Origin of the sequence: Kutzneria buriramensis, from assembly GCF_003387475.1 — a bacterium.
GTDB lineage: Bacteria > Actinomycetota > Actinomycetes > Mycobacteriales > Pseudonocardiaceae > Kutzneria > Kutzneria buriramensis.
The window spans coordinates 114822-230164 of sequence record NZ_QUNO01000007.1; the positions used below are offsets into that span (position 1 = coordinate 114822).

Sequence of the window (115343 nt, forward strand, 5' to 3'; positions counted from 1 at the left end):
TACTGGTTGAGCCACACGTACCTGCGGTCCGAGGCGCACAGCGCCCGCACGTAGTCCAGGCGCGCGCCCAGGAATCCGCCGTCGGCGTCCGGCTCGGCGATGACGTGCACCTCGGCGCCGAGCACCTCCATCATCCGCCGGGTGGCCACGTTGCACCGGGCGTCGGTGATGCACAGGAACCGGAATCCCCGGTTCGCGGCGATCACGCTCAGCGCCAGGCCGAGGTTGCCGGACGAGGACTCGACCAGCACCGAGTCCGGCGCCAGCCGGCCGTCCCGCTCCGCGGCCTCCACCATGCGCAGCGCGGCCTTGAGCTTGATCGACCCGGCGAAGTTGAAGCCCTCGCACTTCAGGAACAGCGAGCGCCCGAACACCGGCAGGAGGTCGACGTAGAGGTCCTCCTCGTTGAAGTCCTGCGGGGCCGAGATGATCGGCACGGTGTCACTCCTCCTCGGTGCCCGACCGCGCGCCGGGCCGGCCACCGCTCAGGCATCGCGTCTGACCGGCTCCGCCATGGCGACGACGATCTGACGGTGACCGACGTGGGGCTCGGTGCTGTGCGCGGTGCGGATGTTGTCGATCAGCAGCAGATCGCCCGCCTGCCACGGCAGGCTCACCGTGTGCGCCTCGTAGACGGCGTTGATCGTCTCGATGATGTCCTCGTCGATCGGGCTGCCGTCACCGAACCGCGTGGTGAACGGCAACCCGTCCGCGCCGTAGACGTCGACGAGGTACTCGCGGATCTCCGGCGCCATCGTCCACTCGTTGAGGAACGCGATCTGGTTGAACCAGCAGTCCACAACGGATGCCGGGTGCCGGACCACGGCCGGGCGACGCTGTCGGGTCCGCAGCGCCCCGCCCGGCGCCCACTCGAACTCGATGCCGTTGGCGCGGCAGTAACTCTCGACGCCGGCGCGGTCGTCGGTGCCGAACGACTCGACGAGCGAGACGCCCACCTCGCCGTTGTAGCTGCGCACCAGCGACCAGCCCTTGTCGATGAAACGGTTGACCACATCGGACGGCAGCTCGGCCAGCACGGCGGCGGCGTCCGCGGTGGCGGTCGCGCCGCCCGACGCCGGTGCGGCCAGGCACACCAGCGCCAGCAGGCCGGGAATCTCCTCGGCGTAGCTGAGCTCGTGGTGCATGCACATCGGCTGGTCGGCCGGCCACTGCGAGGACGAGTACACGCCGTCGGCGTAGCGGGACCGGGGAGCGAATGCCTCCCGGTCGGGCATGAGGTCGAGGGACAGCGCCCGGTAGGCGCCGGTGGCCGCCTCGAGATCCCGCAACTCCAGGCCGCGCACCAGTACCGCGCCGCGCTCGGTGACGGTCGCGCGCAGCGCGTCGCGATGTGCCGTCAGCCAGTCGTGGGCGGTGCCGTCGGCGCGCACCACGGCCCGGCCGCTCGGGTCCGTCTCGACGGACAGCGATGGGGCTGCCGATATCATGACTGGACTCCAGACGGCTCGGTCGACATCGTGTCGCAGACGGTAGTGATCACGCTTATTGTTGGGATATCGAGGAAGTCCACTGCTCCACCAGCCCCGGCGTTGCGTCCGCACGGCCGTCAGTACCGGCGCAGCTCGTGGAAGAAGTCGTCGATCACGGTCAGCTCGCCGGTCGCGCGCACGTCCTCGTAGACCTTGCGGCCGACGGCCAGGTCGAGCACGCCGAGACCGAAGGGCGAGAACACCACCGTGCCCTCGGCGGGGATGCCGACCGCACCGGTCATCACGTCGTACAGCGTGCCGGCCAGGAAGTCCCGGTTGCCGGTGAGCTGCTCGACCAGGTGCGGCGAGGTGTCGGCCTTGAGGCAGTGCTCGACGTCGTCGACGATGTTGACCGAGGACAGCAGGATCTCCGGCGCCAGGTCGCGCAGCGACACGTGCAGCACCACAGGGCCGTGCTCGAACCACGCCGGATCGGTCACGTGCGGCCGGCCGGCCACGGTCGCGAACACGATCAGGTCCGACTCGCGGATCAGGTCCTCGATCCGCTCGTGCACGGTGATCCGGCCGGTCTCGCCGGACTCCTCCAGGTGCGCCCGGAAGCCGTCGGCGTGCTTGGGCTCGGTGTCGAAGATCCCGACGTTCTCGAACGACCAGCCGGTGCCGGCGAGGAAGGTCCTGATGTAGCGGGCGATCAGGCCGGTGCCGACGATGCCGAGCCGGGTGGGCCGGGTACGGGGCCGGGTCAGCCAGTCCGCGGCCAGCGCGGCCGAGGCGGCCGTCCGGGTGGCGCTGATGATCGAGCTCTCGATGCACGCGAACGGGTAGCCGGTGCGCTGGTCGTTGAGGATCAGCACGGCGGAGGCCCGCGGCACGCCGGCCGCCACGTTCTCCGGGAAGCTGGAGATCCACTTGAGTCCGTCGACCCTGGTGTCGCCGCCGATGGACGCGGGCAGCGCGATGATGCGCGCCGTCGGCCGGTCCGGGAACCGCAGGAAGTAGGACGGCGGGTTGACCGTGTCCCCGGCGCCGTGCGTGCGGTACGCGTACTCGATGAGCTCGACGACGTCCTTCTCGGCGCCGGCGAGCGCCCGCTGGACCTGGCCGCCCGAGATGACGGCGAACGGCGGGACACTGAGTTCGGTCATGCTTCTGCTCCGTATTCGCTACGCGGTCAGCCGGCGATCCGGCGGTCGATGACGTCCGCGAGGTCGGCCAGCACCGGGTGCTCGGTCAGGTCCGGCAGCGACACCACGCGGTCCAGGCCGATCATCAGCCGGACCGCGGCCAGCGACGTGCCGCCGCGGTGGAAGAAGTTGTCGTGCCGGCCGATCTGCTCCTCGGCGATGCCCAGCACCGTCGACCACTCCCGGGCCAGCCGCCGCTCGGTGTCGGTGGTCGGCACCGCCCGGGACGGCGCGTCGTCGTCGACCTCGCCGGCCAGCCGGACCAGGGTCTTCTTGTCGGTCTTGCCGTTGCTCGTCAACGGGAACTCGTCGAGCACGTGGAACCGCGCGGGAACCATGTACTCGGGCAGCCAGCCGGCCAGCGTGGTCCGCACCGTCTCGGCCGTGACGTCGGCCGCCCGGTAGAACGCGACGAGACGGCTCGCGTTGCCCTCGCCGACGACCACCACGGCCGCGTCCCGCACGCCGTCGACCCGCAGCAGCCGGTTCTCGACCTCGTCGATCTCCACCCGGAAGCCCCGGATCTTGACCTGGGCGTCCCGTCGGCCGAGGTACTCCAGCCTGCCGTCCGGGCTCCAGCGGCCGAAGTCGCCGGTCCGGTAGAGCCGCCCGCCGTCCCGCGCGGGATCGGGCAGGAACGCCAGCTTCGTGCGCTGCTCGTCGTTGATGTAACCGCGCCCGACGCACACGCCGGCGGCCACGATCTCGCCCGGCGCGCCCAGCGGCACCGGCCGCAGCCATTCGTCGACGATGGTGATCAGCACGTTGTTGACCGGCGGGCCGAGCGAGATGCGGTCGCCGGTCGGCGGGCCGGCCAGCACCTCGTGGTTGGTGTCGTCCGAGGTCTCGGTGAGGCCGTAGGCGTTGACCACCTTGATCCAGGGGAAGCGCGCGAACCAGCGGCGCACCAGCTCGGCCTTGAGCGCCTCGCCGGTGGTGGACACGACGCGCAACCGCCCGAGATCGCCCTGCTGGCCCTCGAACCGGGCCAGCACCACGTCCAAATAGGACGGCACGACCTGGAGCACCTCGACCTCGCCGAGCACGACCTCGTCGACGAAGCGGTTCACGTCGAGCACCGAGTCCTGGCCGATGACGACGGTCCGGCCGCCGACCAGCAGCGCGGAGATCAGCTGCCACAACGAGATGTCGAAGCACTGCGGCGCGGTCTGGGCGACCACGGTGCCCGCGGTGATGGCGAGGTCGTCGATCTTGGCGAACAGGTGGTTGAGCATGCCGGCGTGCTCGCACATGGCGCCCTTGGGCTCGCCGGTCGAACCCGAGGTGAAGTAGATGTACGCGAGCTGATCCGCCGCCACGGGCACCCCGACGTCGTGCGTCGGCCCCACGTCGACACAGTCGTCGACCGCCAGCACGGTCAGCTTCGCGTCGGCCACCGCGGTGACCAGGGCCCAGTGGACCGGTTCGATCAGGGCGAACCGGCAGTCGCTGCGCCCCACCATGGCGGCGACGCGGTCGGCCGGGAAGTGCGGCTCGATCGGCAGATACGCGCCGCCGGCCTTGAAGACGCCGAGCACGCAGGCCAACCAGTCCAGGTTGCGGTCGGTGATCACCGCGACGACGTCCTCGGGCCGAAGTCCCTTGCCCAGCAGCGCGTGCGCGATGCGGTTCGCCCGCTCGTTCAACGCCCGGTAGGTCAGGTGTTCGCCCGCGAACGACGCGGCGACCGCGTCCGGGTGCTCGCGCACTCGCTGCTCGAACGCCTCGTGCGCGCGCAGATCCGGCAGGTCGCGGTGCGGCCCGGCCAGTTCACGCTCCTGGTAGGCCAGTTCCTCGGCCGACAGCAGGTTTTCCGCCTCCTGCGCGCCGTCGGGGTCGGCGACCATGGCCCGCAATGCCGCGAGGTGGTAACCGGCCAGCCGAGCCGCGTACGCCTCGTCGGCGACGTCGGTGCGGTAGGTCAGCCGCAGCCGGGCCGAGTTGTGGTCCAGCGCGACGCAGAGCACCGTCCCGTCCGGCAGCCGGTCCCGGGCGGCGCCGATCGTGTCCACGACCGTCTCGGCCGCCGGGCCGTCGCCGAACTCGGCGTTGTGCGCGGCGCGGATCAACTCCGACCAGGGCCCGTCGGGCACCGGCAGGTCGCACGAGGCAACCCCGTCGGCGACGGCCCGTCCGCACGACACCCGTGACTCGCCGGTCAGCCTGCGCAGCACCGCCGCGTGCGCGGCCAGCAGCACGGCCGAATCCAGCACTTCGAGTTCGCGCGCGAGCTTGCTCACCGCCGCCACGAGTTCGTCGAGCTCGCCGACGACGTGGTCGCCGAACTCGCCGGCGGAACGGTCCCGATCCGCGACCCACCGCGGAATCCTTGTCACGCCAGCCTGCGTCAGCGCAGTCACATGCTCCTCCAGCCACTGCGCGGGACCGGCGCGGTCCGACGCGGAAACACGGCACGAAGTGATCCGCCGAGAACGCTAGGCGGCGACGATTTCCGGTTGTTATCGGCTGCTTTTTCGCCAGGTGCCGGGCGTGAGCGCGGCTCAGTCCGCCAGGCCGCCCGGCACGAGCACCGGCGCGGCGTGACGCTTCGGGCTGACCGGCTCCGCGAAGTAGCGCGGCCCGCCCTGCTGCCCGCGCTGAGCGGCCTCGGGGTCGACGAAGAACTGCGGGCCGGTGGTCTCGGGGTCGTCGTAGTAGCGGTGGAAGACCGGAGTGAGCCCACCGGACATCGGCGGCACGATCCAGCTCCAGTCGACCGGGCAGCCGCGGCCCGCGCGCTCCTCCTTGGCCACGTGGGCCAGGAAGTGGCGCGATTCGCTGTGGTGGTCGGTGATCGTGACGCCGTCCTCGGCGTACGAATGCAGCACGGCGCGATTGATTTCGACCGCCGCCCGGTCACGCCAGAGCGTGCGGTCGTCCGAGGTGTCCAGACCGAGCCGCTCGGCGATGACCTCGAGCAGGTTGTAGCGGTCGATGTCGGTGAGGTTGCGCGCGCCGATCTCGGTGCCCATGTACCAGCCGTTGAACGGCGCGGCCGGATAGCTGACGCCGCCGATGTCCAGACGCATGTTGCTGATCGCCGGCACCGCGTGCCACCGCAGGCCGAGTTCGGCGAACCACGCGAAGTCCGGGTGCCGCAGCGGCACCTCCCGGATCACCTCGCGGGGCAGGGTGAACAGCTGCTGGCCCTCGTGGCGGGTCTCGATGAGCAGCGGCAGGATGTCGAACGCGCCCTGCGTTGTGGGCGGTTCCCAGCCCATCGCCGTGACCGTCGTGGTGAAACCGGTGTAGAGGGGGTCACCGACGACGGTGCCGTCGGGCTGGCCGTACCCGGCGTAGCGGATGAGCTGGTCGTTGTAGATCCGCGGCGCGGGCGCCTCCGGCCGGTCCGGCGCGAAGACGCTCATCACCGGGCGGATCTTGCCGTTGTTGGTGGCCAGCCGCAGGTGCTCCGCGCAGTGCTCGGCGATGCTGCTCGCGTCGCGGACCGAGCGCAGGTCCCGCACGCGCAGGCTCTTCCAGTAGAGCCGGCCGATGCAGCGGGCGCTGTTGCGCCACGCCACCCGGGCGCCGAAGGTGAGCTCGTCCTCGGTGTGCCGGTACGTGCCGGTCTCGTCGATCTCCGCGCGGATCCAGGCGATCCGGTCGTGGACCGGGCCGGCGTCCGGGTTCTCGGCGTGGAACAGTTCGATGAACTCCGCCGCCGCGGCGAGGTCAGTCACGTCGGTCCTCCCAACGGGAAACGCCTCGGCGGGCGTTGTCGATGTTGCCTCGGTTCGACGCTAGCCACTGGGAGTATTGGCCGAATATCGAGTCGCTTTTGGACGGTCGGCGGGGGCGCGGGTGCCGGGCCGATACCGAAGCGAAAACGGCCGGCCCTAGCCTGGCCCCGGGCTGCGGCGTGACTCTCGGGACGTCCCCGGTCGAAGGAGGCGTTGTCGGGTGGGTGTGGTGGTGGAGTTCGGCATTCTCGGCCCACTGGTGGTGCGGGTGGACGGCCGGCGCGTCGAGATCACGGCCCACCGTGAGATCGCGATCCTGGCCGCCCTGTTGTGCCGCGCCGACCAGGTGGTGTCCACCGACCAACTCGTCGACGTCGTGTGGACCGGCGACCTGCCGGCGAACCCGGCGAACCAGATCGCCATCTGCGTGCTGTCGCTGCGCCGCAAGCTGGTGTCCTTCGGCGCGCCGGCCGACCTCATCGCCACCCAGCCGCCCGGCTACCTGGTGCAACTCGGCGACGCCCGACTGGACACCAGGCGCGTCCAGTCGCTGACTGCCGCCGCGACCGCCGCCGAGGTGGCCGGGGACCGAGTGGAAGCCCTGGCGCACTTGCGGACCGCGGTCGATCTCTGGCGTGGCCCGGTGCTGCCGAGCCTGGCCAACACCAGCCTGGCGCCGGAGATCGTGCGGTGGGAGGAGCGGCGGGCCGCCTTGTTCGACCGCCGCGTCCAGCTCGAGTTGGACCTGGGGCGTCATCGCGACGTGATCGGCGAGCTGTCCGCGGTGGTGGCCGAGCAGGGGCTGCGGGAGCGGCCGCGGGAGCAGCTGATGATCGCGCTGTGCCGGGCCGGCCGCCCGTCCCAGGCGCTGAGCGTGTACCGCGTGACCAGGAAGATGTTCCTCGACGAGCTCGGCATCGAACCGAGCAGCCAGCTCCGCCGGCTGTACGAGGCCATCCGGTCCGGCGCCCTGCGCGGCGCGTGAAATCGCCGAGAAATCGCCCCAAAATGCGGTTCGCCTAACTTGCTCGGGGAACATCGGGAACTTCGCTGGGGGAGTGTGGCGCGCATGGTCAGGCCGCTGGGTGACGGCGCGAGTCCGACGTGACCCCTTCGCGCGCCCCGGGCCTTCCCGTCGGGGAGATCCGGTCGAGGGCCCGGGACGGCGTCCAGGCCGTCTTTCCTCCCTGTGACACCTATGGCAATGTGCTGTTCGGCGCGGCCGGAGTCGACGGATCCTCGGGCTATGTCGACGACATCGACGCCGCCCGGCTGGTCCCGTCGATATTCGTGCCGCAACGCCTGGAGAAGCTGATCGAGGTCGGCCGCGAGCCGATGCACGGCGACGTGTCGCTGGACACCACGATCGGCGGTTTCCGCGCGGCGATGCCCGTCTACGTGTCGGCGCTCGCCCCGCCGGTGGACGCGGCCGACGAACTCGGGTTGGCGCTGTGCCGACAGGCGGGCCGCCTCGGCCTGCCGATGGTGATCGGCCAGACGGTGCTGCCGAACTGCCACGACCGGCTGGCGCCCGGCGCCGAGCTGCCGGTGCTCGCGCGGATCCGCTCGTACGTGGCGGAACTCCCGGCCGGCTACGGCGGGGTGGTGGTGCAGCAGGCCGCGCAGGACGCCGACACGGAGATGTGGCAGCTGGTCTACCGGGATCCCGCGGTGCGACCGCTGCTGGACAGCGGCCGGCTGGCGCTGGAATTCCGAGTCGGGCAAGGGGCGGCGCCGGGACTCGGCAGCATGGCGGTCGTCGCCGACGGCACGGTCGGCGAGTCCGCGTACCGCCACCTGGTCGCGCCGGCACACCGTCCGGAGCAGGCGGTGTGGGCCGGCAATCCCGGCACGGTCACGGGGGAGATGCTGCGGGAGCTGATCCGCCTGATGCGGGACCGCTTCCCGCTGGCGCGGGCGTGGATCAAACTGCCGCCCGGCCGGGACGTGCTGGAGGCCGCGCTGACGGCGTGGCACGGTGGGGCCGACGCGGTGACCGTGGACGGCGGCGAGGCCGGCACCGCATGGGCCCCGTACCGGTTTCTCGACCACGTGGGGCTGTCGCTGGGGGACTGCCTGCGGCGGATCGGCCGCCAGTCCGCCTGTCTGCTCGTGAGCGGCCGGATGTGGGAGGGGACCCGGGCGGTCAAGTCGATCGCGTTGGGGGCCACCGCGATCGGGCTCGGCCGGGCCGCGGTGCTGGCCGTCGAGGAGGATCCGGCGGAGGGACTGGTCCGACTGGTCCAGTGCCTGGAACTGGAGATGCGGCTGCTCATCAGCGCGATGGGCAAGTACTCGCCGCGCACGCTGGACGTCACCGACGTGCAGTGGCCGCACTGCGCGGGCTGCTGAGAAGCGCGTGATAACTGGGCGATAGGGGCCGTTCCCTAGCCTCGGCGCAGAGTTCGAGTTCGAGAAGCCGAGGAGTCGGGTGATGACCAATCCGTTCGAGGTCGAAGACGGTACCTACCTGGTGCTGGTCAACGACGAGGGGCAACGCTCGCTGTGGCCGTCCTTTGTGGACGTTCCCGCCGGCTGGACGGTGGCCCACGGCGGCGACACCCGCCAGGCCTGCCTGGACTACATCGAGCGGACCTGGACCGACATGCGTCCGGCCAGCCTGGTCGCGTTCATGGAGGCCGCGGCGCGGGACTGACTCCGCGGCCGATACGCGGCGGATAACGCTCCGAAAGTCCACGTCCATACCGTGTCCCGGAGATGCTCGGCGGTCCGGCACGGCCCGCCGAGCCGACCCTGGCACGGGGACGGAGTAGGAGTTCAGCGGCATGGAAGCTCAGGGGACACGGCCGTCACCTGCGGAACTGCGGCTGATGGTGGCCGCGTGGAACGACACGGACCGGGACGGCCGGGCCGAGCCACTGATCGAGTTGTTCGAGCGGCACGCCGCTCGGCGGCCGGACGACCCCGCGGTGAGCGGGCCGGAACAGCTGACGTACGGCGAGCTGAACGGGCAGGCGAACCGCCTGGCGCACCACCTGGTGTCGCTGGGAGTCGGCCCGGAGCAGCTGGTTGCCGTGCTGCTGCCGCATTCCGCGCAGACCATCGTGGCGCTGCTGGCGGTTCTCAAGACCGGCGCCGCGTATCTGCCGATCGACCCGGGTTATCCGCCGGGTCGCACGGCGTTCATGCTGGAGGACGCGGCCCCGGTCGCCGTGGTGACCGAGTCCGTTGTGGCGCAACGGCTCGGCGTCACCGGGCGGCTGATCCTGGTGGACCAGCAGGAAATGGTCGGCTATGGGGCGACGGATCTGGCCGTTCCGGTGTCGCCACGCCATCCCGCGCACGTCATCTACACCTCGGGGTCGACCGGCCGGCCGAAGGGCGTGGTCATCGAGCGCGGGGCGCTGGACGACCATCTGCGCACCGCCCGTGAGCGCCACCCCGGCCTGGGCGGCACCGCGCTGTGGCACACGTCGGTGGCCTACTCGCTGTCGGTGACGGCGCTGTTCGGCCCGCTGACCGCGGGCGGCTGCGTCCGGGTCGCGGCGGATCTGGCCGGCGCCACCGAGGCCGTGGACTGCACGTTCGTCAAGGCCACCCCGAGCCACCTGCCGCTGCTGAGCTCCCTGCCGGCCGGCTCCGGGCCCAGTGACGAACTGCTGCTGGGCGGCGAGGCGCTGCTCGGTGACGCGTTGTCGCGCTGGCGGCAGGCGCACCCGACGGCCACCGTCACCAATGGGTACGGGCCGACCGAGGTGACCATCCACTGCGCCGAGTACCGGCTGGAGCCGGGCGCGCCGGATCCGTCCGGGGTGGTGCCGCTCGGCCGCCTGCTGCCGAATTCGCGGGCGTACGTGCTGGACGAGCGGCTGCGGCCCGTCGCGCCGGGGGTGGCCGGCGAGCTGTACCTGGCCGGCAGCGGCCTGGCCCGGGGCTACCTCCGGCGGCCGGGTCTCACGTCGGCGCGATTCGTCGCGGACCCGTTCGGGGAGCCGGGCAGCCGGATGTACCGGACGGGCGATGTGGCGCGGTGGACCGAGGGCGGCGTGCTGGAATTCGCCGGCCGGGTCGACGACCAGGTGCAGATCCGCGGTCACCGGGTCGAGCTCGGCGAGATCGCCGCCGCCGTGCTGGCCCAGGACACCGTGGCCGAGGCCGTGGTGGTGGTCCGCGAGGACCGCCCCGGTGATCAGCGCGTCGTGTGCTACGTGGTGCCCACCGAACCGGGCCGCGAGGACCCGGTCGCGGTGCCGCCGCTGCGTGATCGACTGCCGGAGTTCATGGTGCCGGCGGCATTTGTGGTGCTCGACGCGCTGCCGCTGACCCGGCACGGCAAGGTCGACCGCGCCGCTCTGCCGGCGCCCCATGCGCACCTCACCGGTGGCCGTGCACCGCGTACGGTGCGGGAAACCCTGCTGTGCGAGCTGTTCGCGGACGTGCTCGGCGTGCCGGCGGTCGGCATCGATGACGACTTCTTCGCGCTGGGCGGACATTCGCTGCTCGCGGTGCAGCTGGCCAGCCGGATCCGCGCGTCCTTGGGCGGGAACCTGACGCCCCGTACGGTGTTCGACGCGCCGACCGTCGCCGCGCTGGCCGACCGCGTCGACCCCACGGCGACCAGCCGGCCGCCGCTGGCCCCGGCCCAGCGCCCCGAGCTGATCCCGCTCGCGCCGGCGCAGCGGCGGTTGTGGTTCCTCCAGCAGGTCGACGGCGTCAGCTCGACGTACAACGTCGTGTGGGCGGCGCGGATCACCGGTGGGCTGAACGGTGACGCGCTCGCCGACGCCATCGGCGACGTGATCGCCCGGCACGAGTCGCTGCGCACCGTGTTCCCCGAGCGGGACGGCGAGCCGTACCAGCTGGTGCTGGCGGCGGACCGAACCCGGCCAGATATGTCCATTGTGGACGTCACCGAGGACGAGCTGGACGACGCGGTGGCGACCGCCGCTCGGCACGCCTTCGCCCTGGCCACGGACATCCCGTTGCGGCCCACGCTGTTCCGGTTGGCCGACGACGAGCACGTGCTGCTGATCGTGACGCACCACATCGTCGCCGACGGCGGCTCGACCGTGCCGCTGGCGCGGGACCTGTCGGCGGCCTACCAGGCACGATGCGACAGCCACGCGCCGGATTGGGCACCGCTTCCCGTCCAGTACGCGGACTTCGCGCTGTGGCAGCAACAGACGCGTGACGGGGACCGGCTCGATGCGCAGGTGGAGCACTGGCGCGAGCGGCTGGCGGGGGCACCGGAGTTGCTGGAGCTGCCGATCGACCGGCCGCGGCCGGTGGCGGCGAGCTATCGCGGCGACCGTGTTCGCTTCCGAGTCGACCCGGCCACCCACCGCCGGCTGGTCGAGTTGGTCCGGGGCACCGGCACGACCGTGTTCATGGTGCTGCACGCCGCGCTGGCGGTGCTGCTGACCAGGATGGGCGCGGGCACCGACGTCCCGGTGGGGGCGGTCACGGCCGGCCGCGACGAGGAGGCGCTGGAACACCTGGTCGGCCTGTTCGTGAACACGCTCGTGCTGCGCACCGACACGTCCGGCGACCCCAGCTTCCGGGAGCTGCTGTCCCGGGTGCGCGAGGTCGACCTGGACGCCTACGACCACCAGGACGTGCCGTTCGAGCGGCTGGTGGAGGCGCTGAACCCGACCCGGTCGCTGGCCCACAACCCGCTGTTCCAGGTGGTGCTGACCTACGAGAACGGCGTGGACGCGCAGCTCACCGCGCCGGGGCTGGCCAGCGAGACCTACTTCGTCAGCGCCGGCTCGGCCAAGTTCGACCTGTCCTTCTTCGTCTGGGAGACCCGCGCCGACGGGGGCGAGCCGACCGGCATCGAGGGCTACCTCGACTACGCGACCGATCTGTTCGACCGGCCCACCGCCGAGTCGCTGGCCACCGGCCTGGTCCGGCTGCTGGACGGCGCGGCGGCCGAGCCGGACCTGCCGATCGGCCGCCTCGAACTGCTCTCCGCCGAGGAACGCCAGCACCTTCTGGTGCTGGGCAACGACACCGTCGTCCCGGTGGCCGACGCGATGGTGCCCGACCTGTTCGCCGAGCACGTGCGGCGGGCGCCGACCGCGCCCGCGGTGGTGTTCGGGCAGGACCGGCTCACCTACGCCGAGCTCGACGCCCGGGCGAACCGGCTGGCCCGCGCGCTGGTGCGGTGCGGCGTCGGCCCGGAGCGGTTCGTGTGCGTGGCCCTGCCGAAGTCGGTCGAGCTCGTGGTGACCATGCTCGCGGTGCTCAAGGCGGGCGCGGCCTACCTCGGCATCGACCTGACCTACCCGGCCGAGCGCATCGCGTACATGATCGAGGATGCCGACCCGGTGCTGGTGCTGACCGACACCGAGTCCCGGTCGCTGCTGCCGGCCAGCGGCAACCACTTCGTGCTGGACGACCCGAACACTCGCGCCGGCCTCGACAAGTTGCCGGCCCACGACGTGACCGACGAGGAGCGGACGCACCCGCTGCGCCCGCACAACCCGGCGTTCGTGATCTACACGTCGGGGTCGACCGGCCGGCCGAAGGGCGTCGTGGTGGAGCACCACGGGCTCAACCACTACCTGGCCTGGTCCCGGCACGTGTACCCGGGCGTGTCCGGGCGCGCGCTCGTGCACTCCTCGGTCTCGTTCGACCTGACCGTCACGGGGCTGTACGCGCCGCTGACCGCGGGCGGCGCGGTGCACCTGATCGAGCTCGACGCCGCGGCCAGGACGGAACCCGCGCGACCCACCTTCGTGAAGGCCACGCCCAGCCACCTGCCGCTGCTGACCAACCTGCCCGCCCAGTTCTCGCCGACCAAGCAGCTCGTGCTCGGCGGCGAGGCGCTGCTCGGCGAGGTCCTCGACGAATGGCGGGCCAAGCATCCGGGCGTGACCGTGTACAACGAATACGGTCCGACCGAGACGACCGTCGGCTGCATGGAACGGCGTATCGAGCCGGGGCAGCGGATCCCGGCCGGCGTGATCACCCTGGGCAAGCCGAGCTGGAACACCCAGATGTACGTGCTGGACGACGCCCTGCGGCCGGTGCCGTTCGGCGTGGCCGGCGAGATCTACATCGCGGGCGACCTGGTGACCCGCGGCTACCACGGCCGGCCGGGGCTGACGGCCTCGCGGTTCGTGGCCAACCCGTTCGGGCCGCCGGGATCGCGGATGTACCGCTCCGGCGACATCGGCCGGCGCCGCCGCGACGGCGAGTACGAGTTCGTGGCCCGGGTGGACGACCAGGTCAAGGTCCGCGGCTTCCGCGTGGAGCTGGGCGAGATCGAGGCGGTCGTCGGCCAGCAGCCGGGGATCGACCGGGTCGCGGTGATCGTGCGCGAGGACCAGCCGGGGGACAAGCGCCTGGTGGCCTACTTCGTGCCGGTCGCCCGGGGTGCGCTGGATTCGACCGTGCCGGACGCCGAGAAGCTGCGTTCCCGGTGCGCCGAGACCCTGCCCGAGTACATGGTGCCGTCGGCGTTCGTGGCGCTGGACACCCTGCCGCTCACGCCGAACCGCAAGCTGGACAAGAAGGCCCTGCCCGCGCCCGTCTACGCGGCGGACCCGGCCGGCCGGACGCCCCGGACCGCCCGCGAGGAGATCCTCTGCGAGCTGTTCGCGCAGACGCTGGGCGTGCCGCAGGTCTCCATCGACGACAACTTCTTCGCACTGGGCGGCCACTCGCTGCTCGCGGTCCGGCTGATCAGCCGGATCCGCGCCACCTTCGGCGTCGAACTGGCGCTGCGGTCCCTGTTCGAATCGGCAACCGTCGCCGCCCTCGTAGGCCAGCTGGCCGGCGCCGGGGCAGCTCGACCGGCACTGCGCCGGATGCCAAGGCCCGAGGAGGTCTCATGATCCCGCTGTCCTTCGCCCAGCAGCGGCTGTGGTTCCTGAGCCGGCTGGAGGGGCCGAGCTCCACCTACAACGTGCCGCTGGCGGTGCGGATGTCCGGCCCGCTGGACCGGGCCGCGCTGCTGGCCGCGCTTGGCGACCTGGTCGCGCGGCACGAGTCCTTACGCACGATGTTCCCCGATCGCGACGGTGAGCCGTACCAGAGAGTGCTGGCCGTCGCGGACGCGCCGGTGGCGCTGCCGGTGCTCGACGTCGCGCCGGACGGCCTGGACGCGGCAATCGCCGAGGCCGTCGCGCCGCCTTTCCACCTCGACGCCGGGGTTCCGCTGCGGGCCCAGTTGATGGTGCTCGGCGCGGACGAGCACGTGCTGCTGATCGTGACGCACCACATCATCGCCGACGGCTGGTCCACCCAGCCGCTGCTGCGGGACCTGTCCACCGCGTACGCGGCCCGTTGCCGGCAGGAAAGTCCACAGTGGATCGAGCTGCCGGTGCAGTACACGGACTACGCGCTGTGGCAGCGCGAAGTGCTGGGTGCCGAGGCCGACCCCGACAGCCTCGTCAGCCAGCAGCTGGCGCACTGGCGCGAGGCGCTGAACGGCGCGCCGGAGCTGCTGGAACTTCCGGCGGACCGGCCGCGTCCCGGCGTCGCGTCCTATCGCGGCGACAAGGTCCAGCTCCGACTGGACGGGGCGGCGCACCGCGCGGTGGTCCGGCTGGCCAAGGACACCGGCACCACGGTGTTCATGGTCGTGCAGGCCGCGCTGGCGGTCCTGCTGACCCGGCTCGGGGCCGGCACGGACATCCCGATCGGCACCGCGGTCGCCGGCCGCTCTGACGAGGCGACCGAGGACCTGATCGGGTTCTTCGTGAACACGCTGGTGCTGCGCACCGACACGTCCGCCGACCCCACCTTCCGCGAGCTGCTGGCCCGGATCCGCACCGTCGACCTGGACGCGTACGCCAACCAGGACGTGCCCTTCGAGCGGGTCGTCGAGGTGCTGAACCCGACCCGCACGCTGGCCAGCCACCCGCTGTTCCAGGTGATGCTGGTCCTCCAGAACGCCGGCGCCGACCGGGTCGACCTGCACGGGCTGCGCGCCGAGGTGCTGCCGACCCCGGTGTCCGGCATCGCCAAGTTCGACCTGTCCTTCTCCGTCGAGGAAACCGTTGCGGACGACGGGGAAGCGGCCGGCATCGAGGGCACGCTGGAGTACGCCGAGGACCTGTTCGACCGGACCACCGCGCAGGGCCTGGCCGACCGGCTGACCCGCGTGCTGGCCTCGGCCGTCGCCGAGCCGGACCGGGTCATCGGCGAACTGGAGCTGCTGGACGCGGCCGAACGCGAGCGGATCCTCGTCGACTGGAACGGCCCCGCGAACCCGGTGCCCGCCGGCGACCTGGCGTCCCTGTTCGAGCAGCAGGTTCGCAGCACCCCGGACGCGCCCGCGTTGGCGCACCGGGACATCACGGTGTCCTACGCCGAGCTCAACGCCCGCGCGAACCGCCTCGCTCACCGGCTGGTCGAGCTCGGCGTCGGGCCCGAGGTGCAGGTGGCGCTGCTGATGGACCGGTCCGTCGACCTGCTGGCCGCCATGATCGCGGTGATCAAGGCCGGCGGCGCGTACGTGCCGATGCACGCCAGCTACCCGCAGGCCCGGATCAACTGGATGCTGCGGGAGACCGGCGCGCCCGTGCTGGTCACCGACAGCGGGCTCAACGGTCGCGGGTACGACCTCGACGCCACCGTGCTGGTGGTGGACGAGGAACGGCTCGACGACCGGCCCGACACGGACCTGGGCCTGCGGCTCAGCGGCGCGCACCTCGCGTACATCATGCACACCTCGGGGTCGACCGGTAACCCCAAGGGCGTCGCCATCACCCATGACGACGTGATCGCGCTGGCGTCGGACCGCGACCTGTCCAGCGAGGCCCATCACCGGGTGCTTTTCCACTCCTCGCACGCCTTCGACGCCGCCACGTACGAGATCTGGGCGCCGCTCCTGGCCGGCTACCAGGTGATCGTGGCGCCGGAGGCGGACATCGACGTCCGCGCGATGGCGGCCGTGTTCGTGGAGCACCAGGTCACAGCGGTGTTCCTGACCACCCCGCTGTTCACGCTGCTGGCCGAGGAATCGCCGGAGTGCTTCGCGTCGCTCACCGAGGTCTGGTGCGGCGGAGAGGTCGTCTCCTCGTCGGCGATGCTGCGGGTGCTGGAGCACTGCCCGAACACGCGAGTCCTGAACGTCTACGGCCCGACCGAGACCACCACCTTCGCCACCCGGTTCGAGCTGGATCCGTCGGTGCAGGACGAAAGTGCCGTGCCGATCGGCCGCGCGATGGACAACGTGCGCGCGTACGTGCTGGACGACAGGCTGCGGCTGGCGGCGCCCGGTGTGCCCGGCGAGCTGTACCTCGCCGGCATGGGTGTGGCCCGCGGCTACGTCAACCGGCAGGCCCTGACCTCGGAGCGCTTCGTCGCCGCCCCCTACGGCCGCCCCGGCGAGCGGATGTACCGGACCGGCGACGTGGTGCGCTGGAACAGCGCCGGCCAGATCGAGTACCTGGGCCGCGCCGACCAGCAGGTCAAGATGCGGGGATTCCGCATCGAGCCGGGGGAGATCGAGGTGGCGCTGGTCGCGCACCCCGACATCGCGCAGGCGACCGTGATCGCCCGGGAGGACCGGCCCGGCGACCGGATGCTGGTGGCCTATCTGGTGGCCGCCGGCGACCGGATCCCGGAGGTGGCCGAGCTCCGCCGGTTCATCGGGCAGAGCCTGCCCGAGTACATGGTCCCCACGGCGATGGTGTTCTTGCCGGCGCTGCCGTTGAACCGCAACGGAAAGCTGGACCGTGCGGCGCTACCGGCGCCGACGCTCGGCACCGGATCGGCCGGCCGCACGGACCGCAGCGCGCGGGAGGAGATCCTGTGTGGACTGTTCGCCGAGGTGCTGGGGCTGGACTCGGTGGGCGTCGATGACGGCTTCTTCGACCTGGGCGGGCATTCGCTGCTGGTGACCCGCCTGATCAGCCGCGTGCGGTCGGTGCTGGGCGTGGAACTCACGGTGCGGGAGGTGTTCGAGACCCCGACGGTGGCCGGCCTGGCCGCGCGGATCGACGCTGCCGCAGCGCCGGCGCAGCCCGCGCTGCGGCCCGTCCCGCGCACCGACGTGGTGCCGCTTTCCTTCGCGCAGCGGCGGTTGTGGTTCCTGCACCGGCTTGAGGGGCCGAGCGCCACGTACAACATCTGCTTCGGTCTGCGGCTGCGTGGCGTGCTGGATCGCGCCGCGCTGGCGGACGCGTTGCGGGATGTCGTTGCACGGCACGAAACCCTGCGGACGATCTACCCCGAGGTCGACGGCATCGCCCGCCAGCACGTGCTGGACGAGGCGGCGATCGAGCTGGTGACTTCCGAGGTCGACGCGGCCGACCTCACCGAAGCGGTCGAGCGCGCGGCCCGCTATCCGTTCGAGCTGGCGACCGAGATCCCGCTGCGGGCCGAGCTGCTCGTCGCGGGGCCGGAGGATGCCGCGTTGGTGTTGGTGCTGCACCACATCGCCGCCGACGGCTCCTCGCTCCGGCCCCTGGTGCGCGACCTGTCGTCGGCGTACGAGGCGCGGTGCGCCGGAAAGGCGCCGGCGTGGGGGCCGCTGCCCGTGCAGTACGCGGATTACACGTTGTGGCAGCGGGAACTGCTCGGCGACGAGTCCGACGAGTCGAGCACCGCCAGCGCCCAGGTGGACTTCTGGCGCAAGGAGCTGCGGGGCATCCCGGAGCAGCTGGACCTGCCGTACGACCGGCCGCGGCCGAGCGTGGCGTCCTACCGCGGCGACCACGTGGCCGTCGAACTGCCGACGGAGGTCCACCGCGCCGCCATGACCTTGGCGCGGTCGAGCAACGTCACCGTCTTCATGGTCCTCCAGGCCGCCTTGGCGTCCCTGCTGACGAGGCTCGGCGCCGGCACGGACGTCCCGCTGGGCACCCCCGTCGCCGGCCGCACCGACGACGCGCTGAACGACCTGATCGGGTTCTTCGTGAACAGCCTGGTGCTGCGCACGGACACCTCCGGCGAGCCGACCTTCCGGGAGCTGCTCGACCGGGTGCGCGGCAGCGACCTCGCCGCCTACGACCGCCAGGACCTGCCGTTCGAGCGGCTGGTGGAGATCCTCAACCCTACCCGGTCCGCAGCCCACCACCCGCTGTTCCAGGTCATGCTCGGGCTCTTCCCGTACTCGGACACGCATTTCGAGCTGCCCGGCCTGGACGTCACCACCACCGACGTCAACACCCACACCGCCAAGTTCGACCTGTTCTTCCTGCTCAACGAGCAGCGGGACGAGGGTGTGCCGGCCGGCATCACCGGCGTGATCGAGTACAGCACCGACGTGTTCGACCGGGCGACGGTGGAATGGCTCGGGATTCGCTGGACCCGGTGGCTGACCGCGCTGCTGGCCGACCCCGACCGGCCGATCGGCGCGCACGACGTGCTGCTGCCGGCCGAGCGCGACGAGCTGCTGGCGTGGAACGACACGGACGCCGAGATCCCGGCCGCGACCATGCCGGCGATGTTCGAGGCCCAGGTCCGCCGCGACCCCGCCGCTATCGCGCTCGCCTGCGACGATGTCGAGCTGTCGTACGAGGAACTGAACTCCCGGGCGAACCGGCTGGCCCGGGTGCTGATCGGGCACGGTGTCGGTCCGGAGTCGATCGTGGCCGTCCTGCTGCCGCGGGCGCCCGAGCTGCTGATCACCCTGCTGGCAGTGCTGAAGACCGGCGGCACGTACCTGCCGCTGGACCCCGACTACCCGGCCGAGCGTCTGGGCCACATCCTCGGCGACGCCGGCTCCGTCCTGACGGTCACCACTACGGCCACTTCCGTTGTGCTGCCGGCACTTCCAGGGGCCCGGCTGGTACTGGACGACCCGGACACCATCGCCCGGGTCGCGGGACAGGCGGCCACGGACATCGGCGACGGCGACCGCGTCCATGCGTTGAGCGTCCACCACCCGGCGTACGTGATCTACACGTCCGGATCGACCGGCGTGCCCAAGGGCGTCGTGATCACGCACGAGAACCTGACGAACTTCCTCACCGGCATGCGGGAGCAGTGTGCGCTGACGCCGGCGGACCGCTGGCTGGCCGTCACCACGATCTCCTTCGACATCGCGGGCCTCGAGCTCTACATGCCGTTGGTCCACGGGGCCAGGGTGGTCCTCGCGCCGGAGAAGACCGTCCACGATCCGTCGGCGCTGGCCGAGCTCGCCGTCACCAGCGGCTGCACGATCATGCAGGCCACGCCGACGTTGTGGCAGGTGCTGCTGAGCACGGACGCCGACGTCTTCCGCGGCGTGCGGATGCTGGTCGGCGGCGAGGCCCTGCCCGCCGGCCTGGCCACTCGTATGCGCGAGCGGTCGACGGTCGTGGTCAACCAGTTCGGCCCGACGGAAACCACGATCTGGTCCACGACCGCCTCGGTGCCCGGAGACGACCGCGTGCCGCCGATCGGCCGGCCGATCGCCAACACCCAGATCCACATCCTCGACGGCGAACTGCGCCCGACGCCGATCGGCGTCGCCGGCGAGCTGTACATCGCCGGCGCCGGCCTGGCTCGGGGCTATCACGGCCAGCCGCGCCGCAGCGCCGAGCGGTTCGTCGCGAACCCGCACGGCGAGCCGGGGACGCGGATGTACCGCACCGGCGACGTGGCGCGCTGGAACCGCAACGGCGAGCTGGAGTTCCTCGGCCGCGTCGACCACCAGATCAAGCTGCGCGGGTTCCGGGTCGAACTCGGCGAGATCGAGAGCGTGCTGTCCCGGCACCCCGACGTCGCGCAGTCCGCCGTCATCGCCGGCGACAACGAGCAGCTCATCGCCTACGTCGCCCCGCACGGCCAGCCGCAGTCCGTCGACGACGGCGTCGAGCGGCAGCAGGTCGACGACTGGCAGCAGGTGTACGACTCCGCGTACGAGGACGACGCCAAGTCCGGCGAGTTCAGCGAGAGCTTCTCGATCTGGCGGAGCAGCTACGACGACGCCCCCATTCCGCTGCCCGAGATGCGGGTGTGGCGGGACACGACGGTGGCGCGGATCCGGGAGCTGCGGCCCCGGCGCGTGCTGGAGATCGGCGTCGGTTCGGGTCTGCTCATGGCCCAGCTGGCGCCGGACAGCGAGGCCTACTGGGCAACGGACTTCTCCGACATCGCCGTGACGGCGTTGCAGAAGGTCGTTGCCGCACAGCAGGACCTGGCCGATCGGGTCGTGCTGCGCACGCAGGCCGCCGACTGCTTCGACGGTCTGCCGGCGGGGTTCTTCGACACCGTCGTCATCAACTCGGTGGTGCAGTACTTCCCGAACGTCGACTACCTCGTGTCCGTGCTGCGGCAGGCGCTGGAGCTGGTCGTCCCGGGCGGTGCGGTGTTCGTCGGCGACGTGCGAAACCACCGTCTGCTGCGGTGCTTCCGGTCGGCCATCGAGGTGGCCCGGCACCCCGACGACGAGCCGGCGCAGTGGCGTCGGTCCGTGTCGCAGGCCGTCCGGCGGGAGAAGGAACTTCTGATCGACCCGGAGTTCTTCCCGGCCCTGGGTTCGGTGCTCGACGACGTGCCCGCGGTGGAGATAGGCGTCAAGCGCGGCGTGGCCCAGAACGAGCTGAGCCGCTACCGGTACGACGTCGTGCTGCGGCGAACCGCCGAGCCTGTTGTCGAGCCCCGGGAACTGCGGTGGGGCAAGGATGTCACCGATCTCGCGGGGCTGGAGGCCGTGCTGGCCGACGCGACGGCGGTTCGGGTGACCGGCGTGCCGAACGCCCGCCTGGTGCCCGAGTTGGCGGCGGTGGCGGCAATCGAGGAGAAGCCGGCTCCGGCGACGGATGCGGTGGAGCCGGAGGCGCTCTACGACCTGGGCGACAGGAACGGCTTCCGTACCGGCGTGGCCTGGTCGTTCGACGCCGACGATGGCAGCGTGGACGCCGTCTTCACCCGTGACGCGGGCGTCGGTGCCGTCGGCATTGTGTATCCCGTTGCGGCGCAAGGACGACCGCTCGCCGCGTACGGGAACGACCCGACCAGGCCGTACGAGGCCGACGCGCTGGGTCGGTCGCTGCGGACCTACCTGCGGCGTTGGCTGCCGGACTACATGGTGCCGGCCGTCGTGACCGTGCTGGACGAGCTGCCGCTGACGAACAACGGGAAGATCGACCGCAAGGCGCTGCCCAAGCCCGCGGTGGCCGCCTCGGCCGCCTTCCGCGGCCCGCGGGACGCCCGCGAGGAGATCCTGTGCGGGCTGTTCGCCGAGGTGCTGGGCCTGGACTCGGTCGGCATCGACGACGGCTTCTTCGACCTCGGCGGGCACTCCCTGCTGGCGATCAAGCTGGCCAGCCGGATCCGGGCGGTGTTCGAGCGCGAGATGCCGGTGTGGACGGTGTTCGAGGCCGGCACGGTGGCCCGGCTGGCGGCCGCGCTGGACGGCGCCGACGCCGGCCGCTCCGCGCTGGTGCCGGTGGAACGGCCTCAGTACGCGCCGCTGTCGTTCGGCCAGCGTCGCCTGTGGTTCCTCTACAAGCTGGAGGGACCGAGCGCGACGTACAACATGCCGATCGCGTTGCGACTGAACGGGAACCTCGACCGGCCGGCGCTCGAAGCGGCGCTGACCGACGTCGTGCGCCGGCACGAAGCCCTGCGCACGGTGTTCCCCGAACACGACAGCGTTGCGTACCAACACGTTCTCGACGGGGCACGTCCGGAGCTGTCGGTCGTCGACGTCGACGCCGCCGGACTGTCGGCCGCCGTGCACGAGGCGATGGACCACGGCTTCGATCTGGCCGTCGAAATCCCCCTCAAGGCAACACTGTTCGCGCTCGGCGAGAACGAATACGTGATGCTGCTGCTGATCCACCACATCGCCGCGGACGGTCTGTCGCTGGGACCGCTGCGCCGCGACCTCGCCGCCGCCTACGCGGCTCGGCGAGCCGGCGAGGCTCCACAGTGGACCGAACTGCCCGTGCAGTACATCGACTACACCCTGTGGCAGCGAGAAATTCTCGGTGCGGACGACGACCCGGACAGCACGATCGGCCGGCAGCTGGAGTTCTGGCGGCGCACGCTGGCCGACGCTCCGCTGCTGCTCAAGCTGCCGGTGGACCGGCCGCACCCGGCGAAGCCGACCCACCGCGGCGGTGACGTGCGCTTCACGCTCGACGCCGCGACCCACGCCGCCATGCTGGACCTGGCGCGTGGCCATGAGGTCACGATGTTCATGGTCGTGCAGGCCGCGATCGCGACCCTGCTGACGAAGCTGGGCGCGGGCACCGACATCCTGATCGGCACCTCGACCGCCGGCCGCGGCGACCCCGCGCTGGACGACCTGGTCGGCTTCTTCGCCAACAACCTGGTGCTGCGCAACGACACCTCGGGCGATCCGGCCTTCGCCGAGTTGCTGACCCGGGTGCGGGAGGCCAGCGTGGCCGCCTACGCCCACCAGGAGGTGCCGTTCGACCGGCTGGTCGGTGCGCTCCAGCCGGACCACGTGCTGGCCCACCACCCGCTGTTCCAGGTGACCATGTCCTACTCCAGCAGCACGGACGGACGATGGGAGCTGGACGGCATGCGGGTCGACGCCGCCGACTTCGGCGCCGGCGGGGCCAAGCTGGACCTGCACTTCGGCATGGCCGAGACCTTCACCGAGAAGGGTCGGCCGGCCGGGATCGACGGTGTCGTGGAGTTCGCGGTCGACGTGTTCGACCGCGGCTCGGTGGAAGTGATCGCCGCGAAGTTGACGCGGCTGTTGTCGGATGTCGTCGCGGGCCCCGAGCGCCGGTTGAGCGCGCTGGAGGTGCTGCCCGACCAGGAACGTCAGAGGGTGCTGGTGGACTACAACGCGACGACGGACCGGGCAGTGCCGGTGACCACGATTCCGGCCCTGTTCGCCGAGCGGGTCGAGCGCGGCGCGAACCGGCCCGCGGTGGTGTTCAGGGACGAGACCGTGTCGTACCGGGAGCTCGACGCCCGGGCGAACCGGCTGGCGCGGTACCTGGTGGAGTGCGGGGTCGGGCCGGAGCGGCTGGTGGCGGTGTCGCTGCCGCGGTCGGTGGACCTGATCGCGGCGCTGCTGGCCGTGCACAAGGCCGGCGGCGCGTACGTGCCGCTGGACCCGGGCTACCCGATCGACCGGCTCGAGTTCATGCTGACGGACTCCGCGCCGGTGTGCGTGGTGACGACGCGGGACATGGCCGAGCGGCTGGCGGAGATCGGCGAGGGCTCGCCGCGGGTGGTGCTCGACGACCCGGCCGTGGCCGCGGCGGTGGCCGAGCTCTCCGACGCGCCCGTCCAGGACGACGAGCGATTGTCGCCGCTGACGGTGGACTCGCCGGCGTGGGTCATCTACACCTCGGGGTCGACCGGCCGGCCCAAGGGCGTGGTGGTCACGCACCGCGGCATCAACAACTTCGTGGTCGGGCAGGCCGAGCGGTGCGGCATCGACCGCAGCTCCCGGATGCTCCAGTTCGCCTCGCTCAGCTTCGACGTGGCGGCCGGCGAGATCTACGGGACCCTGCTGTGCGGCGGGTGCCTGGTGCTGCCGGAGGGAGGCCTGACGGAGGGAGGCATCGCCAACCTGCCCGACGTGGCGGCCAAGTACGGCGTCACGCACGTGATGCTGCCGCCGGTGGCCCTCAACGTGGTGCCGGCGGGGGCTTTGCCGGACCGGTTGACGCTGATCATGGGTGGCGACGCCTGCACGCCGGAGCTCGTCGACCGGTGGGGCGGCGACCGCCGCATGGTCAACGCGTACGGCCCGACCGAGGCGACGGTCTGCGCGACCATCAGCGAGCCGCTGTCGCCGGGCGACACCGTGGTGCCGATCGGCGCGCCGATCGTGGGGACGATGGCGTACGTGCTGGACGAGCAGCTGCGCCCGGTGCCGCCGGGCGTGCTCGGCGAGCTGTACGTGGCGGGCGCGGGCCTGGCCCGTGGCTACCTGGGCCGCCCGGGGCTGACCGCGGACCGGTTCGTCGCCAGCCCGTTCGGCCCGGCCGGCGGGCGGATGTACCGGACCGGAGACCTGGTGCGTTGGAACCAGCTGGGCGAGCTGGTGTTCGCCGGGCGGGCCGACGACCAGGTGAAGGTGCGCGGCTACCGCATCGAGCTCGGCGAGATCGAGGCCGTGCTGCGGCGGCACACCGCGGTGACCGAGGTCGTGGTGATCGTGCGGGAGGACCGGCCGGGCGACCGTCGGATCGTGGCCTACATCGTGCCGCGCGGCGAGGCGGCCCCGGCCGACGACCTGCGCCAGCACGTTGCGGCCAAGCTCCCGGACTACATGGTGCCGTCGGCGTTCGTGGTGCTGGACGCGATGCCGCTGACCCCCAACGGCAAGGTGAACCGGGCCGGGATGCCCGCGCCGGTCAACGAGGTGGAGGCCGTCGTCGCCCCGCGCGACGCCCGCGAGGAGATCCTCTGCGGCCTGTACGCCCAGGTGCTCGGCCTGTCGCACGTCAATCCCGACCAGGACTTCTTCACCCTCGGCGGCGACAGCATCATCTCCATCGAGCTCGTCGCCGCAGCCCGCCGCGCCGGCCTCGCTCTGACCGTGCGGGACGTCTTCGAGCAGCGCACCGTCGCCGCGCTGGCCTCGGTCGCCACCTGGGCCGAGGCGCCGCAGGCCGCGCCGGACGAGGACGTCGACGGAGAGTTCGGCCCGATGCCGATCATGGCCTGGCTGCGGGAGCTCACCGACAACTACGACGGCTTCAACCAGTCCGTGGCGGTGCGCCTGCCGCGCGGCATCCGCCGGGACCACCTGGAAACGGCGCTGCGCGCGGTGATCGACCACCACGACTCGCTGCGTCAGCGGCTGAACGTGGCGGCGGACGGCCAGTGGACGTTCACCATCCAGCCGGCCGGCGAGCCGGCACTGGCCGACGTGCTGAGCCGGGTCGACCTGGAAGGGGCGACCGACACGGAGATCGCCGCGGCGACCTCCGCCGCGGCCGACACCGCCCGTGACCGGCTGGCCCCGCGAGAAGGCCTTCCGCTGCAAGCGGTCTGGTTCGACTTCGGCACGGACCGGCCGGGGCGGCTGCTGCTGGTCGCACACCACCTGTCGGTCGACGTCGTCTCCTGGCGGATCCTGTTGCCGGACCTGGCTTCGGCCTGGCGGCAGGCGGCGGCCGGCACCACGCCGGTGCTGGACCCCGTGCAGACGTCGGCGCGGGCCTGGGCCCGCGGGCTGGCCGAGGAGTCCCGCCGGCCGGAGCGGGTGGACGAGTTCGACGCCTGGCAGCGGGTGCTGGCCGGGAACGAGCCGCCGCTGGGCAAGCGGCCCCTCGACCCGGCCGTGGACGTCGCCGGCGCCATGCGCTACCTGTCCACCACGCTGCCGGCCGAGCACACCGAGCCGCTGCTGACCACGGTGCCGGCCGCCTTCAACGCCGGCGTCAACGACGTGCTGCTCACCGGGCTGGCGCTGGCGGTCAACCAGTGGCGGGACCGGCCGGACAGCGCGGTCCTGCTCGACCTGGAGGGCCACGGCCGGTCGGACCTGGTGCCCGGCGCCGACCTGTCCCGGACGGTGGGCTGGTTCACCAGCCAGTACCCGGTGCGGCTGGATCCCGGTCCGGCGGACTGGGAGGAGGCCCGCGCGGGTGGGCCCGCGATCGGCCGTGCGCTCAAGGCCGTCAAGGAGCAGCTGCGCGCGATACCCGACCAGGGTGTGGGCTTCGCGCTGCTGCGGTACCTGAACCCGGAGACCGCGCCGGTGCTCGCCGGGCTGCCCACCCCGCAGTTGGGCTTCAACTACATCGGCCGGTTCGGGGTCGGCGCCGGCTCCGGCGCCGAGAGCGACTGGGACCAGGTCGACGACATCGCCAAGCCGCTGGCGCTGGACGCCCGGCAGGCCGTGCCGCACGTCCTGGAGATCAACGCGGCGGCGGTGGACGGGCCGGACGGTCCCGCGCTGTCGGTGACCTGGGCCTGGCCGGACGCGCTGCTGGCCGAGCCGGACGTCGCCGAGCTGGCGCAGGCGTGGTTCGACGCGCTGCGGGCGCTGGCCCGGCACGCGGTCGACCCGGCGGCCGGCGGCCTCACGCCGTCGGACCTGTCGATCGACCTCGCGCAGGCCGAGATCGACGAGCTCGAGGCCGAGCTGGAAGCCGAATTGGGGGATCTGTAGTGAGCAAGCTCGAGGACGTGCTGCCGCTCACGCCGTTGCAGGAGGGCATGTTCTTCCACGCCAGCTATGACGACGACGGCGTCGACGTCTACCAGGCGCAGGGCGTGCTCGCGCTGGCCGGCCGGCTGGACGCCGCGGTGCTCCGGACGGCCGCGGCGAGCCTGGTGCGGCGGTATCCCGTGCTGCGGTCGGGTTTCCGGCTGCGCAAGACCGGCGAGCCGATCCAGGTGGTCTACCGCGAGGTCCCGCTGGCCTGGTCCGAGGTGGACCTGTCCACGCTCGACACCGAGCAGCGGGACAAGGAACTCGCCGAGCTGGTCGCCGCCGACTGGGTGGCCCGGTTCGACCTGGGCCGGCCGCCGCTGCTGCGGTTCACCCTGGTCACGCTGGCCGCCGACGAGTACCGGCTGGTGATGACCAACCACCACATCCTCATCGACGGCTGGTCGATGGCGGTGTTGATCGAGGACCTGTTCGCGCTCTACGCCAGCGGCGGCGACGCGGCCGGGCTGCCGAGGGTCGCCCCCTACCGCGACTTCGTCACGTGGATGTCCAAACAGGACAGTGCGGCGTCGCTGCGGGTGTGGCAGGTGGCGCTGGCCGGCGTCGACCGGCCGACGCTGGTGGCGGGGGACGTCGAGCTGGGCTCCGAGCTGCCGGCGACGATCGACCTCCGGCCGGACCCGGCTTTGGGCGCTGACCTGAAGCGGCTCGTCCAGGCCACCGGCCTGACCGCGAACGTCCTGGTGCAGGCGGCCTGGGCGAGCGTGCTCACGGCCATCACCGGCCGTGAGGACGTCGTGTTCGGCACGCTGGTGTCCGGCCGGCCGCCGGAGATCGACGGCGTGCGCAGGATGGTCGGGATGTTCATCAACACGGTGCCGGTGCGGGTCCGGCTGCGGCCCGAGGCGAGCGCCGCGGAGAACCTGTCCCGGCTCGCCGACGAGCAGTCCAGGCTGATGGCGCACCAGCACCTCCGGCTGACCGACGTCACCCGGCTGACGGGGTTGTCGACCCTGTTCGACACGTTCGTGGTGTTCGAGAACTACCCGGTCGACCTGTCGGCGCGGGAGATCGCGCCGGGCGTGCGGCTGACCGAGATCACCGGCGACGACGCCGCGCACTACCCGTTCCGGCTGGTGGTCCGGCTGACCGGCGAGCGCCTCCAGGTCGTGCTGGAGTACCGGCGGGACCTGTTCGACGCGAAGACGGCGCAGTGGGTCGCGGACGCCTTCGCGGGCGCGCTGCACCACCTGATCCATGCGGCCGACAACCCGCTGGGGCAGCCGGTCACCCTGTCCGAGGCCGACCGGGTCGCGCTGTTCGGCGACGTGATTGCGGGGGCCGCCCCCGAGACCGTCGCCGACAACGCGCCCGCGCGGCGGATTCGGGACCCGCGCGAGGAGATCCTCTGCGGCCTGGTCGCCGACGTGCTGCACCGGGACCGGGTCGAGCCGGACGAGGACTTCTTCGCCATCGGCGGACATTCGCTGAGCGCCGTCAAGCTGCTGTCCCGGCTGCGTGCCGTGTTCGGCGTCGAGCTGCCGGTCCGGGCGGTGTTCGAGACGCCGACCGTCGCCGGCCTGGTGGCGCGGCTGGACGGGGCCGGTCTGGCCCGGCCGGCGCTGCGGAGGGGACCGCGGCCGGCCCGGATCCCGTTGTCCCCGGCCCAGCAGCGGTTGTGGTTCACGCAGCAGTTCGAGGGCGCCAGCGCCACGTACAACCTGCCGATGTCGACGCGGCTGAGCGGCGAGCTCGACCGGGCGGCGCTGGCGGCCGCGTTCGGCGACGTGGTGGCCCGGCACGAGAGCCTGCGCACCGTGTTCGCCGAGGTGGACGGCATGCCGTACCAGCGAGTGCTGCCGCCCGCCCAGGCGCGTCCGGTGTTCGAGGTCGTCGAGGTGGCGCCCGACGACCTGGCCGACGCCATGCTGCGGGCCGCGACCACCCCGTTCGACCTGGCCATCGAGTTGCCCATCCGGGCCTGGCTGTTCGCCACCGGCCCGCGCGAGCACACGCTGCTGATGTCGACCCACCACATCGCCAGCGACGGCTGGTCGGCCGGGCCGCTGGGCCGCGACCTCGTCGCCGCGTACACCGCGCGGCGCGCCGGACGGCGGCCGGACTGGCCGGAACTGCCGGTGCAGTACGCGGATTACACGCTGTGGCAACGGGAACTGCTGGGCTCGGAGTCGGATCCGGCCAGCCTGGTCAGCACCCAGCTGGAGTTCTGGCGCAAGACCCTGGCCGACATGCCCAGCATGCTCGACCTGCCGACCGACCGGCCGCGCCCGGCCACCCCGAGCCACCGCGGCGGCGTGGTGGGCTTCGAGGTGGACGCCGCCGTGCACCGCGGGCTGGCGGACCTCGCGCGGGCCAGCCAGTCCAGCATGTTCATGGTGGTGCACGCGGCCGTCGCCGCCCTGCTCACGCGGCTGGGCGCGGGCACCGATCTCCGGCTCGGCACGGTCGTCGCCGGGCGCAACGACCAGATGCTGGAGGACGTGGTCGGGTTCTTCGTGAACACCCTGGTGCTGCGCACGGACACCTCCGGCGAGCCCGGCTTCCGGGACCTGATCGACCGGGTTCGACAGGCCGACCTGGCGGCGTTCGCGCACCAGGACGTGCCGTTCCAGCGCGTCGTGGCTAACACCGGCCCCGCGCGGTCGGCCACCCGGCCCTCGCCGTTCCAGGTCTACCTGGACTTCCAGAACAACGAGGGTCCGACGCTGGACATGCCCGGTCTGCGCGTGGTCGCCGAGGACTTCGGCACCGGCACCGCCCGGACCGACCTGTCGTTCAGCGTGGCCGAGCGGTTCGTGGACGGGGCGCCGAACGGGATCCACGGCCGGCTGGAGTACGCGACCGACCTGTTCGACCCCGAGACGGCGGAGGCCATCGTGGACCGGCTGGCGCGGCTGCTGGCGCAGGTCGCCGAGAACCCTGACGTCCAGCTGGGCGGGCTGGATCTGTTGTCCGCCAACGAGCGTCGCGAACTGGTGGCCGTTGGCGAAGCTGCCGAGGCCCTCACCCTGCCCGAGCTGTTCGCCGCCGAGGTCGCGCGGAACCCGGACAGCCCGGCGGTCGATGGTGTCAGCTACGCCGAGTTGGACGTGCGCGCGAATCGGCTGGCGCATCACCTGATCGGACTCGGTGTCGGGCCGGAGCAGGTGGTCGCGCTGGCCCTGCCGCGGTCCGTTGACTTCGTGGTGGCGGCGCTGGCGGTCAGCAAGGCCGGGGCCGCGTACGCGCCGATCGACCAGGACGCCGCGCGGCTCGCCGACCTCGCGCCGACGGTCGTGCTGACCATCCGGGCGGTCGGGTTGCCGGCTGGTGGTGCCAAGGTCGTCGAATTGGACGGCCTGGACCTGACGGGATTGCCCGCCACTGCGCCGACCGACGCGGATCGCATCGCGCCGCTGCGGCCGGCCCATCCCGCGTACGTGATCCGCACCGGCGGCCGGACGCGCGGGATCGTCGTCCCCCATGCCGGACTCGGCGTTGCCGAGCTGCTCTCCGACGCCGAGCCGCGCCTGGAGAAGCTGATCGACGAGGACAGCGGCCGGCCGGTCGACGGCGCACGGGCGTACGTGCTGGACGCCGCGCTGCGGCCGGTGCCGCCGGGAGTGACCGGCGAGCTGTACGTCGCCGGCCCCGGCCTGGCCCGCGGCTACCTCGGGTGGCCCGCGCTGACGGCCCAACGCTTCGTGGCCAACCCGTTCGGCCCGGCCGGAACACGGCTCTACCGCACCGGCGACCTCGCCCGTTGGCGGCGTGACGACGAGGGTTGGCGGCTGGACCTCGTCGGTCGCGCCGACAACCAGGCCAGGATCCGCGGTCTCCGGGTGGACCTCGGCGAGGTCGAAACGGTGCTGCGCGGGCACTTCCGGGTCGCCGCGGCGGCAGCGGTGGTGCGCGAGGACCGGCTTGTCGCCTACGTCGTGCCGGCCGGCGAGGCCGTCCCGACGGACGAGCTGCGCACCCACGTCGCCGGCCGGCTCCCCGAGCACATGGTGCCCGCGGTCGTCGTGACGGTGGCCGACCTTCCGTTGACCCCCAACGGAAAGCTGGACGTGAAGCGGCTGCCGGCCCCGTCGTCCGAGACGCTGGTGCGGCGTCAGGCGCCGAGGAGCCTGCGGGAATACGTGCTGTGCCGGCTGTTCGCCGAGACGCTCGGCGTGCCCGCGACCACGCCGGAGGACGACTTCTTCGAGCTGGGCGGCAATCCCGAGCTGTGCGCCCAGTTGGCCGCACGGGTGCGGTCGGCGCTGGGCGTCGACCTGACCGTACGGGAGCTGTCGGATGCGCCGACCCCGGCCGGCGTCGACGCGCTGCTGACCGCCGCGGGCCGTGAACTGGACAGCTTCGCGCGGGTGATTCCGCTGCGCGCGCAGGGCGACCTGCCGCCGGTGTTCTGCCTGCCGCAGAACACCGGGATGAGCTGGCGGTACGTCAACCTGCTGAGCGCCCTCGACCCGCGGGTGCCGGTGTACGCGATCCAGTCCAAGGGCCTCACCGGCGACGAGCCGCTGTCGACCGACCTCGCCGAGATCGCCGCCGAGCTCGCCGACGTCATCCGCTCCGTTCGGCCGGAAGGCCCGTACCACCTGCTCGGCTGGTCGTTCGGGGGCAACCTCGTGCAGCCGGTCGCCGTGCAGCTGCACAAGGCCGGCCACCGCGTGGGCCTGGTCGGGATCATGGACTCGTACCCGTCGGACGACCCCGAGTACCGGGTGCCGCCGCACGTCGAGCCCATGATGTCGGCGATGGTGGCCGGCTACGCCAAGTTCTACGACGGCATCGACGACGTGCGACTGGCCACCGACCCGGCCGCGCTGCGCGAGCAGTGCCTGAGCTACCTCGGCCGCGGCACCAGCGAGCTGCGCTTCCTGACCGTCGAGGAGCGCTCGCGGATCCTGGACGTGATGATCAGCAACGTGCAGGCCCTGCTGCTCGACGAGGAGCCGGCGAGCTTCGACGGCGACGTGCAGCTGATCCGCTGCCTGCGGGACAGCCAGTCCTGGATGACACCGGAGAGCTGGAAGTCGCGGGTGAACGGTTCGATCCAGGTGACCGAGGTGGACTGCCGGCATCACGAGCTGATGGATCCGGGCCCGGTCACCGAGGTCTGCGCGGCGCTGACCCCGTACCTCATGCGGGAGTGAGCCCGGGCGCGGGGCACATCGGCCCGGTGTCGGCGATCCGCCGGCGCCGGGCCTTTTCCGTCGGTTCACCGGGCGCGTTATCGTCTCGATTTCATCGGGCAGGTTCGGCTTCGGGAGCATCCGGCGCCCGAATTCCTGGGGCGGCGTCTGAGCAAAATGGCGATGAAATCGCCCGCGCCTAGGCTCGGCTCCACGGTTCGAGTTCCCATCGCTGTCAGCAGACCTGGAGGTCGTCGTGATATCGACCGGTACCGACATTCTCAGCTACTCGCTGAGCGGCGCCGAGCGGCGGTCGTTCCACGCGCTCGGGGCCGACGTGGCGCGACGTTTCGACGCCGTCACCGGAAACGGCCGCGCGCCGGTCGACGCCGTTCCGGCCGGCCTGCGCGCGTTTCTCCGCGAGTTCTCGCTCACCCCTCCGCGCGCCGGTTTCGCGCTGATTCGCGGCATCGAGATCGACGCGCTGCCGCCGACCCCCGAGGCCCGGGGCTACCAGCTGCCGCTGGAGCACAACACCACCGGCAACCTGCTGCTGGTCGCCGACGTGCTCGGCTCGATGACCGGCTACGCCGACGAGAAGGACGGCGCGCTCGCCCACGAGGTGCACCCGGTGCGCGGCGAGGAGGCGCGGATCGAGAACACCGGTTCGGTCAACTTCGGCTTCCACACCGAGAACGCGCACCACCCGATGCGGCCGGACTTTCTGGGCCTGCTGTGCCTGCGCCAGGACCACGACCGGGTCGCCGTCACCCGGATGTCGTCCATCCGGGACGCGGTGGCCGATCTGTCCGCCCACACGATCTCGGTGCTGCGCGGCGCTCGGTTCCGCGCGCTCTACCCGACCTCGTTCATCCGGGGCGAATCGGGCGAGCGGCCCTCCTCCCGGCCCCATCCGGTCGTCTTCGGCGAGGATCCCGAATACTTCATGCGTTTCGACCTCGACAACACATATGCGCTCGACGACGACGGAAAGATCGCGCTGGAGGAATTGACCACGGCGCTGGACCGCAATCGTCGGGAGATTCTGCTCGAACCGGGCGACCTGGCGGTCATCAACAACAACATCGCCGCGCACGGCCGCTCCGCGTTCACCCCTAGGTACGACGGCGACGACCGCTGGCTGCGCCGTTTCTATTCGCTCCAGTCCACGCCGGAATGGGTGCGGGACATCATGCCGATGCCGCGCGTGCTGCCGTCGCTGGCCGAGATCGACGCCGCCGACCCGGATGCGTGACCGGTGAACTGACCGATGAACTGACCAGGGGGCGTGTCTGGGAAGCTGGCGGGGTGCAGGTCCTGGTGCTGGGCCCGGTGCGGGTCCGGGCGGACGACGGCACGCCGATCGAGGTCGGCGGCGCCCGTCTCCGCATGCTGCTGGCCCGGCTCGCGCTCGACGCCGGCCGGCCGGTGGCCGCCGACCTGCTCACGGCCGGGCTGTGGGGCGACACACCGCCGGCCGACACGGCGAACGCCTTGCAGTCCCTGGTGTCGCGGCTGCGCAAGGTGCTCGGTGGCCCGGCCCGGCTGACCTCGTCGGACGCTGGTTACGTGCTGAAGGTCGAGTACGTCGACGCCGACCGCTTCGAGGAGACGGCCGCTCGCGGCCGTCGCGAGCTGGCCGCCGGACGGCACGACGAGGCCGCGAGGCTGCTGGGCGAGGCACTCGGGCTGTGGCAAGGCGATGCGTTGTCCGACGTGCTCGACGCCCCGTTCGCCCGGCCGCCCGCGACGCGCCTCGAGGAGCTGCGGCTCGCGGCCGTCGAGGACAGGTTCGAGGCGGAACTGGAGTTGGGGCGGCACGCCGACGTGCTCGCCGACCTGGAGACGGCCGGCCGCGCGCACCCGTTGCGGGAACGCCTGGTCGGCCTGCGCATGCGCGCGCTGTACGCGGCGGGGCGGCAGTCCGACGCGCTGGCCGTGTTCGAACGGACCCGAGTGATCCTCGCTGAGGAACTCGGTGTCGACCCGTCCACCGAGCTGCGCGACGTCCATCTCGCGGTGCTGCGCGGCGAGATCGCGTCGGCCCGTCCCGAAACCGACCACCTGCCGGTGCGGCTGACCAGTTTCGTCGGCCGGCGGGACGAACTGGACCACGTGGCGCGCGCGCTCGACGCCGGCCGGCTGGTCACCGTGATCGGGCCTGGCGGCGCGGGGAAGACCCGGCTGGCCACCGAGGCCGCCGCGCGGCATCCAGCGCACCGGCGCGGCCGGGTGTGGTTCGTCGCGCTGGCCGGCGTGCGCGACCCCGGCGACGTCACCGGCGCGGTGGTCAGCGCGCTGGACATGCTGCCGATCCGCCGGTCGCACGCGATCGAACCGGTCGACGCCGTCGGCCACATCGCGGAACTGGTCGGCGGCGGCGATGCAGTGCTGGTGCTGGACAACTGCGAGCACCTGCTGGACGCCGCGGCCGAGTTGGCGCACGAACTGCTGGCTCGCGTTCCCGGCCTGCGCGTGCTGGCCACCAGCCGGGAACCGCTCGCCATCACCGGCGAGGCGCTGTGCCAGCTCGGTCCGCTCGACGCGCCGGAAGCGATGCGGCTGTTCACCGAGCGCGCGGCCACCGTCCGGCCCGGCTGCACGCTGGAGGACGACGCCGTCGCCGAGATCTGCCGCCGCCTCGACGGCCTGCCGCTGGCGCTGGAACTCGCCGCGGCGCGCCTGCGCTCGATGACCGTCGAACAGATCGTGGAGCGGCTGAACGACCGGTTCCGGCTGCTCACCTCGGGCAGCCGGGTGGCGCTGCCGCGCCAGCGGACGCTGCGCGCGGTGGTCGAGTGGAGCTGGGACCTGCTGGCGGAGCCCGAACGGGCGCTGGCCCGGCGGCTGGCCGTTTTTCCCGGCGCTGTCACGGTTCCCGCGGCCGAAGCGGTGTGCGCGGACGAGTCGCTGCCGGCGGACGACGTCTTCCCCGTGCTCTGCTCGCTCGTCGAGAAGTCCATTGTGGACATCCGCGACGGTCGGTACCGGATGTTGGAGACCATCCGCGCCTACGCCGAGGAGAGACTGGACGAGGCGGGGGAGCGGGACGCCGTCGCCGGCCGGTTCGCCGAGCACTACCTGCGCATCGCCGAAGCCGACGAGGCGGCGCTGCGGTCGGCCGACCAGCTGCGGGCGATCGCGACGTTCGAGGCCGAGCACCCGAACATGATCGCCGCGCTGCGCCGGGCCATCGACGCCGACGACGCCGTGACCGCCTGCCGGTTCGCGCTCGTGCTCAACTGGTACTGGCTGGTTCGCGGCTGGCACGAACAGCTCGGCGAGTTCATGCCGGGCGTGCTGCGATTCGAGGGCCGTGTTCCCGCCGACACGGCCGCCGCGCTGCGTGCCGTGTACGCGCTGATCGACGGCGTGCCTGCCGCCGGCCTGGCGCGGGCGATCATCGACGACTGCGTGCGCAGCGGCGCGATCGAGCGGTTTCCGGCGCTCTCGCTCGTGGTGCCGCTGCTCGCGTTCGTGGTCGGCGAGCACGAGTTGGCCGAGCGGGAGACCCGCCGGGTGCTCGCGCGTTCCGATCCCTGGGCGCGGGCCTGCGCGCACTCGGTGCAGGCGTCGATGTTCGACAACGCGGGCGATCTCGTTGCGGGAGAACGGGTCCGTGCGGAAGCGCTGGCCGGCTTCCAGGCGGTCGGCGACCGCTGGGGCATCGCGATGACGCTCGGCATGCAGGCCGCCGGCAACTCGCTGCGCGGCGACCACGAGCGGGCCATCGCCCAGTACCAGCACGGGCTCGCGATGGCCCGCGAACTGTCGTCGGTCCAGGACATGGTGCAGCACCTGTACCGGCTGGCGTTGGAACGCATGCGGGCCGGGGACGTCGAAGGGGCGATGCGCGAGCTGGACCAGGCCGGTCAGCTGGCCGACCAGCCGGAAACCCACGCCATGGTGCGGTTGGCGACGGCCGAGCTGGCCCGCCGCAGCGGCGACCTCACCCTCGCGCACGTGGCGCTCGACAAGCTGCGGCCCGAGCTGGATGACCTGCCGCCCCACGCCGGGGTGGCGGCGGAGATGCTGACGATGACCACCGCGGCGTTGCTGATCACCGAAGGCAGGTCGGAGCCGGCGCGGGAGTTGCTGGCCGGGGCCCTGCGGAAGGCGACCCCGCCCGACGGCGCACGGGCGGCGGAGCTGGCCGGCCGGCTGTTCGCGCTGGAGGGCAAGCCGGAACTGGCGGCGTCGACGCTGGGCCTGAGCGAGGCCATCCGCGGCGCTTTCGACGCCGGCGACCCGGAACTGGCGACGTTGGTGGCGAGCCTGTGCGGAGAACTCACCACCAACGCCTATCGGGCCGCCTACGACCGGGGCGCCGCCCTGTCGAAACCCGAGGCCATCGAACGCCTGCTGGCCGAGTTCAGCTGACGCGCCTGCGGTAGGCGCGCATCGCCAGCGGGAAGAACACCAGCACCACCGCCGCCAGCCACGCCAGCCCGCCGAGCAGCGGACCGGCCACCGGACCGCCGGTGAGCAGGCCGCGCATCGCGTCGGCGAGCCGGCTCACCGGGCTGATGTCCGACCACGCCCGCAGGAAGCTCGGCATCGTGGCGCTGGGCACGAACACGTTGCTGCCGAACGTCAGCGGGAACACGATCGCCATCATGATGTTCTGCACGGCGGCCGGCGTCGGCACGAGCATGCCGATGAACACGGCGATCCAGCAGAAGCACAGCCCAGCCAGCACCAGCGTCGCGATCGCGACGAGCACCGACAGCGGATCGGTGTGCACCCGGAAGCCCATGATCATCGCCATCCCCAGCAGCACGCCGATCGCCACCAGGTAGCGCACGACGTCGGCGAGCACGGCCCCGACCAGCGGCGCGGAGCGGGCGATCGGCATGGCCCGGAACCGGTCGAACACGCCCTTGTTCACGTCGGTGTTCAGCGCCACGCCGGCGGACAGGCTGGCCATCAGCGTGTTCTGCACGAGCAGGCCCGGCGTCAGCGTCTGGAGGTACTCGCCGGTGCCGCCGGCGATGGCGCCGCCGAACAGGTAGACGAAGACCACCAGCAGGATGATCGGCTGGATCGTCACGTCGACCAGCTGCTCCGGGTTCTTCCTGATCTTCACCAGGCCCCGCCACGCCAGCGAGAACCCGTGCCGCAACGCCTTGGCCGGGCTGACGAAGCGGGTCGGCGGCACTGCGATCGTCGTCATTCCGCCACCTCCGCGACGGGTTTTCCGGTCAGCGCCAGGAACACGTCGTCCAGGCTGGGCAGGCGCAGCGCCAGCTCGTCCACCACGATGCCGGCGGTGTCCATCCGGCGGACCACCGCGGACAGCAGGACCGGATCGGACACCGGCGCGGTGATCAGGCCGACGTCGTCGTCGCGGGCCGGGATCATGCCGGTCAGGTCCGCGACGATGCGCGCCACCGCGTCCATGTCGGCGGCGGAGTTCGGGCGCACCTGGATGGTCTGGCCGCCGATGCGCCGCTTGAGCTCGTCGGCCCGCCCCTCGGCCACCACGCGTCCGTGATCGATGACGACGATGCTGTCCGCGAGGTTGTCGGCCTCGTCGAGGTACTGCGTGGTGAGCAGCACGGTGACACCGTCGGCGACGAGCCGCCGGACCATCTGCCACACCTCGTTGCGCGCGTGCGGGTCGAGGCCGGTCGTCGGCTCGTCCAGAAACAGCACCTGCGGCCGGCTGACCAGGCTCGCGGCGAGGTCCAGCCGCCGCCGCATGCCGCCCGAGTACGTCTTCACGGCGCGGCCGGCGGCCTCGGTCAGCTCGAACTGCTCCAGCAGTCGCACCGCCCGGGCCTTCGCGCCGGCCCGTGACAGGTCGAGCAACCGCCCCAGCAGCATCAGGTTCTCGGTGCCGGACAGGTCCTCGTCCACCGACGCGTACTGCCCGGTCAGTCCGATCAGCGAACGCACCCGATGCGGATCGCCCGTCACGTCGTACCCGCCGACCATCGCGCGCCCGGCGTCCGGCCGCAGCAGCGTCGCCAGGATCCGCACCGTCGTCGTCTTGCCCGCCCCGTTCGGGCCGAGCACCCCGACCACCTTGCCGGCGGGCGCGGCGAGATCGACCCCGTTCAGCGCCGCGGTCTCCCCGAATCTCTTGACCAGGCCCTCCGCCTCGATCGCGAGCGACATCCTTCCTCCTTCACGGTCGCTCACGACACCATGACGGGCAGCGCTGGCATGCCGCGCACAGCGCGCTGGCAGCGGCTGCCAGCGCCCGGAATTGTCAGGGGGTCGGGGTACTTTCCGACGCCATGGTCACTGTCGAGGACATCCGCGCGCTGACGGACTCGCTGCCGCGCAGCTCGGAAGGCGTCGTCCGGGACCGGGTGAAGTTCCGGGTGGGACGGCTGGTCTACCTCGCGCTGTCGCCGGACGAGACGATCATGGGGTTCGCGTACCCGAAGGAGCACCGCGAGGCGCTCGTCGCGGCGGAGCCCCACAAGTTCCAGCTGCCGAGGCCGTCGGACATGCGCTACAACTGGGTGCGCGCGACGCTGGCGGAACTCGACGCGGACGAGCTGGCCGAGCTGGTGATCAACGCCTGGACGATGTGCGTGCCCAAGCGGGTCGCGGCGGCGTACCTCGAGGCCGGCATTTCCTGACAGAATGCCGCAGGCTGGCGTACGTGACGCTGGGAACCATCCACGGCGCGGCGGATCTGCTCCGCGAGGTGATCGGCGGAGTGGCGAAACTCGGGATGCGGACGCTCGTGGCGATCGGCCCGAGCGCGGACCCGGCCGAACTCGGCGCGCTGCCGGCTTCGGCGTCGATCGGGCGCTGGGTGCCACAGGCGCGGCTGTGGCCGTACGTCGACGTCGCCATTCACCACGGCGGCAGCGGAACTGTGCTCGGTGCGCTGGCCCACGGCGTCCGGCAACTGATCATTCCGCAGGCGGCCGACCAGCCGGCCAACGCACGGGCGATCACGCGGGCGGGCGCCGGCCGGTACCTGGCGCCGGCGCAGGTCACCGCCGATGCCGTGGCCGAAAGCGTGCAGAACATCGTGTCGAACGGGTCGTTCGCAGACGCCGCGCAGCGGTTGCGGCGGGAGATCGAACAGATGCCGTCACCGGCCGACTTCGCGGCTCAGCTGCCGGACCTGCTCGCCCGGTGACGAAACGGCCCGAGGGCCGGCATCGGTGATGCCGGCCCTCGGGAGCGGATCGACCGGATCAGATGTTCGGCGCGAACGCGAGCGCCGGCACGAACCGCGCCGCGTCCACCGTGCCGTTGCCGCTGGCCAGGTCGTAGCCCGGACCGGCGTTGTAACCGACGACGGTGTGCGTGGTGCCGTCGCTGTTGGTGAACGGACCGAAGGTGTTGTTGCCCTGGGTCACGTCCACCTCGCCGGTCAGGTTGCGGAAGTGGGACAGCGCGTACAGCCGGCCGTTGATGTTGCCCAGGTCGTGGCCGGCCAGCTGGTCGGCCATGGCGACCACGCCCGCGAACTCCGGGCTCGCCTCACTCGTGCCGCCGACCAGGTGGTAGCCGACGCGGGTGGGGTCGAACGAGAAGTACAGCACGACCGCGCCGTCGACCGCCGCGCTCAGCGAGATGTCCGGCGTGCCGCGGTGGTTGCCGGTCACGCTGCGGACGCCCTCCTGGAAGCCCGGACGCGGGAAGACGGTGGACAGGCCGCCACCGCCGGCGCCGCCGCCGACCGTGTTCAGGTCGTTCCACACGACGTCGGGCTGGAGGCGGTTGCCGTTGTCGTCGAGCGTCAGCATGGTGCCGCCGATGGACGTCACCAGCGGGTCGGCCGACGGCCAGCTGTTGACCGGCATCGTGTACAGGTCGCTGCCGTTGAGCTGGGCGTCGGTCGCGCCGTCGTCGCCGGAGCTGGCCAGCACGGTGACGTGGTGGTCCTGCGCGTTCTGGAACGCCGACCGCAGGTTCAGGATCGACTGCTTGTTCGGGAACGTCTGCTCCGTAGCGCCGAAGCTCTGCGTGATGACGTCACCGAGGTGGTGGTCGATCACGTAGTTCTCGGCCTTGACGATCTCCGGGAAGCCCTGCACGCCCTCGGTCTCCGACACCGGCGTCTCTTCGAGCAGGATCTTCGCGCCCGGCGCGAAGACGTGCGTCCACTCGACGTCGAGCGTGGTCTCGTCCGCCCAGCCGAGCATGTCGCTGTTGGTCGGGTCGAACGGCGGCACCGGGCCGGCGTCCTGGCGGACCGTGAGCGACGGCGGGTCGGGCAGGCCGAAGGTCTGGTCGAACACGTGCAGGTCGTTGGCGATCGTCGGGGAGCCGAACGAGTCGACGATGACGATCGTCTTGCCGCGGCCGTCGATGCCGTGGTCGTGCAGCGCCGCCAGGTCGTACGCCTTGGTCAGCTGCGACGGCTGGTAGCAGTGCAGGCCGAAGTTCTGCAGGCAGAACGACGTGGTCGGCGGCGTGGCCAGGGTCTTGCCGTTGATCGGGAGGCTGATGTACGGGTGCGGTGCGACCGAGTGGGCCGCCGACGCGGTGGTGGCGGTGGTTCCCGCCAGCAGGCTCAAGGCCCCGGTGGCGACCGCAGTCGCCGCCGCGAGCCATCGAACCGAACGCAATGCCATGGCTTTCCTCCTCAGCTGGGGAGCGCACACGCAGGGGTGGTGTGCGAGGGCGGTAGCCCGCCGCCCGGGTGGGTAATCGCCGGTGGGGAGCTCGGTGTTGCATCCGTAAAGGCCAGCTGACCAGGAACTCCGGAATGTCCGAATGCGACAGCGCCCTACTATGTGGCGGTGCAGATGGCGCTCGCCGAGACGTTGGCCGGACTGCGCAGCGGCCGCGGCCTGTCCCAGGAGCAGTTGGCGGCGCGGAGCGGGATCAGCGTCCGGGCGATCGGCGAGATCGAGCGCGGCGCCACGCGGCGCCCGCACCGTGAGACGCTCCGTGCCCTCGCGGGCGCGCTGGACCTGACGCCGGAGGAGCAGGACGCGTTCGTGCGAAGCGCCCGGTCGGCGCCGCCGCCGGACACCCGACGCCGGCGTCCGGCGGCCCGCCCGGCGCTGCCGGCGCCGGTCACCTCGATCGTCGGCCGCTCCGACGACCTCGCCGCCGTGCTGCGGCTCGTCCAGGATTCCCGGCTGGTGACGATCACCGGCACCGGCGGGGTCGGCAAGACCCGCCTGGCGGTGGAGGTCGGCTGGCGGGCGGCGGGCCGGTTCGACGCCGTGCACGGCCTCGACCTGAGCCCGTTGCAGCACCCCGACGACGTCCCGCAGGCGCTGGCCGAGTCCCTGCGGACGCCCGACCCGGGCACGCTGATCGGCGGTGGGCGTTGGCTGCTGGTGCTCGACAGCTTCGAGCACGTCGCCGCTGCTGCCACCACCGTCGCCGCGCTGCTGGCCGAGTGCCCGCGGCTGACCGTGCTGGCGACCAGCCGCTCGCCGCTGCGGCTGCGTGGGGAACACCTGTGGCCGCTGGCTCCGCTGTCCATTCCGGACGGAGACGATCCGGCAGGCCTGGCCGACAATGCGGCGGTCCGGCTCCTGGTCGAACGCGCTGCCGCGGTTCGGCCGGGGTTCACGCTCACCGCCGACAACGCCGCCGCGATCGCCGCGCTGTGCCGGCGGTTGGACGGCTTGCCGCTGGCCCTGGAACTCGCCGCGGCCCGACTGCGTACGCAGGCGCCGGCGCAGGTCCTCGCCCAGGTCCGCGACCTGCACGGCGACGCCGTCGACCTGGCGGACCGGCACCTGAGCCTGCGCCGCACCGTCGAGTGGAGCACGCGCGGGCTCACCGATTCCGACCGGCGGTTGTTCGGCCTGCTCGGTGCGTTCGCGGGCGGGGCCGATCCGGTCGACGTCGAGGCCGTGCTCGGCGCGCCGCCGTTGGCGCTGGCCACGCTCGCCGCGCACAGCCTGGTCACCGTCGCGGACCGGGCCGGCGATCCCCGTATCGGCATGCTCGACACCATCCGGGAGGTCGTGGAGGACCAGCTCACCAGCGGCGCCGACCGGGACGCGCACGCCGGCCACTTCCTGGGCCTGGTCCGGGACGCCGATCCCCGGCTGGCCGGCGAGCAGGACAACGTGCGGACAGCCGTCCAGCATGCGGTGAGCGCCGCGCGGGGTCTGTTGGACGTGCCGACCGTGCGCGCCTTGACGCACCACTATGTGGCCCGGGGCCGGTTGGCGGAGGGACGCCGGATGCTGACCGGCGTCGCCAGTGCCGCGCCGACCGAGCCGGCTCGGGCCTGGGCCCTGCACGGCGCCGCGGTCACCGCCAACGAGAGCGGCGATCCGGAGGCCGCGCTGGCGCTGGCCACGGCTGCCGTCGACACCTTCGGCGACGACCCGGACGGTCGGGCCGCGACCCTGACGCTGATCGGCAACGCCCACAAGTTCGCCGGCCGGTACGACGAGGCCGCCGCCGCGTACACCGGTGTGCTGGAGCAGGCCCGGATCATCGGCGACGCGCGTCGGGAGACGATCGCCTTGAACAACCTCGGGGCACTCGCGCACGACCGCGGCGCGTACGAGGAGGCGCTCGGCTACCACTCCGCCGCGTTGAGCCGTAAGCGCGAGATCGGCGACCGGCGCGGCGTCGCCGTGGCCCGGCTGAACCTCGGGGCCGTGCGGAACGACACGGGTGATCACGCCGTCGCCGGTGCCCTGCTGACCGAGTCCGCCGCCGCGTTCGCAGCCCTTGGCGAGCCCGGCTCCGAGGCGTTCGCGCTGGCCCTGCTGGCCCAGTCCCAGGCCGGCCTCTCCCGGTGGGACGAGGCAACGGCCACCGGCCGCCGAGCGCTGGATCTGGCCCGGCAGGTCGAGCACGCCCAGGCCACCGGCCTCGCGCTGCTCGCCCTCGGCCAGACCGCCGCCGCCACCGGCGACCCGACCGGTGCCGCCGACCTGTTCCGGGAGGCGCTGACCTTCCCGCTCGGCCTGCCGGACCAGGCTCGGATCCGCGAGCACCTGGACGCCCTTCCCGGCGCGACACAGGCCGTGCCACAGGCGTGATGCCCCCATGGTGCGGCCGGCCGTGCCCCATGGTGCGGACCTGCGGCAGCAGCCCGATTCTGCCGGCTTTTCCGCCGGTTCGGCCTGGAGTCGACGCGCGGTGATCTCTAGCGTTCCCGGCGTTTGTGGCGGGTCACCGCCGTGTCTCATTCCCGAGGAGTCGCATGCTGCATCTACCCCGCGTGATCCGCGCGGCCGCGCTGGTTCCGCTGGCGGTCGCCGCCCTGGCCCTGACCGGCGTCACCCCCGCCAGTGCGGACCGGGTCATTCCACCGCCGGTCAGCGGCGACGTGGTGTTCTGGCAGACCAACACCGGCGGCAGCGGCAGCCACTGCATGCAGATCGACCAGTGGCGCGCCGACGACTTCGCCCCCGTCGACCAGTTCGGCTGCGACTACGCCGCCAACCAGGGCTGGACGCTGGGCCAGGTCAACGGCGATCCGAACGTGTTCTGGATGAAGAACGCCAGCTCGGGCAAGTGTCTGGACGACTACGCGTTCGGCATGGGCCAGGGCAACCCGATCATCCAGTACAAGTGCCTGATCGGCACGAACCAGCAGTGGCGGATGATCTGGAGCTACAACGACGGCAACGCGCAGTTCCAGAACGTGAACAGCGGCCTGTGCCTGTCGGTGGACGGCATCAACTCCAGCGACTACCGCCGCTTCGTGCAGAACCCGTGCTACGGCTTCAGCAACGAGCGGTTCGATCCGGTCTATCTGCGCTAGCAGGGGTTTCGTCGCGGCCTGCGCGTCCGGCAGGCCGCGACGTTCGCGGGTTGACCCTGACCGTGCGTCAGGGTTGAAGCCTTGTCACATGACCGACAACCGTGTTTCCCCGCCTCCGATCGGCGGGCTCCAGGAGATCGACGGCCGGCACGTTTTCGTGCATCGGACGGGAAGCGGCGGCCCGGCCGTCGTCTTCCTGCCGGGGGCCAGCATGGTCGGCCTGGACTACTTCCTTGTCCAGCACCAGGTATCGCCGTTCGCCACCGCCGTCGTGTACGACCGCGGCGGCACCGGATACAGCGACCCGCTCCCACTGCCGCGCACCGCCGCTGCGGTCGCCGACGAACTGCACGAGCTGCTGCGCGCCGGAAACATCGCCGGCCCGTACGTTCTGGTGGCGCACTCCCTCGGCGGCGCGTACGCGCACCGGTTCTCCCAGCTGTATCCGCAGGATGTCGCCGGATTGGTCTGGGTGGACGCGTTCCACCGCGACTGGGACGACTTCATGCCGTCCGAGGCGGGCCTGGCCGCCGGCCAGCAGATGGCACCCGATCCGGCGCAGCTCCGGCAGATGCGTCCGGCCCTGCGCGAGATGTACGCCGAGCTGTTGGCGGACTACCCCGAGCACCTGCGCCGGACGCTGATCGACGCCCACGTGCGTGAGGACTGGCTGCTCGCCGGTGCCGCCGAGCGCGGCAACCTGGTCGAACTCGCCGCCGAACTCCGGACCGGGCCGGACCTTCCCGACGTCCCGCTGATCGCGCTCACCGTGGCCGGCGTCGACCCCGCGCAGCGTGCGCTGACGACGGCACGCACGCGGCAGGGGGTATCGGAACAGGCGATAGCCGAGGGAAAGAGCAAGATGGTGGCGGCGCTGGTGAGCTCGGTGTCGGACGGCGAACTGCGCGTGGTCGCGGACGTCGGCCACAGCCAGCTCTGCTTCCGGCGCGCCGACGTCGTGGCCCAGGCGATCCGCGACGTCATCGACCGCGCCTAGACTCGGCGGGCGGAGGGGGACGATGCTCACGATCAGCCAGCTCGCGGCGACCGCCGGCGTGACCGTGCGTACCGTGCGCCACTACCACCAGGTCGGCCTGTTGCCCGAGCCGGAACGCGATGCCTCCGGGTATCGGCGGTACGGCGCGCAGGCGGCGGTGGACCTGATCCGCATCCGAACGCTCGCCGACGCCGGCGTGCCGCTGGCCCGTATCGACGCGGTGATGCACGCCGAGCCGGCCGAGTTCGCCGCGGCCATGGCCGACATCGACGGCGAGCTGCGGCGCAGGATCGACCAGTTGACCGAGCACCGCCGCCGGATCGCCGCCCTGTCCGGCGGCGAGCGGCTCGTCCTGCCGGCCGAGGTGGTCGCCGTCCTGGACCGGATGCGCGGACTGGGCGTCAGCGAGCGGACGGTGCGACTCGAGCGGGACGCGCGGATCCTGATGCAGATACTGGACCCCGGCAGCGCGCCGCGGTGGATACGGGACAAGAACGCGCGGTTCGACGACCCGGCGAAGACGCGGCTGTACCTCGCCTGCGACGAGGTGATCGACTGTGCCCCGGACGATCCCCGCGTCGGCCGGCTCATCGACGAACTGGACGCCTGGCAGATCGAGCACGAAGGCGACATCAGCCAGCCGGAACTGAAGGTGCTCGACTCGCTGATCGCCGAGTCGTCACCGGCGTGGCAACGGTTGATCGAGGTGCTCAACCACCGCGCCGAGCGGCGCCGAACCGCCGTTTCCGGCACGGCGGCGCGGCGACGGGTGGCAAGCTTCGATCCGTGAACACCGTCGTCACCCAGATCCTGACCATCGCGGGTGTCCTGCTCGGCTCCGCCGCGACGTTCGTCGTCACCACCTCCGCCGAGCGATTACGGTGGCGGCGCACGCAGTCCGCGCGGTGGGACGACAAACGGCTGGCGGCCTACACCGAGTACTCGAACGCCGTGAAACGCATGGTCCGCCTGTGTCGGCGGATCGCCGAGACCAGGAACCTGCTCCCCACCGGCCGGCCCGTCGACGTCGACGCCGCGTTCGCCGAGCTGGGCGAGGCGGAGACCGCGCGCACCCTGACCTGGGAAACCGTGTTGCTGCTGGGTGATCCCGCCACGGTCGCCTCCGCCCGGGCCTGGCACGAGCAGGTGTGGCGGCTCGAACGCATCCTGCGCGAGGGCGGCCCCGACGAGGCGACGTTCGTCGAGGCGTACAAGACCACCATGCTGCGCCGCAACGAGTTCTACGCCAGCGCCCGGGCCGACCTCGGCGTCGGCAGCGGCGCGTTGCCCGAACTCACGTGGAGCTCGCTGCAACCGCCGACCGACCAGTGAAGATCCGGCCGGCGAGGGCTCGCAGTGCGGGCATCGGCCCGTCGCCCGGTCGGGGCAGGACCTGGATGGCGACGTGGTCGGCGCCGGCGTCGAGATGGCGGTCCAACGCCGCGGCGACAGCCTCGGGTGTGCCGTGCGGGACGAGGTCGTCGATCAGCCGATCGCTCCCGTCACCTGTCACGTCGGCCTCCGCATAGCCGTGGCGCAGCAGGTTGTTGACGTAATTGGAGAGCCGCAGGTACGGCTCGGCGACGAAGTCGCGGCCACGCCGGCGGCCCTCGGGCGGGTCCGCGTCGACGACCACCGTCTGCTCGGGGGCGAGCAGCGGGCCCGGACCGAGCAGGCGGCGGGCCGCCCGGGTGTGGGCGGGCACGGTCAGGTAGGGGTGGCTTCCCGCGGCGCGGCCGGCGGCGAGCCGCAGCGTTCGCGGCCCGAGGGCGGCGAGGATCCGATGGGCGGCGGGAAGTCCTTCGGCGTCAAGGGTGTCGAGGAACGATTCCATCCGCCGCCGAGGGGAGCGGTAGCCGGTGGTCGACTCCGGGTGGCCGAGGCCGATGCCCAGCAGCAGACGGTCGCGATGGGCGGGCGACAGGCGGTGGTAGGACGCGGCGAGCGCGACCGGGTCGTTGGTCCACATGTTGACGATCGCGGTCGCCACAGTCACGTGGCTGGTCGCGTCCAGGACCCGCTCGACCAGTCGCAGGTCGCTCACGTCGCGCTGACCGAGGCCGAGCCACACGGCGCCGTACCCCAGCGCCTCGGCCTCGACGGCCTGCTCGATGCGGCTCGAATCGTCGTACACGGGGTGGAGCCAGGCCCCGTACCGACCGAGTGCGATCACGGCTCGATGACCAGCTCGGCGATGCGGCCGTCGCGCAGGGTGAACCGGAAGCGCAGGTCGACGACGCCGCCGGGGAAGTTCCCCTCGAGGTGGTGCACGGCGACGTAGTGCTCGTCGTCGACGCGCTGGGTGGCGATGAGCTCGGTGGTGTACGTGTACTCGCCGCCGGCGCGGCCCAGCCAGTCGCGGATCTCCTGCTTGCCGCGGTAGGTCTTGCCCTCGTCGACGACGACGGCGTCCTCGGTGTAGCCGGCGACGGCCGGGTCCAGGTCACGGGCCTGGTGGGCGGCCAGGTATTCGGTGATCACCTGCGGGAGGGTGTCGATCGGTGTGCTCATGCCTTCACGCTGCGGTCTCCCGCGGGGAGAGGGTCAAGCGCCTGGCACGCGGAGGGTGCACAGTGGGGGCATGTCCCGTGGACTGACGATCGGCGAGTTCGCACAGCTGACGCATCTGAGCGTGCGGACGCTGCGCCGCTACCACGAGTCCGGGCTGATCGAGCCCGCGGCGGTCGACCCGTTCAGCGGGTACCGCTACTACACCGCCGAGCAGATCCCCACCGCGCAGGTCGTCCACCGGCTGCGTCAGCTGGACGTGCCCCTGGCCGACGTGGCGAAGATCCTCGCCACCGAGGACACCTCGGAACGCGCCGGCCTGGTCGGCGAGCACCTGCGGCGGCTGGAGGCCGAACTGGACCGCACGCGCGCCGCCGTGACCTCTCTGCGCCAGCTGCTCCAGGCTGACGACCGCCCGCCACACGTCGAACTGCGCTCGGTTCCCGCCAGAACGGTCGCCGCGGTCGAGGGAGTCGTCGACCACGACGAGGTGCTGTCCTGGTACGCCGACGCCATGGCCGAACTCGACGCCGCCGTCGCCGGCAAGTCGTCGCTCGGGCCGCCGGGCGGCCGCTACGCCAACGACCTGTTCACCGGCGGCCGGGGAGCGGTGCTCGTCTACCGTCCGGTCGCCGATCCGCCGACCCGGGGGCGGGTGACGCCGGTCGTCCTCCCGGCGGCCGAGCTCGCGGTCGCCGTCCACTTCGGACCGCACGACGACATCGACGTCACGTACGGCCGCCTCGGCGCCTGGGTGGTCGACCACGCGCTCGCCGTGGACGGTCCCGTCCACGAGACCTACCTCGTCGGACCTCGTGACGACCCGGAGCCCGGCTCATGGCGGACCGAGATCGGCTGGCCCGTCTTCCGGCTGGCCGCGAAGTGACCCTGACCTGGCACTAGGACGGATCTAGGACACGGTTTCGTAGCGTCGGCCGAGGAAAGCCGGTGTTACGAAGGGAACCGCAGTGAAACGTTCGGTCAAGGCAGCAGTGGTGGCGGCCGCGATTGCGGCCGCCGCTCTCACCTCAACCGGAGCGGCCCAGGCCCACATCGTGTGGACCGCCGGCGCGGAGCTGGTCAACCACCACACCGGCGGCTGCCTGTACGGGAACCGCAACACCGAGGTGGCCAAGATGGTCCAATGCGGGCTCGACGCCGCCGACGGCTCGCAGGACTGGGAGCTCGTCAGCGCCCGGCCGGACACGGGCTACGCCAACGTCCAGATCAGGCTGTACTTCTCCAACCTGTGCCTGGTGGCCTACGGGCACGGCACCGGGCCGGGGCAGATCGGCGGCTCCAGCGACGTGGAACTGGCCACGTGCGACAGCAACGACCCGTCGCAGATCTGGGCGATGACCTCGGCCGCCCCGCGCACCGGAAACTACGCGCACCTCAACTTCTTCACCTTCGGCCAGCGCACCTGCCTGGACGGCGGCATCGGGGTCTACGGATTCCCCGAGGAGGGGTGCAACGCGGGCAACAACTACCAGGAGTGGGACTACCACCACGGTCAGTTCAACGACGACGGCTCGCGAATCTGACCCCTCGCACTCTCGCCGGCCCCGAGCTCGCCCACCCCGAGCCTCGGGGCCGGCGAGGCCGATTCGCCGAATCCACAGTGGCGTGATCAGCGACCGCTTACAGTGCCTCCAACAGGCCTCCGCACGTCGTGCGACGGCTCGGGGAAGGAGGGACACATGCTGCGGAGAATCGTGCCCCCCGCCGGTCCGTCCAGGGCTCTGGCGCTGGCCCAGCTGACCAATTCGGTCGGTGACGGGGCGTACTACGTCTGCTCGGTCCTCTACTTCACCCGGATCGTGGGGCTGTCCGCGACCGAGGTCGGTCTCGGGCTCACGCTGGGGTGGTCGCTGGGCACGCTGGCCGGGGCGCCGCTGGGGCATTTCGCCGACCGGCGGGGCCCGCGCGGGGTGGCCGTGCTGCTCGCGGTGGTGACCGCCGTCGCCGTTGCCGGGTTCGCGCTCGTGCGGAGCTTCCCGGCGTTCCTCGTGGTGGCGTGCGTCTACACGGTGTGCCAGTGCGGGCTCGTCGCCGCCCGCCAGGCGCTGCTCGCCGGCGTGGTCGACGCGGCCGGCCGCACCCAGGCCCGTGCCTACATGCAGTCGACGGCCAACGCCGGCATCGCCGTCGGTGCCGCGCTCGGCGGCATCGCGTTGCAGTTCGACACCGCGCCCGCGTACCTCGCCGCGTTCGGCCTCGACGCCCTGACCTTCGTCGCGGCGGCGTTGGTGCTGCGCAGGCTGCCCCGCGTGCCCGGCACCGCTCGCGCCGCCGACGGTGAGCCGGCGCTGGTCGTGCTGCGGGACCGTCCCTACGTCCTGATCACCGTGCTCAACTCGATCATGATGCTGTACATGCCGCTGCTGAGCGTCGTGCTGCCGCTGTGGGTCGTCGAGCACACCTCGGCCCCGCGCTGGATGGTGTCCGCGCTGATGGTCGTCAACACCGGCTGCGTGGTGCTGTTCCAGGTGTCGGTGGCCAACCGGGTCACCGACCTGGGGATCGCCGTGCGGTACGTGCGGTGGGCCGGTGTGCTGCTGCTGGCGATGTCCGCTGTGTTCGCCTGCTCGGCCGGCACCATGGCCGTCTGGGTCGCGGCGGCGGTGCTCCTGGCCGGTGCCTTCCTCCAGGTGGCCGGCGAGATGATGCTGGCCTCCGGCTTCTGGGAGATCAGCTTCGGGCTCGCCGTCGACGGCCGGCAGGGCCAGTACCAGGGCTTCTTCGGCAGCGGCATCGCCGTGGCCCGGGCGGCCGGCCCGCTGCTGCTGACCACGCTCGTGATCGGCGGCGGCGCGGTGGGCTGGCTGGTGCTGGGGGCGCTGTTCCTGGTCGCCGCGGTCGCCACCGCACCGGCGGTGGCCTGGGCCAGGCGCACCCGAAGCGCCGCCACCACGGTCTGATCAGTCGAAACCCCATCGCGACGGCGTTCTGGTCGGCAGCGAGGCGAAGGCGTAGGGCGGCAGCGGACCCAACGCGGTCGCGGTGACGGTGCTGGGCATCGCGGCGATCGACTCGGCGACGCGGTGGATCTCGTCGTGGCGTACGAGTAGCGCCCAATGCTGTGTGCCGTCGTCGGGTTCGTCCAACCGCACCATCGCCGTGGACAGCCCGCCGAGCAGTTCGCCGGACCGTTGCCGCGACCATTCCTTGACGTGGTCAGCGATGCGCCGGCCCCGGGCGATGGCGGCGTCGAAACCGGTGATCGGCTGGGCCAGGTCGGGATCGGTGTCCGCCAACGCTTCCAACGCGGCGGTCTCGTCGAAGGCCAGCTGCACCCGGACCTCGACCATGCCGGTCAGGCGGTCCAGTTCGAGCCGGACCGCCGCGGCGTTCGGCAGCAGAGCGCTGTCGCGCACCGCCTGATCGTCCGGGGCCATGCTGCCGAACCGCAGCGGCAGTATCGGTCCGTCGACGACAAGTCCGCAGAGGACGTTCAAATGGGCCCTCGCGTCCTCGGCGGCGAGTTCGGCCGACGAGCCGATGTCCGACACGACGACCGCGAGATCGCCCGCGACGACGGCACGCAGGCCGGGCGGCAGCGGATGGTCGGCGCGGACGATCCCGTACAGCAGCAGCGTCACGTGGTCTCCACGGGCGGTACCACCGGCTGCGGATACACCGCCACCGGCGACGGCGCGGGCAGTGCCGGCGCGGTCCGCCGCGGCAGCGAGCCCAGTTGCTGCATCGCCTCGACATAGCGGATGTAGGTGTCGACGCTGGCGATGACGATGCGGGCCTCGATGGTCAGCAGCTCGATGCCGATCACCGACACGCGGACGAAGGCGTCGATGACGATGCCCTTGTCCAGCACGATGTTCAGCACGTCGGCGAGGCTGGTCGAGGCGCCGGGACTCTGGATCACGCTGGTCACGCCGAACCTCCGTCGTCGAAGATCGTCCGCAGTTCGCGGAACTGCCGGTCCAGTTCGAGCAGCGCCCGGCCGAGTCGCTCGATCTCGTCCGGGGTGAGCGTGCCGGCGTCGACCCGGCGCAGCACCTGGCGTTCGATGAGCTCGCGCAGGATGTCCAGCACGGCGACGACCAGCCGGCCGAGGCCGCGGCCGGCGTCCACGTCGAAGCGTCGCGGCGGCGCGGTCATTCGAGCTCCAGGGTGTCCATGGCGACCAGCAGCGCCCGCAGGTCCAGGCGGATCAGGTCGACGCCGGCCAGTGAGATGATCACGTCGCCGTGCACCACCGCGCCGGCGGTGATCACGCGGTCCAACATCTCGACCAGGTCGTCGGCGGTCATCGGGCCGCCGTCCGCAGCTCGCTGAACGAGTAGGGCGGCCAGGGGCCGGTCGTCTCGACCTCGCCGCCGATGCTGTCGACCTCGGCGAGGAACTCGTCCTCGTCCTGATCGGGAACCAGGTAGACGGCGTCGAGCCGAAACCCAGGGCCGGGCTGTCGCACCGTGCTGCGACTGGTGTGCCGCGCGAGCCGTCGGTGCAGCTGATCGCCGTCACGTTCCCGGCGGCGCAGCGCGAGGTAGTCCGTGCCGCTGATCCCGGCGGCCGGTGCGGTCTGCGGCCGCGGGATGCGGACGCCCCATTCGCGGTGACCCGCGATCGCGGCGAGAGTGGCGACGACCTCGTCGTGGCACTCCCGCAACAGCCGCCGCACCGCGTCGTCGTCGGCGAACATCGTCGCGAAGCGCAGCGGCAGCACGGTGCCGTGCTCGAAGGCCTCGCGAACGACGGTGTGGTGCCGGCGCACCAGCCCGATCATGGCCGGCTCGGTGAACTCCGCCGGATCGACGTCGGCGACGAGCATGGCGATGTCCCGGTGCGTCACCACGCGAACCGGCGCCGCCGGATCCGGCGGCGACCAGCGGGTGATCGTGTACGCGTAGACGGCGGTGTCAGGGCTGGGGCGGTCGTTCGGGGGCGAGCTCGCGCCGGCCGGGGGAGAAGAAGGGATCATCGGTCCACCAGTCCATCCCCATTTCCTGCGCGGTCTGCGCGGATGCCACGAACAGCCGCACCCGCAGGGTCAGCAGCTCCACGTCGACGACGTTCACCGAGATGTCGCCGACGATCACGATGCCCTTGTCCAGGACCCGTTCCAGCACGTCGGCCAGGGAGGCGCCCGATCTGGTCGCCAGCTCGTCGGTCACCCGTCCGTCGCTCCCTTCAAGTACCGCCGAAGCCGCTCGTACCCGGACAGGCCGCCGACGCCGTCCACGTCGACCCGATAGGTCGCGATCACGCTGGTGGACGCGGGAATCCGGGCCAGTTCGACCACGTCCAGCAGCACCGACCAGCCACCCTCCTGGCGGGGGCGGACGCCGGTGACCGAACAGTCCTCGTAGCCGGTCAGCGCGCGGAAGTGCCCTTTGGCGGACTTCGCGGCCGCGGCCGCGTCGGTCGGTGGTGCGGGTTCCGGCAACGGCGTTCACCTACCCGTTCGTCCACCCGACCGTATCGCCAACCGCGTTTCGCAGGCTCCGCAACTTCGTGGCGAACGAATGCAGCAGGCGGCGACTACCGTTCGGCGGCCCGAGGGAAACATGAGGGTCTCGATTATGCGGACCGCGGATGATCATCGTGACCAGGGATGACGGCGAGCGATCGAAGCGAGCGTGCGTCGGATACATCTGTATGGCCTGGAAATGTTGCGGCACAAGGAGGTTGATATCGCGCATCGTTCGAGGGCTGTTCGGGGGAACGGCTGCCTCCCGCGCCGGCCGGCGTCGACAGATTCGAAGAACTGCGCAAATGGTGGACATTCGTCGATTGACAGGCACCTCCGTGGCGGTAGCCTTTCCGGCTGGAACAATGGTGTGCAGTGCCCACAAATTTTCTGGGCGCCGGCCGGCGCCGGACACCGCGCTCGCGGGGGCGGTGGAGTTCAGGCTGCTGGGTTCGATCGAGGTCGAGGCGTCGGGCAGGCCGATCCCGCTGGGACCGCCGCGGCAGCGAGCCATCCTCGCCGTGCTGGCCGCCGACGCCGGTCGGCTAGTGCCGATGGACACGCTCGTCGACCGGGTCTGGAGTGTAGCCGCGGATCTACCCGACGCTCCACGTGAGGCAGAACGGCTTGCCGGCGGGATCCGTGTACACACGCCAGTTCTCGCCGCCGCCGGGCAGCCTGGTCGCGCCGATCGCGATCGCCGCCTGCTCCGCCGACTCCAGCTCGGCCTGCTCGACGCGCAGGTCGAGGTGGATCTGTTGGGGCGCGGTCGGATCGGGCCAGCGCGGGGCCCGGTAGTCGTCGATCTGCTGGAACAGCACGGGCATCTTGCCGTCCTCGCCGATCATGGCGACGCCGGGCGCCTCGTAGGTGATCGCTTTGCCCAGCAGCGCGGAGTAGAAGGTGCTCAGCGCCTTGGCGTCCGGGCAGTCGAGCATCACGCCCATCACGGTCGTGTTCGGGTCGTCCGGGTTGAGGCAGAGGTCGAACGGGTGGCCGGCCGGGTCGGCGAGCGTGTGCCAGCGTTCGTTGCGCCGCAACAGGGTCGCGCCGAGCGAGACGGCCTTGTCGGCGGCGGCGTCGATGTCGGGCACCCGCAGATCGAGGTGCGCCTGCTGCGGCGCGGCCGGGTCGGGCCAGCGCGGCGGCACGTGATCGGGCGCGAGCTGGAACGCGATCCGCCACCCGTCCGGCGTGGTCATCGTGATCCAGTCGCCGTCGGTGAAGCTCCGCGTCCACCCCGCCAGCGCGGCGTAGAAGTCGGCCTCCGCGGCGATGTCGGGCGCGTCCAGCGCCACCGTCCTGAGCTCGGCGATCATGCGGCTCAGCCTACGTCCGAACGGTGTCCGCCGCCGCCGAAACGTCCTCCGGCGTGTAGGTGTCACGGAAACCGAAGGCTCGGGGCGAGGGGCCCTGCGCGCGCAGCAGTTCCAGGCGCTCGACGGCTTCTTCGACGGTGGGGATGTGGCCGGCGGGGATCCACCACATCACCTGGAACGCCGCCTTCGGCAGCTCGAACCACTCCGCACGTCGGCGCAGCACGTCCAGGTGGCCGCTGCGGTAGACGTAGTCCCAGAGGGCGTCGCGGCTCTCCCAGACCGACATGTTCACCAGGACGTCGTCGCCCAGCGACGTCCGGATCGCGGTGGCGTCGCTGCCGCCGTCGTCGATCAGCCGCCAGACGAAGCCGGGCGCGCGGTCGGCCACCTCGTTGAGGGTGTCGAGCATGGACGTGAAGCCGTGGGTGCGGGGGTCGTCGAGGGGGAACTTCAAGGTGCCCACGTTGAGCTGGGCGAGCTGGTGTCCCGTCATGCCCTCACCCCACCACCGCGCCGGTTCTATGTCAATCAGATTTGTTTTTAGAAATTTCGACCACGACGCAGCACAACCCGGGGCGTGGGTCCATGCGGGCCCGCAACCCGTCGGTGCCCTCCGTGAGCCCCTCCAGCAGCGCGAGATTCATGCCGCACACCAACGTCGGATGCCGCTCGGACAGGACGTGGAAGGGGCAGTTGGTCAGGCGCAGGACCTCGCCGTCCATGCGCGGCTCGTAGCCGCGAGCGGCCAACAGCGCCTCCGCCGCGGCGAAGCCGTCGATCGGACCGGCGGCGGCGCGCCCCTCCCGGCGGGCGGCGGCCTGCAACTCGGTGTCCAGGCGGGCGGCCTCCGCGACCTCGGCCAGCAGGTCGGCGGCGACGCGGTAGTCCCGCGCCGGCACCGAGAACTGGCGCTCGGCCTCGGACCGCCGGTAGAGCTTGGCCGGCCGCCCCGCGCCCGGCCCCGACCGCCCGGTCAGCCGCCTGCTCTCCGTCTCCAGCAGCCCCGCGTCCACGAGCTTGTCGAGGTGGAAGGCGGCGAGCGTGCGCTGGATCCCGGCGCCCTCGGCCGCCTCGTTCCGGCTCACCTCGTGGTCCTGGGCGGCGACGTAGTCGTACAGCCGCCGCCGGACGGGATCCTGCAGCACGGCGATCGCCTCGATGTCCTCCACCCGTCCATTCTAAGAACAACGGAGATGCTCGTTAGAGCGGTCGTTACGTTTTCCCGCCGCGCGCGATCTATTGCTCCGGGACGCATGTTGACCTTGGGGCGGGGAGCCGGTGGACGAGACGCGCAACGTCATCAGCGGCCACGTCGAGGGCAACGTGGTGCAGGCCGGCCACATCGACGTGGTGAACTTCGCGACGCCGGTGCCGGTGGCGCTGGCGGGCCTGCCGGCCGAGGCGGACTTCGCGGACCGCCTCGACGAACAGGCCGGGCTGGCCGCGGTGCTCGATCCGGCGGCGGCGGGGCAGCCCAGCGTCGCGACCATCACGGGTCTGCCCGGCATCGGCAAGTCCGCGCTGGCGCTGCGGGCGGCGCACGGGGCGGTGGACGCCGGCTGGTTCCCGGGCGGCGTGCTGTTCATCGACCTGCACGGTTACGACCCGGCCGGCGGCGTCTCGGTGAAGGCCGCGCTCGCGGCGATGTTGCGCGCGCTGGGCATCGAGCGTGCCCCGGCCACGCAGGGGGAGCGGGAGAACCTCTACCGCTCGCGGCTGGCCGAGATGGCCGGCCGGGGCCGACGCGTGCTGGTGCTGGCCGACAACGTCTCGGATGTGGCGCACGCCAACGCGTTGCGGCCGGGCAGCCCGCTGCATCGGATGCTGATCACCAGTCGGGACGACCTGGCGGTGGCCGGGGCACGCCACGTCGACCTGCGGCTGCTGCGGGACGAGGACGCGGTCGGGATGCTGGCGCAGGCCCTGGAGGCGGCGACGCCCGGCGACACGCGGGTCGCCGACGAACCGGGTGAGGCCGTCAGGCTCGCGCAGCTGTGCACGGGCCTGCCGTTGGCGTTGCGGGTCGTCACCCATCTGCTCACCGGCCGGCGCGGCCACCCGATCGGCCGGTTGGTGCGGACGGTCGGCGCGGCCGCGGATCGGATCGACGCGCTGTCCTACGACGAGTCGGTCGCGGTCCGGCTCGCCTTCGACACGTCCTACCGGCGGCTGCCGCCGCCGCTGCGGCGACTGTTCCGGCTGCTGTCCCAGCATCCCGGCCCGCACCTCGGCGTCGGCACCGTCGCGGCGCTCGCCGACGTGCCGGACAACGACGCGAGCCGGCTCGCGGAGGGCTTGCGCCGGGCCAGCCTGATCGAGCCGTCGGTCGTGCCCGACTGCTACCGGTTCCACGACCTGCTCCGCCTCTACGCCGGGAAGCGCTGCGAAGCCGACGAACAGCCGGCCGACCGGGCCGCGGCGGTGAACCGGCTGCTGGCTTACTACCGAACCACGGCACAGGCCGCGCACACGCACATCGACTCCCGCATCCCCGCCGAGCGCAGATCCTGGCTGTTCGCCGGACGAGGCGACGCGGTGGCGTGGCTGGAGGCCGAACGCCCGAACCTGATCCCGGTGGTGAGCCTGTCCGCGCGCTGTGGCTTCGACGCCCTGACCAACGAGGTCGCGCTGGCGCTGCACCCGTTCTTCGAGCTGCGCAACCACCCGGACGAATGGATCACCATCGCCAAGCTCGGCCTCGCGGCGGCGCTGCGCCTCGCCGACCCCGACGCCGAGGCCCAGCACCTCACCGCCCTCGGCATAGCCCACCAGGAACTCCAGTGGTACGCGGAGGGACGCGAATTCCACGAGCGGGCGCTGGCCGTGAGCCGGCGGGCCGACGACCCCGTCGGACAGTCCAGGGCCCTGATCAACCTCGGCGCGGTCAGTCACCAGTTCGGGGAGTTCGAGGACGCCGAGTCCCTGACGGAGCAGGCCCTGGCCATCGCGTCGGAGCGGGTGGACCACTACCAGATGACCAGGATCCTGAACAACCTCGGCTACCTCGCGGCGCTGCAACACCATTGCGACATCGCGGAGTCCCGCTACCGTGACGCCCTTGTCAGCGCCCGGGAACTGGGCGATCCACAGGCCGAAGGCGGGGTGCTGACCAATCTCGGCGAGGTGTTGCAGCAGACCGGCCGGCACGCCGATGCCATCGAGTGCCTCCGGCAGGCGCACGACTTGTCGGCGCAGAGCGGGGATCGGCTGCGTGCCGGCCGGGCCCTGCACAACATCGCGTTGGTGTACCAGGATCTCGGGCAGTGGGAGGACGCGTCGGCCTGCCACCGGCGGGCGCTGGCGCTGCGCCGGGAGATCGCGGACCGCAACGGCGAGGGCAAGACCCTGACCCAGCTCGGCCGAATCCACGCCAGGCAGGGGCGGCGGGCGGAAGCCCTTGCGTGCCAACGGCAAGCGCTCGCCGCCTTCGTGCAGACCGGGGCCACCGCCGACGCCGACGAGGTGCGGGGCCTGATCGCCGAGCTGACGGCGTGAGTGCTGTCCCTGCACGATCTCCACACACGCCTGCGGTGGCCGGCGTCGGTCGTCGATAATCGGCGCGTGACGCAGCAGCCCGACGACCCGGTCGACAACGGTGTGTCCGGCACCGTGTCGGGCAACGTCGTGCAGGCGCACACCATCAACGGCGGGGTGCACATGCACGCGCCGGCGGGGCGAGTGGTCACGCTGCCGCACCGCGCCGGGATCATGCCGCCGCGGGCCGCGTACTTCCAGCGGCGGACGGTCGTGGAGCCTGGTCTGAGCGGCGACGGTCAGGCCCGGACCAGCGTGGTGTCGGGGATGGGCGGGGTCGGCAAGACGCAGCTGGCGCTGGACTACGCCGACGCGCTGTGGGCGGCGGGCGAGGTCGATCTGCTGGCGTGGATCACGGCCGTGACCCGAGAGGCCATCATGTCCGGCTACGCCCGCCTGGCCGCCGACCTCACCGGGGCGGAGGACGACGACCCCGAGTACGGCTCGCAGCGGCTGCTGGAGTGGCTCGCCGGCACCCCGACCCGGTGGCTGATCGTGCTCGACGGCCTGCAGTCGCCCCGTGATCTGCACGGACTGTGGCCGCCGGTGACACCGACCGGACGGGCGCTGGTGACCACCCGACGCCGGGACGCCGCCCTGCACGGTCATCGGCGGCGGGTGGTGGAGATCGGGGTGTTCGCGCCGGACGAGGCCCACTGCTACCTGCGAGCCGCGCTCGCGGCCCGGCCGCAGCTGCTGGACGGCGTCGAGGGCTTGGCGGCGCGCCTGGGCTACCTGCCGCTGGCGCTGGCCCAGGCCGGGGCGTACATGCTCGATCGGGACCTCGCCTGCGCCGCGTACCAGGCCCGGCTGAGCGACCGGCGCCGCAGCCTGGCCGCGCTGTTGCCGGACGCCGACGGCCTCCCCGACGAGCATCAGGCGACGGTGACCGCGACCTGGTCGCTGTCCATCGAGCAGGCCGATCGGTTGCAGCCGTTCGGTTTGGCCGGGCCGCTGTTGGCGGTGGCCAGCCTGATGGACCCCAACGGAATTCCCGTCGAGGTGTTCACCACGCGCGCGGTGCTGGAGCTGCTCGGCGCCATGGTGAGCCGGCCGATCACCGAGGACGACGCCCGGGACGGCCTGGCGTGCCTCCAGCGGCTGAGCCTGCTCACCGTGGGCAAGTCCTCCTCCCCCCGGGCGGTGCGGACGCATGCGTTGGTGCAGCGCGCCACCCGGGAGAGCCAGCCCGCCGATCAGCTGTCCGTGCTGGTCCTCGCCGTGGCTGACGCGCTCGTCCAAGTGTGGCCGGACGTCGAGCGGGATGCCGTTCTGGGGCAGGTGCTGCGCGCCAATGTCGATGTGCTCTATGACGTCGGCGGCGAACACCTGTGGGAGCCCGGCGTGCACGAGGTGTTGTGGCGTGCCGGCCGCAGCCTCGGCGACAGCGGATGGATCGTCCAGGCCGACGAGTACTTCGACCGGCTGCACGGCGCCGCGGTCGAGCGCCTCGGGCCCGATCATCCCGATACCCTGAGCATCCGCAGCAACGTCGCCTACTGGCGTGGCGAGGCCGGCGATCCCGTCGCCACCTTGGCCGCCTTCGAGGCGTTGCTCGCCGACGAGCTGCGCGTGCTCGGCCCCGATCATCGCGAGACGCTCGCGACTCGCGGCAACATCGCCCGGTGGTTGGGTGAACTCGGCGATCCGCACGCCGCCCGCGCGGCGCTGGAAGACCTGCTGGCCGCTGAGATCGAGGCGTTCGGGCCGCATGACGTGTTCTGCCTGACCACCCGCGGCGACATCGCGTACTGGCAGGGCGAGGCCGGCGATCCCGTCGCCGCGCTGGACGTCTTCGAGGCGCTGCTCGCCGACCAGTTGCGGCTGCTCGGTCCCGACCATCGCGACACTCTCACGACTCAGGGCAACGTCGCCTACTGGCGGGGTGCGGCCGGTGATCCGGTCGCCGCCGTGGAGACGTTCGAGGCGCTGCTGGTGGACCAGTCACGGGTGTTGGGCCCCGGCCACCGCGCCGCCCTCACCACTCGCAGCCACATCGCCTTCTGGCTGGGGGAGGCCGGCGAGCCCGCTCGCGCCCTGGACGCGTTCGAGGCGCTGCTCGCCGACCTGCTCCGGGTGCTCGGGCCCGACCACCCCGACACGCTCAACGTCCACCGCGAGGTCGCGCGCCGCCGTCCCTGACACCGAGGCGCCCGACCGCGCTCACGCCTCGGCGGACAGCGATTCGTAGTAGGCCTTCATCGCCGGGTAGTAGTCGTCGAAACTCGGCGTCGGCAGGTCGTCGCGGGACGCGACCAGCATGTCCAGGTAGTACTCCCAGCCGGGACCCATCGCGCCGGTCTCGTCGGCGGGATCGAGGTGGTGGACGAGCTGGAGCTCGGTCAGCCCGTCGGCGTGCGACAGCAGCAGCTCGATCCGCTTGCCGCCGGAGCCGTCGGACAGCGCGAGCCGGTGCGGCGGGTCGCAGGCGTCGATCCGCTTGTCGATCCACGGCCCCTGGTCCTCCTGGGACATCTGGATCTGGATCATGCGGCCGGGCGCGGCGTCGCCCTTCCACGGTCCGAACCAGCGGGCGGTGCGGTCGGACTCGGTCACGCTGGCCCAGACGTCCTCGATGGGGGCCCGGAACGTCCGGGTGAGGACGAGTCTGCGGCCGTCGGCGGTCGGGACGAGCCGGCCGGTGGGCGGAGTGGTCATGCCGTGTTCTCCTGTTGTCGATCCGTCGCGTTCTGCCGGCTGCGCTCGCGGCGGGTGCGGTAGACCTCGGTCTCCAGCGCGTCCAGCCGGCGTTCCCAGTCGTCGGCCGGGGCGAACTGGTCCAGCCACTCGATCAGCCCGGCGAGCCGGGACGCGTCGAGTTCGTACAGTCGTCGCCGGCCCACGAGCGTGTCGCGGACGAGCCCGCTCTCCCGGAGCACCCGCAGGTGCCGGCTGACGGCGGGCCGGCTGATCGTGAACCGGTCGGCGATCTGCCCGGCGGCCAGCGGCCGCTCGCGCAGCATCACCAGGATCTGCCGCCGCACCGGGTCGGCGATCGCCGCCGCCACGTCGTCCACGGCAAAAGCGTAACCACTGTGTTACGCGTTTGGCAAGGCCGGCGAATTCCCCGCCGCACGGGAACGCTTCCCCTAGAGCCGGGGAAACCCGCCTTCCTACTCTCGTTGTGGATCCGGACCGGCGTTGCCCGCGGACTTCCGATGACGACAAATCGAGGGGGAAGTGTGCCCGACCAAGACGTTGGTGTGCTGGCGATCGGGGCTGGACCGGCCAACCTGGCGCTCGCCGTGGCCATCGAGGAATCCGGCTCCCGCGAGCTGGCCGACAGCACCCTGTTGCTGGAACAGAGCCCGGACATCAAGTGGCAGCGCAACCTGCTCATGCCGTGGGCCCGCAGCCAGGTCTCGTTCCTCAAGGATCTGGTGACGCTGCGCAATCCGCGCAGCAAGTACTCGTTCCTCAACTTCCTGCACGACCAGGACCGGCTGGACGAGTTCGTCAACCTCGGCACGTTCCACCCGTTCCGCTGGGAGCTGTCCGACTACCTGCAGTGGGTGGCGAACTCGCTGGAGCGGGTGCGGATCCGTTTCGGCGCCCGCACCGAGCGGGTGGAGCCGCGCCTGAGTCCGGAAGGGACGGTCGTCGGCTGGACGGTCACCCTCGCCGGCGGCGACACGATCCGCTGCCGCGACCTGGTGATCGGCGGCGGCCGGGCGCCGAAGGTGCCCGCGGTCTTCGCCGACCTGCCGCCCGATCGCGTGATCCACAGCGCCCAGTACTTCACCCGCATCGCGGACATCCCCAAGGACCGGCCGATCCGGCCGGTCGTGGTCGGCGGCGCGCAGAGCGCGGCGGAGATGTTCATGGCGCTGCACGAGAACCTGCCGCTGAGCGAGCCGACGATCGTGGTCCGCTCGATCGGGTTGCAGAACTACCAGACGAGCAAGTTCGTCAACGAGCTGTTCTTCCCGTCCTTCGTGGACGACTTCTACGACAGCCCGGCGGAGGTCCGGGCGCAGATCCTCGACGAGATGCGGTTCACCAACTACGCGGGCCTCGCGCCGCCGTTCCTGGACGAGCTCTACACGATGCTGTACCGGCAGAAGCGGTTGGGGCCGCGGCGTTCCACCGTGCGGGCGATGACCGAGGTGGTCGGCGCGCGGGTCGACGGCGACGAGGTGGTGCTCGACCTGCGCGACCGCAGGAGCGGCAAGGTCGAGCCGCTGCGCTGCGACGTGGTCCTGCTCGGCACCGGCTACGACTCCCGGATGCCGCCGATCGTGCGGGACCTGGCCGACCAGATCGGCATCGACGACATCACGGTCAGCCGGTGCTACCGGGTGGACATCGGCGACTCGGCGTGGGGCGCGGTGTACCTCCAGGGCGTCAACGAGAAGACCCACGGCATCGCCGACTCGCTGATCAGCGTGCTGGCCCACCGGTCCCAGGACATCCTCGCCGATCTGGTGGCCCGCCGGGCCACCGCGGAGCTGAGGAGCGCCTGATGGCCCGCGAACGGCTGATGGTCATGTCGCCGGCGCCGACGGCCAACGGCGACCTGCACCTGGGGCACGTGGCCGGCCCGTTCCTGGCCGCCGACGTCTGCACCCGGTACGCGCGGGCGACCGGCCACGACGCCATGTTCGGCACCGGCATGCACTTCACCCAGAACTACATCGTCACCGCCGCCCGCCGGCTGGGCACGAGCCCGGAGGAGCTGCGGCTCCGCTCGGCCGACGAGGTGGCGGCGACGCTCGCCGCCCTGGGCATCGGGGTGGACGCGTTCGGCTGCGTCGACGACCGGTTCGTCAAGATGGTGCTGAACTTCTACGATCGCCTGCACCGCGACGGAAAGCTCCGGCTCAAGGCGGTGCCCTTCCCGTACCTGCCGAGCACGGGGGAGTACCTCACCGACTCCTACGTGCGGGGCGGCTGCCCGTACTGCCTCGCCGACGGATGCGCCGGGCTGTGCGAGAACTGCGCCCACCCGGTGCTGCCGGGGGAGCTGATCGACCCGAGGTCCACGGCGGATCCGGCGGCGCCGGTGGAACTGCGGGACGTGGACGTGCTGGTGCTCCCGCTCGAGGAGTACCGGGAGGAGCTGGTCGCGTACTTCGACCGGATCCGGCCGACCATGCGGCCGCGGCTCGCCCGGCTGATCGATGACATGCTGTCCCGCCCGCTGGCGGACTTCCCCGTCACACAGCCGATCTCGTGGGGAATTCCGGCGCCGTTCGCGGAGACCCCGGGCCAGGTGATCTACGCGGACCTGGAGGGCATGCCGTGGAGCATGTACTGCACGGCGACCGCCGCGGAGAGCCGCGGCGCCGTGCTGGGCGACGACGACGAGCTGTGGCACGCCGACAGTGGCACCAGGGTCGTCTACTTCCTCGGCCTCGACGCCAGCTTCCCATTCGCGGTGGTCGGCGTGGCGATGCTGCTGGCGCACGGCGGCTACCTGCTGCCGGAGCAGTGGATCACCAACGAGTTCTACGAGCTGGACAACGAGAAGTTCTCCACCAGTCGCGGGCACGTGGTGTCGGGCCGGGAACTCGCGGCCGAGGTGCCGCGCGACCTGATCCGGTTCTACCTGTCGGCGACCGGGCCGGAGTTCCAGCGCACCAACTTCACCCGTGCCGCGTTGACCAAGGTGGCCGGAACCCGCTTGGTGGAGCCGTGGAACCGGGTCGTGTCCAAAGTGGATGAGATTGTGGGGCTCGGCGCGCTGCCGGTGTCCGAGCGGTCCCGCTCGGCGGCCGGCCGGATGGTCGCGCAGTTCACGGCCGCGTTCGAACTCCCGGGGTTCAGCCTGGCGGCGGCCGCGTTCGCGCTCGTCGAACAGTTGGCGCGGCTCGACCGCTGGCCGGTCGGGTCGGACGACGCCGGCGACTTCTGCCACGAGGTCGAGGTCTTCCTGCGGTGCGCGGCGCCGATCCTGATCGACCTCGCGGCGAAGGCCCTGCCGGACACCGCGATCCCGCTCCGACCGGACGCCGTCGAGGTGGTGCCGGCCCGCCTGCCGCGGCTGACCGGCGCCGGTTCCTGATGGCCGGCGTGCTGATCGTCGGCGCCGGCGTCGTCGGCCTGGTCACGGCGATCGAGTGCGTGCTGGCCGGCCATCGGGTCACGGTGCTGGAACGCGGCGACATCCCGAACCCGGAGTCCACCTCGTTCGATCAGCACCGGGGGATCCGGATGCTCGATGTGAACGACCCGGTGGCGACCTGGCGGATGCTCGGGGCGAGTCGCCGGTGGCGCGAGTTGGAATCGCTGCTGGACACGAGGTTCTACCGGCGGGTCGGCATGGTCACCGCATGGCCGCTGGTGGATGTCGCTTCGGTGACCAAGGCCGCGAGCAGCGCGGGCGTGTCGCTGGAACCGGTCGATGTGCCGCATATGACGATTCCGCAGGGCACCGTTGCCCTGTCCGAGACCGACGGCGGCGTCCTGTTGGCCGAGCGATTCCTCCGTGCGGCAACGGACTGGTTGTCCAGGCAGCCCGCGGTGACGCTGAAGCGCCGGAGCCCGGTGCGGAGTGTCCACAGCGGACTGGGCGCGGACATCGTGCTGGTGGCGGCGGGACCGTGGTCGAGGAACCTGGTCGACTATCCCGTCCGGCTGTATCGCCAGGCCATGGTGTACCTCCGTCCGCCGGCGAACTTGGCGCGGTGGTGGGAAAACGCCCCGGCGGCCGGCCGGATCGGCCCGGACGGACGGGCCTGGCTGCTGCCGCCCGGCGACGGCACCCTGCTCAAGATCAGTACGGACGCCGCGTGCCAAGAGGTGGACGAGATCGAGGCCACGACTTCGCAGGCCTTGGTGGACAAGGTACTCGGCGCCGGGATGGTGCCCGATGTGGACAGATACACCGTGGTGGCGGCCGGCCAGTGCCACTACGCCGATGCGAACGGGCCCGTGCTGGCCGAGGTGGCGCCACGGGTGTGGGCACGGGTGGCATGCGGCGGCACCGGCTTCGCCACCGCACCACTGGTCGCGAACCAGATCGTCGAACTGCTGCGGGAGGAGGCGGCATGAGTGACAGCGGCGTGCTCGCCGTGCTGAAGGCGACGCCGAACCCGGTGCGCTACCTGTTCGCAGGCATGATCATCAACCAGCTGGGCGCGTTCGTCCAGACGTTCCTGGTGCTGTACCTGACGTTCCGGGGTGTGCCGGTCGCGGTGGCCGGCATCTGTGTGGCCGCGTACAGCGTCGGGTCGATCTTCGGCAGCATGGCCGGCGGCGAGCTGGCCCACCGGTTCGGCTCCCGCGCCACGATCGCGGCGGCCATGACCTGCTCGGGGCCGCTCGTCGCGACGATCCCGTTCGTCAGCGGGCAGGGCACGCCGTGGGCGTTGTTCGGGGTGGTCGCGCTCGCCGGTCTGGTGACTCAGGCGTACCGGCCGGCGGCGGCGTTGCTGCTCGCCGACCTGATGCCGGAGCAGCACCGGGTCATGGGTTTCTCGATGATGCGGATCGCGTTGAACATCGGCGCCGCGGTGGCGCCGATGCTGGCCGCACTGCTCATCCTGCTGGACTGGGACCTGCTGTTCTGGGCGGACGGCGCGACCGCCCTCGTGTGGGCGCTGCTGGCGTTCGTCCTGCTGCCGAAGGGAACCACGGCCCGGCGCGAGGCGGAACCCGCCGTGCCGGCCACGAGTGGCCGCGCGGTGTATGCGGTGTTGCTCCGGGACAGACGCTTCCTGTGCTACCTGCTGGCCGCGATGTTCGGCATGATCGTCTACGCCGGGTCGATGGCCGCGCTGCCGCTGGAGATCGTCGCCGACGGCTATCCGACCGGCCTGTACAGCGCGGTGCTGATGATCTCCTCGATCGTGCTGATCACCTGCGAACTGAAGATCACCACGTACATCGTGCGGATCCCGAAGCGGCTCGCGGGGTTCTCCGGGAACGTGGTCACCGGGCTCGGGTTCGCACTCTACGGACTGATGGCCGTGCACCCGGTGTTCGTGGTCGTCGGGGCGCTCCTGGTGGTGGCGGGCCTGATGATCCACGGCCCGAGCACGTCGTCCCACCCGGCGACCTTCCCCGCCCACCTGAGAAGCCGCTACATCGGGACGAGGGAGTCCGTCATCGGGTTCGCCGCGGCGACCGGCCCGATCGTGGGCCTGTCCATCCGCGGCTGGCTCGGCGGGCCCGTGTTCTGGGCATTCTGCGCCCTGTTGTCCGTCGCGGCCGGCTCGCTGCACCTGTACGGCCTCAAGCAGGTCGCCGTGCCGAATCCCCGGCCCGAGCCGGAAGTCGTGGGAGAGCGATCATGAGTGAATCCAGTGGTGTGCTGCTGGTCGTCGGCAGCGGGCTGAAGGTGTACCGCGAGTACCTGGTCAGGTCCGTGCACCGGCGGGCCAAGGCCGCCGGCCTCGGGCTGGTGCTGCTGAACAACCTCAAACCGACCTGGCAGCGCCAGTACTTCGACGAGATCATCGTCAGCAACGTGTTCGACCCGGACGAGATGACCGCGACCGCGCGGGCGGTCGCCGACCGGCATCACATCGTCGGCCTGATGTGCTGGGACGAACCGGTCGTGCTGGCCGCCGGGGAGCTCGCCGCCGAGCTCGGCGTGCCGGGGCTGAGCGTGGACGGTGTCCGGGGCTGCCGGGACAAGAACCGCACCCGGACCGTCCTCACCGCCGAGGGGCTGCTGCAGCCCGGGTACGCGCTGACCACCAGCCTCGCGCAGGCCCGTGCGGAGGCGCGACGGATCGGCTACCCGGTGGTTCTCAAGCCACGGGCGATGGGGGCCAGCATCGGCGTGGTCTTCGCCGCGGACGAGTCCGAACTGGACGCGGCCTTCGGCGTCGCGATGGGCGCCGCCACCATCGATCCCGGCCGCTACCGCGCGGGCGCGATCGTCGAGGGGTACGCGGCCGGGCCGGAGATCAGCGTCGACGCCGCCCTGCACAAGGGCGAGTACCTGCCGATGTTCGTGGCCCGCAAGCAGACCAGTGACCAGCCGTACTTCGAGGAGGTCGGCCACGTCGTCGACGCGGCCGACCCGCTGCTGCACGACACCGAGCTGATGGGCGCTCTGGCGCGGGCGCACCGCGCCCTGGGCGTGGAGGACGGCATCACCCACTCCGAGGTCCGGCTCACCGACCGCGGGCCGTTGATCATCGAGGTGAACGGCCGGCTCGGCGGCGACCTGATCCCGTTCCTCGGCAGGACCGCCACCGGCATCGACCCCGGCGAGGTGCTGTTCGACGTCACCGTCGGGCACCGGCCGGACACCACCCCGACCCGGCGGGCGGTGGCCGGCATCCGGTTCGGATACCCCGAGCTGGACTGCCTGGTCCACTCGGTCACGGTCCCGACCGAGGCCCCCGGCCTGGTCACGGCGTCGCCGATGATCGACGCCGGGACCACGCTGCGACTGCCGCCGGGCGGCTACCTGGCCAGGCACTCGTTCGTGGTGTGTCAGGCCGAGGATCGCCAGACCTGTTCCCACCGGCTGGACGCGGCCGCCGCCCTGGTGCGGGTCGACGCCGACCCGGTCGCCCCGCCGCCGCCCGGCGCCGCCTTCGAGATGCCTGCCGGCCTGCTCGACGTGGACGAAGAAGAGGGAGTTTCCGCATGACCGTGACCGAGCCCGCGCGCGTCGGCACGCCGATGACCGGTGCCGAGATCATCGCCAATGCCAGGGCGCTCGCGCCGATCCTGCGCAAGCGGTCCGCCGAGATCGAGAAGAACCGGCGCCTGCCCGCGGACGTGGTGCAGATGCTGCGCGACGCCGGCGTGTTCCGGATGGGATTCAGCCGGGCCTGGGGCGGTCCCGAGATGACCTCGATGGAGCAGACCGAGGTCATCGAGGCGCTGTCCTACGGCGATCCGTCCGTGGGCTGGTGCGTGAAGCTCGGCTCGGACATCGGCCTGCACGCCAACTTCCTCGACCAGGACGAGGCGCGCCGCATGTTCCCGAGCATCGACATGCACACCGCCGGCGTGCTGCTGCCGGCCGGACGCGCGGACCGGGTGCCCGGCGGCTACCGGCTCAGCGGCCGGTGGGCCTTCGGCAGCGGCTCCACCCACGTCGACTGGGTGGCCTCGGGCGCGTTCGTGTACGAGAACGGGGAGCCCTACGCCAGCCCGGACGGCAGCAACCCGCACGAGTCGCGCCTGTTCATGGTGCCGCGCGAGCAGATCCAGAGCATCGACAACTGGCACACCATCGGGCTGTGCGGCAGCGGCAGCTGCGACTACACGATCACCGACGTGTTCGTCCCGGAGAACCACAGCCTCACCTTCGACAACCCGAAGGTGCCCAACGGACCGCTGGTGCAGCCGGACGTCATCCAGCGCAGCATGCCCGGCATCCCGCTCGGCGCCGCGCGGGCCGCGCTGGACCACGTCCGAGAGGTCGCCCGGACCCGCGTCGACCGGATGTCCGGCACACCCTGGCGGGACCTGGAGAAGGTCCAGATCACGCTGGCCGAGTGCGAGGCGGACTACGTGACGGCCCGGGCCGGGGTGTACCAGGCGATGCAGCGCCAGTGGGACGTCACCGCCGACGGCGTCGGCACGCTGGACGACCTCACGCCCGACGAGCGGATCGCGCCGGCGCTGACCTGCTGGCAGGCGTTCCGGATGGCGCGGTCGGTGCTCCAGCGGCTCTGCGACCTGTTCGGCACCGCGACGATCTACTCGGACGACCAGCTGGGCCGGTGGCTGCGGGACGTGATGACCATGGGCCAGCACCTCACCGCGAAGGACCGGGCCACCCAGACCGCCGGCGCGTACGTGCTCGGCGGCCGGCCCAGCGTGCGGTTCATGCTGGGCATCGTGGACAAGCCGAAGTAGAGGGACGCCGATGAGCCGGGGACTGGTGGTTCTGGTCAACCCCAACAAGGTCCACCCGCCGATCGCGCCGTACGCGCTCGACGTGCTGACGACCTCGTTGGAGTCGGCGGACTTCGAGGTCGAGGTGCTGGACGTGACCTTCCACCGGGAGGACTGGAAGTCCCTGTTCGCCGAGTACTTCGCCGTCCGGGAGCCGCTGCTGGTCGGCGTGTCGGTGCGCAACCTCGACACCGGCAGCGGGCTGGAGCAGCGGCCGTTCCTCGGCGAGCACAAGGAGATCGTCACCGAGATCATGCGGCTGACCGGCGCGCCGATCGTCGTCGGCGGCATCGGGTTCTCGGTGATGCCGTTCGCGCTCGTCGACTACTTCGGCATCGACTACGGCGTCAAGGGCCCCGGTGAGCACATCATCCGCGACCTGGCCGACGCCCTGCTCACCGGCCGCGACACGGCGACGGTCGCCGGCCTGATCCGCAACACCGCCGACGGTGTCACCCGGGTGCCGCCCGCCGTGCTCGCCCGCACGGTGACGCTGTCGCCGGGCGGGCAGGACGAGGACCGGGTGTGGCAGGTCGAGACCGCCGGCCGGTACGTGCGGCGGTCCGGCCACAGGTACAAAGTGGACAATCTGGAGTACTACCGGCGGGGTGGCATGGCGGGCATCCTCACCAAGAGCGGCTGCACGTTCCGGTGCGCCCACTGCGTCGAGCCCGACGCCAAGGGCACCCGGTTCGCGCGGCGCGACGTCGAAGCCGTCGTCGACGAGATGGAATCCCTGTGCGCGCAGGGAATCCTCGACCAGCACACCACCGACAGCGAGTTCAACCTGTCCATCGCGCACGCCAAGAACGTGCTGCGCGAGATCATCCGGCGCAAGCACGGCGACGGCGGCAATCCGTTGAACCGGCTCCGGTTGTGGATCTACTGCCAGCCGACGCCGTTCGACGAGGAGTTCGCGTCGCTGCTGGCGGCGGCCGGCTGTCGCGGTGTGAACGTCGGCGCGGACCACGTTCGGCCGGAGATGCTGCGGGACTGGAAGGTCACCGGCAAGGGCACCAACTACTACGCGTTCGAGGACGTGGCCGAGCTGGTGCGTCTGTGTGACGACCACGGCATCAAGACCATGGTGGAGGCGCTGTTCGGGATGCCGGGCGAGACCCGGGAGAGCATGGCCGACTGCGTCCGGGCGTTTCTGGCGCTGGACGCCACGGTGACCAGTTTCGGCTTCGGCCTGCGGCTGTTCCCGCATCACCCGCTGGGCAAGGAGATGGCGCGGCGGTGCGACGGCGTGCGCACGCTGCCCGGACTTCAGTCCAACGCCGCCAGCGGGCCGATCGTGCTCAAGCCGCTGGCCAAGTGTGCCAGCGTGGTGGAGTACGAACGGCAGTTCTTCTTCGACGAGCACGGCGAGTTCCGGCTCGTCTGCTACTTCTCGCCGGACCTGGTCGAGGACGAGGGGACCGTGACCGATCCGGCCGGCCGCTGGCGCCGCTCGGTGGAACTGCTGTGGGAGCTGGTCGATCCGGCCGACCACCACCGCGTGATGCTGCCGACGATGTCCGGCGCCAGCGAGATCGACAGCAACTACGCCGACAATCCGCTGCTGACCAGCCTCACCGCGCTCGGGTACACCGGGGCGTTCTGGGCGCACTGGCGGGAGCGGGAGGACATTCTGCGGCGGGCCGCGGAGCGCGGCGATCGACAACCGAGAGACCTCCGAGGGGGAAGGCCATGACGGACAAGCCCGTTGTCGTCGTCGGATTCGTGACGCCGGTGATGGCCGCGCTGGTCGAGTTCCAGCCGCCGGGTTCGGTGATCCTCGTCGAGGAGCCCGACGTGGTGCGCAAGCGGGACGTGCGCGGCAAGCTCGCCGGCTCGACGGTGCTACGTGAGCTGATCGAGTGGGAGTACTGCGTGGTCGGCCGGGCCGACGAGTTCTACAACGCCCACCCGGACCTGGACCCGGCCGCGGTCGTGCCGCTGCTGGAGTACGCCACGCCGTTCGCGGCCCGGCTGGCCGAGCGGTACGGTCTGCCGGGCGCGAGCCTCGGCGCCGCGAACATCATGCGGGACAAGGCGTTGTTGCGTCAGGTCACCGCGGCCGCCGGCGTGCGCAATCCGGAGATGGCGCCCGCGCACAGCCCCGCGGACGTGCTGTCGTTCATGCGTCAGCACCCTGGCCCGGTCGTGTTGAAGCCGGCCAACCGGCAGGCTTCCGTCGGCACGCAGGTGATCTACGACCCGAACGACGTGCTCCGGGCGTGGCTGGCCTGCGTCGCCCAGGACGAGGGCATCCTCGTGCCGGATCGGGCCGTCGAGCTGCGGATGCTCGTCGAGCGGTATGTCGCCGGCGACGAGTACAGCGTGGAGATGCTGGTGCAGCGCGGAAAGCCGGTGTTCGCCAACGTCACGGCCAAGCAGCTGTTCCCCGGATCGCGCCCTGTGGAGCTGGCGCACCTCGTGCCGGCGGACATCCCGCCCGCGCTGACCGCGACGCTGGGTGCGCAGACCGCCAGGGTCGTCGACGTCACCGGCTTCCGGGACGGGATCGTGCACTGCGAGTGGATCGTCGCCGACGGCGTGCCGCACCTGGTGGAATGCGCCGGGCGGTGCCCGGGAGACGGGATCATGGAAATCATCGAGCGAGCCTATCCGGTGCCGCTGCTGCGTACGTACTTCGAGATCATGAAGGGCCGACAGCCGTCGGCGCCGATGCCGTCGAAGGCGCGAGGCGGCGCCGCCGTCCGGTTCGTGGCCGTCGAGCCCGGCACCGTCGATTCGATCAACGGAGTCGAGGCCGCGCGGGAGGCCCCCGGCGTCTTCCTCGCCGACGTGATGGTCGCCGCCGGCCACAAGGTCACCGGTCTGCGCAGCTCATGGGACCGCGCCGCCATTGTCATGGCCACCGGCGGCAGTGCGGCCGAGGCCCTCCGCCGGGCGGAAGTCGCCGCCGAGATGATCGATATCGACGTGCAGCCGCAGCGTTCCGTCGCCGACGCGGCGCGGTGATGCCACTCGAACGCCGTGCGGACCACCAGGGTTCGCACGGCGTTCAGTCTTGTCTCAACGTCGCCCGGCCGGACTTTCCTGCTCGTCGACGGCGACGGTCTCGAACACCGGTATCGTCCGCACGGCCTGCAGGTACGGCGTGCCCTCGGTGTAACCGGTGCCTGACGCCTCGCCGAGCATCCGGACCGCCAGCCGGTAGTGGGTGTTCCGCCACCGCAGCATGGCCCGCGCGAACTCCTTCATGGCACCGGTGAGCCGATCCCGGTCCGCGGAGGAAAGATCGCCCCGCACCGCCCGGTACCGCTCGTCGAGCGAGACGAAGTGCCCGGCGAGCACCCGTTGGCGCACGTCGGGCACGGAGTGGAAGGCGGGGGAGTCGACGCGGAGCCGGTCCGGCTGCCGGCACAGGGCTTCCACGAGCTTGTAGTTGCGGGACTGGATGGCGCTCGCGCCGTCGGTGAACTGCCGGAACGTGCGGAACGACTCGACCTGCATGGTGGCCAGCATGGAGAACAGCGGCGCGGACTCGGCGAGCGCGGCGCGTGACGTGGTCAGGAAATGCACCGCGCGGTCGACGTCCAATTCGGACAGTGCGGCGACGACACCGCGCAGCTGCACGGCAAGCAGGGCGAAGGTGGTCTCGAACGCCTGGAGCACGCGGAGGAACATGTACTCGTCGTGCGCGGTGTGGACGGGCAGCACGCTGAGGTCCAGGGCTTGCTGCTCGGCGAACGCGATGTCGGCCCGCACGACCGAGCACACCTGTCTGGCCAGGGCGACGGGTTCGGTGGCCGACAGGCCGCGGTCGAGGCTGAGCCGGCGCAGCGCGGGCTGAATCGCGCGCAGGCCGTGCTTGCACCGCTTGGTGACGAGTTCGGCACTCGGACGCATCTGGGGCAACAGCGTGGTGCGGCGGTCACCGGCGGCGATCTCGAACGCCAGGGTGTCGGCGATGAGCTGCACGGTCAGCCGGTCACAGCGGGACCGCGCGAACGGCGCCTGGTCCATCGGATCGTCCACAGCGGGCAGTGGAAGAAGCGAGAGCGCCAGGTAGGTCGGGTAGTCGTACTGCTTGTCCGGCTTGTCCAGCGCCGTGGACAGGAACGCCGAGAGCGTCCGGACATGCGTCCACGGCCCGCGCAGCGTCGGCAGCCGGTCGCGGGCCTCGGCCAGCAGGTCCAGCAGCTCCGTCGGCACGAAATGCTTGCCTACGCTGTGGAAGTGGCGCACGACGGCGTCGTAGGGAAATCTCTTCGGGTCCGGCGCGTGGAGCCAGGACTGTACCTCAGCTGTGAACATGTGTCGTCACGATCCGATGCCTCGGGCGAAGGGGAGGACCGTGTCCGGGGCGAGCCGGCGCTGGATCTCCACCTGTCGCGGGGTGGTTGACGCCGTGGTACGGCAGGCAGGTCGGGGCCGGCGAGGTCCGCGCGCCGCCGGACACCGGCCGGCGGCGCGTGCGGCGGGAAGTGCTGGCACCGAGGTCGGCGCCGCTCGTGGTTCCGCGAACCGGGTGGGGAATGGCCTACCCGGTGGCCGTTCTCACGGCTGGTCGGTCACCTCCACGATGTGGGAGATCCCGGTCGCCGCGTGTGGACCGTAACGCTCCCAAGCCTCGCGCAGCGTGATTCGGCCGTCCACGCCGATCTCCGGGGTGTTTACCGTGCGCCCGCAGATGACATCGCCGTCCGCGAGCACCATCGTGTATCCCATGTGGAGTGTCCCGTCCGGACGGCAGGACCCGGTGATCGACCCCCGCCGCACCGGCCCGCCGGCGAACTCCACCCACACGACGTCGTTCTCCTGGTGGTACAGGGCGATGGTGTCGCTGCCCGGCTTGCGGAACCGCCGGCCGTCGTAGTTGATCACGGCCGCCGCCCGAGGAACTCCTCGGACATGGCGTGGTCCCACCAGATCGCGTAGTAGGTGAAGTCCTGCTCGCCCTCGTTGACGAGCTGGTGCTCGACGCCGGCGGTCAGCCGCACGATGTCGCCGGCGCCGAACGGATCGCGCCGGCCGTTGCCGACGAGCTCGCCATGGCCGGCGATGCCGATCATGATCTCGTGCTCGTGGTGGCTGTGCGGATCGGACGCGTCACCCGGTCGCAGCAGGCACCAGGCGCCGCGGAACGGCGCGTCGAGGCCCGCCCACGGCTGGAGCAGCCTGAGATGCAGCCCGTACGCGCTGGTCAGGTTCTCGTGCTCGGCCCTGCGGAAGTCCACTTCGCCCATCACCATACCGTCGAGGCTATTCTCGACGGTTTCCCGGCCGATAGGGGATTCGTTCCCCATCGGCGGGGAATCACGCTGCGCGCCAACGCAAATCTCTCGAGTCACCGACGGCCGAGGCCGGCTTCCCTTGCCAGCACTATGGCCTGGGCCCGATCGGCGACGCCGAGCTTGCCGAACACGACCGACACCCGGTTGCTGATCGTCTTGGTGGCCAGCGAGAGTTCGCGGGCGATCACCAGGTTGGACTTGCCGGCGGCGATTCCCTCGAGCACATCGCGTTCCCGTTCGGTCAGCTGCGGGAACGGGTACGGGCCGCGCTCCTGGCGCAACGAGGCCACGAACCGGCCGGCCACCGTGTTGCCCACGATGACGTCGCCGGCCGCGACGGCGTGGATGGTCCGCAGCAGCTGGCGGGAGCCGGCGTTCTTCACCAGGTAACCGCGTGCACCCGCGTGGATCGCGGACGTGATCGCGTCATCGTCGTCGTACGCGCTGAACACCAGCACGCCGGTGCCCGGCGCGACCCGCAACAACTGCGCGATCAGCACGGTGCGGGAGATCTCGGTCGTGTCGAGGTCGAACACCAGTACGTCAGGTCTGTGTCTGGCTGCGGCTTCGAGCGCGCGCTGCGCGGTGTCGGCCTCGGCGACCACCACGACCTCGCCGGAGCGCTCGAGCACCGACCGGACGTCGCGCCGCGCGGCCGCCTGGGAGTCGGCGACCACGACGGAGAGTGAAGCGGTGACACTGGGTACTATTTCCAGCGTCCGCACGCTATCCTGTTCATCTGGAAGCTCTGCACCACGCGCCTGAGGGCTCATGTCTCTCTCCCCACAGAGAATCGGACAGTTCCGGGAATCCGCGTGTCATCCCGATCTTCCAGCTTGAGTGAAGAATTCAGCCGCCACAACGGCTTTATGGATGCATCATGGGGCACCGGCGGTTTTCCCTCGGGGGTGGTCGACTCGGTTTCGTTGATGACTCAACGAAGTCGAGCGATACTTGCCTGATCGGCGGAGCCGAATTCGCGCCACCGGTCGTCGGTTCGGAATGGACACCCCGAGTCCACGCGCGCCGAGTGCCCGGTCGGGCGACGTGCCAGCTGGGGCCGCCGCCGTGTGCGCGTCCCGGACAGCGTCCGGATAGGACGGAGGCCGGGTCGAGTGATCACCCGCGGATCCGGCGGTGATCTTGACTGGATGGGCGCGATGGCCTCTGGGGCAAGACTTCGCGGTCATCGGGGCACGGCGACCCTCGATGTGATCAGGCGGCATGGGCGTAGGTTCGGCCGCCGATCGGCGTAGTGGGGAGTGCGCTTCGACGCGTCGGGACGATGCGAGTCGGCGTCGGGTCAGTGCTCCGGAGAAGTGGCGGCGGTCGGCCGGGCGTGCACCGGCGGCTGCATCTTCGGGCGGTCGAGCGGGCACAGTGACCCGCTCGGCATCGCCGGCCGGGCGTCGTCGGCCGAACGGCGGTGCGATCCTGCCCGAGTTGTCGGCGCGGCCATCGGCAAATGCGCCTCGACCTGGACATCAGGGCATCGCCGGCCGGCGAGTCGACGTCGACCCGGACGTCGGCAGGGTCCTCGGGCCGGTTGCCGACCGCATGCGACCGGTCGCTGTTCGTCGCACCGGCCGTCCGGCGCCACGCTTCGTGACGTCTTTGTGATCGTTTCTCGGTGGCCATGACGGTTTGGTGGCTTACTTTCACCGGCCTCGATCGGCAAGATGTCCGCACATCGCGTGACTGGCCTGCCCATGATGTGGCTTGAGGGAGGAAGTCGATGTTCATACGGAAGGCTGCGCTGGTGTCACTCCCGGTCGCCGTCGCTCTGCTGGCCGCCGGCTGCGGAGGAGGCGGCGGCTCGACCGCCTCGTCGGACAACTCCGACGGCACGGTCACCATCTACGAGACCGAACCGCAGAACCCGTTGACGCCCGGGAACATCAACGACGCCGGCGGCATCAAGGCGCTCGACGAGCTGTGGGCGGGACTGGTCGGCTACGACCCCGACACCGCCAAGCCGTACAACCTGATGGCCGACTCGATCACCTCCTCGGACGCCAAGGTGTACGACATCAAGATCAAGCAGGGCTGGAAGTTCCACGACGGCACCACGGTCAAGGCCAAGAACTTCGTGGACGCCTGGAACTACGCGGCCTACGGGCCCAACGCGCAGCTGAACGCGGACTTCTTCAGCCAGATCCAGGGCTTCTCCGACGTGCACCCCGAGGACGCCAAGGCGCAGCCGACCGCGAAGACGATGTCCGGCCTGAAGGTGCTCGGCGACTACGAGTTCCAGGTCACCCTCAGCGCGCCGTTCTCGGTGTTCCCCACCAAGATCGGCTACGAGGGTTTCGACCCGATGCCCGACTCGTTCTTCACCGACCCGGCCGGCTTCGCCAAGAAGCCGATCGGCAACGGCCCGATGAAGTTCGTCTCGCAGACCGCCAACCAGGACATCAAGCTGACCCGGTTCGACGGCTACCAGGGCCAGGACGCGGTCCACTTCAAGGACCTCGACCTCAAGATCTACTCCGACCTGGACACCGCGTACAGCGACCTCCAGTCCGGCCAGCTGGACTTCATGGAGTTCATGCCGCCGGCCGCGCTGGTCGGCGACAAGTACAAGACCGACCTCCAGGGCCGCAACCTGGACGCCGGCCTGATCGACATCGACGCCGTCGCGCTGCCGTCCTACGTGCCGGGTTACGACAACCTGGACCTGCGCCGGGCGATCTCGCTGGCGATCGACCGCGACACCATCATCAAACAGGTGCTCAACAACGCCTACACGCCGGCGACCAGCTTCTTCTCGGCGCACCTGGACGGCAACACGCCGAACTCCTGCACGTACTGCAAGTTCGACCCGACGCAGGCCAAGGCGCTGTTCGCGAAGTCCGGCTTCACCGGCAAGCTCACCATCGCGTCCAACTCCGACGGCGGGCACAAGGAGGCGATGACCGCGATCTGCAACAGCATCGCCAAGACGCTCGGCGTGCCGTGCGACTTCGTGCCGCAGGCGAGCTTCGGCCAGTTCCGGTCGATGATCACCTCGCACCAGGCCACCGGCATGGTGCGGTCGGACTGGGGCGCGGACTACCCGTCGATCGAGGACTTCCTCAACCCGATCTTCAAGACCGGGGCCTCCTCCAACGACGCGGTGTACTCCAACCCGAAGGTGGACGCGCTGCTCACACAGGCCGACTCGACGGCGGACAAGGACGCCGCCGTGAAGCTGTACCAGCAGGCCGAGAAGCTGGTCGAGGCGGATCTGCCGAAGATCCCGCTGTGGAACGAGAAGGGCACCGGCGGCTACTCCAGCCGGCTCAGCGCGGCCAAGCTGAGCTGGAAGCGCCAGCCCGACGTCTCGTCGTTCCGGCTCGCGCCGACCAGCTGAACCGGAAGCCGGCCGGCCGCCGCGCCGGCCGGCTCCCGCCACCTCGTGAGGAGCTCGAATGGGTCGCTACGTGCTGCGGCGGCTGCTCCAGCTGATACCGGTCTTCCTCGGCACCACGTTCATCATCTACACGCTGGTCTGGGCCATTCCGGTCGACCCGTTCGCCGGCAAGTGCGGCCAGCGGCCGTGCCCGCCCGCCTATGTCGCCGCGATGCGCGCGAAGTTCAACCTCGACGACAACCTGTTCGTCCAGTACGTCAAGTACCTGGGGCGGCTGTTCACCGGGGACTTCGGCCAGACCTTCTCCGGCACCGACGTCAGCACGCTCATCGCCAACGCCTACCCGATCACCGTCCGGCTCGCGGTGGTCGCGCTGGTCATCGAGGCGCTGGTCGGCATGACCGCCGGCGTGCTGACCGGCCTGCGCAAGAACGGCTTCGCCGACAACCTGGTGCTCGTCGCCACCCTGATGCTGATCTCGCTGCCGGTGTTCGTCACCGGCTACATCCTGCGCGGCCTGTTTGGCACCCCGCGCGGCACCTCGTTCGTCGACCTGATCGTGCCCGGCATCGTGCTGGGCAGCCTGTCCATGGCGTACGTCTCCAGACTGACCAGGACTAGCATCGCGGAGAACAGACGCGCCGACTTCGTGCGCACCGCGATCGCCAAGGGCCTGCCCACCAGCCGGGTCGTCGGCGTGCACCTGCTGCGCAACTCGGTGATCCCGGTGATCACGTTCCTCGGCACCGACCTCGGGGCGTTGATGGGCGGCGCGATCGTCACCGAGGGCGTGTTCAACATCCGCGGCATCGGCGGCCTGGTGTTCACCAACATCCAACAGCAGCAGGGGGTCGTGGTCACCGGGGTGGTCACCCTGCTGGTGCTGGTGTACCTCGTGATGAGTCTCGTCGTCGACCTCCTCTACGCCGTACTCGACCCGAGGATCCGCTATGAGTGACCCAACGGTGGCCGCCGGCGAGCCGATGCTGGAACCCGGCGCCGACCTCGGCCGGGACGACTCGGGACGGCGCCAGGACCGGCCGCGCAGCCTTGGCGGCGACGCCTGGCACGAGTTGCGCCGCAAGCCGACGTTCGTGGTGTCGATGGTGATCATCCTGATCGTCGTGCTGATGGCGGCCTTCCCTTGGCTGTGGACGCACGTCGACCCGAACGCCGCCGACCTCAGCCGCGTGCGGCAGGGCCCGTCGGGGCAGGCGTGGTTCGGCTACGACGTGCAGGGGTCCGACGTGTTCGCCCGCGTGATCTACGGGACGCGGGCCTCGCTGCTGGTCGGCGTGCTGTCCACCGTGGGGGCGGTGGTCATCGGCGGGATCGTCGGCATCCTCGCCGGCTACCACGGCCGGCTCACCGACAGCGTGCTGTCCCGGTTCGCCGACATCTTCGCCGGGATGCCGTTCGTGTTGGGCGCGATCGTCATCCTGATGACGTTCAACGCGCCCGGCAGCAATCCCGGCGAGGTGCGGATCGTCACGCAGGTGGTGCTGTCCATCGCGGTGCTGTCCTGGCCGGTGGCCATGCGCATCATGCGCGCCGCCACCCTCGTCGCCAAGCAACAGGACTACGTCAAGGCGGCGCGGGGCCTCGGCGCCGGGCCGCTCCGGATCATCGTGCGGCACCTGCTGCCGAACACGGTCGCACCGGTGCTGGTGTACGCGACGATCTCGTTGGGCGCCAACATCGGCGCCGAGGCGACGCTGTCCTATCTGGGCATCGGCCTGCGGCCGCCGGTCGTGTCGTGGGGCGTGATGATCAGTGATGCCAAGGACTACTTCACGGTCGCGCCGCACATGCTGCTCTTCCCGGCCGCGTTCGTCAGCATCACCGTGCTGGCGTTCGTGATGCTCGGCGACGCCGTCCGCGACGCCTTCGACCCGAAGTCCCGTTAGGAGGGCGGCATTGTCCACCGTGTACGACGGAGAGTCCGGGGAATTCGTGCCACCGCAGGAGATCGCCGCCGCGCAGGACGAATCGCTGCTGCAGGTGCTCGGGCTCCAGGTGGAGTTCCGCACCCGCGACGGCGTCGCCAAGGTGCTCAACGGCGTCTCCTACCACGTCAACGCCGGCGAAACCCTTGCGGTGCTGGGGGAGTCGGGATCCGGGAAGAGCGTCACCGCGCAGGCGATCATGGGCATCCTGGACACGCCGCCGGCGTTCGTCACGGGCGGCTCGGTGACGTTCAAGGGTGAGGAGCTGCTGACCGCGTCCGCCGAGCGTCGTCGGATGGTGCGCGGCGAGGGCATCGCGATGATCTTCCAGGACGCGCTGTCCGCGTTGAATCCGGTGTTCACCGTGGGCTTCCAGATCGCCGAACAGCTGCGGCTGCGGCGCGGCATGGGCAAGGCCCAGGCCCGCGCCGCCGCGATCGAGCTGCTGGAGCAGGTCAGGATCCCGCACGCGGCCGGGCGGTTCGGGGACTACCCGCACCAGTTCTCCGGCGGCATGCGGCAGCGTGTCATGATCGCGATGGCGCTGGCGCTGGACCCCGAGGTGCTCATCGCCGACGAGCCCACCACCGCGCTCGACGTCACCGTGCAGGCGCAGATCATGGACCTGCTCGCGGAGATCCAGCGTGAGCGGGCCATGGGCCTGGTGCTGATCACCCACGACCTCGGCGTCGTCGCCGAGGTGGCCGACCGGATCGCGGTGATGTACGCCGGCCGGATCGTGGAGTCGGGCGGGGCCCGGGAGATCTACCGCCGGCCCGGTCACCCGTACACCGTCGCGCTGCTGGAGTCCCTGCCCCGGCTGGACCTCAAGGGACAGCAGCTCAACACCATCAAGGGCCTGCCGCCGAGCCTGACCGACATCCCGCCGGGCTGCCCGTTCCACCCGCGCTGCCGGCTGGCGCAGGACATCTGCCGGCGGCAGGTGCCGGAGCCGGTGCCGCTCGACGCCGCCCGGTCCAGCGCGTGCCACTTCACCGGGGAGCTGATGGACCGTGTCTGAGCCGATTCTCGAGGTGACCGACCTGGTCAAGCACTTCCCGGTGCAGGTCGGCGTGCTGTTCAAGCGCACCGTCGGGCACGTCCGGGCGGTCGACGGTGTGTCGTTCTCGCTGGCCCGGGGCGAGACGCTCGGCGTGGTCGGCGAGTCGGGGTGCGGCAAGTCCACCCTCGCGCAGGTGCTGATGCGGCTGGAACGGGCCACCTCGGGGTCGGTGACGTTCGAGGGCCGTGACATCTTCTCGTTGCGGGGGCAGGAGCTCCGGCGGCTTCGCCGGGACGTCCAGATCGTGTTGCAGGACCCGTACACCTCGCTGAACCCGCGGATGACCGTCGGCGACCTGGTCGGGGAGCCGTACGAGATCCACGCCGACGTCGCGCCCCGGGGCGAACGCCGGCGCAGGGTGCAGGAGCTGCTGGAGCTGGTCGGGCTCAACCCGGAGCACATCAACCGCTACCCGCACCAGTTCTCCGGCGGGCAGCGGCAGCGCATCGGCATCGCCCGCGCGCTCGCGCTGCGGCCCAAAGTGATCATCTGCGACGAGCCGGTGTCCGCGTTGGACGTGTCCGTGCAGGCCCAGGTGATGAACCTGCTCGGCGAGCTCCAGACCCGGTTCGACCTGTCGTACGTGTTCATCGCGCACGACCTGTCCGTGGTGCGGCACCTGTCCACCCGGGTCGCCGTGATGTACCTCGGCAAGATCGTCGAGATCGGCACCGACGACCAGATCTATGAGCACCCCACGCATCCCTACACCCAGGCGCTGCTGTCCGCGGTGCCGCTGCCCGATCCCGAGCAGCGCGGCCGGCGCGAAGTGATCCGGCTGACCGGGGACGTGCCCAGCCCCGTCGATCCGCCGTCCGGCTGCCGGTTCCGGACGCGGTGCTGGAAGGCCCAGGACCTCTGCGCGCAGGAGGAGCCGCCGCTGGTGGACCGGCTGGGCCATCCGAGCGCCTGCCACTTCGCCGAGGAGCGTCCCCGGATCGTGCCGACCTCGGCGTGAGTGCCCACCGCGGACTTACGGGCCGGTGCGTTGGACCTGGTCGGGCGCCTGGCAGTCGGCCGGACCCGAACCGGCCGTCCAGGGGCTGACGCCCAGCTTGCCGGTGTTGCCGAGATCGATCGGGCCGTCGGGCTTGCGGGTCTGCCAGGCCTGGCCGTCGCCCGGCGCGACGTCGAAGTACGTGCCGCTGGTGGCGACGACGGTCGAATCGGTGACGAGGTTCCGCCACAGCACGGTGGCCTCGGCCTGCTGGCCCGGCGCCAGGGTGATCGTGGTCGGCGGCTGTTGCAGGCTCGGCACCAGCGCCACCGAGTCGGCGCCGTTGTTCACCTTGACGTCGATCGGCTTGTGGTCCTCGTCGAGCACCCGCAGCGCCGGGTAGCCGGTCACGGTCAACGGCGCGGTGCCGCAGTTGCCGAGCCGGATCGGGACCAGCCGCAGCCCCATGGCCGCGTCGCCCGGGCCCAGCGAGATCACCGGCCCGTGCGATGGCTCCGCGGTGGTGCTGGTGGTCGTCGGCGTCGGCTGGGGCGCGGGCGCGGGGGTCGAGCAGCCCACCAGGAAGATGGCAGAGCCGATCAGGAGAAGGTGCCGGCCTTCACCTGATCAACTCTGCCATGACGGCCCAGATGGGTTCAGTCGATCAGCAGATCCTCGATGGTGATGGGGATGTGCCGGACCCGGATGCCGGTGGCGTTGTAGACCGCGTTGGCGACGGCCGCGGCCATCCCCACCGTGCCGATCTCGCCGATGCCCTTGGCGCCGACGGCGTTGTGCAGGGTGTCCGGGTATCGCAGGAAGTGCACGTCGATGTCGGGGATGTCGGCGTTGACCGGCACCAGGTAGCCCGCGAGGTCGGCGTTGGCCGGGCGGCCGCCGGCCTCGAACTCCAGCGCCTCGTGCAGGGCCGCCGAGACGCCCCAGATCATGCCGCCGGCGATCTGGCTGCGCGCGGTCTTCTCGTTGATGATCCGGCCCGCGTCGAACACGCCGAGCATCCGCGACACCCGGGCCTCGCGGGTCCACCGGTGCACCCGGACCTCGCAGAACTGGGCGCCGAACGAGCTGAAGGAATGCTTGGTGTACTCGTCGCCGGGGGCCGAGGAACCGGTCGCGGACAGCGACTCACGGTCCAGCGCGCGCAGCAGCTCGCCGAACGACAGCGACCGGCCGCCGCCGAGCACGCGCCCGCCCTCGTACGACACCTCGACGCCGTGGAACGGCGCGTCCGGCGCGGACGCGAGGCCGAGCAGGTCGTCGATCACCTGGGTGGCGGCGATCATGACGGCGGTGCTCGCGCTGGCGGTGGCGGTGGAACCGGCGGACATGCCGCCGGGCGGGTAGGCGGAGTCGCCCAGCCGGGGCGTGACGCGGTCCGCCGCGATGTCCAGGGATTCGCCGCCCACCAGGGACAGCACGGTCAGCAGGCCGGTTCCCGGGTCGGACCCGCCGGTCGAGACCACCGCGGTGTCGTCCGCGCGGAGCGTGATCTCGACCGAGGCCGGGAAGCGCAGCGCGGGGAACAGGGCGCTGGCCACGCCCATCCCGACGAGCCAGTCGCCGTCGGTGCGGCCCTGGGGCGTGCGCTGCGCCCAGCCGAACCGGGCCGCGCCGACGTGGAAGCACTCGTCGAGGTGCTTGCTCGACCACTGGAGGTCCTTGCCGACCGGCGCGGTCGCGTTGTTCCGCAGCCGTAGCTCGATCGGGTCCATGTTCAGCGCGACCGCCAGCTCGTCGATCGCGCTCTCCAGCGCGAACGATCCGGGCGCCTCGCCCGGCGCCCGCATGAACGTGGTCGGCGGCAGGTTCAGCGGCACGATCTTCTGGCTCAGCGCCAGATTCTGCGTGGCGTAGTACTCCCGCGACGTGCCGTGCGAGGTCGGCTCGACGAAGGAGCGGTCCATCGCCGTGCTGCACCAGGAGTCGTGGCGCATCGCGATCAGCGTGCCCTGGTGGTCGGCGCCGAGCGTGAGCTTCTGGACGGTCGCGGCGCGGCCCGCGGTGGCGGTGAACACCTGCTCGCGGGCCAGCGCGGCCTTGACCGGACGGCCGAGCGCCCGGGCCGCCGCGGCGGCGAGGAACGCGGGCGCGGAGGTGCGCCCCTTGCCACCGAAAGCGCCGCCGACGAACGGGTTCACGGCGTGCACCCGCTCCGGACCGACCCCCAGCGCGGCCGCGAGCTCCATGACCTGGAGCATCGCCCCCTGGTTCCCGCTGTAGACGGTCACGCCGCCGTCCCCCCACACGGCGACCGCGGAATGCGGCTCCATCGCGGCGTGGTTCTGCGGTGCGGTGCTGTACGTCGCCTCGACGACGACCGGGCTCGCCGCGAACGCCTCGTCGATGGACTCCACGCCGGGGGCGAGGATCTCCAGCGACGACGGCGAGCCGTCCCGCGACGGCGGCGCGTCCTCGGCGGTGGCCATGCCGTCGGCCATCGAGGTCGCGGCCGGCAGCGCCTGGTAGGAGACCTCGACGAGCATCGCCGCGTCGCGGGCCTGCTCGAACGTCTCCGCCACCACGAAGCCGATCGCCTGCCCGTAGTACGCGACCTGGTCGTCCTGCAACGGAACCCACGTCTCGCCGAGCATCGGCGTGCTCACCGCGTGCAGCTCCAGCGGGTCGAACGGCGAATACACGCCCAGCACGCCGGGGGCGCTCTTCGCGGCCGTCACGTCCATGGCCACGATCCGGCCGCGGGCGATCGTGCTGAGCACGAGGTATCCGTAGGCCATGCCGGGGAAGTTGTGGTCGGCCCCGTAGCGCGCCTGGCCGGTGACCTTCAGCGGCGCGTCCACCCGACTCGTCATCGAAGGCCTCCCTCGGTGAGTTCCAGCAGCGCGCGGACGATCGTCCGCTTGAGCAGCGACGCCTTGAAGGCGTTGCCGGCCAGCAGTTCGGCGGTGTCGACCGCCTTCGACGCGGCCTCCTCGAACGACGCGAGGCCGACCGGCTTGCCGCGCAGCGACTCCTCGACCGCGGGCAGTCGCCACGGCACCGTGGCCACGCCGCCGGCCGCCACCCGGGCGTCGACGATGCGCCCGTCCTGGACGTCCAGCGCGACCGCGGCCGAGCACAGGGCGAACTCGTACGACTGGCGGTCCCGCACCTTGACGTAGGTGGAGTGCGCCGCCCAGTCCTTGCGCGGCACGTGCACCTCGGTGATCAGCTCGCCGGGGCGGAGGTCGTTCTCGACGTCCGGCGTGTCCCCGGGCTGACGGTAGAAGTCGCGCAGCGCGACGACGCGCTCGCCGTCCTCGCTGACCAGCCGGATCTCGGCGTCGAGCGCCACCAGGGCGACCGCGACGTCGCTGGCATGGGTCGCCACGCAGTGTTCGCTGGCGCCGAAGATGGCGTGCATCCGGTTGGCGCCGTTGACGGCTGGGCAACCGCTGCCGGGCTCGCGCTTGTTGCACGGCATCGCGACGTCACGGAAGTAGGTGCAGCGGGTGCGCTGCAACAGGTTCCCGCCGATGCTGGCCATGTTGCGCAGCTGCTGGGACGCGCTCAGCAGCAGGGCGCGGGAGATCGCCGGGTACACGCCGGGGTGCGCGGCGATGTCGGCCATTCGCTCCAGCGCGCCGACGCGCAGCCCGGCGGAGGTGTCGATGCCCCGTAACGGGAGCTCGTTGATGTCCAGGACGTGTTGGGGCGTCAGGACATTGAGCTTCATGAGGTCGACGAGGGTGGTGCCGCCGGCCAGGAACGTGCCCGGCGTGGCCAGCGCCGCGTCGACCGTCGCGGGCGCCGTGAGCTCAAACGGTCGCATCGGCGCTCCCCGCCATCTCCGAGGTCGCCTGCCGGACCGCGGCGACGATGTTCGGGTACGCCGAGCAGCGGCACAGGTTGCCGGACATGAACTCCCGCACGTCCTCGACGTCCTGGCGCGCGGCGGCGACCGCCGACATGATCTGGCCCGAGGTGCAGAACCCGCACTGCAACGCGTCCTGCTCGACGAACGCCCGCTGGACCGGGTGCAGGCAGTCCTCTGTGGACAGTCCCTCCACCGTGGTGACGGGCCGCCGCACGGTCGCGGCCAGTGTGAGGCACGCGAGCACGGGGCGGCCGTCGACGTGCACCGTGCACGCGCCGCACTGGCCCCGGTCGCAGCCCTTCTTGGGGCCCGTGAGGCCGACGCGTTCGCGCAGCGCGTCGAGCAGCGTGACGCCGGGTTCGACGTTCAGGCGCTCGGTCTTGCCGTTGATTTCGAGTGAGATGTCCACCGGATCTCTTTCGTTGCCGGCCCGAACCGGATACCCGTCCGGTTCCCCGTAGACGCTAGCGGATTAGAATCCGCTTCGCACCCTGGAGTTGCTCCCGATGACCGGAGGGGCAAGATGACGGGATCGGTCAGCCCACGGCGCGCCGACACCCGGCGCAATCACGAGCGTATCCTCGCGGCGGCGGCGGAGTCCCTGGCCCGTTCGGCGGAGCTGTCGTTCAACGCCATCGCGAAACGGGCCGAGGTCGGGGTCGGCACGGTGTACCGCCACTTCCCGACGCCCGAGGCGCTCATCCTGGCGGTGTACCAGCGCGAGGTCCGGCACCTCGTGGACGTCGTGCCCCGGCTGCTCGCCGCGCATCCGCCCGAGGCGGCCTTCCGGATCTGGATCACCGACTACCTTGCGCAGTACATGATGACCAAGCGGGGGCTGGCCGACGCCCTGGCCGTCGCGAGGAGGTCTCGCGGGGAGCTGCCCACCAACGCGTACGGGGCGATGGTGGCAGCGGTCTCGACTCTGCTGGAAGCGAACGCCGCCGCCGGGACCGTCCGTGACGACCTGGCGCCGGAGACGGTGCTGCGTGGGCTGGCCGGGCTGCTCTACCTCAGCCCCGCCGACGACTGGCGTGGGCAGACGGCGGCGCTGACCGACCTGCTCTGGCGCGGCATGCGCAGCGGCGGACCGTGATCACGTGATCGACGGGAGCGCCTGCGCCAGCGTGATGACCACGTCCAGCTGCGCGTGCAGGCCGGTCGTCATGATCGGAACCCGGGTGGCGCGGGAGCCGGCGACCACCAGTAGGCGGGTGTGCAGGCGTCGGTGCTCGTTGTGGGCCTCGATGAGGACCGACAGGCCGGGGGAGGCCAGGTAGGTGACGCCGCTGAGGTCGACGATCAGCGGTGTGGCGGCGGTCGTGTTACGCCGCGCCTTCGCGAGATGCGCTCGGAACAGGGGAGCGGTGTCCGTGTCGATCTCCCCGACGAAGCGGAGAACCGTTGTCGCCCCGACGGTCTCCCGGCGGACGTCGAGGACCTGCTCGGCATCCGGCCATCTCTCGCGCCGGGCGGCGTCGGGTATGTCCTGCGGAGAGCTCATCATCGCGACGTCCTGGTGGTGAGTGTGGGCAGGGCACTGGGAAAGAAGTAGCCACTGGCGGACGCGGCGAAACCTTCGGCTCAGCTGTCGGCGTCGTGAAACGGATCGGTGATGGCGCGTAGCGCGGTGAGGGTCTCCTTGAGCTGACGCATGCGGGCCCGGCCGAGGGTGTTCTCCCACGCGGTCCCGATGGCGCGGATCACCGGGATGCCGAGCTCCACCAGGCCCATTCCCTTCGGGGTGACCGTCACCAGGCGGGCGCGGGCGTCGCTGGGGTCCGGGATGCGCCGCGGTCCGCAGGTCGCGGGCCCGGCCCTGGCCCTTCTGCTGTTGTCCACCGGGCGCGTGCAGCCGGCACTCGAGTCGCTGCACGGCCCCGGGCTCTCGGTCCTGGAAAGGGTGTGACCCGCTCCACGTCGGCCAGTCTTGCACGGAGTGCAGAACTGCACTTAGTGTAAACATGTGGGCAGGGCACTCGACGGCCGCGAGGCGGCCAGCATGGAGCGTCGCCGGCGGCGGATCGTCCGCGCGGCGACCGAGCTGCTGGCCGAGCACGGCGTCGAGAGCCTGTCGGTGGACGACGTGGCGGTGCGGGCGGAGGTGTCGCGCCGCACCGTGTTCAACTACTTCCACTCCACCGAGGAACTGCTCATCGCAGTTGGCACCGACATACTCGGCGAGGCCGTCGACAGCCTGCAGATGGACGGTCCGCCGGCCGCCATGGGCGGTCACGCGGCGCTGCTCGACGACCTGGCCGCGCTGCTGCGGTCGATCGACTTGCTGGGCACGATGATCCGGCTGACCCACATCCTCGGTCCGATGGGGCACCAGGACGCGCGGGTGCTGGCGATCGTGCGCGACACCATGCTCAGCGTCAGTGACCGGCTGCTGACAACGGCCAGCCGGCGGCATCCCGACGTGCCGGAGCTCGACGTGGAGCTCCTGGTGTCGAGCCTGCTCGGCGGCCTGATCGTGCTGCACAAGAGCTGGACGGTGCGGTCCGGCCTCGCGGACACGCCGGAGACCAGGCAGCTGTGGGCGGAGCTGTTCGACCGCTTCATCGCCCAGCTGCGCGACGGCTTCCGCGCCCTGGGCTGAGCCCTCCCCACGACTCCCTGCACGACCTTGTCCGTTGCGACCCCGGAGCACCGCCATGGCGCAGTTGTTGTACCGTCTCGGCCGTTTCGCGGCCAGAAATCCCTTGCGAGTGCTGGGTTTCTGGATATTAGCGCTGGCCGCGGCGGTGACCGCCTTCCTGACCGTGGGCGGCACCCTGGCCTCGACCTTCAGCATCCCCGGCACCCAAACCGCGGCCGTCACGGCGAAACTCGCCGACAAGCTGCCGAACCTGGCCGGTGGCACCGGCACGGTCGTCTTCCGGACCGCCGACGACAAGCCGTTCACCGCGGAGCAGCGCAAGGACATCAGCGCGCTGTTGGCCGGCCTCAAGGGACACGACCACGTCCGGGACGTCGTTGACCCGTTCGCGGTGCAGCAGCAGATCGCCGACCAGCACAAGCAGCTGGCCAACGGCCAGAAGCAGGTCGACGACGGCAAGGCGCAGATCGCGGCCGGACGGCAGCAGCTGGCCGCCGCGCAGCAGCAGCTGAACGCCGCGAAGGCCGCCGCCGCGGGCAACCCCGCCGCCGCGGCGCAACTCGACCAGCAGCAGACGCAGCTCGACGCGCAGACCAAGCAGTTGGACGCCTCCGACGCGCAGATCGCGGCCAAGTCCAAGCCGCTGGAGCAGGGCAAGCAGCTGCTCGACTTCGCCTCGAAGGCCCGCACCGTCTCCACCGACGGGACCGCCGCCACCGGCGCCGTGATGTTCAGCGACGACCTGTACTCGCTGCCGCAGGAGGCCAAGGACGGCGTGGCCCACAAGCTGGACGCCGCCTCGATCCCGGGCGTCCAGGTCGACTACTCGTCGGAGATCGCGCAGTCCACCAACGGCCTGGTCGGTCCGGGTGAGGTCACCGGCCTGATCGTGGCGGCCCTGGTGCTGCTGCTGATGCTGCGCACGCTGCTGGCCACGGTGCTGCCGCTGATCTCCTCGCTGGTCGGCGTGGGCGTCGGCGTCGCCGGGGCGATGGCGTTCTCCGGCGTGGTCGACATGGCGTCGGTGACGCCGGTGCTCGGCCTCATGCTGGGCCTGGCCGTCGGCATCGACTACTCGCTGTTCATCATCAACCGGCATCGGCGGCAACTCCGCGGTGGCATGGACCTGCACGAGTCGATCGGGCTGGCCAACGGGACCGCCGGCGGCGCCGTGGTCTTCGCCGGTGCCACGGTCATCGTCGCGCTGCTCGCGCTCAACGTCACCGGGATTCCGTTCCTGGGCGTGATGGGCGACGTCGCCGCGGTGTGCGTGGCCATCGCGGTGCTGGTCGCGATCACGTTGCCGGCGGCCCTGATGCGGATGGTCGGAACGCGACTGTTGACCCGGCGCATGCGGGCCGCCGTCGGCAAGGACGAGCACGGCGAGCCGGCGCCGCGCCCGATGCCGACCTGGCGCGCCGTGGTGACCGCGGTGCTGGCGATCGGGGCTCTGCTGGTGATCGCCGCGCCCGCGTTGTCGATGCGGCTGGGGCTGCCGGACGGTTCGGCCCAGGACACCTACTCCACGGCGTACCGGACGTTCAAGACCGTCGCCGACAAGTTCGGCACCGGTGTCAACGGCCCGCTGCTGATCACCGCGCAGGCGCCGAAGCCGGTTGCCGCCGCCGACGTGCTCACCGCGCAGGTCGACATTGCCCGCGAGCTGAGCCAGCAGCGGGACGTGGTCGCGGTCGCGCCGGCGGGAGTGGCCGACAGCAAGGACTTCTTCGCCTTCCAGGTGATCCCGGCCGACGGCCCGACCAGCCAGTCCACCGCCGACCTGGTGACCCGGCTGCGGGCGCTGCCGGCGCTGCGCGGCGACATCACTGGGGGCATCACCCTCGGCGTCGCGGGCACCGCCAGCGCCAACATCGACGTCTCCGACAAGCTGGCCGGAGTGCTGCCCGAGTACCTGATCGTGGTGGTGGGCCTGTCCCTGCTGATCATGATCATGGTGTTCCGGTCGCTGCTGGTGCCGCTGATCGCGACCGCCGGCTACGTGCTGTCGCTGTTCGCCGCCTTCGGCGCGGTCGTCGCCGTCTACCAGTGGGGCTGGCTGTCCGCGGTGTTCGGTGTGCACGATCCCGGGCCGGTGCTGGACTTCGCGCCGATCATCCTGATGGGCGTGCTGTTCGGGCTGGCCATGGACTACCAGCTGTTCCTGGTGTCCGGCATGCGGGAGGCGTACGTGCACGGCGTGCCGGCGCGCGCGGCGATCACCGCCGGCCTGCGCAACGGCCGGGCCGTGGTGACCGCGGCCGCGATCATCATGGTGTCGGTCTTCGGCGGCTTCGTGTTCTCCGAGCTGACGCTGGTCCGGCCGCTGGGTATGGGCCTGGCCGTCGGCGTGCTGTTCGACGCGTTCGTGGTGCGGATGCTGCTGGTGCCGGCGCTGATGCATCTCACCGGCCGTGCCGTCTGGTGGTTGCCCCGCTGGCTGGACCGGGTGCTGCCCAATGTGGATGTGGAGGGCGCGGCGCTGGAGCGCAGCCACCCGCTGCCGGGCGCCGAGCCGGTCGTGGAGGCGGAACGCGAGACGGTGTCGAGCTGACATCGGCCTTGACCCGGGGGCGGTCCGATCCCCGGGTCAGGGCTCGCGTTGCTGAACCACAGTGCAACACGGTCCGGTGAGCGTGGCGGGTCGGCCGGGCCGGTCCGGGGTGGCATAGTTCCTCGGATGGTGCGCAAGAGTGCTCAGGACCGGCGGGTCGAGGTCCTCAACGAGACGCTGAACCAGATCCAGCTGCTCGGCATGTCGGCCGTGCGGGTGGCCGACGTCGCCGAGGCGGCGGGCGTGAGCGCATCCTTGATCATCTATCACTTCCGCACCAAGGAGAACCTCATCGCGGAGGCGCTGATCCTGGCCACGGAACGGGATCTGTCCACGCTCGGACGCGTCGTGCGCGACGCCGACACGCCCATCGCCCGGCTGCTCGGCGCGTTGAGCTGGTACGCGCCGACCGGCGAGGCGCGCGGCTGGCAGATCTGGATCGACGCGTGGTCGGCGGCCATGCGCGACCGTGCGCTGGCGAAGGTGCTGGGGCAGTTGCAGGAGCGGTGGATCGACGCGGTCGCCGAGCTCATCGGCGAGGGAGTCGCGGCCGGCGACTTCCACACCGACGACCCGGTGGGCGCGGCGAGCCGGCTGACGGCGCTGCTCGATGGGCTCGCGGTGCGCTACCTGGTGGAGTTCGCGCGGCCGTCGCACGACGACATCCGGCGCTGGCTCATCCGCCAGATGGCCGGCGAACTCGGCGTCGACGAGGACGCGCTCGCCGCGCCCCGGCGCGCTTGACAATCCCGACCCGCGACCTCCTATGCTGAACGGCGATTCAGTATGGGAGGTGGTTCGCCGTGGCGCCGTTCCTCGAGCTCACCTGGACCGACCCGGTCACCGGCCGGCGGGGCTACCTGGTGATCGACCGCCTCGTCCGGGGCGTGTGCAGCGGCGGCCTGCGCATGCGCGAGGGCTGCACGCTGGCCGAGGTGCGAGGCCTGGCCGCCGGGATGAGCCTGAAGGAGGGCCTGCACTACCGCCCGGCCAACCGGTACGTGCCGCTGGGCGGCGCCAAGGGCGGCATCGACTGCAGCCCGCACGACCCGCAGATGCGCGGCGTGCTCACCCGTTACCTGCAAGGCATCCGGCCGTTCCTCGAACGGAACTGGACCACCGGCGAGGACCTCGGCGTGCGGCAGGAGCTGATCGACGAGGTGGTGGCGCAGCTCGGGTTGCAGAGCTCGATCCAGGCCGTCTACCCGCTGTTGGACGACCGGGACGCCGCGATCGCCCGCCTGGCGGCGGCGTACCGGATCCGGGTCGACGGCATCGAACTCGGCGAGCTGGTCGGCGGCATGGGCGTCGCGGAGTCGGCGCTGACCGCGCTCGGCGAAATGGGGCGGCCGGTGGCGGGCGCACGGGCCGTCGTCCAGGGCTTCGGCTCGATGGGCGGGGCCACCGCGCGATACCTGGCTCGAGCTGGGCTGCGGGTGGTCGGCGTGGCCGACCGCAACGGCGTGATCGTCAATCCCGGCGGGCTCGACGTCGAAGCGTTGTTGCGTGCCCGCAACGGTTTCGGCGAGATCGACCGGTCCGCGCTGCGCGCCGGGGACGGCGAGTTGCCGCTGGCGGGCTGGCTGTCCGTCGAGGCCGATGTGGTGGTGCCGGCCGCGATCTCGTACTGCATCACGCCGGACAACGCCGGCCAGGTCACGGCCCCGCTGATCGTCGAGGCGGCGAACATGCCGGTGACGGCCGGGGCGGAGGCCGCGCTGACCGCGCGCGGTGTGGTCGTGGTGCCGGACTTCGTGGCCAACTCGGCCACCAACGCCTGGTGGTGGTGGACGCTGTTCGGCGACATCGACGCCGATGCCGACCAGGCGCATGCCAAGGTGTGCCAGGAGATGCGGCTCATCGTCGCCGAGACCTTCGCCATCGCCCGCGCCCACGGGTGGACGCTGCGGGAGGCCGCGCTCGCCTACACCAACCGCCGCCTGGACGCCATCGCCACGCGGTTCGGGGGAGTGGCGGCGTGAAGGCGACCGGCGGTGCCGCGCTGATCGCCGCGCTCGCCGCCCACGACGTGCGGACGGTGTTCGGCATCCCGGGCACGCACAACCTGCCGGCCTTCGCCGCGATGGCCGACCACGGCGTACGGGTGGTGCCGACCCGACATGAACAGGGCGCGGGCTATGCGGCCGACGGGTATGCCCGGATCACCGGCCGGCCCTCGGTCGTGCTGACGACGACGGGGCCGGGCATTCTCAACGCGGCGGCGGCCGCGGCCCAGGCGTACTCCGACTCGGTGCCGGTGCTGTTCATCGCCCCGGGCATGCCGACGACCCACCCCCCGGCCGGCGACGGGCATCTGCACGAGGTCCGGGACCAGTACCTGGCCATGGCTTCCGTCGTCGGGCACGCGCAACGTGTCGGCACCGTCGAGGAAGTCCCGGTCGCGGTGGCGCAGGCTTGTGCGGCGGTGACCAGGGGCCGCCCGCGGCCGGCGTACCTGGAGATCCCCCTCGACCTGCTCGACCGGGCGGCGGAGGTGACCATTGCGGTCGCCCCGCGTTCGCTGCCGGACCGTGCCGCGGCGGACGCGGTCGCCGCAGCCGGTTCCGTGTTGGCCGCCGCTGAGCGCCCGGTGATCATTGTCGGCGGTGGGGCTTCCGCTGCGGCGCAAGAGGTTCGCGCGGTGGCGGAGGCGCTGGGCGCGCCGGTGTTCTGCACAGCCAACGGCAAAGGCATTGTCCCGTACGGACATCCACTGCTGGCCGGGGTCGGGGTGCAGCACCCGGTGGTGGCCGAGACCGTCGGCGCGGCCGACTGCGTGCTGGCGCTGGGTACCGAACTCGCCACCGCCGACTGGTGGCACGGGTTTCCCCGGCTCAGTGGGCGCCTGATCCGCGTGGACGTCGACCCCGTGCATCGCAACGCGCCCGCCGACATCGCCCTGGCCGGGGACTGCGCGACCGTGCTCGGTGATCTCCTGCCGTACCTGAACACCGGGCCGGCCGGCGGTGAAACGGCCCAGCAGCTCCGCGGTCGCCATCGGGTCGAGTCACGAGCCGAGGGCGGGCCGTGGCTTGCGGCGATCGAGTCGCTGGCCGCCGCGCTGCCGCAGTCGGCGGTAATCGCCGGCGACAGCGCGATGTGCTGCTACTACGGCGCTTTGTCCAACCTTCCGTCGTATCGGCCGCGCGGGTTCCTGTACCCCAGTGGCGGCGGCACCCTCGGCTACGGTCTGCCCGCCGGGATCGGTGCGAAGCTGGCCGAGCCGGACACGCCGGTCGTTGTGCTGCAAGGCGACGGCGGCTCCATGTTCACCATCGCTGAGCTGGCCACCGCCGCCCAACTCCGGCTGCCGCTGCCGGTCGTGATCGTCGACAACGGCGGTTACGGCGAGATCCGCAACGAGATGTCCGATCGCGGCGATCCCGTCCATGCCGTCGCCCTCGACCCGGTCGACTTCGCCTCGCTGGCGCAATCCCTCGGCTGCCACGGCCGCCATATCGACCAGCCCACCGACCTCGGCCCCGCCGTCACCGCCGCGCTGGCCGCCGACCGACCCACCGTCCTGCACCTCACAGAAACGCCAGCGCGGTGACCTCAGCACCCGGTTCGGCGAACACCAGGTACACGTCGAGCGTCTCCTCGAGCTGCCGCAACGGCATTCGCACCGGAGTCGCGCCGCCCGGCTCCACCCTCGCCGCGCCCAGCAGCGGCCCGTCGGGGGCGTGTGCGCGCAGCTCGACCAGGGCCGACTGACCGGCGGAAACCGTGAGCTCGCACAGCCGGCAGCCGGTCAGGTCGTAGCCCCGGTACGCCGCCCAGCCGCCGGCTCGCACGGCGGTGATGACGCTGTCCTCGTCGCCGGGCAGCGTCACCAGCCGGATGCCGGAGCCCTCGTCGAAGCGCCGGGCGTCCAGGGTCCGCCCAGCCAGGACACGAGGCGCGATGGCCGTTCCCCGCACGGTGAGCAGCGCGCCGCCGCTGGCCGCGGTGAACACCTCGTGCCGGGCGGACTCGATCACCCACCGTTCGGTCGAGACGTCCCAGAACGCCAGATCCCCGGCGGGCAGGGAGAAACTGACCCGCGTCGACCCGCCGGCGGGCACCCGCACCCGACGGAACCCGCGCAACTGCCGCAGCGGCTGCCTGATCCGCGAGTCCAGGAACCGGGTGTAGACCTGCACGACCTCCTCGCCGTCGCGGAACCCGGTGTTGCGGACCTCGACCGTGACGGTGGTCGCGCCGTCGGCGTCGATCACCTGGTCCGACAGCTCGACCGGACCGTGCTCGAACGTCGTGTACGTCAGTCCGTGCCCGAACGGGTAGAGCGCGTCCCGGTGGAACAGATAGGTCATGTCGGAGGCGATGACGTCGCCGTCGATCTCGGCCGGCAGCTCGTCGAGGGTGCGGTACCAGGTCTGCGGCAGCCGACCGGTCGGCGCGTCCTCGCCGAGCAGCACCGCGGCCAGCGCGGCGGCTGCGTGCGGGCCGTCCTGCGCCGTCCACAGGATCGCCGGCACGTAGGCGTCTTCCCAGTCGAGCGCGTACGGATGGGTGCTGGTGATCACCAGGACCGTGTTCGGGTTGGCGGCGCGGACGGCCCGCACCAGGCGCTGCTCGGCGTCGCCGAGCGACAGCGTGGTCCGGTCGGCACGGCTGCGCCGACCGACCGTCACCACCGCCACGTCGGCGGCGCGTGCCACCCGGGCCGCCTTGTCGAGATCCTCGCCGTCATGGCGCATGACGTCCGCCGCGCCGGACAGCGCCCGGGCCAGGTTCTCCCCGGTGTGGCCGAGCACCGCCAGCCGCACGCCCGGACCGGCCAGCAGCGGCAGCAGGCCGTCGTTGCGCAGCAGCACCACCGACTCGCGCGCCGCCTCCAGTAGCACCGCAGCACGTTCCTCGGCGCTGACGTGTCGCCTCGCCGAGGTCAATCGGCACCGGGCGCGCAGCATCCGGCCGGCCGCCGCGGTGAGCACGTCCTCGGGGAGCTCGCCACGGTCGAACGCCGCCCTGATGCCGGCGGTCGCGTCGATCGGCCCGAGGAACCCGTCCGCGCCGAGCCGCAGCGCCGTCACCCAGTCGCCGCCCGGCCAGGCCGTCTCGCACAGGATGAGGATCTCCTCCGCGCTCCACGCCCGGTAGATGTTGGCGATCATGCGCCGGGCCACCGAGGGGTGGTCGTCGAACAGCGCCTGCGGCAGCGTGACGCCGAGCGCGCCGCCGGCCTCGACCGCGGCCCGCTGCACCGGCCATTCGACCTCGTTGAGCAACCGCATGTTGAACCCGGCACGGGCGACGCACCGCAGCCCGTCGACGCCCTTGCGGACCACCGCCAGCGTCGTGTCGCCGCTGGTCAGGCCCTCGGTGTAGGCGGTGCCGAGCATCGAGCACAGCAGCGGGTCCTCGCCGAACGCGGTGCCGGCTCCCGGGGCGCGCGGGTCCAGCACCGGCCGGCGCACCGGGGCCAACGTCATGGGGCCGGCGTCGGCCGCGCGGTGCTCGCCGAGCTCACGGGCCAGTTCGGGGTTCCAGGTGCTGCCGACCGCGAGCGCCGACGGGTCGCCGGCCGCGGCCAGCGAGAGCTCGCACGCCGGCAGGCCCAGGGCGGGAACCGCCGGCTGGGCGGCCTGGGTCAGCGCGATCTTGGTGTCGACGTCCATGCCGGCCAGCACGGCGGCGACGTCGGCAGGGGTGTGCGTGGCGATCTCTCGCATTCTTGTCCGGGACCGGCCTCGGGCCGCAAACGCGCACTGTATCCGCTCGATGACCGTTCAGCCACAGTCGGATTGGCGCGGTTGGGCCGGTTACGTCCGAAATAGCGGCGCGTAGTCCCGCCACTCGAAGGGTTGACGGCTCCGCCATCGATGCAATTGGCTTGACCGGACCGGCCTGACAACGTTGTCAGCGGTTGGCAGACCGGTCGCCTGCCCCAACAGCACGAGAAGGCCGAGACTTGATGACACGATCACGACCGCTGTCCAGAGCCCTGCTCGTCGCCGCCGGCACGTCGGTGGCCTGCCTGCTGCCCATGGTCGACGCCGTAGCATCCCCTGCCGGCTACGTCGCGGACCCGGCGGCGACGGTCAACCCGTTCCTGGGCACCTCCAACGCCTTCGACGACTTCCCCGGCGCCGACGTGCCCTTCGGCATGGTCCAGTGGAGCCCGGACACCCCGAGCCGGCCCGCCGGCGGCGGCTACGAGTACACCGACAAGTCGATCACCGGGTTCAGCCTGAACCACATCTCCGGTCCCGGCTGCGACGCGCTGGGCGACGTGCCGATCCTGCCCACGGTGGGGGCGGTGGGCACCAGCCCCGGCGCCGCCACCGTGCCGCTGGACCACACCCAGGAGCAGGCCGCGCCGGGCTACTACGCGGTGACCGCGGGCGGCGTGAAGTCCGAGCTCACCACGACCACCCGCTCCGGCATGGGCCGCTTCACCTTCCCCGCCGGCGCCGCGTCCAACCTGCTGTTCAAGCTGTCCGACAGCGCGGCCGGCACCGACGCCACCCACTTCCAGGTCATCAACGACCACGAGGTCGCCGGCTGGGTCACCAGCGGCCACTTCTGCGGCGCCGCCGACAAGTACACCGTCTACTTCGACATGACGTTCGACCAGTCGTTCACGGCCCAGGGCACCTGGCAGAACTCGACCGTCGCCGCGGGCGCGACCTCGCTGGACGCCAAGTCGACCGCGCCGCAGGCCGACCCGTCGCAGACCAAGAAGTCGCCGCACGCGCCGATCTACCACGGCACGACGCCGCAGGGGACGAAGGCGACCGCGCCCCTGGTCTCGCCGCCGGTCAGCGGCGCCGACGGCGCGTACCTCACCTTCGACACCACCAAGAACCAGACCGTGCAGGCCAAGGTCGGCCTGTCCTACGTCAGCACCGACAACGCCGTGGCCAACCGGACCAAGGAGAACCCCGGCTGGAACTTCGCCGGCGTCAAGTCGGCCGCGCACACCGCGTGGAACGGCCTGCTGGACAAGATCCAGATCGGCGGCGGGACGGCCGCGCAGCAGCAGGTCTTCTACACCGCGCTCTACCACGCGCTGCTGCACCCGAACGTGGTCAGCGACGTCAACGGCGAGTACATGGGCTTCGACGACCAGCCGCACTACGTCGCCAAGGGCCACCTCCAGTACGGCAACTACTCGGGCTGGGACATCTACCGCTCGCAGGTGCAGCTGGCCTCGATCGTGGCGCCCCAGCAGACCAGCGACTCGATCCGGTCGATGCTCAACGACTACGACCAGACCGGGCAGCTGCCGAAGTGGTCGCTGAACAACGGCGAGAGCTACGTGATGGTCGGCGACCCGGCCGACCCGATCATCGCCGACGCCTACGCGTTCGGCGCGCGGGACTTCGACACCAAGCACGCGCTGGAGGCGATGCTCGCCGAGGCGAACAAGACCAGCAACATCCGGCCCGGCGCGAACTACTACGACACGCAGGGCTACCTGCCGATGGACGGCACCTACGGCTGCTGCAACTTCTACGGCCCGGTGTCCACGCAGCTGGAGTACAACACCGCCGACCACGCGCTGTCGACGTACGCGGCCGCGCTGGGCGACTCCGCCGACGCCGCGGCGCTGGCCGCGCGCGCCCAGAACTGGCAGAACGTGTTCAACCCGGGCAGCGGCTTCTTCCAGCCCAAGTACAACAACGGCCAGTTCCAGACCGGCTTCACGCCGTCCAGCGGCAACGGCTTCGTGGAGGCCGACGCCTACCAGTACACGCCGATGGTGCCCTTCGACATCAAGGGACTCGTGCAGGCCTCGGGCGGCAACGACGCGTGGGTCAAGCGGCTCGACGGCCTGATGGCCAGCATCGGCCCGGACGGTGGCCCGCAGAACGCCGACCTGTCCAACGAGCCGAGCATCGAGATCCCGTGGGAGTACGACTACGTCGGCGCCCCTTACAAGGCGCAGGCGGCGGTCCGCAAGGCGCAGAACGAGCTGTGGCAGGACAAGCCCGCCGGCGTCGGCAACGACGACCTGGGCACGATGAGCGCCTGGTACGTGTTCTCGGCGCTGGGCATGTACCCGGAGACCCCGGGCAGCGACACCATGGTGCTGGGCAGCCCGCTGTTCCCGCAGGCGGCCGTGCACCTGGCCAGCGGCAAGACGCTGACGATCACCGCGCCGCAGGCCGCCCCGGACGCTCCGTACGTGCAGAGCCTGTCGGTCGACGGCAAGGCCTACACGCACACGTTCCTGCCCACTGGTGAGCTCACCCGCGGCGGGACGCTGGCGTACCAGCTCGGCACCACGCCGAACACCAGTTGGGGCACCGCGCCGGCCGACGCCCCGCCATCGGACACCACCAACCTGTTGCCTGCGCTGGGATACACTAACCCCAGCGCGCAGCTGATCGTGAACACGGGCAGCACCACCACAGTCCCCGTCGGCGCGCACAGCATGTCGGCGTCGGCGCAGACCGTGAGTTGGACGGCGACCGCGCAGACCGGTCTGTCGGTCGGCCCCGCCAACGGCACCATGACCGTGCCGGCCGGTGGCGACGGCAAGCAGGAGTTGTCCGTCACCGCGCCGACGGCCGAGGGACGCTACCTGCTGACCGTCACCATGACGTCGTCGACCGGCGCCACGCTGCCCAAGGTGCTGCTCGAGATCGACGTCGCCAAGCCGGGTTCGCTGTGGCCGTACTACAACAACTCCGGCGTGGCCACCGACGGCAAGTCCAGCCCCGGTGACTACGACGGCGACGGCTACGGGTACTCCGCGAAGGCGCTCGCCGCCGCCGGCGTGACCTCCGGCGCGACCGTCACCGCCGACGGCCTGAACTACCAGTGGCCCACCGCCGACGCCGACCAGCCCGACAACATCGAGGCCGGCGGCCAGACCATTCCGCTGACCGCGCCCGCCGGCGCGGCCAAGATCGGTCTGCTGGGCAGCGCCACCAACGCCGATCCCGGGTCCAAGGGCACGCTGACGGTCCACTACACCGACGGCAGCTCGCAGCAGATCGCCATCGGTCTCAGCGACTGGACGCTGGGCGGCGGCGCCGGGAAGGTTGCCTTCGGCAACACCATCGCGGTGACGACGCCGTACCGCGACATCGTCGGCAGCGGCAAGACGGAGAACGTCAAGACCTACCTGTTCGCCGCCGACTCGGCGTTGCAGGCCGGCAAGACGGTCAGCAGCGTCACGCTGCCCCCGGACATCGACCAGGGGCAGTTCCACGTGTTCTCGATCGCCTTCGGGTAGCCCACGGGCGCGTGGCCGGCGGGTTGTCGACGCCGGTCACGCGCCGACGAACTCCTCCACCATCCGGCACTTTCGCACGCGTCGGCCCAGTCTCAAGCCGGGCGCGGCGGGCTGCCGGCGGGTTTCCGTCCTCATGTTCCGACTGCCACCCGTCCAGATGACGGCCGGCATGAGCATCGACGCCGAGGGCTTCGTCAGGCGGAGGCGCGCGGCCGGCCGAGTCGTTCCCCGACCTGGTCGGCCTCGGCCGTGCGGTGCTGCGCCTCGTACAGGTGGAGCGCCTGCTGCCAGGCGTGACAGGCGGACTCCGTTTCGCCGAGGGCGTTGCGGGCCTGTCCGAGGTGGTCCAGGACGGTGGCCTCGTAGTAGGCGTTGCCGACTCCGCGGAGCAGGGGGACCGAGCGTTCGAAGTGGTCGACGGCCGCGGCGTGCCGACCCGTGTGGAAGGCGACGAAGCCCTGAATGCCGAGGATGAGCCCTTCGTCCTCGGCGTGATGATGGTGGCGCGCGATGGCCAGGGCGGTCCGGCACTGGGCGGCGGCGTCCTCGAATTCCCCCAGGAGCGCGTGATACCAACAGCTGACGGTGCGTTCCCGGATTTCCCCGGCGAGGATGTCCTGTTCTCGGTACCGCCGCAGGGCCCGGCCGGCGTACGTCAGTGCGCGCCGGTTGTCGCCCTTGAGGGACCACAGCCAGCCCAGGGCATGCTGGGTGTAGGCGGTGCTGGGAGAATCGCCGAGTCGCTCGGCCAGGTTCAGGTGGTGCAGAGCCTCGTCGTACTCGCCCAGCTCGCTGAGGGTCACGCCCAGAAGCTGGTGTGTTCCCGTCTGGATCACCGGATCCCCGAGCTGGTCGGCGGCGAGCTGCCCGGCCCGCCACAGGGTGAGGGCGTCCCGGAAGCGTCCCTGCCGGTAGAGGAAAGTGGTCATGATCCGCGCCAGCTGCCAGACCGAGACGGCCCAGCCCCGGTCGGCGGCCATCCGCTGCACGGCCAGCAGGTTGGGATGCTCGACGTCGAACCAGGCGAGCGCCGTCGTCTGGTCGACCAGCAGCCCGGGACGACAGCCCGCGGCCGGCTCGTCCAGCTGGAGCGGCGGTTGCAGGGGCAGCAACAGCTGCTCCGCGCTGAAGGCGGTGTGCAGATAGAAGTCCGCGAGTCGTCGCAACGCGTCCGTGTCACCGCTGTCGGCTTCGGCGCCGGCATACAGGCGGACCAGATTGTGCATTCGGAACCGGCCCATGGTGTGCTCCTGAACGAGTGACGCGTCTTCCAGACGCCGGAGCAGGACACGGGTCCGCCCGTCCGGCAGCGCGGCCAGGCTGGCCACTGCGGCGACGCTGATGTCCGGGCCCGGCACGAGCCCGAGCAACTCGAACACGGCGGCGGCGTCGGCGTCGAGGGCGTGGAAGGACCAGGAAAGCACCGCCCGGAGGTTGGTGGACAGCTCGCCACCGTCCAAAGTGTCCAGACGGCCGGCGTGATCGCGAAGTTCGTCGGCCAGCGACTCCAGCGGGAAACCGGGATGGCTGGCGGCGCGGGCCGCCACGATGCTCAGTGCCAACGGCAATCCGGCGCAGCCGTCGAGGAGGTCGGCGGCGGGTTGTGGTTCGGCGGCCAGCCGGTCCGCGCCGAGGTGCCCGGACAGGAGATCCCATGCCTCCACTGTGGACAGTGCGTCCAGGTCGACGACGTGCGCCCCGTGCCTGGTGACCAAGCCGGTGAGGCGGTTGCGGCTGGTGATCAGCACCGTGCAGGTCGAGCTGCCGGGCAGCAGGGGGATGACCTGATCGGCGTCGCGGGCGTTGTCCAACACGATCAGCACTCGCTTGCCTGCCAACAGACTGCGGTACAGGCCGACCTGCGCCTCTTCCTCCGGCGGAACCGCCAAGGGCTCGACGCCGAGGGCGCCCAGGAAGGTCCGCACCGCCGTGCCGACGGACATCGGCCGACCCGTGGGGTCGAATCCGCGCAGGTCCACGTGCAGCTGCCCGTCGGGAAAGCTGCCGAGGTGCTGGTGCGCCCAGTGCAGCGCGAGCCAGGTCTTGCCGATGCCGCCGACGCCGCGGATCGCCGAGATCGCCATCGTCGCACCGGGTTCGTTCGACGCGGTCAGCTGGTCCAGCTCGCGACGACGACCCGTGAACAACCGCGGCGCGGCCGGCAGCTGGCGGGGAATCGAGACCGGGGGAGCGGTCACGACGGACCGGCTGGATTCCGCGGCGAGCGTCGGATCCGCGTTCAGCATCTGCTCGTACAGCCGCCGGATCGGCTGCCCGGGGTCGATGCCCAACTGGTCGGCCAGATCACGTCTGAGCCGCTGGTAGTGGTCCAATGCGTGGGCTTGTCGCCCACCGCGGTAGAGGGCCAGCATGTATTGACCGGCGAGGCGTTCGTCCAGCGGCTGCTGCTGTACGTGATCGGCCAGTTCGGCCTGGAGCGCCTCGTGCTCACCGAGCCGCATCCGGATGTCGACGAGATCCAGCAGAGCCGCCTGGCGTTGCGCGGCGAGCCTGACGCGCAGCGAGTCCAGCCACGGCGCGTCCAGGCCGGCGCAGGGCTCGCCCCGCCACAGCCGCAGCGCCTCGGCGAACAACTTGGCGGCGGGTTCGTCCTCCTGTGCGGCGCGTGCCTGGTCGAGCAGCGGTGCGAACCGGTGCAGATCAACGGTGGCCGCGTCGACGCAGAGTTGATAGCCGGCCGAACGCCGAATGATCTGGACGAATCCGACATCGGCGAGTGCCTTGCGCAATACCGTTATGTTGTGCTGCACGGCGGCGCGCGGATTGCGCGGCAAGCGCCGTTCTCCCCAGACACGATCGATGATGTGGTCCACCGACACCGTGCAGTTGGCCTCCACCAGCAGGACCGCCAGCATGCACCTCAGCTGCGCGTACCCGATCGGCACCGGCTCACCGTCGTGGTAAACCTCGACCTCGCCCAGAAGGCGGAATTCGACCGCCACACCGTCCCCCAATGGACCGTCGAACCCCAGCGCTCAACGCCCACTGTTTATCGGGTGGACCAAAATGCCCGCAAGGACGGCAGGGCAAATGCGACCGTTCGGCGGCGTCTCCTGACGGCGACGAGTCCGCCGGCGGCCGGCAGCTGGCGCAAGTTCGACGGGCCGGTGGTGGGGCCGGGGATGCCGGCCCCACCACCGTCAGGTGGTCACGCGGTGAGGATGGGCAGCGCGGTCTGGGCGACCGCGCGGCTGGTGTTGGACGTGGCCTCGTTCTGGGACGTGGCCAGCACCTTCGCCACGCCCATGTTGCCGTTGTAGGCCGTGCATTCCCACATGTAGAAGTGCGGCGCGCCCGGCTCGCCGCCGTTCTCGTCGACATGGTCGCAACTGGGCAGCAACGCGGTGATCAGCGTGTTGTCGCCCGCGGCCAGCACGGACTTCAGGGCGGGCGTGGTCAGGCCGGCCTTCACGCGGGCCATCAGGGCCAGCGGGCCGACGGTGTTCATCGCGAAGCCGATCGCGTCCTTCGCCGCCGGGTCGGACACCGCGGACAGCAGGCTGTTGGCGTCCGTGACGCAGGACGTCGCGTTCATGGCGAACGCCTGGAGATTGTCCGGGGTCAGCGCGTTGATGTCCGCGAACTCGACCACGGCGGCGTTCGCGCAGCCCTGGACGTTCGCCGCCGCGACCCGGTCGATCTCGCTGACGATGTCGGCCTTCGCGCTCTGGATGTCGGCGTTGATCTGCGCGACGGCCTGGTCGAGCGACATGCCGCCGCCGGCGAACTTCTGGTACAGCGAGTAGGCCGCCTGGACGATGCCGACCACCACGCCGACGTCCGCCTGCGCCGGCACGGCGGCCAGCGGCAGGACCACGCCGATGGACATGGCGGCGGCGGTGGTGACGCGCCACAGCGTGCGTTTCATCTGCTTCCCCTCTGCACAGGTGATGTGACTGCAATCGATTCGTTCGACGGCCGGCTCACCTGGGCACGCATGCGCTGCCAAGGAATCAGCAAGGCCGGAACGCCCATCCTGCGGCGGTGCCCGAACCCACCCGGACCGGCCCGGATCCCCGCCGCATACGCCGTCAGCCCGAGCTGGCACGAGAGCTGGACCTGCTGCGGATCCGCGCGGCTGCGGGCACCCGCAAGGCCAAGGTGACCGTGCACGACCTGGCCCAGCTGGCCGGCCTGCCGCGCTCGACCCTGCACAGCTACCTCACGGGCCAGACCCTTGTGCCGTCGGCGGTGCTGGACCGGATCGTCATCGCGCTCGGCGCGAGCAAGACGGAGCAGCGAGAGTGGAGCGAGGCGTGGTATCGGCTGCACACAACGGATCCGGCGCCCGTCGCCCGTACGGCGGCGCTGCCCTTCGTCCCACCGGCTCGGATTCGCGGATTCACCGGACGTGCCAACGAATTCGCCCGGTTGGACGGCTTGGCGGGGGAGGTGTCGCCGCGCGCCGGCCTGGTGATCGCGGCGGTGTGCGGGGGTCCGGGGACGGGTAAGACCGCGCTGGTCACCCAGTGGGCACACCGCTGTGGTGAGCGCTTTCCCGACGGCTGCCTGTACCTCGACCTCCGCGGCTACGACCAGGACCCGGCGATGCCGGCCGCCGACGCGCTCGCCACGCTGGTGGGCATGCTCGCGCCGGACGACGCGGTGCCAGCGGACATCGGCGTCCGGGCGGCGCGCTACCGCAGCCTGCTGGCCGACCGGAGAATGCTTGTCGTACTGGACAATGCGGTGGATTCCGGACACGTCCGGCCGCTGCTGCCGGGCACCGACTCGTGCATGGTCGTGGTCACCAGTCGCGATCGGCTGGGCGGTCTGGTCGCGCGGGACGGGGCCCGGCGGATCGAGGTCGGCGCGCTGCCGCAGCCGGATGCGCTCGAGTTGCTGGGGACGCTCTTCGGAGCTGAGCGGGTGGCCGCCGAGCCGGCCGCGGCCGTGGCGATCGCCGAGTCGTGCGCCGGTCTGCCGTTGGCGCTGCGCGTTGCGGCCGAACGGATCCAGGGCCGCGCGGGCCTGTCGCTGATGGAAGCCGCTGTCGAGATCGGCGACGGACCGCTGGACTGGCTGGCCGCCGGCGGCGATGCCCGTACCGATCTGCGTGCCGTGCTCTGCTGGTCCTACCACCGGCTCGCCGCCTCCGATCCCTTGGCGGCCATGGTGTTCCAGCAGCTGGGCGGTGCTCCGGCGGGCAGCTTCACGCCGGTCGACGCGGCCCGTGCGGTCGGTGTGCCGGTCGTTCGCGCGCGGTGTCTGATCGACGTCCTGGAGCGGGCGCACCTCGTCGAACCCCTTTCCCCAGGGCGGTACCGAATGCACGAACTGCTGCGCGCGTACGCGACCGAACTCGCCATCGACTTCGACAGCCGGCCGGTGCGGGGGGATGCCGGCACCAGGACCGGCATCCCCAGCGGATCAGGTCACATGTGACGCAGCCGGAACGCCAGGTCGCATCCGCCGAGCCGGCCGTCCGTGTCGTCCAGGATCGTCACCGTCGAGCCGGAACTCGCGGTCCAGTACTGGCCCTGCGGCAGGGCATTGCCGCACTGGCCGGGATCGCCGTCGGCCCAGAACTGCACGTCCAGCGCCACGTCGTCGCGGCCGGACACCTGGAAGACCAGGTAGCACCCGCCGGCGCTGTCGTCGGTGTCCACCCGGATGTTGGGGCCGAAACCGATGTTGGTGGGCACCGTGAACTGGCCCTGGTTGCCGCACTGGCCCGCGTTGCCGCCGGGCGTGACGAACCACTGGTAGGTGATGAGCAGGCCGGCGAACGTGCCGGAAACGTCGTGGAGGCCGAACGCGAGCTGGCAGCCGCCACGCCGCCCGTCGGTGTCCAGCCGGATGGCGCTGGACCAGTTCGGCGCGGGCGCCCACTGCTGCGTGGGTCCGCTGCACTGGCCGGGGTCCCCGTCCGGGGTGAACGAGATGCCGAAACTGGGCGGAACGGCGGCGAAGGCGGTGCTGGCCGCGACAGCCATGGCGGCTGCCGCCATGCACAACGACGTCATCAGGCGTCTGTGCAGTCTCATGTCCTGCTCCTGCGGTGAGGACGACAACGACGTGATCAGTGCAGCAGCCACCCGCCCGCCGCCGGCCCGAACCGGGACCGTCCCGGACTTACCCGGACACCGCCACGGCAAGCGCCGCCGAAGGGGTCGAGGGCCCGCCGGATGTCTGGTCGTATCGGCTCGGCTGACCAGCCGTTGTGATCCGGGTGGGCGCGCCGGAAGACTCGAGTCACGGCGTCCTTCGGGGAGATGTCATGGGTCGAGTCGGTCGGAATCCACGGTGGCTCAACGCTTCCGTGTGTCTGCTGCTGGTGGCGGGCGTTCTTGTCACCGGGGGTACGGGCGTTGCCGCGGGTTCACCACCACCTGCCGGATCGACGTCATCCGTGAGCAGGTCATGCGCCGGCGCGGCGACGGCGCGCGCGATGCGGTGTATGGCGTTGCGGCGTAACGATGCCCGGGGCAAGCGCGCGTTGGCGGTCGGAGCTGCGCCGGACGGCTACGGCCCGGCGGACCTGAAGGCCGCCTACCGTGTGCCCGGCTCGTCGGTCACGCGGACGGTGGCGATCGTCGACGCCTTCGACGATCCGACCGCCGAGGCCGACCTGGCGGTCTACCGCGCGCAGTACGGATTGCCGCCGTGCACCGCGGCAAGCGGGTGTTTCCGCAAGGTCAACCAGGTCGGCGCCGCGGCGCCGTTGCCGGTGGCGGACGAGGGATGGTCCGGGGAGATCTCGCTGGACCTCGACATGGTGTCGGCGATCTGCCCGGCCTGCTCGATCCTGCTGGTGGAGTCGAACACCAACGAGAACACCGACATGTACGCGGCGGAGGACACCGCCGCGGCCATGGCGCACTACGTGTCCGACAGCTGGGACGGCCCCGAGTACCCCGGCGAAACGGCCGACGACGTGCACTTCACCCATCCCGGGGTGGCGATCGCCGTGGCCAGCGGCGACGACGGGACCGGAGCCATGTACCCGGCGACCGCGCGCGGCGTCACCACGGTCGGGGGCACCTCGCTGGACCGGGACGGCACCACACCCCGCGGCTGGAGCGAGTCGGCATGGTCCGACGCCGGCTCCGGCTGCTCGGCGTCCGAGCAACGCGCGCCGTGGCAGAACACTGCCACCGATTGCACCGGGCGGGCCGAGGCCGACGTGGCCGCGGTGGCCGACCCGTACACCGGCGTCGCGGTCTACCAGAACTTCGGCGGCTTCGGCTGGACCGTCTACGGCGGCACCAGCGCTGCCACGCCGATCATCGCCGCGATGTACGCCCTCGCCGGCGCGCCGGGCACCGGCGATTTCCCGGCCGCGTATCCGTATGCCAAGGCGGACAGCCTGTTCGACGTCACCGAGGGCTTCAACGGGGTGTGCACCAACCAGCAGGTATGCACCGCCGGGCCAGGCTGGGACGGGCCGACCGGCCTGGGCACGCCGAACGGCGCCGCCGCCTTCGCCCCACCGGCCGGCGCGCCGAACGTCGTGTTCGCCACCGCGCCGGGTGATCGGACGGACAATTCAGGCACCTCGGCCCGGCTACAGCTGTCGGCGTTCGATTCCGGCGCCGCGCCGCTCACCTACCATGCGAGTGGGCTGCCGCCGGGGTTGACGCTCGACCCGGCGTCCGGTCTGATCACCGGCACGCTCACCGCCGCCGGCACCTTCCCGATCACCGTCACCGTCTCCGACAGCACCGGCGCCAGCGATCACGTCATCTTCTCCTGGACGGTCCTCGTGCCCGGTGGAGGGATCGCCGACGGCGGCTTCGAATCCGGTCTCACTGGCTGGGCCACCACGGGCAGCGTCACCGCGATCAGCAACCCGGTGCACGGCGGCACCACGGCCGCGCGGCTCGGCTCGGACGTGGTGACCGGCGACTCCACCCTGACCCAGACCTTCGCCGTCGGGGCCGCCACCGGCCGTTTGACGTTCTGGTATCGCATGACCTGCCCACCCGATGCCGCGGACTTCTCCGCCGACTGGTTCACCGGCACCTTGACCGACGTCACCGCGGGCGCCACCAGCACCGTGCTCGAGCCGACGTGCACCACCGACGCCGCCTACCACCCGGTCACCGCGGTGGTCGTGCCCGGACACGTCGAGACCCTGACGCTCACCAGTCACGACGCCGACGGGCTGGCGGCTTCGACCGACGTCGACGACGTGACGCTGTCCACACCGGTCGCCACGTCGATCACCAATGGCGGCTTCGAGTCAGGGCTCGACGGCTGGAACCCGACCGGCAGCGCCACCGCCGTCACGGACACGGTCCACAGTGGACATACCGCTGTCCGGCTGGGCGACACCTCACTCGATCCCGCCACCCACTCGAGCCTCACGCAGATCTTCGACGTCCCCACCGGCGCGACCCAACTGTCGTTCTGGTACCTGATGAACTGCGGCGCCGACCTCGACGGGGAGTCGTTCACCGGCGCTCTCGCCGACACCACCGCCGCGACGAGCGCCACCCTTGTCGACACCTGCTCTCAGGACACCGGCTACCACCCGGTTCTCGCCGCCGTGATTCCGGGTCACCGCTACGTCCTGACCCTGGCGCTCCAGGACTCTCTCCAGTTCGGCATCACCGTCGATGTCGACGACGTCGCGCTGTCCGCACCCGCTCCCACGTCCCTCGCCAACGGTGGCTTCGAATCCGGGCTGACCGGCTGGACCACGACCGGCGGCGTCAAGGTCGTCGCCAAGCCCGTGCACGGCGGAAGCAAGGCCGCCGTGGTCGGCTCCGGGAACCAGGCCGACTCGACACTGACCCAGACCTTCACCGTCGCCGGCGGCAAGTTCCTGACCGTCTGGTATCAGATGCGCTGCGACGGCTTCGACTCCGACACCTGGTTCCACGCCACGCTGACCGACGTCACCGCGAGCAGCACCAGCACCTTCGTCAGCAATGTGTGCAGTCAGGACGCCGCGTACCAGGCACAGTGGGCGGCGGTCACCTCTGGCCATCAGTACACACTCGTGCTGGCCAACCACAACAACGACCCGTCGTTGTTCACATCCGACACCCTCGTCGACGACATCACCACGTCCTGAGTGGCCCTCTACGCCTTGCTGTCGCGCCACCAGTAGCGGCCGATGATCAACTCCTCGAGGCCGGCGATCGTGCCGACCCCCGCCTCGGGGTCGTTCTCCAGGCTGAGGCGGACGTCGGCGACCACGTGGCTGGCCTCGCGGACCTCGCAGTCGGCCCGGAGCACATCCGCCGGGGTCCCGGTCGCCTCGGCGACCACGTCGAGCACGAGCGCGGCGTGCGGGCCGCTGAACCGGATCAGGAAGAACCAGTCGTCGGCCGGCTCACCGAACCGGGCCCACTCGAAGTCCAGCAGGGCGGTGACGGTGTCGCCGTCGGCGAGCCAGTTGTCCCAGAAGCAGTCGGCGTGCACGGGGACGTCGGTGCCGGCGTGCTCCGGCGCGCGGTCGGCGATCGCGATCAGGCCGGTGAGGATCCGTCGCGAGACGACGCCGTCGCGGTCGGCCGCCCGAAGACGGTCGATCTCCTCCCGCAGCGCCTCCCGGCCGGTGAAGGCGCCCGAGGTGAACGGCTGGCGCAGGAGCTCGGCGGCGCCCGGACCGGGCGTCCAGGCGTGCAGCCGGTCGAGGCGTTCGACGGCCTGCACGGCGAGGGTCCGCGCGGTGGCGGCGTCGGTGTGGGGCAGGTGCGCGCCGGGCGAGGCGCCGGGCACGCGTTCGTAGCATGCGTAGCGCACGCCGTCCCGGCGGCCGCTGGCCAGCAGCGGGGCGGTGATGCCGTGGGGCAGTTGCGGCGACAGGGCGATCTCGTGGTCCAGGCGAGTGTGGCGGTCGGTGAGCTTCACGACGACGTCCCCGCCGACGTAAACCCGGTGCGAAAGGCTGTGGACCGCTTCCAGGGGGCCGGGATCGCGGCCGAGGGCAGCCGTCGCGATCTCGCGGGCAGTCGGCGGCCGGTTCGCGGAGGTCACGTGATCAAAGTACCGGCTGGCGGGCTCCGACAATCGCTGTTCGGCCCAGCACAACGTCCGCCGACGACGAGCCCGATGCCTCCGCCCCGGCACGACCATGGCCGCTGTGTCCGCCGTCACTGTGCACTTCCGCCGGCTGGTGCCATCGTTGTCCCGGCCCGAAGTTCCCGATCACGTCGGAGGAGAGCGCCCGTGCCACTCGTCCAGGTCTCACTCGCTGCCGGTCGTACGCCCGAGCAGATCCGCTCGCTGATCAGTGAGCTGACCGCTGCCGTGGTCCGCGCCGTGGACGCGCCGGCGAGCAATGTCCGGGTGATCGTCACCGAGGTTCCCGCCACGCACTGGGCCGCCGGCGACGTCACGATCGACGAACGCGCGCGGAGCTGACCGCCGGCTGGTGACGCCCCGTGCTCGTGACTGGGCGAACCGTGTGCGCGGCGTGACGCCGGGCTTTCGGCGGGCGATGACCGTCCCCAAGGTCTGTCGACGTCTGCTCGACGCGGGCCTCATCGAGGAGCACGGGATGCGGACCGGCGGGCCCGGCAAGCCCGCGGCGGTCGTCAAGCTGAATCCGGGCGGCGGGGTTCGTGGTCGACGTGCACATGGATCCGGCCGCGGTGAACTACGTGCTCGTCGATCTCTCCGGCGCGATCAGGGATCACTCGCCCCCGGGCGCCCCGACCGCCGGGGAGGCGAGTGAGCCGGTAGTCCACTGTAGACGAATGCTGTGATGCCCGTGTGGGCGTGGCCGGCCCAGTGTGGCGGAAGCGCCGGGTCTTCGTGGCGGCCCTGACGCGCCATGGGTCGGTCCGCGAACTCGCCGTGCAGCCGCCGGCAGTGTTCGGTCGAGTAGCAACCGTTCGGTGACGAACGTGGCTCAAGCCCGCTGATCGGCCGTCACACGAACTCATGTGAGGTTCGCGCGTACTCCATTCGGATTCACTCGATTGCTTTCCGTTTGGATCACTCGATTGCATCACGCAGGGTGGCCGAATCGCAATTTATAGTGATGGTGGGCGTATATTGGCGACGCCGTGAGGTTTGATATGCGTTGCCGTATCGACACTCAGTCGCGGCGATGGCCGGTTCGTGGTCGGCATCCGGTGTGAGGCGATCGAAAAGCAGAAGGAGGACCTGGCATGCACGTCATAAGTGCCCTGAAGTCGTGGAGGCCCGTCATCGTGGCAGTGCTGAGCTTGAGTGCGCTCGGGCTCACAGCAGCGCCTGCTCTGGCATCGGGGGATCGTTATGTGAATCTGCATCAGTGTGTGTACACCAACGGTAGGTTCCTGTACGCCAACGTTCTGTCGAACACGCCCAACACGTCCTTCAACACCGGAACGAATATCTCGGACACGCGTGACACCGTGGCCCAGTGCGGCCGGGGGACCGGCGGTTGGCGACCTGATTCGCCGAACGTCGCAGTGCAATCCCTGGATCGGGTCCGCGGCCGGTTCCTGAATTTGCATCAGTGTGTGTACACCAACGACAGGTTCCTGTACACCAATGTTCTGTCCAACACGCCCAACACGTCCTTCAACACCGGAACGAATCTCACCTACACGCGGGACACCGCGGCACGGTGTGGTCCCGGGACCGGCGGTTGGCGGCTCGATTCGCCGAACGTGGCCGTGCAGTCCCTGGATCTGGCCGGCGGCCGGTTCCTGAATCTGCATCAGTGCGTGTACACCAACGGTAGCTCTCTCTACACCAACGTGCTGTCCAACACGCCCAACACGTCCTTCAACACCGGAACGAATATCTCGAACAGGCGTGACACGGTGGCAAAGTGTGGTCCCGGGACCGGCGGTTGGCGGCTCGATTCGCCGAACGTCGCCGTGCAGTCCCTGGATCTGGCCCCGGGCGCGCCCTGACGAAGGAAAGCACACCCCGAAGGGACGTCACCACGTTGATCGGCAGCCCGCCGTCGCCAACCTCCGCAGCGGTGCCGAAGCGTCGGAACGGGCCGCGCCCGGCAGGTGCGGCCCGTTCGCTGCCGCAGGGGGCGCTGAGCACTGATGGTCACGTTCGGTCCCGTGAGCGGCGCACCGGGAAACCGTCGGCGCGACCTAGGATCCGGTGCTGCTGAGACAACCTCACGGGCCGAGGGGGAGCGGGATGAGAACCGTATTGCGGGTGTTGGCGGCTGCGGTTGCGATGGTGTCCGTGACCGCCGGCGCGGCGTCGGCGACGGCCGGCGCGGCACGGACGTGGTCGACGCCGATCGGCGTGCTCGCATCGAGCAACACCGGCAGCGGTCACTACTGCTCGGCGAGCGTGGTCGACAGCCCGCACCACGATGTGGTGCTCACCGCCGCGCACTGCGTGTGGAACACCGATCCGACGAAGACGGCGGTCTGGTTCCTGCCGAACTTCCACAACGGCAGCGCCGACGACACCTACGGCCGGTGGCGCGCCGTGAAGATCATCGTGCCGCCCAAGTACCTGCAATGGCGCAACTCCCACCCCGCGCCGCCGGGACAGGACCGCACCAACCCGTACGACTTCGCCTTCCTGGTCGTGTCCGGCGACGTGCAGGGCCGCACCGGCGCGCTCACCCCACTGACCCAGGTCGACGCGCACAGCACGCCGACCACCGTCGCCGGCTACAACCACACCAGCGGCAACCTCTCGCACTGCGCCAGCACGGCCGACGGCTGGAAGTACGAGGGCAACTGGTACCTGAAGGTGAACTGCCCGTCGGTGAGCCTGAGCGGCGGCACCAGCGGCGGTCCGTTCATCGAGACGAACACGAATCGGGTGATCGGCGTGATGGGCGGCTACCAGGAAGGTGGGCCCACCCCGTACACCGACTACAGCTCGTGGTTCCAGGGCGATTTCACCGCGGCGTACGCCGCGGCCGAGCGCGGCTGACCGGAACAGCGCGGGGAATTCTGCTCGGTTGTCCGAGTCACGTGGCGGGACCCCACGATCGGCGGGTTGAGCTGCGGCTTGTGCCGTGTTGCCGTCGTCGGTACGCCGGTCGCGGATTCATCGGAGATTCCTCGCGCGTTCGCCCACACGCGGGGGAGTCCCGCTGATCCTGTCCGGTGACCCTGCCGTCACGACCTCAGGGAGGCCGAGGTGCGGACACCGAGAAGAACCCTGGCCCTGTTGTCCACCATCGCCTGTGCCGCGTTGCTGGGACTGACCATTCCGGCCAGCGGCGCGAACCCGTCGCACGATCCCGATTCCTGGCAGGCCAATTCCGTCGGCGGTGACGAGGAGAACGAGGAAGTCGTCGCCAACCCCGCGGCCGTCACGGCGAGCTGCGGGGTGGAGCGGTGGGCGGTCAAGACCGGCACCGACGCGGACGCCGGCAAGATCACCCTCCAGTCCACCAGCAACAGCACCATCGCCGCGCTGACGTCGCTGCCCGCGCCGTCGAGCCTGCCTTCCGACAACCGGGTCCAGCCGACCGAGACGACCGTGTTCCGGGTGCAGGCCACGCTGACCGAGTACAAGCTGGAGACCGACTCCGACTTCCACCTGGTGCTGTCCGACGGCTCCGGGCACACCATGATCGCCGAGATCCCGGACCCGGCCTGCGTCGGCGCCGGCAGCCCGCTGGCCTCCAGCATCCAGAAGGCCCGCTCGGAGTTCACCGCCAAGTACACGCCGACCAGTTCGTTCAAGACGGCCAATGTGCCGGTGACGATCACCGGCGTCGGGTTCTTCGACTTCCTGCACGGCCAGACCGGCGTCGCCCCCAACGGCATCGAGCTGCACTCGGTGCTGGACGTGCAGTTCGGCAGCGGGGGCGGCGGGTCGGTGTCGGTGACCAACCCCGGCGACCAGACCGGCGTCGTCGGCACGGCGACCGGCGTGCAGGTCTCGGCCTCCGACACCGCGGGCGGCACGCTCGCCTACAGCGCCGCGGGTCTGCCGGCCGGGTTGTCGATCAACTCCTCGTCCGGCCTGGTCTCCGGCACGCCGACCACGGCCGGCGCCAGCACGGTGACCGTGACGGCCACCGATTCCACCGGGCCGTCCGGATCGACGACCTTCCACTGGACGATCAACCCCGCCGGCGGCGGTGGCTGCACGGCGACACAGTTGCTGGGCAATCCGGGGTTCGAGACCGGCAGCGCGTCGCCGTGGTCGACCAGCAGCGGCGTGATCAGCAACGACACCAGCGAGCCACCGCACTCGGGCGGCTACGACGCCTGGCTGGACGGCTACGGCTCCACCCACACCGACACGCTGTCGCAGCAGGTGACGCTGCCCAGCGGCTGCACCACCTACGCGCTGAGCTACTGGTTGCACGTCGACACCGCGGAGCCGACCACCACCGCGTACGACACCCTGACCGTGCAGATCCTCAACGGTTCCGGGTCCGTGCTGTCGACACCGGCCACGTACTCCAACAAGGACGCGGCCGCCGGCTACGTGCAGCATTCCGTTGACCTGTCGGCATATCAGGGGCAGACGATCACGGTGAAGTTCACCGGCGCCGAGGACTCGGTCAAGCAGACGTCGTTCGTTCTCGACGACACCGCGCTCACCGTGAGCTGATCACCGGGACCCGCCGGGCTGTCGTGCCCGGCCCGGCGGGCCACCCCGGTCGCAGTGGGAACTTCACATCACAGTCGCTTGATACGGAAGCACTTCACCCACCTGGCCGCAGTCACATATCTGACCGGAACACCCTCTTTCCGTCCGAAGTGGACATACCTTCGGCGTGGGCCACGCGGCGGCTTTACCCGCTGTCGGATTTGTGGCTGGATGGGCGTCGAGCCATGGTTCCGCGGCCCTTGCCGCCCGCCGCATCTGACGCGGCGACCCTGCTACACCGAAGAAGGTGATGGCACCATGCCTCGCGTTTCCCGCACCCTTCTCGCCGCACTGCTCCCGCCCGTCGTCATCGCCGCCGTGCTGGCCACGGCGGGTCCGGCGTCCGCCAACGTCGCGGTTACCCAGGTAAGCACCGACCCGTTCACCGACGCGCAGGCCCAGCACCGCACCGAGGTCGAACCCGACACGTTCTCCTTCGGCTCCACCATCGTGTCGGCGTTCCAGGTCGGTCGGGTCTCCGGCGGCGGATCCTCCAACGTCGGGTTCGCCACCTCCACCAACGGCGGCGCCAGCTGGACCCAGGGGTTCCTGCCCGCCACCACCGGCAACTCCGGCGGCCCGTGCGGTCAGATCAGCGACGCCTCGGTCGCCTTCGACGCCAAGCACGGCGTCTGGCTCATCTCGTCGCTGGGCGTCAACTGCCCGGGCACGCCGGTGCTCACCAGCCGCTCCACCAACGGCGGCCTGACCTGGAGCAACCCGATCACCACGGCCACCGGGTCGAACGACAAGAACTGGATCGTCTGCGACAACACCGCCACCAGCCCGTTCTTCGGCAACTGCTACACCGAGTACGACGTCACCAGCTCCGGCGACTCGCTGCGGATGAAGACCTCCAGTGACGGCGGCCTGACCTGGGGCCCGGCCCGCGCCACCGGCAACAACGCCACCGGCCTCGGCGGCCAACCGATCGTGCGGCCCAACGGCACCGTGGTCGTGCCCTACCAGTCGCTCAACGACCAGATCCGCTCGTTCACCTCGACCAACGGCGGCGCGAGCTGGGGCAGCACGGTGCTGGTGTCCGCCGTCAGCCGGCACACCGACGCCGGCAACCTCCGCGCCGAGGCACTGCCCTCCGCCGAGATCGACTCCGCCGGCACCGCCTACGTGGTCTGGTCGGACTGCCGGTTCCGCTCGGGCTGCCCCAGCAACGACATCGTGCTCAGCAAGTCGACCAACGGGACCACGTGGTCCGCCCCGACGCGGGTCCCGATCGACGCCACCAGCAGCACCGTCGACCACTTCGTGCCCGGCATCGGCGTCGACCCGTCGACGGCGGGCGCAACCGCAAGGATCGGCCTGACGTACTACTTCTATCCCACGTCGAACTGCACTGCGACGACCTGCCGGCTCGACGTCGGCTTCATCTCGTCCACCAACGGCGGCACGAGTTGGAGCGCCGCCACCCAGGTCGCCGGGCCGATGACGCTGTCGTGGATCCCCAACACCTCGCAGGGCCGCATGTTCGGCGACTACATCTCCACCTCCGTCCGAGCGGGTGGCAATGCCTTCCCGGTCGTCCCGATCGCGTCGGCGCCCAGCGGGTCGACGTTCGCGATGGGGATGTTCGCGCCGAGCGGCGGCCTGGCGATCACCGGCGGAGCCGTGCGCTCCGCCGACACTCCCGCAGTCCAGTCACACGGCCAGCCGGCAAGGACGAGCGCGGCTTTCTAGGAACCGCAACGCACCGTAGGGGCTCACCGGAGGTCCGCACGGTGAGCCCCTCCGGCATTGCGCCTGGACAAGACTCATCGGCGGTCGGCGAACTCGTCGACCGCTTGGGCGAGAGCGGCCTTGAAGGTCGGACTGCCTGTGTGTCCGGCGTCCTCGATGACGACCAGGCGCGCGTCCGGCCAGTTCTGCGCGAGCTCCCAGACCGGCTGGACCGGGCAGCTCAGGTCGTGACGGCCCTGGATCACGACGCCGGGAATGCCGGCGAGCCGGCCGGCGTCGCGGATCAGCTGCCCCTCCGCCAGCCATCCGCGGTGGCCGAAGATGTGGGCGCAGATCCGGACGAAGGCGATCTGCGCGTCACCGACGATGGTCGAGTAGAGCCCGGAGCCGCCGTTCGGCTCCAACGAGATGGCGGTCTCCTCCCAGCGCAGCCATTCGCTCGCGGCCGCGGACCGCACCTCGGGATCAGGATCCTCCATGAGGCGTGAGTACGCCAGGACCAGGTCGCCGTCGCGTTCCGGTTCGGGCACAGCCAGCCGGAACCGGTCCCAGGCCTCGGGGAAGACCCGCCCGAGATCTCGGTACAGCCAGTCCACCGTCGAGGGCCCGACCAGCATGGCGCTGGGCATGATCAGCTCCGACACCCGCTCCGGGTGGCGTTGAGCGTAGGCCAGGACCAGCGTCGCGCCCCAGGACCCGCCGAACATCAGCCATCGCTCGACGCCGA

The 115343-nt window shown here is 71.2% G+C and carries 85 protein-coding genes (2 of these 85 cut by a window edge); 47 read left to right on the forward strand and 38 right to left on the reverse strand.

Features of this window, described 5'->3' with window-relative positions:
* From sbnA to BCF44_RS21430, 5 genes are all read right to left on the reverse strand, one after another.
* Positions 1 to 437: the 5' end (the start) of a 2,3-diaminopropionate biosynthesis protein SbnA gene (sbnA, locus tag BCF44_RS21410; protein ID WP_116176139.1), read on the reverse strand. The gene continues 565 nt to the left of window position 1, outside the view; the window shows 437 of its 1002 coding nt (coding positions 1–437); its start codon is at positions 435 to 437; its stop codon lies off the left edge, out of view.
* A 48-nt stretch (positions 438 to 485) separates the two neighbouring features.
* Positions 486 to 1448: a TauD/TfdA family dioxygenase gene (locus BCF44_RS21415; protein WP_116176140.1), complete on the reverse strand. Its 963-nt coding sequence runs from the start codon at positions 1446 to 1448 to the stop codon at positions 486 to 488.
* 119 nt (positions 1449 to 1567) lie between these two features.
* Complete coding sequence (sbnB, locus tag BCF44_RS21420; RefSeq protein WP_116176141.1) at positions 1568 to 2596, reverse strand: 2,3-diaminopropionate biosynthesis protein SbnB; 1029 nt, start codon at positions 2594 to 2596, stop codon at positions 1568 to 1570.
* Positions 2597 to 2622: 26 nt separating this feature from the next.
* Positions 2623 to 4995, reverse strand: coding sequence for a non-ribosomal peptide synthetase (locus BCF44_RS21425; RefSeq protein ID WP_211353138.1), 2373 nt, complete (start codon positions 4993 to 4995; stop codon positions 2623 to 2625).
* Between the two features lie 141 nt (positions 4996 to 5136).
* On the reverse strand, positions 5137 to 6318 hold the full coding sequence (locus tag BCF44_RS21430; RefSeq protein ID WP_116176143.1) for a nitric oxide synthase oxygenase: 1182 nt from the start codon (positions 6316 to 6318) through the stop codon (positions 5137 to 5139).
* A 220-nt stretch (positions 6319 to 6538) separates the two neighbouring features.
* Here BCF44_RS21430 and BCF44_RS21435 point away from each other — a divergent pair, with 220 nt between their 5' ends.
* The 8 genes from BCF44_RS21435 to BCF44_RS21470 all read left to right on the forward strand — a co-directional run bounded on the left by BCF44_RS21435 (position 6539) and on the right by BCF44_RS21470 (position 35805).
* Positions 6539 to 7303 (forward strand): AfsR/SARP family transcriptional regulator, encoded by a 765-nt coding sequence (locus BCF44_RS21435; RefSeq protein ID WP_116176144.1) that lies wholly within the window; start codon positions 6539 to 6541, stop codon positions 7301 to 7303.
* A gap of 119 nt (positions 7304 to 7422) precedes the next feature.
* The gene (locus BCF44_RS21440) at positions 7423 to 8670 is read left to right on the forward strand and encodes an alpha-hydroxy-acid oxidizing protein (protein ID WP_116176145.1); all 1248 of its coding nucleotides are present in this window, start codon (positions 7423 to 7425) and stop codon (positions 8668 to 8670) included.
* 82 nt (positions 8671 to 8752) lie between these two features.
* Complete coding sequence (locus BCF44_RS21445; protein WP_116176146.1) at positions 8753 to 8974, forward strand: MbtH family protein; 222 nt, start codon at positions 8753 to 8755, stop codon at positions 8972 to 8974.
* A gap of 130 nt (positions 8975 to 9104) precedes the next feature.
* Positions 9105 to 14120: a non-ribosomal peptide synthetase gene (locus tag BCF44_RS21450; RefSeq protein ID WP_116176147.1), complete on the forward strand. Its 5016-nt coding sequence runs from the start codon at positions 9105 to 9107 to the stop codon at positions 14118 to 14120.
* Positions 14117 to 26281: a non-ribosomal peptide synthetase gene (locus BCF44_RS21455; protein ID WP_116176148.1), complete on the forward strand. Its 12165-nt coding sequence runs from the start codon at positions 14117 to 14119 to the stop codon at positions 26279 to 26281. Before BCF44_RS21450 ends, BCF44_RS21455 begins: the two co-directional genes overlap by 4 nt.
* Complete coding sequence (locus tag BCF44_RS21460; protein WP_211353140.1) at positions 26281 to 31446, forward strand: alpha/beta fold hydrolase; 5166 nt, start codon at positions 26281 to 26283, stop codon at positions 31444 to 31446. The genes BCF44_RS21455 and BCF44_RS21460 overlap by 1 nt, the downstream gene beginning before the upstream one ends.
* A gap of 235 nt (positions 31447 to 31681) precedes the next feature.
* Positions 31682 to 32680 (forward strand): TauD/TfdA family dioxygenase, encoded by a 999-nt coding sequence (locus BCF44_RS21465; protein WP_116176149.1) that lies wholly within the window; start codon positions 31682 to 31684, stop codon positions 32678 to 32680.
* Positions 32681 to 32733: 53 nt separating this feature from the next.
* Positions 32734 to 35805 carry an AfsR/SARP family transcriptional regulator gene (locus BCF44_RS21470; RefSeq protein ID WP_116176150.1) on the forward strand — a complete coding sequence of 1024 codons (3072 nt, stop codon included), beginning with the start codon at positions 32734 to 32736 and terminating at the stop codon, positions 35803 to 35805.
* On the opposite strand, the gene BCF44_RS21475 is transcribed toward BCF44_RS21470, so the two are convergent.
* Entirely contained in the window at positions 35798 to 36598 is an 801-nt protein-coding gene (locus BCF44_RS21475) for an ABC transporter permease (protein WP_116176151.1), read from the reverse strand. The two genes, BCF44_RS21470 and BCF44_RS21475, sit on opposite strands and share 8 nt — an antisense overlap.
* Complete coding sequence (locus tag BCF44_RS21480; protein WP_116176152.1) at positions 36595 to 37545, reverse strand: ATP-binding cassette domain-containing protein; 951 nt, start codon at positions 37543 to 37545, stop codon at positions 36595 to 36597. The genes BCF44_RS21475 and BCF44_RS21480 overlap by 4 nt, the downstream gene beginning before the upstream one ends.
* Before the next feature lie 122 nt (positions 37546 to 37667).
* On the opposite strand from BCF44_RS21480, the gene BCF44_RS21485 reads away from it, so the two are divergent.
* Positions 37668 to 38018, forward strand: coding sequence for an MmcQ/YjbR family DNA-binding protein (locus tag BCF44_RS21485; protein WP_116176153.1), 351 nt, complete (start codon positions 37668 to 37670; stop codon positions 38016 to 38018).
* A gap of 23 nt (positions 38019 to 38041) precedes the next feature.
* Positions 38042 to 38530 carry a glycosyltransferase gene (locus tag BCF44_RS21490; RefSeq protein ID WP_116176154.1) on the forward strand — a complete coding sequence of 163 codons (489 nt, stop codon included), beginning with the start codon at positions 38042 to 38044 and terminating at the stop codon, positions 38528 to 38530.
* A 58-nt stretch (positions 38531 to 38588) separates the two neighbouring features.
* Here the strand turns inward: BCF44_RS21490 and BCF44_RS21495 are convergent, their stop codons facing one another.
* The gene (locus BCF44_RS21495) at positions 38589 to 39974 is read right to left on the reverse strand and encodes a S53 family peptidase (protein WP_116176155.1); all 1386 of its coding nucleotides are present in this window, start codon (positions 39972 to 39974) and stop codon (positions 38589 to 38591) included.
* 174 nt (positions 39975 to 40148) lie between these two features.
* Between BCF44_RS21495 and BCF44_RS21500 the strand changes: the two genes are divergently transcribed.
* The 5 genes from BCF44_RS21500 (at position 40149) to BCF44_RS21520 (ending at position 45422) form a co-directional block, all read left to right on the forward strand.
* The gene (locus BCF44_RS21500; protein ID WP_246015444.1) at positions 40149 to 42365 is read left to right on the forward strand and encodes an ATP-binding protein; all 2217 of its coding nucleotides are present in this window, start codon (positions 40149 to 40151) and stop codon (positions 42363 to 42365) included.
* Positions 42366 to 42529: 164 nt separating this feature from the next.
* Entirely contained in the window at positions 42530 to 43093 is a 564-nt protein-coding gene (locus tag BCF44_RS21505) for an RICIN domain-containing protein (RefSeq protein WP_246015372.1), read from the forward strand.
* 88 nt (positions 43094 to 43181) lie between these two features.
* On the forward strand, positions 43182 to 44090 hold the full coding sequence (locus tag BCF44_RS21510; RefSeq protein ID WP_116176158.1) for an alpha/beta fold hydrolase: 909 nt from the start codon (positions 43182 to 43184) through the stop codon (positions 44088 to 44090).
* Between the two features lie 22 nt (positions 44091 to 44112).
* Positions 44113 to 44880: a MerR family transcriptional regulator gene (locus BCF44_RS21515; protein ID WP_116176159.1), complete on the forward strand. Its 768-nt coding sequence runs from the start codon at positions 44113 to 44115 to the stop codon at positions 44878 to 44880.
* Positions 44877 to 45422, forward strand: coding sequence for a hypothetical protein (locus tag BCF44_RS21520; RefSeq protein ID WP_246015374.1), 546 nt, complete (start codon positions 44877 to 44879; stop codon positions 45420 to 45422). The genes BCF44_RS21515 and BCF44_RS21520 overlap by 4 nt, the downstream gene beginning before the upstream one ends.
* On the opposite strand, the gene BCF44_RS21525 is transcribed toward BCF44_RS21520, so the two are convergent.
* Together BCF44_RS21525 and BCF44_RS21530 are read right to left on the reverse strand one after the other, a co-directional pair.
* A complete protein-coding gene (locus tag BCF44_RS21525; protein WP_342775628.1) occupies positions 45385 to 46263 on the reverse strand; it encodes a TIGR03620 family F420-dependent LLM class oxidoreductase in 879 nt (292 codons plus the stop codon). The two genes, BCF44_RS21520 and BCF44_RS21525, sit on opposite strands and share 38 nt — an antisense overlap.
* Complete coding sequence (locus BCF44_RS21530; protein ID WP_116176160.1) at positions 46260 to 46601, reverse strand: nuclear transport factor 2 family protein; 342 nt, start codon at positions 46599 to 46601, stop codon at positions 46260 to 46262. Before BCF44_RS21530 ends, BCF44_RS21525 begins: the two co-directional genes overlap by 4 nt.
* Before the next feature lie 70 nt (positions 46602 to 46671).
* On the opposite strand from BCF44_RS21530, the gene BCF44_RS21535 reads away from it, so the two are divergent.
* The 3 genes from BCF44_RS21535 to BCF44_RS21545 all read left to right on the forward strand — a co-directional run bounded on the left by BCF44_RS21535 (position 46672) and on the right by BCF44_RS21545 (position 49519).
* Positions 46672 to 47484, forward strand: coding sequence for a MerR family transcriptional regulator (locus tag BCF44_RS21535; protein ID WP_116176161.1), 813 nt, complete (start codon positions 46672 to 46674; stop codon positions 47482 to 47484).
* Between the two features lie 82 nt (positions 47485 to 47566).
* On the forward strand, positions 47567 to 48142 hold the full coding sequence (locus tag BCF44_RS21540) for a ricin-type beta-trefoil lectin domain protein (RefSeq protein WP_147328573.1): 576 nt from the start codon (positions 47567 to 47569) through the stop codon (positions 48140 to 48142).
* 156 nt (positions 48143 to 48298) lie between these two features.
* Positions 48299 to 49519 (forward strand): MFS transporter, encoded by a 1221-nt coding sequence (locus BCF44_RS21545; RefSeq protein WP_116176163.1) that lies wholly within the window; start codon positions 48299 to 48301, stop codon positions 49517 to 49519.
* Here the strand turns inward: BCF44_RS21545 and BCF44_RS21550 are convergent, their stop codons facing one another.
* From BCF44_RS21550 to BCF44_RS21595, 10 genes are all read right to left on the reverse strand, one after another.
* Complete coding sequence (locus BCF44_RS21550; protein WP_116176164.1) at positions 49520 to 50200, reverse strand: GvpL/GvpF family gas vesicle protein; 681 nt, start codon at positions 50198 to 50200, stop codon at positions 49520 to 49522.
* On the reverse strand, positions 50197 to 50490 hold the full coding sequence (gene gvpJ, locus BCF44_RS21555) for a gas vesicle protein GvpJ (protein ID WP_246015378.1): 294 nt from the start codon (positions 50488 to 50490) through the stop codon (positions 50197 to 50199). The genes BCF44_RS21550 and gvpJ (BCF44_RS21555) overlap by 4 nt, the downstream gene beginning before the upstream one ends.
* Complete coding sequence (locus tag BCF44_RS21560; protein WP_116176165.1) at positions 50487 to 50717, reverse strand: gas vesicle protein K; 231 nt, start codon at positions 50715 to 50717, stop codon at positions 50487 to 50489. Before BCF44_RS21560 ends, gvpJ (BCF44_RS21555) begins: the two co-directional genes overlap by 4 nt.
* Complete coding sequence (gvpJ, locus tag BCF44_RS21565) at positions 50714 to 50869, reverse strand: gas vesicle protein GvpJ (RefSeq protein ID WP_116176166.1); 156 nt, start codon at positions 50867 to 50869, stop codon at positions 50714 to 50716. The genes BCF44_RS21560 and gvpJ (BCF44_RS21565) overlap by 4 nt, the downstream gene beginning before the upstream one ends.
* Positions 50866 to 51540 carry a GvpL/GvpF family gas vesicle protein gene (locus tag BCF44_RS21570; protein ID WP_116176167.1) on the reverse strand — a complete coding sequence of 225 codons (675 nt, stop codon included), beginning with the start codon at positions 51538 to 51540 and terminating at the stop codon, positions 50866 to 50868. The genes gvpJ (BCF44_RS21565) and BCF44_RS21570 overlap by 4 nt, the downstream gene beginning before the upstream one ends.
* Positions 51479 to 51733: a gas vesicle protein gene (locus BCF44_RS21575; protein ID WP_246015380.1), complete on the reverse strand. Its 255-nt coding sequence runs from the start codon at positions 51731 to 51733 to the stop codon at positions 51479 to 51481. Before BCF44_RS21575 ends, BCF44_RS21570 begins: the two co-directional genes overlap by 62 nt.
* On the reverse strand, positions 51730 to 52005 hold the full coding sequence (gene gvpO, locus BCF44_RS21580; RefSeq protein ID WP_116176168.1) for a gas vesicle protein GvpO: 276 nt from the start codon (positions 52003 to 52005) through the stop codon (positions 51730 to 51732). Before gvpO ends, BCF44_RS21575 begins: the two co-directional genes overlap by 4 nt.
* 620 nt (positions 52006 to 52625) lie before the next feature.
* Complete coding sequence (locus tag BCF44_RS57690; RefSeq protein WP_116176169.1) at positions 52626 to 53348, reverse strand: VOC family protein; 723 nt, start codon at positions 53346 to 53348, stop codon at positions 52626 to 52628.
* 10 nt (positions 53349 to 53358) lie between these two features.
* Positions 53359 to 53841, reverse strand: coding sequence for a DUF3291 domain-containing protein (locus tag BCF44_RS21590; RefSeq protein WP_116176170.1), 483 nt, complete (start codon positions 53839 to 53841; stop codon positions 53359 to 53361).
* A 31-nt stretch (positions 53842 to 53872) separates the two neighbouring features.
* Positions 53873 to 54517 carry a helix-turn-helix transcriptional regulator gene (locus tag BCF44_RS21595; protein WP_116176171.1) on the reverse strand — a complete coding sequence of 215 codons (645 nt, stop codon included), beginning with the start codon at positions 54515 to 54517 and terminating at the stop codon, positions 53873 to 53875.
* Between the two features lie 109 nt (positions 54518 to 54626).
* Between BCF44_RS21595 and BCF44_RS21600 the strand changes: the two genes are divergently transcribed.
* Together BCF44_RS21600 and BCF44_RS21605 are read left to right on the forward strand one after the other, a co-directional pair.
* Complete coding sequence (locus BCF44_RS21600; RefSeq protein WP_116176172.1) at positions 54627 to 56843, forward strand: tetratricopeptide repeat protein; 2217 nt, start codon at positions 54627 to 54629, stop codon at positions 56841 to 56843.
* A 66-nt stretch (positions 56844 to 56909) separates the two neighbouring features.
* Entirely contained in the window at positions 56910 to 59024 is a 2115-nt protein-coding gene (locus tag BCF44_RS21605) for a tetratricopeptide repeat protein (RefSeq protein ID WP_147328574.1), read from the forward strand.
* Between the two features lie 21 nt (positions 59025 to 59045).
* Here the strand turns inward: BCF44_RS21605 and BCF44_RS21610 are convergent, their stop codons facing one another.
* Positions 59046 to 59540 (reverse strand): SRPBCC family protein, encoded by a 495-nt coding sequence (locus BCF44_RS21610; protein ID WP_116176174.1) that lies wholly within the window; start codon positions 59538 to 59540, stop codon positions 59046 to 59048.
* Positions 59537 to 59899, reverse strand: a complete 363-nt coding sequence (locus tag BCF44_RS21615; protein WP_116176175.1) for a metalloregulator ArsR/SmtB family transcription factor — start codon at positions 59897 to 59899, stop codon at positions 59537 to 59539. The genes BCF44_RS21610 and BCF44_RS21615 overlap by 4 nt, the downstream gene beginning before the upstream one ends.
* 165 nt (positions 59900 to 60064) lie before the next feature.
* On the opposite strand from BCF44_RS21615, the gene BCF44_RS21620 reads away from it, so the two are divergent.
* The 8 genes from BCF44_RS21620 to BCF44_RS21655 are packed head-to-tail and all read left to right on the forward strand — an operon-like array spanning position 60065 to position 70661.
* A complete protein-coding gene (locus BCF44_RS21620) occupies positions 60065 to 61345 on the forward strand; it encodes a lysine N(6)-hydroxylase/L-ornithine N(5)-oxygenase family protein (protein ID WP_116176176.1) in 1281 nt (426 codons plus the stop codon).
* Positions 61345 to 62886, forward strand: coding sequence for a class I tRNA ligase family protein (locus BCF44_RS21625; protein WP_116176177.1), 1542 nt, complete (start codon positions 61345 to 61347; stop codon positions 62884 to 62886). The genes BCF44_RS21620 and BCF44_RS21625 overlap by 1 nt, the downstream gene beginning before the upstream one ends.
* A complete protein-coding gene (locus BCF44_RS21630; RefSeq protein ID WP_211353142.1) occupies positions 62886 to 63875 on the forward strand; it encodes an NAD(P)/FAD-dependent oxidoreductase in 990 nt (329 codons plus the stop codon). Before BCF44_RS21625 ends, BCF44_RS21630 begins: the two co-directional genes overlap by 1 nt.
* A complete protein-coding gene (locus tag BCF44_RS21635; protein ID WP_246015382.1) occupies positions 63872 to 65119 on the forward strand; it encodes an MFS transporter in 1248 nt (415 codons plus the stop codon). The genes BCF44_RS21630 and BCF44_RS21635 overlap by 4 nt, the downstream gene beginning before the upstream one ends.
* Positions 65116 to 66432, forward strand: coding sequence for an ATP-grasp domain-containing protein (locus BCF44_RS21640; RefSeq protein ID WP_116176178.1), 1317 nt, complete (start codon positions 65116 to 65118; stop codon positions 66430 to 66432). The genes BCF44_RS21635 and BCF44_RS21640 overlap by 4 nt, the downstream gene beginning before the upstream one ends.
* Positions 66429 to 67652: an acyl-CoA dehydrogenase family protein gene (locus tag BCF44_RS21645; protein WP_116176179.1), complete on the forward strand. Its 1224-nt coding sequence runs from the start codon at positions 66429 to 66431 to the stop codon at positions 67650 to 67652. Before BCF44_RS21640 ends, BCF44_RS21645 begins: the two co-directional genes overlap by 4 nt.
* Positions 67653 to 67662: 10 nt before the next feature.
* Complete coding sequence (tsrT, locus tag BCF44_RS21650) at positions 67663 to 69387, forward strand: tryptophan 2-C-methyltransferase (RefSeq protein ID WP_116176180.1); 1725 nt, start codon at positions 67663 to 67665, stop codon at positions 69385 to 69387.
* Positions 69384 to 70661 carry an ATP-grasp domain-containing protein gene (locus BCF44_RS21655; RefSeq protein WP_116176181.1) on the forward strand — a complete coding sequence of 426 codons (1278 nt, stop codon included), beginning with the start codon at positions 69384 to 69386 and terminating at the stop codon, positions 70659 to 70661. Before tsrT ends, BCF44_RS21655 begins: the two co-directional genes overlap by 4 nt.
* Before the next feature lie 54 nt (positions 70662 to 70715).
* Here BCF44_RS21655 and BCF44_RS21660 read toward each other — a convergent pair whose 3' ends face one another.
* The 4 genes from BCF44_RS21660 to BCF44_RS21675 all read right to left on the reverse strand — a co-directional run bounded on the left by BCF44_RS21660 (position 70716) and on the right by BCF44_RS21675 (position 73617).
* Positions 70716 to 71960, reverse strand: a complete 1245-nt coding sequence (locus BCF44_RS21660) for a tryptophan 2,3-dioxygenase (RefSeq protein ID WP_116176182.1) — start codon at positions 71958 to 71960, stop codon at positions 70716 to 70718.
* 243 nt (positions 71961 to 72203) lie between these two features.
* Positions 72204 to 72530, reverse strand: coding sequence for an avidin-fold protein (locus tag BCF44_RS21665; RefSeq protein ID WP_116176183.1), 327 nt, complete (start codon positions 72528 to 72530; stop codon positions 72204 to 72206).
* Complete coding sequence (locus BCF44_RS21670; RefSeq protein WP_211353143.1) at positions 72527 to 72898, reverse strand: cupin domain-containing protein; 372 nt, start codon at positions 72896 to 72898, stop codon at positions 72527 to 72529. Before BCF44_RS21670 ends, BCF44_RS21665 begins: the two co-directional genes overlap by 4 nt.
* A gap of 95 nt (positions 72899 to 72993) precedes the next feature.
* Entirely contained in the window at positions 72994 to 73617 is a 624-nt protein-coding gene (locus BCF44_RS21675; protein WP_246015384.1) for a LuxR C-terminal-related transcriptional regulator, read from the reverse strand.
* Positions 73618 to 74675: 1058 nt separating this feature from the next.
* Between BCF44_RS21675 and BCF44_RS21680 the strand changes: the two genes are divergently transcribed.
* From BCF44_RS21680 to BCF44_RS21700, 5 genes are all read left to right on the forward strand, one after another.
* Positions 74676 to 76292, forward strand: a complete 1617-nt coding sequence (locus tag BCF44_RS21680) for a peptide ABC transporter substrate-binding protein (protein ID WP_116176185.1) — start codon at positions 74676 to 74678, stop codon at positions 76290 to 76292.
* A gap of 58 nt (positions 76293 to 76350) precedes the next feature.
* Positions 76351 to 77250: an ABC transporter permease gene (locus BCF44_RS21685; protein ID WP_116176186.1), complete on the forward strand. Its 900-nt coding sequence runs from the start codon at positions 76351 to 76353 to the stop codon at positions 77248 to 77250.
* The gene (locus BCF44_RS21690; RefSeq protein ID WP_116176187.1) at positions 77243 to 78199 is read left to right on the forward strand and encodes an ABC transporter permease; all 957 of its coding nucleotides are present in this window, start codon (positions 77243 to 77245) and stop codon (positions 78197 to 78199) included. The genes BCF44_RS21685 and BCF44_RS21690 overlap by 8 nt, the downstream gene beginning before the upstream one ends.
* Before the next feature lie 61 nt (positions 78200 to 78260).
* Positions 78261 to 79259, forward strand: coding sequence for an ABC transporter ATP-binding protein (locus BCF44_RS21695; protein ID WP_211353176.1), 999 nt, complete (start codon positions 78261 to 78263; stop codon positions 79257 to 79259).
* Complete coding sequence (locus tag BCF44_RS21700; protein WP_116176188.1) at positions 79252 to 80259, forward strand: ABC transporter ATP-binding protein; 1008 nt, start codon at positions 79252 to 79254, stop codon at positions 80257 to 80259. The genes BCF44_RS21695 and BCF44_RS21700 overlap by 8 nt, the downstream gene beginning before the upstream one ends.
* A gap of 15 nt (positions 80260 to 80274) precedes the next feature.
* Here the strand turns inward: BCF44_RS21700 and BCF44_RS21705 are convergent, their stop codons facing one another.
* From BCF44_RS21705 to BCF44_RS21720, 4 genes are all read right to left on the reverse strand, one after another.
* Positions 80275 to 80817, reverse strand: coding sequence for a DUF4232 domain-containing protein (locus BCF44_RS21705; protein ID WP_147328575.1), 543 nt, complete (start codon positions 80815 to 80817; stop codon positions 80275 to 80277).
* Positions 80818 to 80894: 77 nt separating this feature from the next.
* Positions 80895 to 83069, reverse strand: a complete 2175-nt coding sequence (locus tag BCF44_RS21710; protein WP_116176190.1) for a xanthine dehydrogenase family protein molybdopterin-binding subunit — start codon at positions 83067 to 83069, stop codon at positions 80895 to 80897.
* Complete coding sequence (locus tag BCF44_RS21715) at positions 83066 to 84028, reverse strand: FAD binding domain-containing protein (RefSeq protein WP_116176191.1); 963 nt, start codon at positions 84026 to 84028, stop codon at positions 83066 to 83068. Before BCF44_RS21715 ends, BCF44_RS21710 begins: the two co-directional genes overlap by 4 nt.
* Entirely contained in the window at positions 84015 to 84482 is a 468-nt protein-coding gene (locus tag BCF44_RS21720) for a (2Fe-2S)-binding protein (RefSeq protein ID WP_116176192.1), read from the reverse strand. Before BCF44_RS21720 ends, BCF44_RS21715 begins: the two co-directional genes overlap by 14 nt.
* A gap of 114 nt (positions 84483 to 84596) precedes the next feature.
* Here BCF44_RS21720 and BCF44_RS21725 point away from each other — a divergent pair, with 114 nt between their 5' ends.
* Positions 84597 to 85169 (forward strand): TetR/AcrR family transcriptional regulator, encoded by a 573-nt coding sequence (locus BCF44_RS21725; RefSeq protein ID WP_116176193.1) that lies wholly within the window; start codon positions 84597 to 84599, stop codon positions 85167 to 85169.
* Here the strand turns inward: BCF44_RS21725 and BCF44_RS21730 are convergent, their stop codons facing one another.
* Both BCF44_RS21730 and BCF44_RS54775 read right to left on the reverse strand, forming a co-directional pair.
* Positions 85170 to 85580 (reverse strand): STAS domain-containing protein, encoded by a 411-nt coding sequence (locus BCF44_RS21730; RefSeq protein ID WP_116176194.1) that lies wholly within the window; start codon positions 85578 to 85580, stop codon positions 85170 to 85172.
* A gap of 77 nt (positions 85581 to 85657) precedes the next feature.
* Positions 85658 to 85915, reverse strand: a complete 258-nt coding sequence (locus BCF44_RS54775) for a helix-turn-helix domain-containing protein (protein WP_147328576.1) — start codon at positions 85913 to 85915, stop codon at positions 85658 to 85660.
* Positions 85916 to 86039: 124 nt separating this feature from the next.
* On the opposite strand from BCF44_RS54775, the gene BCF44_RS21735 reads away from it, so the two are divergent.
* The 5 genes from BCF44_RS21735 (at position 86040) to BCF44_RS21755 (ending at position 92779) form a co-directional block, all read left to right on the forward strand.
* A complete protein-coding gene (locus tag BCF44_RS21735; protein WP_116176195.1) occupies positions 86040 to 86675 on the forward strand; it encodes a helix-turn-helix domain-containing protein in 636 nt (211 codons plus the stop codon).
* A gap of 55 nt (positions 86676 to 86730) precedes the next feature.
* The gene (locus BCF44_RS21740) at positions 86731 to 89226 is read left to right on the forward strand and encodes an MMPL family transporter (protein ID WP_116176196.1); all 2496 of its coding nucleotides are present in this window, start codon (positions 86731 to 86733) and stop codon (positions 89224 to 89226) included.
* A 126-nt stretch (positions 89227 to 89352) separates the two neighbouring features.
* Positions 89353 to 89970 carry a TetR/AcrR family transcriptional regulator gene (locus BCF44_RS21745; protein ID WP_116176197.1) on the forward strand — a complete coding sequence of 206 codons (618 nt, stop codon included), beginning with the start codon at positions 89353 to 89355 and terminating at the stop codon, positions 89968 to 89970.
* A gap of 59 nt (positions 89971 to 90029) precedes the next feature.
* Positions 90030 to 91208, forward strand: coding sequence for a Glu/Leu/Phe/Val dehydrogenase dimerization domain-containing protein (locus BCF44_RS21750; protein WP_116176198.1), 1179 nt, complete (start codon positions 90030 to 90032; stop codon positions 91206 to 91208).
* Entirely contained in the window at positions 91205 to 92779 is a 1575-nt protein-coding gene (locus BCF44_RS21755) for a thiamine pyrophosphate-binding protein (protein ID WP_116176199.1), read from the forward strand. Before BCF44_RS21750 ends, BCF44_RS21755 begins: the two co-directional genes overlap by 4 nt.
* Here the strand turns inward: BCF44_RS21755 and BCF44_RS21760 are convergent.
* Complete coding sequence (locus tag BCF44_RS21760) at positions 92757 to 94901, reverse strand: glycoside hydrolase family 3 C-terminal domain-containing protein (protein ID WP_116176200.1); 2145 nt, start codon at positions 94899 to 94901, stop codon at positions 92757 to 92759. The two genes, BCF44_RS21755 and BCF44_RS21760, sit on opposite strands and share 23 nt — an antisense overlap.
* Positions 94902 to 95143: 242 nt before the next feature.
* On the opposite strand from BCF44_RS21760, the gene BCF44_RS21765 reads away from it, so the two are divergent.
* Positions 95144 to 98416 carry a GH92 family glycosyl hydrolase gene (locus BCF44_RS21765; RefSeq protein ID WP_246015386.1) on the forward strand — a complete coding sequence of 1091 codons (3273 nt, stop codon included), beginning with the start codon at positions 95144 to 95146 and terminating at the stop codon, positions 98414 to 98416.
* A gap of 194 nt (positions 98417 to 98610) precedes the next feature.
* On the opposite strand, the gene BCF44_RS21770 is transcribed toward BCF44_RS21765, so the two are convergent.
* Both BCF44_RS21770 and BCF44_RS21775 read right to left on the reverse strand, forming a co-directional pair.
* On the reverse strand, positions 98611 to 101379 hold the full coding sequence (locus BCF44_RS21770) for an AfsR/SARP family transcriptional regulator (protein ID WP_116176201.1): 2769 nt from the start codon (positions 101377 to 101379) through the stop codon (positions 98611 to 98613).
* Between the two features lie 206 nt (positions 101380 to 101585).
* Positions 101586 to 102305 carry a hypothetical protein gene (locus BCF44_RS21775; RefSeq protein ID WP_116176202.1) on the reverse strand — a complete coding sequence of 240 codons (720 nt, stop codon included), beginning with the start codon at positions 102303 to 102305 and terminating at the stop codon, positions 101586 to 101588.
* A gap of 116 nt (positions 102306 to 102421) precedes the next feature.
* On the opposite strand from BCF44_RS21775, the gene BCF44_RS21780 reads away from it, so the two are divergent.
* The gene (locus BCF44_RS21780; protein WP_170217664.1) at positions 102422 to 103822 is read left to right on the forward strand and encodes a helix-turn-helix domain-containing protein; all 1401 of its coding nucleotides are present in this window, start codon (positions 102422 to 102424) and stop codon (positions 103820 to 103822) included.
* Here the strand turns inward: BCF44_RS21780 and BCF44_RS21785 are convergent.
* Positions 103813 to 104424, reverse strand: coding sequence for a hypothetical protein (locus tag BCF44_RS21785; protein WP_116176204.1), 612 nt, complete (start codon positions 104422 to 104424; stop codon positions 103813 to 103815). The genes BCF44_RS21780 and BCF44_RS21785 overlap by 10 nt on opposite strands.
* Positions 104425 to 104837: 413 nt before the next feature.
* Between BCF44_RS21785 and BCF44_RS55580 the strand changes: the two genes are divergently transcribed.
* Positions 104838 to 107459, forward strand: coding sequence for a putative Ig domain-containing protein (locus tag BCF44_RS55580; RefSeq protein ID WP_211353144.1), 2622 nt, complete (start codon positions 104838 to 104840; stop codon positions 107457 to 107459).
* 8 nt (positions 107460 to 107467) lie between these two features.
* Here the strand turns inward: BCF44_RS55580 and BCF44_RS21795 are convergent, their stop codons facing one another.
* Positions 107468 to 108367 carry a phosphotransferase gene (locus BCF44_RS21795; protein WP_170217666.1) on the reverse strand — a complete coding sequence of 300 codons (900 nt, stop codon included), beginning with the start codon at positions 108365 to 108367 and terminating at the stop codon, positions 107468 to 107470.
* Positions 108368 to 108559: 192 nt separating this feature from the next.
* Between BCF44_RS21795 and BCF44_RS21800 the strand changes: the two genes are divergently transcribed.
* The 5 genes from BCF44_RS21800 to BCF44_RS21820 all read left to right on the forward strand — a co-directional run bounded on the left by BCF44_RS21800 (position 108560) and on the right by BCF44_RS21820 (position 114616).
* Positions 108560 to 108754 (forward strand): tautomerase family protein, encoded by a 195-nt coding sequence (locus tag BCF44_RS21800; protein WP_116176206.1) that lies wholly within the window; start codon positions 108560 to 108562, stop codon positions 108752 to 108754.
* 794 nt (positions 108755 to 109548) lie between these two features.
* Positions 109549 to 110241 carry a hypothetical protein gene (locus BCF44_RS21805; RefSeq protein WP_147328577.1) on the forward strand — a complete coding sequence of 231 codons (693 nt, stop codon included), beginning with the start codon at positions 109549 to 109551 and terminating at the stop codon, positions 110239 to 110241.
* A gap of 244 nt (positions 110242 to 110485) precedes the next feature.
* On the forward strand, positions 110486 to 111241 hold the full coding sequence (locus BCF44_RS21810) for a trypsin-like serine peptidase (protein ID WP_116176208.1): 756 nt from the start codon (positions 110486 to 110488) through the stop codon (positions 111239 to 111241).
* A gap of 210 nt (positions 111242 to 111451) precedes the next feature.
* Entirely contained in the window at positions 111452 to 112882 is a 1431-nt protein-coding gene (locus BCF44_RS21815) for a putative Ig domain-containing protein (RefSeq protein ID WP_246015387.1), read from the forward strand.
* A 297-nt stretch (positions 112883 to 113179) separates the two neighbouring features.
* The gene (locus BCF44_RS21820; RefSeq protein WP_116176209.1) at positions 113180 to 114616 is read left to right on the forward strand and encodes a sialidase family protein; all 1437 of its coding nucleotides are present in this window, start codon (positions 113180 to 113182) and stop codon (positions 114614 to 114616) included.
* A 74-nt stretch (positions 114617 to 114690) separates the two neighbouring features.
* Here the strand turns inward: BCF44_RS21820 and pip are convergent, their stop codons facing one another.
* Positions 114691 to 115343: the 3' portion of a prolyl aminopeptidase gene (gene pip / locus BCF44_RS21825; protein ID WP_116176210.1), read on the reverse strand. Its footprint extends 310 nt past the window's final position; 653 of the gene's 963 nt are visible here — the last part of the coding sequence; its start codon lies beyond the right edge, outside the window — the gene reads right to left on this strand; the stop codon is at positions 114691 to 114693.

Coding starts and splice junctions, on each gene's coding strand:
- BCF44_RS21570 (WP_116176167.1), bottom strand. CDS start 51,540: ATGATCCCTTCTTCTCCCCCGGCCGGCGCGAGCTCGCCCCCGAACGAC.
- BCF44_RS21715 (WP_116176191.1), bottom strand. CDS start 84,028: ATGCGACCGTTTGAGCTCACGGCGCCCGCGACGGTCGACGCGGCGCTG.
- BCF44_RS21640 (WP_116176178.1), top strand. CDS start 65,116: ATGAGTGAATCCAGTGGTGTGCTGCTGGTCGTCGGCAGCGGGCTGAAG.
- BCF44_RS21610 (WP_116176174.1), bottom strand. CDS start 59,540: ATGACCACTCCGCCCACCGGCCGGCTCGTCCCGACCGCCGACGGCCGC.
- BCF44_RS57690 (WP_116176169.1), bottom strand. CDS start 53,348: ATGATCGCCGAGCTCAGGACGGTGGCGCTGGACGCGCCCGACATCGCC.
- BCF44_RS21645 (WP_116176179.1), top strand. CDS start 66,429: ATGACCGTGACCGAGCCCGCGCGCGTCGGCACGCCGATGACCGGTGCC.
- BCF44_RS21775 (WP_116176202.1), bottom strand. CDS start 102,305: ATGAAACGCACGCTGTGGCGCGTCACCACCGCCGCCGCCATGTCCATC.
- BCF44_RS21475 (WP_116176151.1), bottom strand. CDS start 36,598: ATGACGACGATCGCAGTGCCGCCGACCCGCTTCGTCAGCCCGGCCAAG.
- BCF44_RS21530 (WP_116176160.1), bottom strand. CDS start 46,601: ATGAGCACACCGATCGACACCCTCCCGCAGGTGATCACCGAATACCTG.
- BCF44_RS21450 (WP_116176147.1), top strand. CDS start 9,105: ATGGAAGCTCAGGGGACACGGCCGTCACCTGCGGAACTGCGGCTGATG.
- BCF44_RS55580 (WP_211353144.1), top strand. CDS start 104,838: ATGGCGTTGCGGCGTAACGATGCCCGGGGCAAGCGCGCGTTGGCGGTC.
- BCF44_RS21655 (WP_116176181.1), top strand. CDS start 69,384: ATGACGGACAAGCCCGTTGTCGTCGTCGGATTCGTGACGCCGGTGATG.
- BCF44_RS21745 (WP_116176197.1), top strand. CDS start 89,353: ATGGTGCGCAAGAGTGCTCAGGACCGGCGGGTCGAGGTCCTCAACGAG.
- BCF44_RS21495 (WP_116176155.1), bottom strand. CDS start 39,974: ATGGCATTGCGTTCGGTTCGATGGCTCGCGGCGGCGACTGCGGTCGCC.
- BCF44_RS21710 (WP_116176190.1), bottom strand. CDS start 83,069: ATGACGAGTCGGGTGGACGCGCCGCTGAAGGTCACCGGCCAGGCGCGC.
- BCF44_RS21690 (WP_116176187.1), top strand. CDS start 77,243: ATGAGTGACCCAACGGTGGCCGCCGGCGAGCCGATGCTGGAACCCGGC.
- gvpJ (WP_116176166.1), bottom strand. CDS start 50,869: ATGACCGCCGACGACCTGGTCGAGATGTTGGACCGCGTGATCACCGCC.
- BCF44_RS21545 (WP_116176163.1), top strand. CDS start 48,299: ATGCTGCGGAGAATCGTGCCCCCCGCCGGTCCGTCCAGGGCTCTGGCG.
- BCF44_RS21505 (WP_246015372.1), top strand. CDS start 42,530: ATGCTGCATCTACCCCGCGTGATCCGCGCGGCCGCGCTGGTTCCGCTG.
- BCF44_RS21685 (WP_116176186.1), top strand. CDS start 76,351: ATGGGTCGCTACGTGCTGCGGCGGCTGCTCCAGCTGATACCGGTCTTC.
- BCF44_RS21590 (WP_116176170.1), bottom strand. CDS start 53,841: ATGACGGGACACCAGCTCGCCCAGCTCAACGTGGGCACCTTGAAGTTC.
- BCF44_RS21535 (WP_116176161.1), top strand. CDS start 46,672: ATGTCCCGTGGACTGACGATCGGCGAGTTCGCACAGCTGACGCATCTG.
- BCF44_RS21760 (WP_116176200.1), bottom strand. CDS start 94,901: ATGCGAGAGATCGCCACGCACACCCCTGCCGACGTCGCCGCCGTGCTG.
- BCF44_RS21560 (WP_116176165.1), bottom strand. CDS start 50,717: ATGACCGCGCCGCCGCGACGCTTCGACGTGGACGCCGGCCGCGGCCTC.
- BCF44_RS21445 (WP_116176146.1), top strand. CDS start 8,753: ATGACCAATCCGTTCGAGGTCGAAGACGGTACCTACCTGGTGCTGGTC.
- BCF44_RS21740 (WP_116176196.1), top strand. CDS start 86,731: ATGGCGCAGTTGTTGTACCGTCTCGGCCGTTTCGCGGCCAGAAATCCC.
- BCF44_RS21785 (WP_116176204.1), bottom strand. CDS start 104,424: ATGAGACTGCACAGACGCCTGATGACGTCGTTGTGCATGGCGGCAGCC.
- BCF44_RS21510 (WP_116176158.1), top strand. CDS start 43,182: ATGACCGACAACCGTGTTTCCCCGCCTCCGATCGGCGGGCTCCAGGAG.
- BCF44_RS21625 (WP_116176177.1), top strand. CDS start 61,345: ATGGCCCGCGAACGGCTGATGGTCATGTCGCCGGCGCCGACGGCCAAC.
- BCF44_RS21680 (WP_116176185.1), top strand. CDS start 74,676: ATGTTCATACGGAAGGCTGCGCTGGTGTCACTCCCGGTCGCCGTCGCT.
- BCF44_RS21725 (WP_116176193.1), top strand. CDS start 84,597: ATGACGGGATCGGTCAGCCCACGGCGCGCCGACACCCGGCGCAATCAC.
- BCF44_RS21660 (WP_116176182.1), bottom strand. CDS start 71,960: ATGTTCACAGCTGAGGTACAGTCCTGGCTCCACGCGCCGGACCCGAAG.
- BCF44_RS21415 (WP_116176140.1), bottom strand. CDS start 1,448: ATGATATCGGCAGCCCCATCGCTGTCCGTCGAGACGGACCCGAGCGGC.
- BCF44_RS21635 (WP_246015382.1), top strand. CDS start 63,872: ATGAGTGACAGCGGCGTGCTCGCCGTGCTGAAGGCGACGCCGAACCCG.
- BCF44_RS21480 (WP_116176152.1), bottom strand. CDS start 37,545: ATGTCGCTCGCGATCGAGGCGGAGGGCCTGGTCAAGAGATTCGGGGAG.
- BCF44_RS21670 (WP_211353143.1), bottom strand. CDS start 72,898: ATGGTGATGGGCGAAGTGGACTTCCGCAGGGCCGAGCACGAGAACCTG.
- BCF44_RS21730 (WP_116176194.1), bottom strand. CDS start 85,580: ATGATGAGCTCTCCGCAGGACATACCCGACGCCGCCCGGCGCGAGAGA.
- BCF44_RS21455 (WP_116176148.1), top strand. CDS start 14,117: ATGATCCCGCTGTCCTTCGCCCAGCAGCGGCTGTGGTTCCTGAGCCGG.
- BCF44_RS21515 (WP_116176159.1), top strand. CDS start 44,113: ATGCTCACGATCAGCCAGCTCGCGGCGACCGCCGGCGTGACCGTGCGT.
- BCF44_RS21630 (WP_211353142.1), top strand. CDS start 62,886: ATGGCCGGCGTGCTGATCGTCGGCGCCGGCGTCGTCGGCCTGGTCACG.
- BCF44_RS21765 (WP_246015386.1), top strand. CDS start 95,144: ATGACACGATCACGACCGCTGTCCAGAGCCCTGCTCGTCGCCGCCGGC.
- BCF44_RS21820 (WP_116176209.1), top strand. CDS start 113,180: ATGCCTCGCGTTTCCCGCACCCTTCTCGCCGCACTGCTCCCGCCCGTC.
- BCF44_RS21485 (WP_116176153.1), top strand. CDS start 37,668: ATGGTCACTGTCGAGGACATCCGCGCGCTGACGGACTCGCTGCCGCGC.
- BCF44_RS21500 (WP_246015444.1), top strand. CDS start 40,149: ATGGCGCTCGCCGAGACGTTGGCCGGACTGCGCAGCGGCCGCGGCCTG.
- tsrT (WP_116176180.1), top strand. CDS start 67,663: ATGAGCCGGGGACTGGTGGTTCTGGTCAACCCCAACAAGGTCCACCCG.
- BCF44_RS21810 (WP_116176208.1), top strand. CDS start 110,486: ATGAGAACCGTATTGCGGGTGTTGGCGGCTGCGGTTGCGATGGTGTCC.
- sbnB (WP_116176141.1), bottom strand. CDS start 2,596: ATGACCGAACTCAGTGTCCCGCCGTTCGCCGTCATCTCGGGCGGCCAG.